The following is a 115,343-nucleotide window of genomic DNA, read 5'->3' on the forward strand; positions in this document are numbered from 1 at the left end:
CAATGGTGTTTGTCACCGTAAAGGTTACTACTCCACTTGCATTCGAGCTACCACTTGCTGCTGAGATCGTTGATGTTGTGCTATCATCTGTTAATACAACTGTCTTACCAGAAACTGGATTGCTATTGGCATCTTTTAATGTTACTGTTACTGTTGAAGTCGTTGTGCCATCTGCTGTTACATTGATGGATGGTGCTGAAGTAACTGTTGAGGTAGTTGCACTAACTGCTCCTGCTGAAATTGTTACAGTATTAGATGTTACTGAAGTTAAATTTGGAGATGTAAAGATCAATGTTCTATCTCCTGTTACTCCTGAAATATCTAGGTTCGTAAAGGTCGCCAAACCATTCGCATCGGTTGTAGCTGTTAATGTTCCCTCCAAAGTATTATCACCAGAGGCTAATGCAACAGTGACAATAACCCCAGATTGTGGCACATTTGCACCAGAGGCATCTTTTAATTGAATAGCAGGTTGTTGATCGAAAACCAGACCACTTTGTGCCGTAGAACTTGGTTGTGTTGAAATGGATAATTGAGACGCAATACCAACTGAAACGATGGTTCCTGTGGCTGTTCCATTTGCACCAGATATACTTGATCCTCCCGTAGCATTACTTAAAACAACAGAGAAAGTTTCATCCGTTTCAGCAATTCCATCATCTACAATAGTAACATTAAAGGACTTGGTTAATTCTCCTTGTGCAAAAGTTAATGAACCCGAAACACTTTGGAAATCGGCAAAAGTAGCAGTATTGGCAGATTCTACCGTTGTTTCATAATCCACTGTTTGTGTTTGTTGCGCATCTGTTGTACGAGTAATTACAAACGGAATCGTTCCACCTTCAATACCACTCGAGTTGGCGATAGAGAAAACAGGACTTGAATCATCATTTTGAATAGTTCCTAATGCCGTTCCTTGGTAGGTACTTATACGAGTAATTTCACCGGATCCAATGGCAGTTAATGAACTTAATGAAACGGTAAAAGTTTCATTTCCTTCATAAATATTATCTGCAACAGACGCTACTGTAAAGGTCTTGGTAAGGTCTCCAATAACAAATGTAACTGTACCGCTATTTGTTTGATAATCCGTTAATGAAGCTGTATTACCTGTAACTAAAGATGTGGCCCAATTGATCGACTGGGTAGATTGTACATTTCCTGTCCGAGAAATGGTAAATAACAAATTACCACCTTCTAATTGTTGTACATTGTTAACACTATATATTACAACCCCTTCATCATTTTCAATGGTTCCTATGGCAGAACCTAAAGTAGTAGAAACAATAGCTCCTCCTGTTGGATTGTTCAATTCAAGCGTAAATGTTTCATCTTCTTCTAAAACATCATCTTGTGTAGTAACCACAGAAATGGTCTTCGTTGTTTCTCCCAAAGCAAAAGACAGAGTACCGTTTACGGTAGTAAAGTCATTGATGGAAGCGGTATTGGTTCCGTTAATTAAAGTACTGTAATTGACCGTTTGTGTCGATTGAGCATTGCCCACACGAGTTACAGTAAACACAATAGTACCACCTTCAACGGTTCCTGCATTAGCAATTCTAAATTCAGGCGCTGCATCATCATTGTTGATTGTACCTAATGCAGATTCCACATCAATACGAGAGCCAGCACTTGGATTCGTTAATAATACCGTAAATGTTTCATTGGATTCATAAATCGCATCGGATGTTGTCTGAACAGTAACTGTAGCTTGTGATACCCCTTTGGCAAAGGATAAAGTGCCACTAACAGCTGTAAAGTCATTGGCAGAAGCATTGTCGGTTGCGGCCAAAGTGGTTAAATAATTAACTGTCGCCACATCTGTACTTCCAGAACGAGAAACCGTGAAAGTGATGCTGCCGCCTTCATTGACACTGCCTCCAGTAATACTAAATGCAGGACTAAATAAGTAACCATTTAATGCACTATCTATTGGATCACTACTACTATTATAAGAAGTACCGTTAGTGAAATAGCTTTCATTAATCACCAATAAATAAGCGGTATTTCCAGAGGTGGTGTTATTAATACCATCAGCATCTGTTACGAAATAAACCCCTTCAATATTTGATCCTGTTTTGATCGGTCTGGTAGCATATCCAGCTATTTCTTGAACATTTCCACTAGCATCAATGTATCTGAAAAATCCAGGAATATTATTTCCATTAAATAATCCTGCTGAGGTATTTTGGTAGAACGTAAAATTGGTTCCTACAATAGGTCCAGTATCTGTCGTTAAGCCACTGGTTTCTAGACCATAAAAATCGGTATAAATATTAGGCACAGGATCCGTTAATCGATAAGATTTAGGGAACGAAATACTAACAATATTTGAATTAGCTGTTGCTGAAATAACAAATACATCCGACACAAAAGCTCCTGCAGGATCTGTTGCGGTCACTTTAACGTTCCAAGTTCCTACATCTTTACTTAATCCATTAAAGTTCAAATTAGATGGATTAAATTTCAACCAAGATGGTAAGGCACTACCATCCGCTAAAGTAGCAGTATAAGTTAGAGCATCTCCTTCTGGATCTGTGAAACTACCTGCGTTAGCAGTATAACTAAATGGTAATCCAGCTGTAATCGATTGGTCTAACAATGCATTAGCTACCACTGGGGCACTGTTTACATTGGTTAAACTTACAATAACAGTACGCTCAGTGCTTACTGAACTACTCGCATCCGTCACCGTCATTTTCAAGGTTCTTAATGCTAAATCTGGATTTGCACTGGTATTATTGTAAGTAATATTTCTAAATAAAGATTCGTAAGTAGCCTTAGTAGCGGTTCCACTCACTGAAAGAATTCCAGTAGAACTATTGTAGGCAATTGTAAGTCCTGCATAAGAACCTGAAACAGCCAGCACCTCAGAACTACCATTTGGTTTATTTGTTAAAGTAATGGAAGCTGCCGTAATATTATCTGAATCTATATCTGTCAGTAAGGTTAAAGGCGCAATTCGAATGGCTCCACCGCCTTCAGAGAAGGAGACTAATCCATCCAATCCGTTGCTAGATCCATTCATATCTAATTCTGGTGCATCATTCACAGCTGTTAAGCTAATATTGATGGAATTGGACGCTCTTAGACCTGTATTGTCCGTAGTTTCCATCGTAAACGCCACGGTTCCATTTAAATTAGCAAATGGCACGTATACTGGCTCGGAGGCAGTCGTTGATAGGAAACTATTCAAATTCGTCAATGTTCCAGTCAAGGTGATGCTATTGGTTCCAGAACCTGCAATTGTCACATTGGCATTACCTGTAGCAGTGATGGTTCCTGTTCCACTTGGTACAAATAATTTAATACTCTGTAAATTAGTACCTGCATCGGAGTCAGTGATTTGCAAACCTGATAGTTTTAATGACGTATCTTCTGTTCCAGAATAACTCGCTGGTAAGGTATTGGCAGGTGGTGTTCCAGATGCCAAAATAGAAGTAGTAACACTAATTTTATCTGTTGATAAAGACGTAGATAAAGTGGTAACAGTAGAAGTTGTCGTTAAATTAGTTCCTAAGGTTTTATCCCAAACATGATAAATCAACATTCCTGTCACATCACCATTGGAAGCAGATTGTTGGATTTGGAAATAAAGTCGAGTCGTTGGTGAATTAGCCAATAAGAATGGATTGGTATCTGTTGTTGCTGGAACAGCAGTCCAAGTTGTACCATTATCATTACTATAAAAAACGTTTTTCAAGTTACTGTTTCCACCAATAGCAGTGATACCAATTCCCAAATCGGATGTAGATGTTCCATCTGGGTCAGAGACTTTGCTAGAAGGTAAATACACACTTAATAATTGTCCAACTGCACCACTTGGAGCACTTTTACTCGCACCAGATAAAGAAACAGTCAATGCGGTAGCTGGACTACTTACCACTGGTCTGTCATTCGCTGGAGTAATAGCAACTGTTAATGTTTGCGTCAAACTCAAATCTCCATCTCCATCTTCTAAAGAAAGTGTTAAGGTCCTTGAAGTAGTTGGATTATCCGAATTATTATAAAAAGTAAAGGCACGAAGTATACTTTGAGCAACGGATGGTGTTACCAAAGCAGAGCTAAAAATCACACGCATGGTATTGCCTACTCCACCACTGATTGTACCTATGGTAGAAGATGCTGCACCTGTTCCTAATTTTAAATCGGCTCCACTTCTCCAAATAGCACCAGAAGTATTATTCGTTGTGGCACTAAATGAAATTTCATCCTCGCTGTTCAAACCTGTGATAGTAAATCCTCCACTGTTAAAATCTGGAGAATCTACATCTCCAACCGTAGCAGTCATGGCCGTCGCTCCATCTTGAACCAAGAAAGAAGCCGTGGCATTTTCCGCAACAGTTTTGGTAGAAATTCCTAAACTTACAGTAGGCGCATCATTCACCGCTGTAATATGTACTGTGATCGTATGTGATTGACTCGTTGCTTGCCCATCTGATAACGTAACCGTTAAAGTACGTGAAAGCGTAGGAGTATCGTCATTGTTATAGAAAGTCAATGAACGAAGTACATTTTCCACCACAGCTGGTGTTGCTGATGTACTATTGAACGTGATCGTAAATGTCGCTCCTGATCCTCCAGAAATAGTACCAATGGTTGCCCAACTACTTCCATTTCCTAACTCTACATTATTACTATTTCTACGAATTGCTCCTGATGTATTTGAAGTTGTGGTACTAATACTAATAACATCGTCAGCGTCCAATCCACTCACCGTCAAAACACCCGTATTTAAGTTAGGAGAATCCGAATCTTGTACGGTTGCGGTGGGAGTTAAAATAGAAGCACTTTCATTTTCAACAACCGTTTTTTGGGCATCCAAAGTTATAATTGGAGCATCATTGCTTGCTGTAATAGTAACTGTATAAGTAATCGCATTACTCTCAACACCTGTAAAACCAACGGCCACTTTTGCATCACTTACTTTCATTGATAAGGTTCTGCTCAAAGTTGGATTAGCACTGTTATTGTAAAAAGTAATCGCTTCTAAAATATCTTCTGCAATACTTGGTGTAACAGAGGTACTTGTGAAAGTAATTCGTAAAGTGACTCCAGAACCTCCTGAAATTGTAGCAATTGCATCTGAAGTTGTTCCGTTTCCTAACATCACATAACTTCCGTCTCTCCATATTGCACCCGATGTATTATTGACTACACTTCCAATGCTCAGTACATCTTCGGAATTTAACCCAGTGATGGAAATTCCTCCTTCATTAAAATTCGGCGAATCAACATCCGTAATCGTTACATCACCCGTAGTAAATAATTTAGCAGCAGTAGCTTTTTCTAATACGGTTTTGCTCGATCTAGTAGAGGCTAAAACAGGAGCTTCGTTAAGGTCGTTAATCGTTAATGTAATAGTTTGAGCCACTGTATTACCAGCATTGTCTCTAGCTGTTACAATGAAACTATACGAACTCTTAACTTCGTAGTTAGGACTAGCATTGATACTCACCACACCAGCACTGATAGAGAATGATGCCGCATCTGTTCCTGATAAAGTATAAGTGATAGGTGTTGAAGGTCCTCCGTCTGTGCTTGGGTCTGTTGCCGATGCCGTATAAACCGTAGTTCCTCCAGATACATTTTCATTCACACTCGCTGTGGTGCCTGATGTAAATGCAGGTGCTACTTCGTCTAAATTATTGATCGATAAAGTAACTGTTTGTGTTGAAGCATTTCCAACATTATCTGTAGCAGTTACATCAAAACTATAAGAACTTTTTACCTCATAATTTGGACTAGCATTAATACTAACCACTCCAGCACTGATAGAGAATGATGCCGCATCTGTTCCTGATAAAGTATAAGTGACAGGTGTCGATGGACCTCCGTCTGTGCTAGGATCTGTTGCCGATGCCGTATAAACCGTTGTTCCTCCTGATACATTTTCATTCACACTCGCTGTGGTCCCAGAACTAAATACGGGTGCTACTTCGTCTAAATTATTGATCGATAAAGTAACTGTTTGTGTTGCAGCATTTCCAACATTATCTGTTGCAGTTACAATGAAGCTATAAGAAGTCTTAACCTCATAGTTTGGACTAGCATTGATACTAACTACTCCTGAACTAATAGAGAATGACGCTGCATCTGTTCCTGATAAAGTATAAGTGACAGGTGTTGATGGTCCTCCGTCTGTGCTTGGGTCTGTTGCCGATGCCGTATAAACCGTAGTTCCTCCTGACACATTTTCATTTACACTCGCTGTGGTGCCTGAACTAAATATAGGAGCTACTTCGTCTAAATTATTGATCGATAAAGTAACTGTTTGTGTTGCAGCATTTCCAGCATTATCTGTAGCAGTTACATCAAAACTATAAGAACTTTTTACCTCATAATTTGGACTAGCATTGATACTAACTACTCCTGAACTAATAGAAAATGACGCTGCATCTGTTCCTGATAAAGTATAAGTGACAGGTGTCGATGGACCTCCGTCTGTGCTAGGATCTGTTGCCGATGCTGTATAGACCGTAGTTCCTCCTGATACATTTTCATTCACACTCGCTGTGGTGCCAGAACTAAATACGGGTGCTACTTCGTCTAAATTATTGATCGATAACGCAACCGTTTGGTCTGCTGAATTGCCTGCTGCATCTGTGGCAGTTACAATGAAGCTATAAGAAGTCTTAACCTCGTAGTTTGGACTAGCATTGATACTAACTACTCCTGAACTAATAGAGAATGACGCTGCATCTGTTCCTGATAAAGTATAAGTGACAGGTGTCGATGGACCTCCGTCTGTGCTTGGATCTGTTGCCGATGCTGTATAGACCGTAGTTCCTCCAGATACATTTTCATTCACACTCGCTGTGGTGCCTGAGCTAAATACTGGAGCGATTTCGTCAAGGTTATTAACCGTTATCGTTACGGCTAATTCAGATGTATTTCCTGTTGCATCACTTGCGATTACAGTAAAGGTGTAGCTTGTTTTACTCTCGAAATTTAAGTTGCCTGTTTTCAAGGTCACAATTCCACTACTACTTCCTATATTCAATAATCCAGCATCATCTGATGTACTATTATCCTTTAAACTATAGGTAATCGTTTGATTGGTATAATCTACCACATCTGTGGCTGTACTTGTATATAATACATTTTGATTTTCTGAGGCATTGCCAGAAGCAGAAGATGTAATCGATGGCGCAACCTCATCAATATTATTGATCGTTAAAGTTATAGATTGCTGTGCTGAATTATTAGCTGCGTCTTTTACAACAACGTCGAAACTATATGTACTTTTTGTTTCAAAATTTGGACTCGTTTTTATGGATACCAGCCCAGAACTTGAATTAATATCAAAACTTGCAGCATCATTACCAACAATACTATAAACCAGTGGAGTTGAAGGTCCTCCATCTGTACTCGGATCTGTTGCTGATGCTGTATAGACTGTAGTTCCTCCTGATACATTTTCATTTACACTTGCAGTGGTTCCTGAACTAAATATCGGAGAAATTTCGTCTAAATTATTTACCGCTATGGTAACAGCTAATTCAGATGTATTTCCTGTTGCATCACTTGCGATTACTGTAAAGGTGTAGCTCGTCTTACTTTCGTAATTCAAGTTGCCTGTTTTCAAGGTCACGATTCCACTACTACTTCCTATATTCAATAATCCTGCATCATCTGATGTACTATTATCTTTTAAACTGAAAGTGATCGTTTGATTCGTATAATCAACAGCATCTGTGGCTGTACTTGTGTATAATACATTTTGGTTTTCTGTGGCATTACCACTCGCAAATGAAGTAATAGAAGGAGCTACCTCATCTATATTTGTTACGGTTATTGTAACCGTTTGCTCAGTACTATTTCCTGTGGCATCGCTGGCTATAACAGTAAAAGTATAGCTCGACTTACTCTCGTAATTCAAGTTGCCTGTTTTCAAGGTCACGATTCCACTACTGCTTCCAATGTTCAAAAGTCCAGCATCATCTGAAGTGCTGTTATCTTTTAAACTATAGGTAATGGTTTGATTGGTAAAATCCACTGCATCTGTAGCAGTAGTTGTATATAAAACATTCTGATTTTCAGTAGCATTACCACTTGCAGATGAAGTAATAGCTGGAGCAACTTCATCTATATTTGTCACAGTTATCGAAACCGTTTTCTCAGAACTATTTCCTGTGGCATCGCTGGCAATGACAGTAAAGGTGTAGCTTGTCTTACTCTCGTAATTCAAGTTGCCTGTTTTCAAGGTCACTATTCCACTGCTACTTCCTATATTCAATAATCCTGCATCATCTGATGTACTATTATCTTTTAAACTGAAAGTGATCGTTTGATTCGTATAATCGACAGCATCTGTGGCTGTTGCAGTATATAATACATTTTGATTTTCAGTAGCATTTCCACTTGCGGATGAAGTAATGGCAGGAGCAACTTCGTCTATATTTGTTACATTAACAGTAACAGGAAGTTCAGAGGTGTTACCCGTCAAATCACTAGCAATAACAGTAAAAGTATAGCTTGTTTTGCTCTCATAATTTAAAGTACCCGACTTCAAATCTACAAGTCCTGTACTTGAATTAATCGTCAATAAACTTTCATCTCCTACACTTGCCTTTAAACTATAACTTATGACTTGATCAGTATAATCCACTAAATCCGTTGCACTTGCCGTATATAATTCATTCTGATTTTCCAAGGCATTTGCACTAGATGAAGAAGTAAATAAAGGTGCGACTTCATCTATATTCAATACCAATATACTAACTGTTTTTTCCGTAGAGTTACCCGTTGCATCACTCGCAATTACGGTAAACCCATAACTCGTTTTACTTTCATAATTTAAGTTTCCTGTTTTCAAGGTCACTATTCCACTACTGCTTCCGATGTTCAAAAGTCCAGCATCATCTGAAGTGCTGTTATCTTTTAAACTATAGGTAATGGTTTGATTAGTAAAATCCACTGCATCTGTAGCAGTAGTTGTGTATAAAACATTCTGATTTTCAGTAGCATTACCACTAGCTGATGAAGTAATGGCTGGAGCTACTTCGTCAATATTACTTACACTAATGGTAACAGATTGTTCAGAAGAATTACCTGTTGCATCACTAACAATTACCGTAAATGAATAACTTGTTTTGCTTTCATAATTTAAATTGCCAGTCTTTAAAGTAACTACGCCTGTACTCGAATTAATAGATACTAAATTCTCGTCTCCGACAGCAGATTTTAAGGTATAAGTGATTACTTTATTGGTGAAATCAACATCATCCGTTGCTGTGGCAGTATATAAAACATTTTGGTTTTCTGTTGCGTTCGCTGTTGTAGAAGAAGTAATCAAAGGAGCAACTTCATCCAAATTGTTAATCGTCAATGTCACACTTTTTTGCGAAGTATTATTGGCAGCATCCGTCGCAATGACCGTAAATGAATAGGAATTTTTTGTCTCATAATCTGGGATATCTTTGATTTGTACCTCTCCGGTTGAAGCATTAATGGTAAATTCTGTACTGCTAACCAAACTATAAGTAACACTGCTGGAAGTTGCTGGAGCATTATAATCACTATCGCTTGCAACAGCTGTATAAACAAGCGTATTTTTAGCTACGTTTTCGTTGATACTTGCCGTAGTTCCAGAACTAAAAGTTGGTGCAACCTCGTCAATATTATTAACAGAAATAGTAAATGTTTTTTCATACGTCAAACCGCCCGCATCGGTTACATTTACACGAATACTATATGAATTCTTTGTTTCATAATCGAAAACTTCAGATGATTTAAGGCTTGAACCAAGAATGGTAAAACTTGAATTATCGGTATCTCCTGTACCACTTGCAAAGGAATAAGTAAAGGTATCTCCAAGGTCTACATCTGTTGCACTCAAAGTTCCCACAGTAGATCCACTTGTAAGATTTTCTGAAATGGAACTATTCGATAAAGAAATATCCGTTGGAGCTTCATTGACATTGGTAACCGTAATCGTAAATACTTTTTCAAAGGTCAATCCGCCCGCATCAGCCACACGAACACGAATGCTATATGAATTTTTTACTTCGTAATTGAATACTCCAGCTGTAATTAAACCAGTATTATCAACTGAAAAACTCGCATTATCCGAATCTCCTGTTCCAGCCATTAATGAATACGTGAATATATCGGATGCATCAGGATCCACTGCAGTTAATGAACCTACCACTGTCCCAATAGATTGATGTTCAGCGACGGTATTAGAAGAAAGAGAAATATCCGTAGGGGCTTCGTTGACATTTTGCACAGAAACACTAACGGCCAATTGACTTTGGTTTCCTACATCATCGGTTGCAATGACTGTAAATTCGTACGTTGTTTTCGCTGATTCAAAATCCGTTACTCCTGTCAATAAACTGACTGCTCCAGTAGAAGCATTGATCGTCAATAATCCTGCATCAGCTCCACTCAAACTATAAACTGCACCTGAAGGTTCACTCGGATTAGTAGAAGAAGCCGTATACAACAAAGAGTTATTTTCATCATTATTAATCGTGGCTGAGGATGTAATCGAAGGACTAATATTATCAATAGAGATAGAAGTCCCATCATTACTTGTGGTAGAATTTCCAGCCAAATCAACAGCGGTAACTGTGATAGAAGTAGTACTTACAATATCTGTAGCAGCTATATCATTGACTAAAACAGAACCTGTCCAAATTCCAGCATTATTTGTCAATGAAATGGTCTGGCCAAAAATACTTGCCGTTACCGTACTAATATCTGTATTATTATCTCCAGAGGCAGTATTATCCCATCTAATTGCCAAAGTATCTCCCCTTTTGTAAGCACCCAAAGTCCCTGTACCTGTAGAGGTAATACTAATATTACCATCAGTGACAGTTGGAGCCACCGTTTCAAGCGTAACACTTAAAGTATTTGACGTAGCACTATTACCTGCCGCATCACTCACAGAAGAATTGATATTTATTGTACCATCCAATAAGCCTGATAAACTTCTAGTAACCGTCCAAACTCCCGTATTGACAATTGCCGTTGAACTTAAAGTGGTTATACCATCCGAGAAAGTAATGGTTACGGTATTTCCATCCGCACCATCTGCTGTTCCACTGGTTACAAAAGTCGTTTTTTCGGTAGCTGAAATCTTTGTGTCCGTTGGTGTATTTATCGAAATTGTAGGTCCTTTGGTATCAATCCTTTGACCCGCGTTTGAGCCAATTGTTTCTTGAAGATCTTGGTTGATTGAAAAGTTGTTATTGCCATCTTTAATGCCGTTTGCCAACAATTTTAGCCAAATTTTAGCCCCCGCATCAATGTCATTAGCCAAAGTAACAACTACTCGAGCGGTAGTAATTAATCCAGATCCTGGACTCGTCTCCGCACCTGGCAAAATTCCATTTGAAAATGTCCCTGCGGTAGTGACATAATTCCCTTCGATGACTGCTGGAGCCCCACTAAACCCTACGGGCAAACCAATCGACATCACATCAAAGCTAGATGCTGTCAAAGAACTTGATAAAATAGATTCACTAAAAGTTAAATTAAAAATAACTTTGTCTCCTTTTCTAGCTACTGAACGTGAGGTGTTCAAGGATACATTCCCAGCAATATCAATATATCCTCTTGTTACCGCAGAAACAGATGGTGTATTTAAATTAACATTAACATCACCATATTTAACAACATCCAATCTTAAATTGGTGTTGCCATTAACATCTGTGACACTTCCCTCTAATAAACGCAACACAAATGCTCCTGAAGTAGTGGCGCCCGTAGTCACTTCTACTTGATAAGAATTGCCTGAAAGATAAGAGACTCCTGTAATGGTAGCATCATAGCTCAAAGCGAAAATAGAAAAATCTGGACTCGTAGTCGTAGTCCCGTCAAATGTTCCCGTTTGAATACCTGTTACTGATTCATTAAAAGTAACTTTAAAAATCACTTTATTGGCAACGGTTGTATTAATATCGTTGGCCGGCACTAATGTTAATGTATATGGACGTTGGGTGTCTACAGCTTGCGTTCCAATAATACCCGTGGCAGCATTAGCGTTTCCAGCTAAGTCGCTCAGTACTCCGGCTTTTAAAGACAAAGTAACGTTACCCGTGTAATTACCTCTTGGATCTACTCTAACACGGTATTGATTGGTAGTTAAGCCGACTTGATCTACCAAAATAACCGTTCCACTACCTACTTCTGTTGGACTAAAATCACTGGTGCTTAATCCCGTAACAGCTTCGCTAAATGTAATGATAAAATCAAAAGTATCCCCCAAATTGGCTACTGAAGGAACTATATCGTTGGAGTCTGTATCATTGATAATGGTTTGTACCGATGTAACCGTAGGTGGAGTATCATCTACATCCGTTACAGTAAATACAAAATCGTTGAAGACCTCAATAGAATTCGTGGCTCCAATGGTTGGGTCATCCGCATTTACTCGAACATTATAACTTGTTTTTGTTTCGTAATCTAAAGTAACCCCAGCTTTTATATACAATGCTAAACCATCTATTTCAAAACTGGCAGCATCGGTACCTGAAAGCGTAAGTGTTTCTGTTCCCTCTTCGTCATCGGTTATCGCAATATCCGCCACTTTAATTCGGCTTGAGGTACTCGTATTTTCTGGTAAAGTTGTCGTGGTATTGGTAAAATTTAATGCCGTTGGTGCATCATTCACAGCGGTAACATTCAAGGTAATTATATTGGCAGTAGGGTCTAAATTAACCCCTCCATTGGCTGTCCCTCCATCATCTTGAACCTGAAATTCGAAGGTCGTATATGATGTTCCGTTAGCGTTTGCAACAGGTGTAAAAACCAATTTTGAAGCATCAAGTTCAGCTTTTGTTACAATTGTAGAAGATGTAAGGACTGTTCCATTTAATTTCAACGTTCCCGAGGAAGGAAGCGACATGAGTTCAACTTGTAAAAAACCATTGGCTGGACTATCAAATGGATCCGTAAAACCAAAATCACTAACCGAGAAAATATGACTTCCATCCTCCAGTAATGTAATAGTATTATCCGTACCCGCTGGAGCATTATTGATTGAAAGCACATCGAATGTAATAGTATTAGCAGTAGGATCTAAATCTACCCCGCCATTACTTGTACCTCCATTGTCTTGCACTTGAAAAGTAAAGCTAGAATAAGCAGTGCCGTTTCCGTGTAATTCTGTATCATAAGTTAAGTTTCCACTAGTTATATCTGAAACTGATATAAATTGTTCAGTTGTAACAGCGACATTCGACAATTTAATGGTCCCTTTTGCAGGCAAAGTGGTCAATTTAACAGCTGCTAAACTGTTTGCATCAGTATCCGTAAATCCAAAATCAGATGTATTAAAAATATACGTTTCATTTTCATCAAATGTAACTGTTTGATCAGCTCCTGAAGGTGCATCATTGATTGAATTAACATCGAAAGTAATCGTATTGGCACTAGGATCTAAATCAACACCACCATTACTCGTTCCACCATTATCTTGAACTTGAAAAGTAAAAGTCGTATATGGAGTACCGTTAGCATTTGCGACAGATGTAAAAACCAAGGTTGAAATATCTGCAGTTGGAATTACTTGACCTACGCTTACATTGACATTGTTTAATTTCAACGATCCAATACTTGGCAAACTTGTCACTTTTACCGCCAATAAACTATTGCCATCTGTATCCGTAAATCCAAAATCGGTTGAACTGAAAGTGTAAGAAGCATCTTCGTTGAAAGTAATGGTTTTATCCGTTCCTGCAGGTGCATCATTCACTGAATTTACATTGAATGTAATCGTATTTGCACTTGGGTCTAAATTAACTCCTCCATTTGCAGTCCCACCATTATCCTGCACTTGGAAAGTTAAAGTAGCATAAGGGCTACCACTGGCATTCGCTACAGGTTGATAAACCAAATTAGGAATATCTGTCTCTAAAATAATATCGTCTGCATTTACCCCAACATTATTTAATTTTAATGACCCTGTACCTGGTAAAGTAGCAATTTTAACAGCCAATAAACCATTCCCATCTGTGTCCGTAAAACCAAAATCACTCGAAGCAAAAGTAAAACTAGCATCTTCATTGATCGTAACAGTTTTGTCCGTTCCAGCTGGAGCGTCATTCACTGAATTCACATTTAGGCTAATTGTATTTGCGCTTTGATCCAAATCTGTCCCGCCATTACTAGTCCCCCCATTATCTTGCACTTGAAAGGTAAATGTAGAATAAGGACTTCCATTGGCATTCGCTACTGGAGTATAAACTAAAGTAGAAATATCTGCAACCGCTATGAATTGAGCCGTTGATACATCTACATTGTTTAATTTCAATGTCCCAGTTGATGGTAAGGATGTAATTTTAACTGCCAATAAACTATTACCATCTGCGTCCGTAAAACCAAAATCAGTCGAAGCAAAAGTATGACTAGCATCTTCATTGATTGTAATGGATTTATCTGTTCCTGCAGGTGCATCGTTGACAGAATTTACATCAAAAGTAATGGTATTAGGACTCTGGTCTAAATCTATCCCCCCATTTGAGGTTCCACCATTGTCTTGTACTTGGAATGTAAAAGAAGAATAAGCTGTACCATTGGCATTCGCTACTGCTTGATAAGTTAAATTAGTAATATTCGCAGCTGAAATAAAATCTCCAGCTGTCACAGGATTAGCATTTAATTTTAAGGTTCCAGCAGCTGGTAAAGTAGAAATTTTTACTGCCAATAAACTATTTCCATCTGTATCCGAAAAACCAAAATCACTACTTGTAAAGGTGTAAGTGGCATCTTCATTGAAAGTTATCGTTTTATCTGTTCCAGAGGGCGCATCGTTGATCGCCGTTACATTGAATGTTATCGTATTCGGACTTTGGTCTAAATCAACTCCTCCATTCGTAGTCCCTCCATTGTCTTGTACTTGGAAAGTAAAAGTCGTATATGGCGTACCGTTCGCATTAGCAACAGGTGTATAAACTAAAGTAGAGATATTCCCTAATGGAATTATTTGACCTAAAGTAACATCTACATTATTTAATTTTAACGTACCTAAAGCTGGTAAAGTGGAGATTTTTACCGCCAACAAACTATTACCATCCGCATCGGTAAATCCAAAATCAGTAGAACTGAAGGTCTTGCTACCATCTTCCAAAATGGAAATTGCATTGTCCGTACCTGAAGGAGCATCATTGACAGAAGTAACATTGAGAGTGATGGTATTTGGACTTTGATCTAAATCAACACCACCATTTGTTGTACCACCATTATCTTGAACTTGAAAAGTAAAGGAAGAATAAGCGTTTCCATTTGCATTCGCAACGGGTGTATATACCAAGGTAGAAATATCTGCCACTAGAATTGTTTGACCAGCTGTTACATTGACGTTATTCAATTTCAATAGTCCCAAACCTGGTAATGTGGTGATTTTCACTGCCAACAAACTATTCCCATCAGCATCCGAAAATCCAAAGTCAGTAGAACTAAAAGTCTTACTGCCATCTTCCAATATTGTGAATGTATTGTCAGTTCCTGAAGGCGCATCATTTAAAGAGGTAACATTGAATGTGATGGTATTAGCACTCTGATCTAAATCAACTCCGCCATTGGCTGTACCTCCATTATCTTGAACTTGAAAAGTAAAAGAAGAATAAGATGTTCCATTTGCGTTTGCAACTGGTGCATATACTAAGGTTGGAATAGATGCCACCGCAATTGTTTGACCTGCGGTTACATCAACATTGTTTAATTTCAATGTTCCAACACTTGGGATTGTGGTAATTTTAACTGCCAATAAACTATTCCCATCTGTATCTGTAAATCCAAAATCCGCAGAACTAAAAGTTTTACTACCATCTTCTAATATGGTCAATGTATTATCCGCTCCTGAAGGCGCGTCATTGACAGAAACTAAAGAAATGGTAGATGATACTCCTGGATTAGAGGTGTTACTGTTTGGTGCAACATTCGATCCACTATCATCAATTCTAGTAATTGAAATGACTCTGCTGCTGGCCGTAGTGGGACTTTCACTGGTATTTCGATAAGCCAAACCATCCACCAAAGTTTGTATTTGTCCTGTGGTTGCATTTCCTGATTTGGTAATACTAACAGTAGCTGTTCCTGTTCCACTGGTTAATCCAGAGATCGCAACTACAAAACTTGTAGATGTTGTCGTTGTAGATCCATTGGCCAAAGTAATATACTGCCCGTCTACCAACAATTGTTCAGAATTCGCATTGCCCACATTCGATACACTCAAATCTAATTGAGTAATAGACTGCCCCGCCTCTATGGTACTTGCAGTAATAGTACTGAATAAATCCACCGCAGTTCCAACCGTCGCTCCTGAACCCTCCGTAAAAGTTGCAGTCGCACCTGTTGCTGTTAGAGTTGGAGCATCATTCACTGCTGAAACTGTGATAGTAGAGGACAATCCTGGATTAGAGGTATTGCTATTCGGTGAAACATTTGATCCACTATCATCGATTCGAGTAATCGAAATAACCCTACTACTCGCGGTTGTTGGATCTTCACTAATATTTCGATAGGTTAAACCATCTACCAATGTTTGAATTTGTGCTGTAGTAGCATTCCCCGTTTTTGAAATACTCACGGTCGCTGTACCAGTTCCTGCTGTTAATCCAGAAATGGCAACAATGAAACTATTGGTGGTAGTCGTTGTAGATCCATTAGCCAATGTAATGTATTGCCCATCAACGAACAATTGTTCCGAATTGGCATTTCCAACATTAGTAACACTTAAATCTAATCGAGTAATCGATTGACCTGCTTCAATCGTACTTGCTGTAACTGTACTGAATAAATCTATGGCTGTTCCAATGGCCGCACCAGTTCCTTCAGTAAAGGTTGCTGTTGTTCCTGTTGCAGTTAAGGTTGGAGCATCATTTACTGCTGTGATAGAAATAGTGGAAGATAAGCCTGGATTAGAAGTGTTACTATTAGGTGCAACATTTGATCCACTATCATCAATTCTTGTAATCGAAATAACTCTACTACTTGCTGTGGAGGGATCTTCACTAATATTACGGTAAGTCAATCCATCTACCAAGGTTTGTATTTGTGTAGTTGTGGCATTTCCCGTTTTTGTAATACTAACAGTCGCTGTTCCAGCTCCTGCAGTTAATCCAGAAACGGCAACAATGAAACTATTGGCAGTTGTTGTAGTAGATCCGTTGGCCAATGTAATGTATTGTCCGTCTACAAATAATTGTTCAGAATTTACATCCCCTACATTTGTTACACTTAAATCCAAACGTGTAATGGTTTGAGCAGGCTCGATGGTATTAGCGGTTACAGTACTAAATAAATCTACAGCAGTTCCTACAGCAGCGCCCGTTCCTTCTGTAAAAGTAGAAGTAACACCAGTTGCGGTTAATGTTGGGGCATCATCTACTCCATTGATAGTAATTGTAATAGCTTGAGTACCGTCCGCACTAGCATTCGACTTTAAGCCTTGAACTGTAAATTGATCCGTTAATGTCCCGCCAGAAGCTAATGCTTGTACAGCTGAAAGAGCGTTATTGATGGTGTAAGTCCAAACCCCCGCACTTGTTACACTTGCGGATCCATAGGTAGGTGTAGCGGTTAAAGTGGTATTAATGGTCGCCGTACTACCTCCCAAAGTTAAAGTTCCACTCACAGAAGTACCATCCTCATTGATTGATCCTGTTATTGTACCTCCAATAGTAAACGCAACCTGAAGAATAAATCCATCTATGGTAATTGTTCCGTTATCTTGTTGTATAGTCAAGGCTTTACGGCCTTCGATGGATAATAAATCCCCTAAAGTAGAAATCGCAAATCGCTCTCCTTCATCCCCTGGGCTATCTTTTCCTGCATTTAAACGTTGATCTATCGCGTGGCCAAATTCCTCTACAATCGCTCTTTCAATTTGAGAAGAAGAAATATCCCGGCTTTTCACCCAATCCGCATTGATGTAAATACGCTCCGAACCGGTATGTCCAATAGCTGCATAAGCTGCAGCCGCACCTTTTAATTCTGCTGAAGTACGCAATTCAATCGCAATACCTAAACCCCCATTTAGATCTGCTTGTAATTCCGTTAACGATTTTGAAAATTCTTTCTTGGGTGTACCAGCCTGACCAAATACATCAGTTAAAAATTCAACATAATTTCCTTGTTTAGCAAGATGCTGTAAAATCTGCTCAGAATTTGTTAAGGCCGACTTTAATTTAGCTTCCTCTTTGACATTCAGTAGTTGCGCGTTGGCAATTTGAAAAGGTCGACTATTTTTTCTCGAAGAAAAAAAAACCGTCTTATGGCTTTTTTCTGAATGAGAAGGCTCCTCCAACTTTCTAAAAGCTGAAGTGCGAAGAGTGTTTTTATTTGTTTTTGCCCAAATGGTTGAAGGCAAATGCAATAAAATGACAATTAAAAGAAGTCGGTATAAATTTAGTAAGGTTAATTTCATAGGGGTCGGTCAACTACATTCAAAAACTTGTTTTAAATTTCTTAAGCATTAATAAAGTGTTGTATGGATCTGTTAAATCGGATTATATAATCTATTCTGATTATCTATCGAATCTGGCTGCAAACTGAATTGCATACTCAACAAGAAGGGCTGGGGACCAAATAACGTTACCAGTAGGTATGCTAGATACCTAGCTGGCGCCGTTATCGATGTATTTAAATAGAACATATAATTTTTATTAGAACATATAATACAATCTCGTGTACAAAGTTCTTAAAGCTGGAAAAAATTGGGGGGTTGATTCCTATCCCAATTAATTTTGATTCGTTAATTGAATTATAAAAGCCCTTTTAAAGCTGTTGAGATATTTTTTTAATTAGAAGTCTAAGAAATAATCCAACGGGGTTAAGAAGGTTCGCATAATTTTAAATTTAGAATCGAGGGCTTTAAGGCCATTTGTCAAACAAAAGTATGTAGCTGAAATAAAAAAATACGTGATTTTTCACACAAGTTGTCCTAGAAAAAAAAATATGGACACATCAAATAATCGCTCAAAAGCTGAAAAATATTACCAAAAGCTTGCAAAGCTTATGAAAAATGAGAAAATTACGTTTAATTGTTCTATTCCTAATTAATACTTTGTTCTAAATTAAATTTATGCCATTAATCATCGGAATTTCTATGCTCGTGATTTGTATCATACTGGGCATATTCAATTGGAATAAAAAAAATTATTCCATTTACCTGATTCTCTTCTACGCAATTGCCAGCGTTTTATTGATAGCACATAATTTTATTTTCTACCAACCGAATCTCACAGGCATATACATATTTTATTTACACTTTTGTCCTTTGTTCTTTTGCAGTGGAGTATTTTTATATTTCTATGTAAAATCCACCTTAGATAACAAAAATGTTCTTGAGAATAAATTAAACTACCTACATTTCATTCCAGCCCTTCTTCAACTATTGGCTATATCCAGGTATTATATCTTGGATAAAACAGAAAAAATGAAATATGCCCAACTCCTATTTGAAGACGCACATCGGTTTTTCAGAATGGAAATTGAAGGAGTATATTTTAATCGAATTGATTCTTTGTTGTTAAGAACTTTGTCCATCTTCATATATTGCCTCGTATGTTTGTACCTTTTATGCAAGAAATATCCACTTACGGGCGAATATTTTAACCTAAAAGAGTCCGAGACCAAAAAATTTCAGATAATCTATCTTTGGTTATTAATTGGTATAAATTGTATGCTTTCCAGTACAATGCTGTATGCTTTTTATCAGGTTTGCTATTTACCCATCATCCTAAATAGCACAGCATTTTTTTTCACAAGAGGATTTCTCTTTACCAATCTTTGTGGCCAAGTAGGTAGTTTACTATTATTCCCCAGTATCCTTTATGGATTAGTCCCCAAAGAGAAAAAAGGAGATAAAAACAAATCACTTCTATCAAACTCTAATCTCGAAATACCTGAAGAGTTAATATTAACAAGTGAACGGGTTCTACAATATATTCACCAAGAAAAGCCCTATTTAGATCCAAATTTTAGTAAAACTGACTTATCTATTCAGCTTAAGATAGCTACAAAAGAGATTAATGATGTTTTTGACTTCATTATCAAAGAAAAATTTTCCTCGTATAAAAATAAATTAAGAGTAGAACATGCCAAAGAATTATTAACCAATGGCGGAGCAAACAAAATTACCATGGATGGCATTGGATTCAACTCGGGTTTTGCCTCGAGGTCTAGCTTTTATGCTATTTTTAAGACAGAAACAGGATTAACCCCCATTGAGTATTTAGAAAAAATATCAGAATGATCATTTATAAATAATGCTAGTCAAACATTAAAAAGATAACTTACAACTTACACCCGATAAAAATCAATTAAAACTTACATGATGAAAGATTAAAAAGAAAAACTACTATATATGATCCCATTAATATTAGGAATATCGATACCAGTCTTAAGTTTTATTTTAATTCTATTTAACTGGAATAAGAAAAATTACAGCAAATTTTTATTTGCCTATTATTTATTTACTGGCATTTTAAGTTTGGTTATTTATCACAATTTTTCTAATCCACAACCAGCAGGTCTTCTCATTTTTTATTTAAACTTTTCTCCCCTTTTATTGTTAAATGGTGTCTTCTTTTACTTTTATTTAATATCCAAATTAGAGAACAAAAACATATTAGAGAATAAGTGGAACTACCTTCATTTCATCCCTTCATTCGTCCAATTCATAAGTATCTCTAAATATTATTGGATGGACAAAGAAGAAAAGATGAAATATATTCTGATGTTGCATAAAAATCCGAATCTCATTTTTCGTTTACAGATTCCTGGTGTCTATTTGAATAAAATAGAATCCTTTTTAGCGAGACCCTTATTACTCTTCGTTTATTCTATGATAGGTATTTATTGGCTCATCAAAAAAAAGCCCTTGACAAACATGTCTTTTAATCCAAGAGAAACAACGGCCAAAAAGAACGAATTTAAATTTATTTGGATACTTGCCATCATCAATTGCTTATTTGCAATAGCCATGTTCTCCTCATTTTTATACAATTACCAAAATCCTAGCATTGAGACCTTAACATTTAAAATACTTAAATTCTCGCTCATAATTACTACATTTTTTCAAGTCGGCAGTTTACTATTTTCGCCGAACATCCTATATGGAATTATTACTTTGGATAAAAAACCATCAAAAATCAAGAATTCACTGGGCTTAAATGAAGAAGATATTCCGGAAGATTTAAAAAATATAAGTAATAAATTTCTTGAATACATTGAAAAAGAAGAACCCTATTTAAATCCAAATTTCAATAAATCTGAATTACTGATTGCCTTAAAAATTTCCCCTAAACAATTGAATGATATTTTTGAATTCGTCATACAACAAAGTTTCCCAGCTTATAAAAATACACTCAGAGTAAATTATGCCAAAAAAATCCTCAGTGAAGGTGCAGCTGACAAATTAACCATGGATGGAATCGGACTAAATGCTGGCTTTGCCTCTCGATCAAGTTTCTATGCCATCTTTAAAGCGGAAACAGGTTATACTCCGGTGGAGTTTGTTGAAAAATTGAGAGAATAGTTATTAGTTATTAGTTATTAGTTATTAGTTTTTAGTTTTTAGTTTTTAGTTATTAGGTATTAGTTTTTGGTGTTATACAGATTTTCTAATAACTAATACCTAATAACTAAAAACTAATAACTATTTTTGTTCTGTTCTAAAATTATACTTTTCCATGCTGCCATTAATTTCAGGAATTATATTGCTTTCTCTATCCCTGATTTTAGGGATTTACAATCGAAATAAATCGAACTATAGTAGGTACTTGCTCGCATTTTATTTGATAACAAGTTTCAAGATTATCGTCTACTTTATTCTATTTTCAGGTAGAGTCCACGGATATATCCCCTATTTTTATATCTATTTTGACCCCATTTTTTTCGTTCAAGGTGTATTTCTTTACTTTTATGTTAAGTCAAACTTAGACCAAGAAAATATCCTAAAAAACAAATTCAATTACCTACATTTTTTACCATTACTGCTCCCTTTCATTGGCAATTTTGGGTATTTTTGGTTAGATAATGCCGTAAAATTAAAATATATAGGCATTTTTGCCGATAACCCTAATAAACTATTTAGCCTAGAAATCCCAGGAGTATATTTTAACCAAATTGAATCCTACATTGCTCGATCTATTTCTTTATTTATCTATAGTAGCACCTGCATTATTCTACTAATCAGGAAAAAACCATTTCAACATTTAGATAGTAATCCCAAAGAAAAAAGAGCCATCAAGTACCAATTAATATACATTTGGATATTATGCATTATTCAAATTCTATGGGCGATTGCATTACTCGCTGTTTTTTTTCAATCATTCACTTTCGATAACTCGAATAGAACAAAGACTTTTGATTATACCATCTCTTTTCTAGAATTGAATATGTTTCTTCAAATAGTAAGTCTTTTGGTATTTCCCAATATTCTATACGGGCTAAAGCCCATCGAGAAAAAACAAGAACGCGTTAAATCTTGGTTGAATATCGATGAAGAAGATATTCCTCAAGAAATTAATCAACATGCAAAAATACTCTTTGATTACATTGAAAATGAAAAACCTTATTTAGACCCGAAGTTCAATAAAACCGATTTATCCATTCAACTAAAATTATCTCCAAAAGAAATAAATGATGTCTTTGATTTTGTTATCAAACAAACTTTTCCTTCATTTAAAAATACCTTGAGAGTCAATCACGCAAAAAAACTCTTATCCGAAGGTGGCGCAGAAAAACTAAGTATGGATGGTATTGGCTATAGTTCTGGATTCGCATCAAGATCCAGTTTTTATTCTATTTTCAAAGCAGAGACAGGCCAAACGCCCATTCAATACATTGAGTTATTAAAAGACAATAAATAATTAAATATTTATTTAATTATTTTACTTCACGCACCTAAATCCTGTGTGTTGTAAACCTGAATCTGGACTCGTTTTCATTCTAGCAGAATTGCGGTAGCTCGAACAATATCCATCGTTGCATAAAAATGACCCTCCACGCACTACTCGTTTAGGCATATCAGGTTCATCTGGATCAAAACTATCTTTAGGGCCTTTGGGATTCAATGCTGGACTTTTTTGATAATAATCGTTTCGATACCAGTCCGCACACCATTCCCAAACATTACCTGCCATGTCATACAATCCAAAACCATTGGGCGCATAATTTTTTACTGGAGAAGTGGTGCTTTTATATCCATCCAATGCTTGATCGTCGTAAGGAAAATTGCCTTGAAAACTATTGGTTTTATATGGTGCCACATTAACCGATTCGTTGCCCCATGGATAAATCGCATTTTTCAATTTTCCTCGTGCAGCCCATTCCCATTCCGCCTCAGTTGGTAAACGTTTCCCCGACCATTTAGCATAAGCATTGGCATCCTCCCAGGAGACATGAACTACCGGATGATTTTCTCTACCCATAATTGTGGACTGAGGTCCTTCAGGGTGTTGCCAATCTGCACCTCGAATAAATTGCCACCATTGAGAATAATCATTGAGATTCACTGGACCTTGGGTTGCAACAAAAACTAAAGAACTAGGAGCCAACAATGAATCTGCAGGCTTGGGTGTCCCAAAAGGTACTTGCTTTTTCATTTCTTCCCAATCGATCGATTTTTCAGCAGTCGTTTTGTAACCTGTGGATGTAACAAATTCCGCAAATTGCGCATTCGTCACTTCCGTCTCATCCATCCAAAAAGAAGAAACTGTCACTTGATGAACTGGAAATTCATCCGCTCGACCTTGCTTATCATGCGAGCCCATCAGGAAGGTTCCACCCGGTATTTGTTTCATTCCAGCGTTGACGTTCGAATTCTGAACCTTTCCCTTTACACTACTTTTAATGCCCTTCATTCGACTTGGCATGGGAACATGACAAACGGGAATCTTGCTTTGGGCAACCAAATTACAAGAGATAAAAAAGAACACAAAGAAATGTTTCATTGACGCAATTTAACAAATATTGTTCTTCCATGATTTTTTTTAAAAAAACAATGTATACGGTTTGTAGGAGCAAATTAATGGTCTGATTTTCGGGAAATTTGACCAAAAACACAAATGCTGTACATATTAGGAATCTTTAAACAATTAAGTTTGAATGCTGATTTACCTCAATTTGAGTTGAATTATGCTCCTTTTTATTCACGAGAATTGAGAGCTTAGACTTTCAATACTTTTTAATGATAGCATTTATGAAGAAATTTTTTCTGTTAGAGCGCACCCATAGTCTAGGCTCAAATCGTCATAAATACGCGAAAATTCTTTCGACACTTTTTCTTAGTTTATTTTTGTTGAATGCAACATTGGCCAACGAATATGTCGTGTTCAATAAAGTGGTATATTCCAGTTCATATACCAGTAGTAAAATAAACAACGTCCAAAATTTATCTGGATCTAACTTTAAATTCATTTCTTCAGCGGCAACCTTCACAGCCTCTACTTCTGGAGGTAACGTATCCGGAACTTTCGAATATTTCAATGCTTCTAATACCAAGGTTAGTATTGCAGGTGCCATCGAGGGAAAGACAAAAAATGGAGGAACAACGAGTTTTTTATTTGTTCCAACTTCTGGTACAACACGATATTTATTAGTCATCCCAGGGAAAGAATCTGATGCAGATTTTGTGACAGACGCCGATCCAGGCGTGGATAGTTCTCCGCCGGCCACCGATTTAAATTCATTAAAATCAACACAATCAGCAGCATCTACCACCACAACGAGTGCTTCTGTTGTTGTCAACATGGCTGACCCGTCTGCTGTGACGGAATCAAATAGTAATTATATTGTCTTTACATTGACATTCAGCACAAGTAGATCGGCAAGTAGTTCCACCGTAAGTTTTACTCCTACTCTTACGGACGTGAGTACCACAAGCGGTTCAGACTATAATTCAACATTTGAATATTCCACGACCAGTAGTACATCTGGATATTCCACTGTTTCAGGAGCCATTTCAGTGGCTTATACCACCAATACGATTTATTTGAGGGTTGCATTGAAAGATGATATTTTACCTGAAAGTGCAGAAACATTTATTTTAAAAACAGGGGCTTTTTCAGGTGCAGGAAATGGTGAATTATCCAATGGATCTACTGGGGCTAATGCCATTGGAACCATCAACGATGATGGGGATCCTTATCTTTGGACAGGCTCAACTTCTGCGGAATGGACTACAGCTGGGAACTGGAATTCCAATGCAGCTCCAAGTTCTACCACTGACGTCAAAGTGATTGCCGGTACATCACATGATCCAACTCTCAGCTCAAACGTTGCTGTCAAAAATTTAGAAGTAGGTTCTGGACTTACCTTAAATACAGGAGGTAATTCCATCACAGTTAATGGCAATTTAATTAACAATGGCGTTATTAATAGCACCAACTTAACGGGAAAAGTTTCCATGTCGGGCTCTTCCGCACAAACCATTACAGGTTATGGGTATATCGACAATTTAGAAATAAATAATTCATCAGGAGTTAGTATCAATTCAGACTCTACCATCATCAATAGGGCATTATTCCCTGTTGCAGGTGTGTTAACAACTAACGGCCGATTGGTTATGAACAGTACTTCAAGTGGTACTGCGGGAGTATTTCAAAAAACAGGAACTTGTACAACTTACTTGAGTGGTACGGTAAAATTGAGAAGATACATCGACCCCAATAACAATGCGACTTATCGTTTAATTGGAAATCCATTTAGCGACAATAATAAAACTTTTAGTTCTTTTTCTGGGCTACCCTTAACTTATGCTTACCAATACAACAATACCTATGCCACCCCAGATCCCAACAGTGCCAATGGTGATCCAGCTTGGTCGAAAGTAATTGGCTCGAATGTCTTTGACACAAATAAAGGAATCATCACCTACGTTAATGCGGGCACTCCATTTAGGATTGAAGCATCTGGCAATTTGAATCAATGTGATGTTGCTATTAATTTCAGTGCGTATTCCAATAGTGATGCAAATAAAGGATTTGTTTTATTATCCAATCCATACATGGCTTATTTGGATTTATCTCAAAACACCAGTCGAAGTAATCTCCAAAACGGTTTTTATATATGGGATACGGGGGCAGATGTAACAGATGCCAATTCTCAAAAAACAAAACAAAGCGGTTACAATGCCAAAGGTAAATATAAAACGGTTGTACCCGGGGGTTCTAATGATGCAACCATCATACCACCATTAGGCGCCTTTTTCGTCAAAGTGGGGGTTGGTGCTGGTTCACAAAATGGGTCTATCACGTTTAAAGAAACAGAAAAGTCGAACTCCAACAATGTGAATTACTATACTCCTTTTTCAAGCAAATCTGGATCAAAAAATCCTTCCATGCTAAAGACGGTTAGTAACAATCTTGTTCCCATTTATCAGCTAAAACTATCCAACAATGGAAAAGAAATAGATGATTTCAAATTAGTATTTAGAGACGAGGCAAGTAACAACTATGATAACTGGGATTTGACAAAGATGGCCAATTCAAACATCGATTTGTATTCCAAAATCCCAGAATCCAATTACAACTTCGCGGTAGATACCCGTTCAAAAACTTTTGATTCTTTTGAAATTCCCATTTACCTCAGCTCAAAGGTGAATATCGCTACGGAATCATTTGAGTTAAACTGGAATCAACAGTCGGAAATAGATGCTGAATTTCAATTAGAAGATTTGATCAGCCAAGAGAAAATTAAATTGAGCAATGGAAAAACCTATTCCTTTCAAGCAGGCAATTTCTCTTCCAGCTCCCCTCGATTTAAAATCATTGTTTTAAACAAAGGCTACAACGATTTCACTGATATCAATGTATTCCCGAATCCTATCGAAAGCCTAGTAAACATAGATGCCAAAGGGAATTTAGAGGGTACTTGTCAAGTAGAAATTTTTGATTCCAACGGTGTATTTGTTTTGTCCAAAGCACTTAATTTCTCCACAGATAAAATTCCAAACATCAATCTGGAAGAATTAAAAAGTGGCATATACTACATGAAGGCAAAAAATAATCAAACAGGCATTGTATACTCTAAAAAATTAATCAAAAAATGAAAAAACTAGTTTTCACACTCTTATTTTTTAGCCTTTGTTTAGGAGTATACGCTCAACCCAACTTTCCAACAGATCCACAAGGAGTTCCTGTAGACGGAGGATTAAGTATTTTACTAGGCGCTGGCATTGGTTATGGGGTTAAAAAAATAAACGATCACAGAAAAAGGAAATAGGTGACTTAAATGTACAGACTTCGAACATTTTTCAATGATTTTCCTAAAGAGGTGAAAGTTTTTTTGCTCCGCTGTCTCCTATTATTCATTGTTTTTCAAGCTTATTTTTTACTCATTGAATCCAATTATCGAATAATAAACAATCCGCTAACCAACAAAATTGCCTCATTATCAGCCAATGGATTAAATGTTATCCATCATACAAATGCATTTCGTATTACCCCTTTTTTCTATTCCACAAGAATCGAAGGAGAGCTGGAAAATCGACATGCAATTAGAATTTTATTTGAAAATAAATACATTCTGCACATCGCAGATTCTTGTAATGGATTAGAATTGATTGCACTCTACATTGGATTCATCATCGCAATGCCTTTTAAAGATGCGAAGAGAAAAGTCAAATACATTTTGTTAGGCTCCATCGTAATTTTTGCTGTCAATGTACTAAGATGCATTGGACTCGTGGAAGTACAAATGGTATTCCATCGATTATTCAAATTTGCGCACCATTATTTATTCAAAATGATCATTTACGGAACCATCTTTTTTATTTGGTTTTTATTTATGAAAAAAGTCAAATTGCAAGAATAATGTCACCTAATCATAAAAAATCAATCTTGTGGATCACAGGATTGATATTAATCATTACCATTTACACCCTTTTTTATTTATTCTTTGTAGAGAATAAAGAAATTGTAATGGTTCCAAGAAAAATTAGACATTTAATTAAATTTCTAACCACTTTTTCGGTTTATTTCATCGGCACTTATTTTCTCGGGAAATTTCACGTAAAATGGATGGGACAATTATGGCATTTCATACACATTTCACTGTTAGGAACATTGATTTTAGTAGGATTCTATGATTGGGCCATTCACCAAGTGTCCCAACACATAAAAGACCTATCAGTCGTTTTTCAAGAATTCCTTATTTCCCCTACCTTATATGTTGGAATGGGGATTATTAATAGATCAGGTAAGAGGTAAGAGGTAAGAGGTAAGACGTAAAAGGTAAGAGGTAAAAGGTAAAAGGTATTAGCCTGATGGCTGAGCGGAGCCGAAGCCTGAGGGCGGAAGAGGTAATAAGTATGTCGAATTAAGGAAAATAGTCTTAATTTTTCTTAATGCCTTAATGTTTAAAGACAAAAACATGGGCTTAACAAAACCGAAGCCAGAGGGCACAAGATGTAATAAAATCTTTGTGTCGTTGTGTTTAAAAAAGATCAAAACTACCCCTATCACAAGACTTGAACAAAACAGCAAAACATTAACCAAATATTGTTGGTTTACTTAATGTTGTGATAAAAGAAAAAGAGCCCATCAATATCGTTTGGTTTAAACGTGATCTGCGATTTACAGATCATGAGCCACTATTCAAGGCCTTGAATGAAAATATCCCCGTTTTACTCATCTACTTTTTTGAACCTTCATTGATCGACTATCCAGACAGCGATGTCCGACATTGGCGGTTTGTTCACGAATCTTTGGTGGAAATGCAAGGACGACTCGAGGATAGAAAGGGCACATTATACGTATTTCATCAAGAAGTTTTACCCGTTTTTGAGGCCTTATCTAACACGTATGCCATTCAACACATCTATTCTCACGAAGAAATCGGGAATGATTTAAGTTTTCAAAGAGACCGACAAATGATTCAATTTTGTCAAGAAAAAAACATTCTTTGGAAAGAAACTCCAACCAATGGCATCATTCGAAAACTGAAATCCAGAAATAATTGGCAGGCGCTTTGGGAAAAAACCATGAAAGAGCCACCTTTTCTACAAAGAGAAGACAATTGGAATTTAGTCCAAATTTCTGAAGAATTTTATCAACATTGGAAAGGCAAAGATTTGCCCAAAGAATTCAGTACAAGGAATAAAAATTTCCAAGAAGGGGGTGAATATTGGGCTTGGAAATACCTGGACACCTTTATTCAGGATAGACACGTAAATTACAGCAAGTCCATCAGCAAACCCGAGGCGAGCAGGCGAGCTTGTTCTAGAATCTCGCCCTACCTCAGTTTCGGAAATATTAGCATGCGCATGGTTTATACCTACACCATGAATCATTATCAACAAGCGAAAAATAAACGCGCATTGAGTAATTTCATTTCGCGCTTGCATTGGCATTGTCATTTCATCCAAAAATTTGAAGATGAATGCCAAATGGAATTTGAAAACATCAATAAAGCCTATAATCAAATCATCAAGGCGAAAAATGAAACCTATATTTTGGCTTGGGAACAAGGTAAAACGGGCTACCCTTTGGTAGATGCGTGCATGCGATGTCTGGTTCAAACAGGTTACATCAATTTTAGAATGAGAGCCCTTGTCGTTTCATTTTTTGTCTTTAATCTATGGCAAGATTGGCGGGATTTGAAACATTTTCTAGCCAGGCAATTTTTAGACTATGAGCCCGGCATTCATTATCCACAAATTCAAATGCAAGCGGGCGTAACTGGAATCAATACCATTCGAATTTATAATCCCATTAAAAATTCCTATGAACATGATACCGAAGGCGTTTTTATCAAAAAATGGGTGCCAGAATTAGCCCATTTACCTGCTAACTTATTGCATGAACCTTGGAAATTAAACGACTTGGAACAAGATTTATACCAAATTAAATTGGGCATCGATTACCCTTTCCCAATTGTCGACCTAGAAAAAAGTCGCAAAATAGCTTCCGATCAAGTTTGGGGATTAAAAAAAACACCATTGGCCAAAAAAGAAGGAAAGCGCATTTTAGGAAAACATGTAAATACCCCAAAGAAATGAGTGCATTTTTGATTTTCCCGCATCAATTATTTGAAGAAATATGTTCAATGGATCATACGGACACCTTCTATGTCATTGAATCCGACTTGTTTTTTAAGCAATATGCATTTCACAAACAAAAACTCCTCTTTCATCGGGCAAGCATGCAAGCCTTTGCTGAGCGACTAAGCGCGCAGGGAAAAACGGTGATATACATTGATTCTCAAGACAAAAGAGCCACCGAAATTGAGCTATTAAAATCCTTGAATGAATCAAAAATTACCTTATTTGATCCACATGATTATTTATTGGAACGCCGTATTCGCAGAACTTATCAAGGCACCATTCATTTTTTACCAAGTCCCAATTTTCTAAACACAGACACGAACCTGATTGGTCAAAGAACCCCCTTTTTTCAAACAGCATTTTATATTCAGCAAAGAAAAGATCGAGGAGTTTTACTGGAAGAAGAAAATAAACCTTTGGGTGGCCAGTGGACCTTTGATGCAGAAAATCGAAAAAAGATTCCAAAAAACACCCCAATTCCAGCTCCATTTCCTCACAAAAAGCCCAATAAATACATTCAGGAAGCAATCTCATACGTCGATGAATTTTTTCCGAATAATCCTGGATCAACTGATGTGCCATTTGAAGGCACTTATTATCCTTGTACTCACCAAGAGGCAGAGGAAGCTTTGGAACAATTTATACAAGAACGTTTGACTCTATTTGGCGATTATGAAGATGCCATGCAAGTCCAACAAAACACGCTTTTTCACAGCATTTTGAGTCCCATGTTAAACGTTGGTCTACTGAATCCTTCTCAATTGATTTCAAAAATCGAATCCGCAAACGTTCCCCTCAACAGTAAAGAAGGCTTTATTCGACAAATCATGGGCTGGAGGGAATTTGTGCAATTAGTGTACAAAAAAGTAGGTGTACAACAGAGAACTAAGAATTACTGGCAATTCCACAAAGGCATGCCAAGCGCATTTTATACCGCTGAAACAGGCATTGATCCTTTAGATATCACGATCAAAAAACTCTTACATTCTTCCTATAATCACCACATTGAGCGATTAATGGTCCTAGGAAATTTTATGTTGCTGTGTGAAATTCATCCAGATGCTGTTTACCAATGGTTCATGGAAATGTACATCGATGCGTATGATTGGGTAATGGTTCCCAATGTTTACGGAATGTCTCAATTCAGCGATGGAGGATTAATGACAACAAAACCTTACATCTGTGGCTCCAACTACCTATTAAAAATGAGCGATTTTCCGAAAGGGCCTTGGCAAAAAATTTGGGATGGTCTGTTTTGGCGATTTTTAGATAAACAAAGAGACACTTTTTCCAAAAATCCTAGATGGGCTATGTTAATCAGTACTTGGGACAAAATGCCTTTGGATAAAAAATCCGATCATCTAAAAAATGCCAACGAATATTTAGAAAAACTATTCAAAGATGTTTCTTCAGCTGATTCCAAAAAGAAAAAAAACTAGGAAATTCCTTGGTTAAATTATCCCAAATAAATGGATAAGGTTCTCTAACTCCCTCAAAATGAGCGTTAATTGGATGATCTCGAAAGATGCCATGGATGTTCAAATCGGCATATTCTCCATAATAAACCTGTAAATCAGGTATTTCATTGGCAAGATCCAAGATGAATTTCAGTGATTTCGAAGAAATGGGATGACGAAGAAAATGGGAAGGCTCCAGCACAAGAATTCGATTCCCTTTTTCTCCTGCATGAAACAAAGGATCTAGCGTGTAATGCGTATAAATAAAGGTAGGTAAATCGAGATTGATCGTTGGAAACGGAGTTTGCGGTGCTTCAAAAGTTAAATTCAATTTTTCACCATTTCTCAAAATCTCCGGAATGGGTAATTGAGGTAATTCTTCGTAATCAACATCCAAAAACGTACCCCATTGATTGCTTTCGGTATATTTATTGATATTTTCTTGATTGGCATAATACAATTTATTGCTAAAAGTACCAGCGCACCATTGCCAACTTAATGCATTACTTGCTAAATCGCTGTCTAATAAATAATAATATAGCCAAGCAGCGGGATCGGACCAATGGTATTTACCCACATTGCAACAAATAGATGCAATGTACATACGCAGGTGATTATGCAAATAGGCAGTTTGAGAAAAGGTAGCCAAATGCTCATCCAAGACCTTGATGCCAGTGTTAGAATGTAAAATGGCAGAAGGCAAACCTTGATGTAGCACATCATTCTGAGGATGTCGGATATCTTCAAAAATCCGATCTCCCATTTGAAACCAAGTTCGAGTATAAAATTCCCGCCATGCCAGTTCTTGAACGAACTTTTCCATATCAATAACTTCCAATCCACGCCCTTTTAAGCGATCCAATACAAATGGAATTGTGATAAAACCTCTTGATAAATAGGGAGATAAATAAGAAACAGCGCCGGATAAATAATTTCGAGTTTTGGCGTATTCTATCGGATCAAATTGATCTATTCTTGCATAAACTGCCTCAAGATTGCTTGGGAAATCCATTAGCGTTTACTGATTTTATTAAGGCTAATACTACGCTGTAAATTGCATTTAAACCGCTTGGAATCCGTTATTCGTTTCATTAAGTGTTTGGTAGCACGGCCAGACATTCTTTTTCTCCACATTTTAAAACTAGAATGTTTAGAATTCAAGCGCATGAACTCGATTACCTCTTTTTCCTTCAAACCAAATTGAAATTCAATGGCCTCAAAAGGTGTTCGATCTTCCCAAGCCATTTGAATGATTCGGTCGATGTCTTCTACGGAAAACTTACTTTGTTCTTCTACACTTTTCACTACAATAAACGATTTGATCCCAGTTGCGTTCCCATTTTTTTCTCCACAAAAAAGGTCTTTGGCAAACAGGACATGTTTTCGAAGGTAAATGTTGCTTCTTAACTCCCTTCATAAAAAATGAAATTGATTTTCAATGTAAGAGGTAAACCAAAAATGGATCGAAATGTTTTTGGTATAGAAAACAAGAATAGGAAGTTTGTACCTTTTTACTTTAATTAATTTTTTCTTTGTGTCTTTGTGTTAGAAAGTTTTAAACACAAAGACACAAAGAAATTTTACAATCGATAATTCACCCCAATCGTGCCAATGAAAAATTGGTCAGTAATGGTATAATTGGCAAAGGCTTTCGCTTGAAAATGCTTATCAATGTCATACGAAATTGACTCAGCGACGCCTGTCAAATTTCCATTGTCTAAATAATATCCTTGAGACAATAAATTCCATTTGTCTTTGTGATAATTCACATTAAAAGCACTAAACAAAGCCTTGAAATCACTATTCCTAGCAACACCATTCAATAAAAATACCCCTAAAGTTACTTTCCCTGAAACAGGATAGGATGTATTTAGCTCTTGGCCAAAAAGACTCGTTACTTTATAATCTTCCGAAACCTGCATGGCAGGAATATGTAATCCTAAACTTGCCTTAAATTTCTTGTTCAATAATTTGTAACGAGTAATTAACGCTATCGTATTAGGGGTCATACTCTTAATACGCATCGTATACATTAAATGGCCAGTTAATTTTTTATCAAGATTAGTACTTGCATTGATGATTAAATTAGGCTCTTTGGAAGTAAATGCTGGAACAAAAGAAAATCCACCAGAACTTAATTCAATACTGCCAGTTTGGGCGTTTAAAGTAATATTTAATGATAGTAAGATGATCGTGAATAATAATTTTTGCATTATGGGGTTTGATTTACTTAAAAGAAAATACAAATATATTCATTTTGATACAATAGGCTGTTTGCATTTGGTCGAAAATTTGTACCGTTCGTCTAAGTTGTCACAATCATCGTCCTTTAAGTAAATTAAATCCTTACTTTTAAGGAAATTTTCACAAAATGAATCAGAAAAGCAGAGTAATCAGCTTTAATATCATCTTTTGGAGTGCCTTGTTTTTTTACAAGTGGATTGGATTTGGTGCATTGACAGAAGAATATGTCAAACAATTTGTCTATTCCATTGTCAATATCCCTATTGCCTTTTTAACCGCCTACATTAGTTTTCATGTCGTTTTTGAGAAACATCATACTTCCAAAAATCAATTTAATTTATACTTAAACCTAATTGCTATTGGGCTAGTCGCTATTTTATTGAAACGACTTTTCAATCATTACTATTTTGAGCCAAATTATTTACAAATTCAATATGTTGGAGGCTTGATTACTTTGCCGAAAATTCTTTTTGAATTGGTCAGTTTGTATTTAATGGTTGGATTATATGGAATGTTCTATTTCTTAAACCATTGGTTCGATCAAAGACAACAATTGGAATTATTGAATAAAGAGAAAGTTAAAACGGAATTAGATGTCTTAAAATCTCAAGTTCATCCTCATTTTTTGTTCAATATGTTGAACAATATCTACGCTGGTGCCTTAGAAACTAGTCCAGAAACTGCCCAGCAAATTTTGCAATTATCCAATTTTATTGAATATAATTTATACCATGCACAAAAAGATTTTGTGCCAGTAGACGAAGAATTTGAATACCTCAAAAACTTCATTGGACTACATCAAATTCGTTTGGGAGATAAATTAAAGGTAAATATTGAAGTGCCTTCCAATGCCCATCGAGTGCAAATTCCACCGCTTTTGTTATTGCCTTTGATTGAAAACTGTGTCAAACACGGAGCAAATAATTCCATTCGTCCTGCTTGGATAGATATTCAAGTGCGAATCAAGGAAGATATCAAAGAAATATGCTTTGAAATTGCCAATAGCATGGAAGAACCTGTCTTTTCTGAAAATGGAGGTGTAGGTTTAAACAATATTCGGAAAAGATTACAATTGCATTATCCCGACAAACATTTACTAAATATTGTCGAAGAAAAAGGAATCTTTAAAGTGCTTTTAACCATAAAATATGATTAAATGTGTTGTCATAGATGATGAAGTCCCAGCAAGGAAACTAATCAGTTCCTTTCTTACTACTTTGCCTGATTTTGAGGTAATGGAATCATTCGACAATGCAAAGGATGGCTTTGTTTATTTACAACAAAATGAGGTAGATTTATTATTTTTAGATGTTCAAATGCCACGAATGACAGGTATTGAATTACTAAAATCGTTGAACAAAAAACCTTGTGTGATATTAACTACTGCTTTTAGAGATTATGCGGTGGAGGGATTTGACTTGGAAGTATTTGATTATTTGGTAAAACCTATCAGTCAAGATAGATTCTTAAAATCCATTTCAAGATATCTTCAATCAAAACCTGCTGCCATAGAACCTTTGGCGACAAATGACGTAGAAGAGAAAATTAGTTTAAAAGTAGGCAAAGAAATAAAACTTTTGGACCCACATTCTATTTACTTAATTGAAGGCTTAAAAGATTATATCAAGGTTCATACTGCCACAGGAATTTATGTTGTGTATGAACGAATGAGCACAATGGAGTCCATTTTACCCAAAAATATATTTAGTAGAATCCACAAATCTTACATCATTTCCAAGGATCACATCAGCCATCGAAGTCATAACCAATTGACCGTAGCTGGCCATAAAGTGCCCATAGGAAGAACCTATCGAAACGAATTCATTGAAAAAAATAAAAACGCACAACATGATCAAGAAATTTCAAGTTCGCATTAACAAAAAAACCCACACGATTGAGGCAGATGAAAACATGCCAATGTTATGGGTATTAAGAGATCTCCTTGGATTAGAAGGGACTAAATTTGGCTGCGGCGCTGGTGCTTGTGGCGCTTGTACCGTTCATTTAGATGGCAATGCCGTTCGTTCTTGTCAATTACCCATTTCTGCGGTAGCAAAACAAGAAATTACGACCATCGAAGGTTTGTCCGAAAAAGGAGATCATCCTGTTCAAAAAGCTTGGTTAGAAGTAGATGTTGCCCAATGTGGTTATTGCCAAACTGGACAAATCATGAGTGCGGCGGCTTTATTGAAAAGCAATCCAAAGCCGAGTGATGAAGATATCGAAAATTTCATGACGGGGAATATTTGTCGTTGTGGAACGTATACCAGAATTAAAAAAGCCATCCAACTAGCCTCTTCGAAATAACATGGAAAAGAACGATCAAAATTATAGCAGACGCTCCTTTTTAAAAGTTTCATCGCTTTCAGGAGGAGGATTAATGTTGGGAATTAGCTGGTTAGCCAATGCTAAAACAACTGTAACGGCATCGCATTTGCCTTTGGAACAAACCTGGCAAGAACTGAATGGTTTCATTAAAATCACTCCTGATAATATCATCAAAATTTTCAATCCAAATCCAGAATTTGGAACCAATGTCATGACTTCCTTGCCGATGATGGTTGCGGAAGAATTGGAAGTAGATTGGAATGCGGTGGTGGTAGAACAAGGCGATTACGATACTCCTCGCTTTAAAAGCCAATTTACAGGAGGAAGCAATGCCATGGGTCAAGCATGGATGCCGCTAAGAACGGCGGGAGCCACTGCGAGACAAATGCTTTTGCAAGCAGCAGCGAATCAATGGAATGTACCGATCGCAGAATTAAAAGCTTCTAAAGGACAAATCATTCATACGGCTTCCAATAAAACCCTTACTTATGGTGCTTTGGCAACAGCGGCATCAAAATTGCCCGTTCCAAGCAATGTGCCTTTAAAGAAAATGGGGGAATTTTCATTGATTGGAACTTCACAAAAAAACAAAATAGGGAACGACATTGTCATGGGTAAATCCATGTTCACGATGGATTACCAACACAAAGGAATGCTAATCGCGATGGTCATTCATCCGCCCGCATTTGGAATGGAATTGAAATCTTTTGATGCCACAGATGCCTTAAAAATGCCCGGAATCAAGAATGTCTTTTCCATAGATGTCTACAAAGAAGGCTATGAAAGAGCAGGATTCGATACCAGAGCATTTAATAAATTAATTGCAGTGGTTGGAAATTCTACCTGGGAGGTTTTAAACGCTCGTAAAAAAGTAAAAGCAGAGTGGGTTCTTAGTCAAACCAAAACAGAAACCGTAGCGGCTTGGGGAAGAAAACGAGAAGAGGTTGTACCTGGTGGATTAGAAAGTACCGAGCAACACCTAAAAATGATGAAGGAGATGCAGGCGAAAGAAGCAAAACTTCTTCGTAAAGATGGAAATCCAGAGGAGGCTTTCACGAAAGCAAAAAAAGTGCTAGAAAGAACCTATACGGCACCTTTTTTACCACATAATCCCATGGAGCCCATCAGTTGTTTTGCACATATCACCAACGAAAAGGCCTATTTTGTCGCTCCAATTCAGATTCCAGAAATGATGAAGCAAAACATCATGACTAACCTTGATTTGAAGGATGGGCAAATAGAAATGAAATTAGCTAGAATGGGCGGTGGTTTTGGAAGAAGAGCGTATGGGCATTATATCGTGGAGGCAGGACATATTTCCAAAAAAATGAATGCTCCGATTAAATTGATTTATACGCGTGAAGATGATTTAACCAATGGAATTTATCGCCCGTCTTACATGATTACCTATCGTGCTGCCATTGATGAGAATAACCAAGTGACAGCCATTCATGTAAAAGGAGGAGGTATTCCAGAAGGGGCCATTCATGAAAATCGTTTCCCAGCTGGGGCATTTGATAACTATTTGGCAGAAGGTTGGGCCATCCCTTCGAACATTACCATTGGAGCATTTAGAGCACCAGGGTCCAATTTCAATGCAAGTGCGGAACAATCCTTTTTGGATGAATTAGCCGAAACCATTGGCAAAGATCCCATCGATTACCGCATTGAATTATTGAAACGTGCCAAAGCTAATCCTGTTGGGAAAAGGAATGATTACAATGCTGACCGATACATCGGGGTATTGGAATTAGTCAAAGAAAAATCGGGTTGGGGAAAACCTGAAAACCAACATAAAAAGAGAGGTGTTTCAGCTTATTTTTGCCATAATTCGTATGCGGCGCAGGTGATCGATTTGCAGATGAAAAATGGGGAAGTTGTCGTTGATCAAGTAACTACAGCCTTAGATTGTGGATTTGTGGTAAATCCAGAAGGGGCGAAAAACATGGCCGAGGGAGCTGCAATAGATGGAATAGGAAATGCTTTATTTGGCGGATTGGTTTTTGAAAAAGGAAAACCAACCAAAGTGAATTTAGACACCTATAAAATGATTCGTCACCACGAAGCACCGAAAAACATTGCTGTTCATTTTGTGGAAAGTACGCAAAATCCAACAGGTTTAGGGGAGCCTCCATTCCCACCGGTATTTGCCGCTGTAGCCAATGCGCTTTATCGTGCGACAGGCAAAAGATACTATGATCAACCGTATTTAAAATCGGTTTAAGTGTAAATAGTTCCCACTCAGCAAAGCTGAGCGGGTGTGTTGATTTTCTTTTTGTGCGCTTGGTGTTTTCATTTAAACACCAAGTTCACAAAGGATTAAACAAAATATTTTTGACTTAATTGTGATTTATTTTCAGTTAAAAAAGTCAAAAAAGCATTCGCTACTGGCGATAACTTTTTGTTCTTATGCCAAATTAATTTCCATTTGGTAGAGATGGGTAAACCCTCTTTTTCAATGATTTTTAATGAGCCCATTTTGAGTTCATTTTTTATTCCAATGATGGGCATAATTGAATAACCCAAACCTGCCACAACTGCTTGTTTAACCGCTTCATTGGACGTTAATTCAATTTTTTTCAAGCCATCAACGCCCTGTTTTTTAAAATATGCCTCCATCACTTTTCTAGTGCCTGATCCATATTCTCTAAAAATCAATGGAAGCTCATTTTTAAAATCATGGTAATTAAACGTTGGATTCATCCGAGAAGTCTCATCATTTCCAACGAGGTATAAATCGTTATTCAATAGATCGATAAAATTAAAATTAGGGTTTTCTAAGGCATCAGAAACAAGACTAAAATCAACCTCATTATCCAATTGACTCTCTATGACTTTTTCTCTATTGGTCACATCTATGGTTATTTCTACGCCAGAATTTGTTCTTAAAAAATCGGTTAAAAAATAGGGCAAGACATATTTACCCGTTGAAACACAGGAAATTTTTAAACGGCCAACTAATTGATTCTTGAAGGCCATTGTTTTATAATTAATGGCATATACTTGATCTAAAATCCCTTTGGCGGAAATGGCTATTTCTTTACCAAAATCCGTCACATAAATCTTCTTTCCTATGATCTCTATCAGTGGAATATCGAATTGTGCTTGAAAGTTTTTAATCTGTATTGAAACTGCTGGCTGTGATAAATTCAACTCCTCTGCTGCCTTTGTAATACTCGCAGATTGCACCACTTTTAAAAAAATCTGCAATTGATTTAACGTATAATTCATAAATAATCGTTATGTATTTTATTGCAAAAATAAATAAAAATTATTCATTTTTAGGTATTTAATTTGCATTCAAATCGTCAAACTATGCCATCTATCGTAAAAAAACTATCCATATTTTCTCACTTTTGCGTATCGGGTATCCTTTTATTTTTCCTTTTTCAGAACTCAGATCCAGTCCAAGAAAAGCTTTACGTTTCCCTATTAATTTTTATCACTTTAAATCTACTTCGTCTTTTACAAAAAGAGAATGGAACCAACAGCAATGATCAATTTTGAACTATTATCCTTCAATCTTACCAATCCCACCTTATTATTTTTTTTGTTGGGAGTCTTTGCAAAATATGTAAAGAGCGATTTAGAAATTCCTGCACCGACAAAGAGCTTTATTTCATTGTATTTATTGTTTTCAATTGGGTTCAATGGAGGAAGCGAATTAGCAGTGACAGGCATCACAGCAGAAGTAATGATGAGCCTATTATTTGGCATGATATTAGCCCTTTTCATTCCACTTTACACATTTTTTATCCTAAAACGCAAAGTTTCATCCTCAGATGCGGGAGCCATTGCAGCTTCATACGGTTCAGTAAGTGCCGTTACATTTGTTTCAGCAGTGGCATTCTTGGAAATGAACCAGTTAAAAATGGGGGGTGAAATGGTAGCTGTCATGGCATCCATGGAATTTCCCGCCATCATCATGGGCGTAATTTTAATGAATATTTTTGCAGATAAAAACAAAGAAAAAAATGAATCAAAAATAGAATGGAAAAGTGCTCTAAAACATTCTCTTACAAACGGAAGTGTCTTAATGATTTTTGGAAGTCTTTTGATTGGTTTTGTTTCAGATTCGGCACAATCCATAGGAATCAAGCATTTTACTACGGATATTTTCAAAGGATTCTTAGCCATATTTTTATTGGATATGGGTATGTTAGCCGCGAGTAGGTTTAGCGCTTTCAAAAAACAAGGTTCATTTTTGCTCTTATTTGCTTTGATTATTCCTCTGTTGAATGGTGTTTCAGTGGCATTCATCTCTCAATTTGTTACAACAAATCTTGGCAATAGATTAATTTTTTCAATTTTGGCGGCAAGTGCATCCTACATCGCAGTTCCCGCAGCCATGAGAATTGTGGCTCCCAAAGCTGATCCTGGAATTTATATACCAATGGCCTTGGGTGTGACTTTTCCGCTGAATATCACTTTGGGATTTCCTTTATATTTTCAAATCATTCATGGATAAGCTATCCTATTTTGAAGGAAGAAAAATAGTTATTGCTACGATGCATCAAAAAGAGCTCGTTATTGGCCCAGCCCTTAATCAAGCACTAAATATGCCCTATTGTTTACCTGTCCAATTTAATACCGACCAATTAGGAACTTTTACAGGCGAAATAGAGCGGACTTTAAGTCCTTTGGATGCGGCCAGAAAAAAATGTGAAATAGCTCTTGAACTCTCTGACGCTGAATTTGCTATTGCTTCGGAGGGTTCATTCGGAGCACATCCTGATTTCTTTTTCTTACCCGCAGATGAAGAGTATCTTGTTTTAAAAGAGCGTAAAACAGATGTAGAAATCATCGTTAAATCTTGTAGTTTAAACACTAATTTTGGTACGTTCAATAAAAACTCTGAAGAAAAATTAGAAGATTTTTTAGATCGGGTTAAGTTTCCATCTCATGCCTTGATTGTTAAAAATGCAGCATGTCAACATTCATTTATCAAAAAAGGTATAAAGTCATTCTCGACCTTGCAAAAAGCAATTGACTCTTGCAATTCTCAATTTGGAGAATTTTATATCACAACAGATATGCGAGCTATGCATAACCCAACAAGAATGGAAGTAATTAGAGAATTGACCGAAAAATTAATAGATAAAATGCGGTGTTGCTGTCCACATTGTAAAAGACCTGGTTTTAGTATTTCTGAAGTAAAAAGAGGTTTGGAATGTTCGCAATGTTCCCGTCCAACCAAGTCAGTGAAAACCGCTATTTATACTTGTTCAGGATGTCAATACACAGAATTCGAAGACTATCCAGAGGCAAAAAAAGAAGAAGACCCAATGTATTGCGACTATTGTAACCCATAATCAACGATGATCACCACAGATATTCATTACATTAAAAAACAATTAGAAAATGGCGAGGTGGTAGGTATCCCCACTGAAACCGTTTATGGATTAGCAGCCAATATTTTCAATGATCAAGCTATTTCCAAAATTTTTTCAACGAAAAAAAGACCTCATACAAATCCATTGATTGTCCATGTAAAATCGTTGGAACAAGCCAGAAAATTAGTCAAGGATTTCCCTCCCACCGCGGAGCTATTAGCCAAACATTTTTGGCCTGGACCTTTAACGCTCATCTTACCCAAAGACAGTCAAATTTCTGATAACATCACAGCCAATCAATCAACCGTCGCGATTAGAATCCCCAACCATGCGGTGACCTTACAACTTTTAGATGTGTTGGATTTTCCTATTGCGGCTCCAAGTGCCAATCCATATAATCGAATAAGCCCTACCCGATCTTCTCATGTGGAAAACTATTTTCCAGAAATTGCTATTTTAGAAGGGGGTGAATGCGTGGCAGGTGTAGAATCTACCATCCTTTCCTTTGAGGGGGATGAAGCTGTATTGCTGAGACACGGAGCAATATCCATTGAGGAGATAGAAGCAGTGATCGGACGCATTTCAGATCGAACCTCATTTGATGCAACACACATCACTCCAGGAAGAAACAAAAAGCACTATTCACCCTTGTGTGACTTAGTTATTTCCTCTGAACCTTTGTTTATGTTAAGCGCAGTTCAACAAAAGAAAGTTGGAGTGCTTTGGTTTAATCGGATAAAAATTCATAGTCCAAAAGTAAAAATCAACAAAGTGCTTGCTCCTTCTGGTACATTTGAAGAGGCGGCTTCCAATATGTATGACTTTTTACATCAAATGGAAAATGAAGATGTAGAATTAATCATTGTTGAAAGACTTCCCGATCAAGGATTGGGGAGAACCCTCAATGACCGTTTTGAAAGAGCTTCAGCCAAATAAATTTATCAGAAAGGAAAATTAAATCTCTCTAGCTCCCAACCATTTGACCATAGCAGGATCACGATGATCAAAAAAACTGCTTTTTTGTTGATCCAAGGTTTGAATGATTGCCATTTCGGTTTCCGTCAAAGCAAAATCAAAAATCTCAAAATTTTCGATCATGCGAGATTTACTGACCGTTTTTGGAATAACCACAATGTCTCTTTGAACAAGCCAACGAAGAATGACTTGGGCAATCGACTTATGATGATTTTGAGCAATGTTAGACAAAAGAGAATTGGTAAAAATTTCGTTTTTCCCTTCAGCGAAAGGTGCCCAAGATTCTATTTGAATCGAGTTTTCTATTAAAAACTGTTGATTCCCTATTTGCTGATGAAAAGGATGTGTCTCTACTTGATTAACTGCCGGCACAATTTCTGTAAAATTCATTAAATCTACCACTCGATCTGGATGAAAATTGCTAACTCCAATGGCTTTTATCACACCTTCTTTATACAATTTTTCCATCGCCCTCCACTCGCCAAAAACATCTCCATACGGTTGATGAATCAAATATAAATCCAGATAATTCAATTGCAATTTTTTCAAAGATTTATCAAAAGCCTTCAAAGTACCTTCAAAACCCTCTCTTTGAATCCACAATTTGGTCGTAATGAACAAATCTTCTCTAGCAATTCCACAAGTCTTTAGGGCATTACCTACTGCCTCCTCATTTTGATAAGATGCAGCGGTATCAATCGAACGATAACCCACTTCAATGGCATCGCTTACACATTTTTCACATTCTTTCTCATCAGGTATTTGAAAAACGCCAAAACCTAAAATCGGCATTTCAATGCCATTGTTTAATGGTACTTTTTGCATGTTTTTTATTTTAATCGCGCTCAGCTGCGCTGAGTGCGTACTATTGGCTCAGCTGTGCTGAGCGTGAGTTAGTTTTTACGTAGCCAAAAGTTTAAGCAGATATTAAATTAAATACCTCTTGTCTGTATATTACCTCTATATTTTACAGCCTTCTCAATTACATCCAATCTTGCCTTTCGTGGGTCGGGTTTAGGTACTATTTTGCCATCCAATTCTATGTCAAGCATATCATTTGTTTGATTATTGTAAACTGGCCATTTTGGCAAACCTTCACCATTTGGATTACCTGTTTTTGCAAAATTTGCCCAATAAGCACACATGGTATTTGCAAGTTCTGTTTCTGCTGTAGTTGGTTCACCTTGTTGTCCCCAACGTGCATTCAAGGTATTGAATGCAAAGGAAATATCTGAACCATGCCCTGCACCATAAGGAGAGCGTTGCTGCGCTGAAGCTGGAACATATCCAAATTGAAATATAAAAGCTGGCGATCCTTTTGCTAATATCGACTTTGCTGCAAGACGAGCAGGTTCAGCCCACACCCAATCTGAATTAAATTTGGCAATAACTTCTTCGAATTTTTTACTTCCTTCTGGGTCATAGGCAGCTTTGGCTTCGTCTTCTAAATCACCAAATAAACCAAATAATTCTTCTTTTGATTTTGTGTTATTTACAAATTCTCTACCGTTTTCTGCACTGCAGTTTCCTAACATCATTGGTATTTTAGGGAAATTACCTGATAAATAAGCGATTTCAGCGGTTTGGGTAACAAGTTTTCCATCAAATATTGGACCCGAATAAATTTTGGGACCATTTACACCATTGGTTTCACGTCCTCCATCAATTATACTATCCGCAGGCATGGAACGAAGTTTTGATAAAACCAATGGGTCATTATCATCAATGCCTTTAGCTTTTGCAAAGTTTTTTCCAATTGTTTCAGCTGACACTTTATAAAATGTATCTGCATTTTCTTGATCAATAGGGCGACCCGTTAATACTCCATTTCTACCACCTCCTGAATGACTAATTACTTTATGAAAGAGTCCTTTAGCTGAAGGAATGCTTAGCAATGAATGTACTGAAACACCACCTGCAGAAAAACCGAATATTGTTACATTATTAGGGTCTCCACCAAATTCTGAAATATTTTTCTGTACCCATTGCAGGGCAGCAATTTGATCCATGTAAGCGTAATTACCTTTTAACTCTTCAGGATGATCCTTACTCAAAACAGGGTGGGCAAAAAAGCCTAAACGGCCTAATCTATAATTGATATTTACCAGTATTACACCATTCTTATTTAACGAATATCCGTAATTTTGAGGGCCAGAAGCACTACCTGCTACAAATCCTCCACCAAATATCCATACCATTACAGGTAATTTCGAACTCTTAGTGGCACTCGCTGGTTTCCAAACATTGAGAAAAAGACAATCTTCTGATGAGTTAGGATTCATCTTTGGAGCATTGGGTCCAAAACCTGCTTGAGCGCAATCCTTACATGGTTTTGTTGCATCTAATTCTCCACTCCAATTTTTTACAGGCTGAGGAGGTCTCCAACGAAACTCTCCAACTGGTGGAGCTGCATAAGGAATTCCTTTAAACACAATTGATTCGCCATCCACAATACCTCGAACAATACCATTTTTAGTATTAATAGTAGGGGCAATAGATGTTGTTTGTGCTTCAGATGAAAGAGCAATTAAGACTGCAAATCCGATTAATATTTTTTTCATAATTTTTGGTTTTGTATGTTAATTGAATCAACTACAAATTTAGACGTTAAACATTAATCAAAAATTCGTGATAACTCTACATATTTCGTTTTCATATAGTATGATCTATTTATTTAAAAAATCTAAAGTACATTTACTGTCAATTTTTTAATTGTTTACAAATGCTAGAAAGTCCATTTTCGAAACCCAAGTTACTTTTTATCAGCATTGCCTCTTCCTTATTTATATTGTACCCTGATATAACTTGGTTACCTTTTCAATTTGAAAACTTATTAGGTGTAAAATTGATTTTTCCAATTTTATCCTTTTCTCTAAAATTTATCTTTTTTATAATTCTACATTTTACTTTACTACGACTTAATTTATTTACCGTTGGCGAAACACTATTTCAAAAACGATTAATGCAAAGTTCCTTTATTACATTAGTTTTTTTTGGAATATATGGATCTATCGCTTTCTCATTGTTTGAAAAGGTTAGGCACTTTGGAAGCCTTGTGTTGTTTCAATTTTTTATGGTTTCTCTTTTATGTTCAATGCTAGGGTATATTTATAATCTGTATAATGAAAAAAGAAAAAAAGAATTGGTAATTGAGGAGCTAACCATTAAAAACCTGCAAAGTCAATATGATGCTTTAACTAACCAAATCAACCCACATTTCTTTTTTAATTCATTAAATGGACTTACTTCATTAATTAGAAAAGATAATGAAAAGGGAACTATCGACTATGTAAATAACCTTTCAGATGTGTTTAGGTATATTTTACAAAGTAATCAAAAGGGATTAATTACATTAGATGAAGAATTGAAATTTGTGGATTCGTTTAAATACATGATGGAGATTCGATTTGCAAAAAAATTAAAATACAATATCGCGATTAACAAAGCATTTCTAGAGTATAAGCTACCGGTGCTATCAATACTACCATTGCTAGATAATGTTGTTGTTCACAATACAATTGATTCTGACCATAAAATGTTAGTAGAGATTTCCATAAATGATGCCAATGAATTGGTGATTTCTAACCCAATACATGCCAAACTTTCTGAGCCAGTTACAAATGGTACAGGTCTAAAAAACCTTCAGGATCGCTTTTCATTATTGATGAATAAGTCCATAAGAATTATAAATGATGGGGTAAATTTTACTGTTTTTTTACCTTTAAAATAATTTAATATGAATGTTTTAATAGTTGAAGATGAAACTGCCGCATTCGAATCAATTATTCAATTATTAGATGAAATAGACCTTGATATTAGTGTTTTAGGGAACACTGAAAGCGTAAGTCAAACTGTTAATTGGTTGAAGAATAATCCTTCCCCAGACTTGATTTTTATGGATATTCACCTGTCGGATGGGTCAGCATTCTTAATTTTTGATTACATTCAGCTAGACGTTCCAATAATTTTCACAACAGCATTTGATGCATATGCGATAGAAGCATTTAAAGTAAATAGCATAGATTACCTCCTAAAACCACTTAAAAGTATTGATTTACAAAATGCAATTTTAAAATTCAAAAAGAGGACTTCAGCTGAAATACACACCTATTTAGACAATTTATTAACTTTTACTCAAACTAAGCATTTTAAAGAAAGGCTATTAATTCCCATAAAAGATACACTTTTGCCTATTGAGGTTTCCAAAATTTCTTATTTTTATACAAGTGATAAAACAACCACAATAAAGCTGGTAGATGGTAATACTTTACCATTTACCGGTACTTTAGATTACATCTTCTCGTCGCTAAATCCTAAAGACTTTTACAGAGCAAATAAACAATTTATTATTGCGCGCCTATCAGTTAAATGTATAACTATATGGTTTGATAGTAGATTATTAATTTCTATGAATACGGAAACGCCTGAGTCAATATATGTTAGTAAAAATAAAGCATCTGAATTTAAAAATTGGATTGTAAACGGATAGCATAATAATTAAGAATTCGCCTTTAAACGCTTTTTTTTCGTCTTTACTCCTAACTATAAAATACTTGATGTAAGATTTAAGATATTTGATTGTCCAATCGTATCTATAAATAATCACAATGAAAAACTTACACATGTATGATTCTTTGCGGATCAAAATTTCGCTTTTACTTGTTATCTTGTTTCAATCCGCTTTATTTTCTCAAAATTCTAATCAGGCGGCATTAATTGATGGTAAAAATCTTTATGTGACTTACTGCGCAAATTGTCATGGAAATTCAGCTCAAGGTGCAATTAAATCAGGGTTTGATATTTCTATAATCACGGAAAAAGGAGGAAAACAACCACCTAATTTAACGGATCAAGCATGGGATCATGGTTCATCAGATGCGGACATAATTAAGTTCATTAAAGAGGGAAACCCCGCCAATATGATGCCTTCGTTTCAAGGTAGTCTTTCCGATTCTCAAATCAAGAATGTTGTTGCTTATGTTCGTTCTCTTTCCGACAACAACAGGTCTTCTCAATTAAATTCTTCAGTAGCAGAAGTTCAAGCCAACCAAATTAATGGACTAGGTATTGAATTAAATGATTTTATTGAATTACCTATTACTGGAGACATGTCAACGGATCGCGTTTCAGGAGTTTTGGCTAGAGGTGGTGTATTGCGAGGTGAACCAGGAAACAACAATCACCTTTTTATTAATGACCTGACTGGACCACTTTACATCTATGATAAAAAATCAAAAGAATTAAAAACATATTTAAATTTAGATGGTTCTGCAGGTCACAACGGACTTTTTCCAAAATTCACTGCTGCGATGGGATATGCCGCAGGATTGGTGAATTTTGTTTTTGATCCTGAATATTCTAAAAATGGTATTTTTTATACTTTACATATGGAAAATGCTGTTGCTCAAGGTGAAACTGCGGGACCAAAGACAGGTATAGTTCCTGGTTTAAATTTAGATGGTTATAGTATAAGTTCTGCTTTATTGCCTCCGATGGCTCCTAATCCTCGTGGAGTTAGGGATATGGTAATTGTTGAATGGACAGACAAACAGTTGGGAAATACTACCTTTGAAGGTTCGGCAAGAGAGGTTTTAAGAATGCAATTACCTGGATTATTTCATCCCTTAAATGAAATGATATTTAATCCAACTGCAAAAAAAGGAGACCCAGAGTGGAGAGTGATGTATCTAGGGGTTGGTGATGCAGGAACAGGAGAAAGACCAGGACCAACTAGATTGTATGCTCAAAGATTAGATAATTACCAAGGTAAAATTCTAAGAATTATTCCCATGATTAGTGAACATACGAGAACAAGTACATTAAGCGAAAACGGAAGATATAGAATACCTAATGATAATCCTTTTATTTCTGTTCCAGGTGCAAAAAAAGAAATATGGACTTATGGAATGAGAAATCCCCACCGAATGACATGGTATATAGATCCATTAAAACCCAATAATCCAACTTTAATTGCGTTCAATATAGGTTTAGTGACTTTTGAAACTATTGACATAGTTAAAAAAGGTGCAAATTATGGATACCCCCTAAGAGAAGGTAGTCGAAGTATGTCAGAAAATAATGTCATGGGATCAATTCCTGCTGATGATATTTTACCTATAATGATTAATGATTCAGTTACAAATGGATCCATAAAGCCAACATACCCAGTTATACAATACCCTCACGCTCCAGGAGGAGGTGATGCAATTGCAAATGGTTTTATATATAGAGGGAAATTGATTCCGAAATTAAGAGACTGTTTAGTTTTCGGAGATATAACAACCGGAAGAGTTTGGTATTCTACAATTAAAGATGTTCTTGCCGCAGATGACAATGACCCTTCAACCGTCGCTCCAATTCACGAGTTGAATACCGGAATTAGACAAATATCGGAGGAAACATATAAACGACGTGGTGGATTAACAACTGGGCTTCCTGGTAGAGGTGCTGTGGCTGGTCCGGGAAGAGTTGATTTGCGTATCGCAGAAGATCACGAAGGTGAATTATATTTATTAACAAAAAGCGATGGAATGATTCGTCAAGCGATAAGTATTAAAAAATAATATTTTTAAGTATGCAAAAATTACGCTCAATCTTTGGAATCCTTGTGCTAAGCAGTTTTTCAGCTTTGGCACAAAAAAGTCCATTAATGATTCAAGACCAAGGAAATTTTACCGTTGGTGGAACGGTCATTAAAAATGCTGGTACTTATGATCCTGTGAAAAGAGGTCCCGAAGGACAAACTTTTCATGGAGATCATGCCTATATTACCTATCAAATTCCTGTAAAGGCGCGCAAATTACCTTTGGTTTTTTGGCACGGAATAGGGCAATTTTCTAAAACTTGGACAACAACACCAGATGGAAGAGAAGGCTTTAACAATCTATTTTTGAGAAAGCGTTTCAGTGTATATTTGATCGATCAACCCCGAAGAGGAAATGCAAGCAGAAGTACAGTGGAAGCAACCATTAAACCCATTCCAGATGAGCAAATGTGGTTTGGTACCTTTAGAGTAGGTACCGGAACTGACTATTTTCCTGGCGTACAATTCCCGAAAGATAAAGAAAGCTTGAACCAATATTTCCGACAAATGGCGCCGAGTTTAGGACCTATTGATGCAGAAGTGGTTACGTCAGCTACTTCCAAATTATTCGATAAAATTGGAAAAGGCGTTTTAGTAACCCATTCGCATTCGGGTGGATTTGGTTGGGCGAGTGCCGTAAAAAATGCCAACATCAAAGCCATTGCATCCTATGAGCCTGGTAGTGGATTTTTATTTCCAGAGGGAGAAGTTCCCGAGCCCATTGCTAGTTCATCGGGTCCGGTTAGTGCCATTGGAATCAAAAAAGAAGATTTTCTAAAGTTGACCAAAATTCCTATCATCATCTATTACGGTGATAATATTCCTGTCAATTACGATGCCAATAATCCAGGTGCTGATGGCTGGAGAGCCCGTTTGCGAATGGCCAGAAAATGGAGAGATGTGGTCAATCAATATGGTGGAGATGTGACGGTTATCCATCTTCCTGAAATCGGAATTAAAGGAAATACGCATTTCCCTTTTTCAGATTTAAATAATGAAAAAATTGCTGATTTATTGTACGAATTTTTAGCGAAAAAAGGATTAAATTAGTACGCGCTCAGCTTTGCCGAGTAAAATAGTTCCCACTCAGCAAAGCTGAGCGGGAGTATAGAAAAAAAGAACCTATGAACCGCAGATCCTTTTTACAATCAACAGCCATCGCAGGTAGTGGTTTCATGTTAAGTTTTTCTGTTTTTGCTAAAGGAAAAACAACATCCGCTCAAGCGGCAAATTCATTAACGGAGTTAAATGGATTTGTTAAAATCACTTCGGATAACATCATTCAAATCATGTCGCCCAACCCTGAGGGTGGGCAAGGGGTTAAAACCTCTATGCCCATGATTGTGGCAGAAGAATTGGATGTTGATTTTAAATCGGTTCAGGTCATACAGGCCGACTTGGATACCAAGCATTTTACTCGACAATTTATTGGAGGTAGCCAGGCCATCCACCAAGGTTGGCAATCGCTACGAAATGCAGGTGCCACAGCTCGACATTTACTTCGAGAAGCGGCAGCCAAACAATGGCAAGTTCCTGTGGAAGAAGTGAGTACCAAATTAGGCGTTTTGTACCATCAAAAATCTGGAAAATCTGCTAATTATGGCGAAATGGCCAATTTAGCAGCTACTTTACCTGTACCTACTAAGGTGGAATTAAAATCGGTGAAGGATTTTCAGATCATTGGAAAATCTCAAAAAAATGTTGATTTAAAAAAGATTATTACGGGTCAACCTTTGTTTGGAATAGATACCAAAAAACCAGGTATGCTCATGGCTATGATTGTGCATCCACCAGCGTTTGGACTCAAATTGAAATCGTTTCAGGCAGAGCCGATCAAAAAAATGAAAGGCATCAAAGATGCTTTTGCCATTAAAGTTTTCAACGAAAATTACGAAAAAACTTTTTTCGATACGACCTCCTTTAACGAAGTAATCGCTATCGTAGGCGATTCAACGTGGTCGGTTATGCAGGCCAAAAAAGCGGTAAAAGCTGAATGGGAACCCATTTCTTCCTATACCCAAAATAGAAATATGTTGGGCAGAAAATTGGTAGAAAATATTCCTGCTGGATTAGAAAATACAACGACACATCTTGCCCAAATGAAGGAAAGGATGAGTAAACCTGGTACGGTTCGTAGAAAAGATGGGGATATAGAATCTGCCTTTAAAAATGCAGCAAAAGTGATTGAAAGAACCTACAATGGGCCTTTTTTAGCACACAATTGCATGGAGCCTATGAATTTCTTTGCAGATGTGAAGGAAAACAAAATTGAATTAGCAGGGCCATTGCAAAAACCAGAATTTACAGAGCAGGCACTTTCTGCGAGATTAAATATTCCTGTTGAGAACATAGATATTAAAATGACGCGATTGGGTGGTGGCTTTGGAAGAAGATCCTACGCGCATTGGCTGATAGAAGCGGCTTTGATTTCTCAAAAATTAAAAGCACCTGTGAAATTATTGTATTCGAGAGAAGATGATATGACAGCCGGTATTTACCGTTCTACCTATATGGCAACGTATCGAGCTGCTCTGGATGCGAATAATCAGTTAATTGGTTTTCATGTAAAAGCGGGAGGTTTGCCCGAATCGCCATTATATCCCAATCGTTTCCCTGCAGGGGCTGTAGACAATTATTTGGCAGAAGATTGGACCATCGATAGCAATATTACGGTTGGGTCATACCGTGCCCCCCGTTCCAATTTTATGGCGGCGGCTGAGCAATCCTTTTTGGATGAAGTAGCTGAATTAGCTGGGAAAGACCCCATCGCCTTTCGTTTGGAACTATTGCAGCGAGCAAAAGAAAAGCCTGTAGGCAAGAACAATGAATATGAGGCAGATCGATACGCGAAAGTAATTGAATTGGCTAGAGAACAATCGAACTGGGAGCAAACGAAAAAGACGAAAAAATTGGGCTTTTCTGCCTATTTCTGTCACGATTCATACGCAGCCCATGTGATAGATTTAGAAATGAAAAACGGAGAACCTTCTATTCAAAAGGTTTATTGTGCCTTGGATTGTGGTATTGTCGTAAATCCCGCTGGAGCAATTAATTTAGCAGAAGGCGGAATTGTTGATGGAATAGGGGCGGCATTGTATGGAAAAATGACCTTTGAAAACGGAGTTCCACAAAGCAGCAATTTCCATAATTATCGAATGATTCGAATGAGTGAAGCTCCAAAGGAAATTGATGTCCAATTTGTCAAAAATGAAATCGACCCATCTGGCATGGGGGAACCCGCCTATCCACCTGTTTTTGGCGCTTTAGCCAATGCACTCTACCGAGCAACCGGCAAAAGACATTATGATCAACCGTTTGTGAAGGAGTAAAGAAACTTTGTGCCCTTTGTGTTATAAATTAAGTTTACCACAAAGAGCACAAAGAGTTTAATCTAATTCGCTACTCGACTTAAATGATCTAAACGAATGGTATTTCTTAATTGACTCGCCTTTTTGTTGGTCTCCGTCAAAATAGCATTTCCTTTGCGTTTGGCATTGCGCTCATCCTGATGCGTGTAATAATCCAATCTTGACTTATCAGGCAGAATCAATAAATAAGTATTGTTCGCATAACCATCAATGGCACGATAAACGATGTAATTGTATTTCAATCCAAGTGCTTTATCCTCCGCATTTGCTTTTTCAATCAAGCTTTCATACTCGTTTATCTTGTCAAAAGGCACTGTAAAAAGAACCACCTTTCGAAAATCATAATTCTCCAGTTTAAAATCGGGCTCAATGACGCTAATGTTTTTTACTTGAACCCAAGAAGAACGAGTGGTAGCCTGGGTTTGATTCGCTGTGGATTGAGCCACAAGATCCTTCAATTCAACACCAATTTTAGTGGTCAATTCCCCTCTATTACCAATGTATTCTCCAAAGTTTTTATCGCCTTTGATAAACACCATGCTGTAAGTACGCCCAGTTTCGGAAGTATGTGCAGAACGATTATACGTCGCTGGAGAAGCCTTCAACCACCAATTACGAATGGCAGGATAGTTTTTCTTGTAAATGTCAATGTCTGCCACTTTACTCTCATTTAGTAAGATAAATGTGCGTTCAGTGTCTTGTGCAACTAATTTCAGTCCAACAAGGGACAAAAAGATCAGGGTTAAAATTTGCTTTTTCATAAAAGGGAATGATTTAAATGATAAATTTTTCCCAATATTATGAAAAGCCAAAGGCCTTTAAACTATCAAATACCCCTTGTTTTGTCCATAATTCGGGGTATTTTGTCTTGATAAATCAAAATTTTGTTCCAATCAATTAATTTCAATCTACAATTGAATGGTATATTGCAAAACATTTTTTTAATTCATAGTTAATGGAAACATTTATCCAAAATGATTCAGTAGAATGGGAGATTTTAGAAGACAGAATCCGGAGAAAAATTCTTTCTCACGATCCCAATTTAATGCTGGTCAAAGTAGAATTTCAAAAAGGAACCACCCCATTTAGCCCAATGAGGGCAGACTTTATTCAATAATTAACTAATATCCCAGCATAAAATGACTCTTATAACTGTACAATCAACCATCAATGCTCCCATTTCAAAAGTATGGGAATGTTGGACTCAAGAAAATCACATCATCCATTGGAATTTCGCTAGTCCGGATTGGCATTGCCCAGAAGCAAAAAATAACTTACAAGTAGGTGGTGAATTTAATTATATCATGGCTGCCAAAGATGGGTCATTTAGCTTTGATTTTTGGGGAACTTACCAAAAAATCATCCAAGAAAAAACCTTAGCAATTGAATTGGGTGATCAGCGTAAAATGTTTGTTCATTTTGAAGAAACCAAGGAAGGAACCCTCATCACCGAAGAATTTGAACCTGAAAGCCAGAATCCCCCAGAAATGCAACAAATGGGCTGGCAAATGATTTTAGATAATTTTAAGGGGTATGTGGAGAAGTTATGATGTAAGAAGTATGAGGTAATAGGTAATAGGTAAGAGGTAATAGGTTTTTTTCTCTCCTCTCTTCTCTCTTCTACAATAATTTAAACTTCCAAAAAATATTTCTATGAAACTTTCTTTAAAGTCTCTTTTTCTTTTTTCGCTGCTAATTGTTCATTTTTCCAATGCACAAAATAGGAAATTTACCATGGTCGCTTTTGGCGATATGCCCTATCATGTGCCTGAAGATTACCCCAAGTTTGAGCGATTAATTGCTCAAATGAATAAAGAAAAACCAGATTTTATTGTACATGTTGGCGATTTCAAATCAGGCTCAAGCCTTTGTTCCAATGAATATTTTGAACGTATGCATACTTATTTCGAGACATTCGATTCTCCTTTGATTTATACTCCGGGAGATAATGAATGGACAGATTGTAATCGGAAAGCGGCTGGCGAATATGATCCTAATGAACGATTGGAAGTTTTACGTCAATTATTTTTTAATTCAGATAAAAGTTTTGGAAAGAAAAAAATGCCGCTATATGCTCAATCAAAGATGGTTGGATTTGAGAAATATGTAGAAAATAATGCTTGGACCAAGGAGGGAATCCAATTTGCGACTATTCACTTGGTGGGTTCTAATAACAATTATAAACAGCCAGATTCAGCGAATGAAGAATTTATTGAACGGGAAAAAGCTAATTTAGCCTGGTTAGAGCACATTTTCGATTTAGCAAAAGACAAAAAGGGACTAATGTTATTTACCCAAGCAGATATGTTTTACAAAGACATGAAGCCTAGTAAGGGGTTTGAAAAAATCGTAATTAAATTAACGGAATTAACTCAAAAATATGGCAAGCAAGTATTCCTGGTAAATGGTGATTCGCATCGATTCATCACGGACAAGCCCCTTTTGATCAATAATCAAAAAACTACCGTCATGAATTTCACAAGAATCAATGTTTTTGGAGATGCAGAAATGGCTGCAGTAAAAATCACTTTTGATCCAAAATCAAGCACCCTTTTTCAGGTAGAACAATTAATGATTGATTAAAACCGCTTTTGCATTATTTTCATACAAACTTCAGTGAGCATCTACATCCAGCTATAACGTCAAACCTATTACCTTTTACCTCTTACCTATTACCTATTATACCTCTTACCTCATACATCTTACATAATACCTCAATACCTCAGCCCCCAATAGGGATTTCGAAAACCTTTGATGGATTCTTTGATAAAATCAGCAATGATTTTATTATACTCGGCATCCGATATTTTCTTGCCTTTTATTTTCTTTAAATTTAATTCATTCGTCAATTTTTTCCATTCGATTTTATTTGCCACAATTGTCACATCGCCATCATTGATATCCAATTCTAAAATCAAACCGGGTAATCCAAAATATCTTTCTGGACCCGCTGGAACAGGAATGTCTTGAGCAAACCACGCCACAATCTTTTGCTTTTTTATGGTATCTTCTGTTACCGCTTTCATACAAACAAATCCAGCAACTTCTTTAATTTGATTCAAAATTTTCCATTTTGGACTACGTAATGTATCATCAACCACATAACTTTTGCCTAACATATCCACATAATCCGTAGAACGTTCAGTCTCAAAATTTTTGGTTAAAAATAGCGTCTCTTTTCTGCCTACCCAGCCTTCTTCTGGATTATCCTCACCGTAGGCATACAAACTTTGTTGTGGATTAAATGCCAAAGTCATATTTTGCTTCCATCCTTCATCTGTACTACCCCAAGTTAGTTTTATCCGATCTTTTTCTTCCGTACTTAAGTAAGTCAAGCGATTCATGATGTTGGCCCAAAAAGTTCTACGTTCGTAATATACCACACCTTCTTGCTTCAATTCCTGACAAAACGAGGAAAAAGAAATGAATAATAAAAGTCCAATTTTTTTCATTTTCTAATTTTTACGAATGGGCGAACTTAATCCACGCATATTATACGTATAACTCAACATAACATATTGAGATAAGGTCCGCGTTTTTTCAAAGCTCACAAAATTTTGAAAGGCCATTTGATTCACTCCTAAGTTCTTCCTAAATACATCATATACCGTCAATCGGATTTCTGATTTTTGTGCTTTTCCCACATATTTAAATACGGAAAGATTCAAAATTGGCATCTCCTGGTACAATCCTCTTGTTTTGTTTTCGAAAATTCGATAGTCGAAATTATAAGAGAAAAAGATGTTTTTCCCAAAATTAACATTCAATTCGGAACCCCAATTATCATTACGAATATTTTGATCCGGTAAGGCTGATTTCTCATAAGAAGAATGAGTTAAGCCAAAACTCGAATTAATATAAAGTTTTATCCAATCATTTGGGGTGAATGAAATCCGGGAAGAGATGTTTCCAGAATTCGTTTGTGTGTTGGTTAAAAGATCATTCAACATCAGTGGATTTTTAGCGCTTGTAAAATCAGCATTTATGCTCACCGTACTAATCGTTTTTTTCAATGGAAAACCAAATCCAAAATATCCATTATATGTTTCCCCACCAGTCAGATTCATTGGTTTGGTTATTATAATCCCCGTGGAACTAATGGTTTGATTATAAACGATTTGGTTGACATTATAGTTATAGGCCAAATTAGAATAAAAATGCATAAAATTAGCCGCATCAAATAAATTGAAACCAGCTGAAAGCGAATGACTTACACTCGGAAGCAAATTTGGATTTCCAACGCGCAAAAACAAGGGATTACTATTATCAACGATGGGCTGTAAATCTCTAATATTGGGTTCTGTGGCTGATTTGTCATAATTAAAAAACACATATCGATTATTTTTCAATTCTAAATCAGCGCTCAACCTCGGAATCCAAGCTAAGTAGGAAAGGTCAATATTGGCTAAATTAGTCCCTACTGCCGTTTTTCTGAAATCGCCTGATAAATTAAAATGTTGAGCAGCCAATCCTGCTGAAATATTAATCCCATCTTTGGAATAACGCAAACTAGATCCTAAACGATTATAGGTTAATCGATTGTCGTAAAAACGACTTAAACTGTCATTTCTCATGTTTTTAATTCCAATGACATTGTCAAATAGTTCTCGATTAACTTGATTGTTTTGAAGGCTGGTATTGAAAAATGATTCCCAAAAAAAGACTTTAGACAAAGGCTCTACAAAGAATAAACTCGATTTGACTTGTGATTTATTGGAAAAATTATTTGCCAACTGATCTATTGCTTGAATAGAATCGCGTAAGGTAGTCGCGTTCCATATTTTGTTTATTGACTTTTGACTAGCATTTCCATTCGAATTCAAATAATTATATCCCGCACTGGCTGAAAAACTACGACCTTTCTTGGCAAATTTATGTCTGAAAATCGCTGTATTTTGAGTCGTTAATGACTGCAATTCACTCCCATTTTGTAAAAATGAAGTCTGTGGGACAAGGTTATGTGGTACTATGCTATTTTGAAAAAGTAATTGTTGATAAATCCGATTCGTTTGGTCCGAATTTCCAAAAGTCAATTTCCCATTTCCAATCAAAATCAGTGTATTCAATGAGTCCAGGTTTTTTTCAAACCGTAAACTCATCCGATGATTGGCGGAAAATGACTTTTGATAGCTAGTATCTGCGGAATTTTGGGATTTATCTTGGAAGAAACGTTGTGTGGCAGAAATTTTATCAATGATTCTTTCAGACTGATTGAAATAGTAATTAGAGCTAAATTTTGACTTTTTCGTATCGTAATTATAATTGGCACCACCGGAATAATTTTTCGAAAAGCCATCTCTTCTGCCACCAATTGGAACTCCAAGTTGGTCGTCACCATCATCAAAAGTTAATAACCGCATAGTAGATGAAAATCCAAAATCTGCTTCATCTCCCCAACTGAACGATTGACTCCCTCTAAAGTCTTGATAATCATCAAATGACATACCCGATTGATTGGTGTTATTCGCTAATCCGATGAGAGAGACTTGGTTTTTGGCGTCAAATTTATTGTAGTTACCTTTTATTTCTCTTCGGTCTTCTGTGGCTATTCCAGCAGTAATCTTTCCAAATCCACCCTTTTTGTGACTTTCTTTTAACTCCAAATTGATGGTTTTTTCTTTTTTCCCATCATCGATACCCGTTACCTTGGCGGCCTCCGTTTTACCATTGAACACTTGTACTTTTTGAATAGCATCCGCACTAATATTTTTTGTGGCCAATTTAGGGTCTGAACCAAAAAAACTTCGTCCATCCACCGTTACTTTCTTTACCGTTTGACCTTGTGCCCTTATACTTCCATCAGCTTCAATTTCCATACCTGGTAATTTCCGTAACAAATCTTCTACTGTAGCCCCTGGAGGCACTTTAAAGGATCCAGCATTGTATTCAATCGTATCTCCTCGTATACTCAATGGTGCTTTGGCCGTTCGAACAACCACCTCAAATAACTCTTTTGAAATAGGCTTTAAGGTGATATTTCCTAAGTCTAGAAATGGTTCTTCTAAAGGTTTAATGTCCATTTGCAAGGGTAAATAACTTACATAAGAAACTTTTAAAATATAAGCTTGCCGCTTTACATTTTTAAACTCAAAATGGCCTTGCTCATTAGATCTACCATAATTTACCAAAGAAGAATCTTTCGGTTGCAATAACATCACTGTCGCTTGAGGAAGTGCTCGTCCGCTTGAATCAATTAATTTACCTTGTATTCCAAGTTTATTTTGACCCAAAGAAGAAAAGGCAATAAGAAATAATAAAGAAAAAATGGATTGAATTTTGATCATTTGGGTAATTTAAGTCGGCAAATAAACCACATAAATACGAAATCTCTTGGCAAATATTGTTAAACGGGCAAAAATCAGGATTAATCAAATACGTACATTTTCAATTCTAACTAAAAAAATAGTTAAAAATATTTTGTAACTAAAAATTTAGTTATACATTTGTCCCAACAAATCGGGAACAATGAAGAAATTAACACAAGCAGAAGAACAAATTATGCAGGTCATTTGGAGTCTACCAGAAGGGGGCTTTCTAAAAGACATCCTTGAAAATTTACCAGAACCCAAGGCACATTCCAACACAATCGCTACCCTCTTAAAAATCTTGGTGGAAAAAGACTTTGTAGGTATCTCAAATCCCAATAGAAACAACTTCTATTTCGCCAAAATCAGTAAAGAATCCTATTCTAGCCAAAGAATCTCAGGTCTAGCCGACTCCTTTTTTGATGGTTCATTGACCAATGTCGTATCATTTTTGGTTGATAAAAAACAAGTTTCCATCGAAGATTTAGAATTATTGATTAGTCAATTAAAAAATAAAGACCATGGCAAATAACCTACTTCTCGTCTATTTGGCAAAAAGCATTCTTTTGTCGGGAATTTTTTATGCCTATTATTTACTCGTACTGCGCAATAAACGCTTTCACACTTACAACCGCTTTTATTTGATTGTCAGTTTAGTCTTAAGTTGCTTTATTCCTTTTTTTAGCTTTACCTATTTTACAGAGAAAGAAACTATTACAACTACCACAGAAAAGGCGCTTTATCTTTTATCAACGGTGAATGTCAAAGCACAAGAAATGCCTTGGCTAGATCAATATGGCTTGGAACTTGCTCTAGCGATTTGCGGCAGCGTTTCTTTCCTTCTTTTGGGATACTTATTTTTTCAAATATACCGAGTGATACAATTGAAAAATAAGCATGAAGAAAAGTGGATCAATGGCATCGCTTTTATTGAAACAGAAGATGAAACCGCACCTTTTTCATTTCTCAACAATTTGTTTTGGAAGAAATCCATTGACATAAATACCGAAAATGGTCAAGCTATTTTCAAACATGAAATCACTCACATTGAACAAAAACATACCTACGACCGCCTTTTTTGTCAAATCATTTCAGCCATATTTTGGATGAATCCTTTCACTTGGATCATTCAAAATGAACTACAAAATATCCATGAATTCATCGCAGATGAAGAAGCCGTTGGTAACAACAATGTCGATTCTTTAGCCAAAATGATTTTGGAGTCCCAGTACGGAAATCATTTTTTAAACCCTATCCATTCCTTTTATTATTCATCCATTAAACGCAGAATTATTATGTTAACAACCTCAAAAACAGCTAAATATACCTACCTAAGAAAGGTATTGGCATTGCCCTTATTGGCAACACTTGCTATTGTATTTTCATTGAAAATTCAAGCTCAAGAACAAAAGAAAAAGACAAAAGAAGCACTTCAAATTGAAGTAGCGCAAGCGAAAAAAAATGAGCTTCAATCGAAAAAAAATGAACAAAAAGCGAAAACTCTCCAAGTCAAATCAAGTATAGAGGAATCTCGTTCGAAATTCGAACAAGAAAAAGCAAAATTCGAAGAAACTAAAGCTAAATTCGAACAAGAAAAGGCAAAATTTGATGCATTTCAAGCGAAACTAATCCCTCAAAAAAAATCTGCAGACATCGCTATCGCTTTCATTGACACAAGTGACATTGGCATAAAAAATGGACAAAATGGAAATGAAATTAGTGTTTACTCCAAAAATGCAAATGGAACTATGGCTCCAAGCACATCGGTAACCCTAGTAAAAACAGGTGGAATAGATAAAGTAAAGCCTTTACTTGTTGTAGATGGCGTCATCATGAAGGATTTAGAATTGAATAAAATTAATCCCAACAACATTGAATCCGTAAATATATTAAAGGGGGAGAATGCCCTAGCAAAATATCCACAAAACGGCGCAAATGGGGTTGTCGAAATAAAAACCAAGAAAAAATAAAGCCTATTTTTTAGTTTGAAAAATGATTGATTAGATTTTGTAATAGCCGATGATTTTCATCAGGCTATTGCCGTTTTACTGAATTTAGAATTAAGAATTTCATACGTCTTACCTTTTACCTCTTACCTTTTACCTCTTACCTTTTACCTCTTACCTTTTACCTCTTACCTTTTACCTTTTACCTCTTACCTCTTACCTCATTCACAGCCTCCCCACTTCTCTCCAAACATTCAATTCTTCCTTGAAACGATCTTTAATGATTTCCAGTTTCGTATCTATGCGCATCGTTGTTCGATCTTTCAAATTATAAGCCTTCCATTCAGGAGCATTTGCCGCAAAAGGTTTACCTGTTTTTGCAAAATTGGTCCATAATTCAGCAAAGTTGTGAGACGCAATGGCTTTTTCTGGTCGATTACCCCCAAAGAAACTAGGTTTATTGGCCGACTCATTATTGAACTTAAAAGAAATGTCCATCGCATGTGGAGTTCCCATGGCAAATTCCGTACCTGGAATTTTCACTTCTGATTTATAACCAAAATTGTACAAATAAACGGGCGCTCCCCCTTGCTTGGACTTTTTTTCAGCAATTTCAACAGAACCTAAACCCATCATAGCAATAGAAGAAATAGCAATATAAATCTCTCCTGCTGTTGCATCGGGCCTAGATTTTCGATACGTTTCAATGATTTTGCTTGTATTTGCGCCGTATGTGGGTGATAATTTATTTTGTAAAGCTTCAAAAGTATACGAAGCAAAATCGCTTTCTTTTCTCTCCCATGCGAAAAACGCATATTCATCTTCATTCCAGCCTACTAACAAAGGTTTATTTTTAGAAATATTTGGAGCAGATGGGTCAAAGGGATGCGATGGAAGTGCTTTTCCATCAACAACAGGACCAAAACCGCCAGCATTTCTTCGCATAATTCCCATTTCTTTATTTTTTTCTTGAAATGGTGCGACAAAAGGTAGTTTTGCCTGCATCGCTAATAAATAAGCAGCGGGGATATCCAATAATTTCCTCCAATTTTCTGGAGCAATATTGAACTCTTTTAATAAATGCAAAGTGTTTTCATGAGCAGTATCGGCATTCATCATTCGAACTCCTGGTCCACTTTCAATCGATGCTTTGTTAAAATAAGGTGCAGCAGATGGCATGGCATATAAACAAGAGGTTTTTGCGCCTCCTCCTGATTCACCCCAAATCATGACATTATTAGGATCCCCTCCAAATTGAGCAATATTTTGATTCACCCATTTTAAGCCTTCTACAATGTCCAACATACCATTATTCCCAGACCCCTCATAATCTGCTCCTGCAATTCGATCCAAATACAAAAAGCCCATTAATCCTAAACGATGATTCGTTTCTACCACCACCAAATCAAAATTACGTGCCAGATTAGCCCCATCTTGTCCAGCAGAACCTCCGGAACCAATGACAAAACCTCCTCCGTGATTATAAAACATTACCGGCCTTTTTTTATTGTCATTGGCGGGTGTCCAAACATTTAAAAATAAGCAATCCTCCGAAGGTGCAGGTTCATTTCTGCGAGGTGCTTGAATAGCTGGAGCGCCCAAATTTAGGGCATCGCGTACCCCAGACCAAGACTCCAAAGGAGCAGGTCTACGAAAACGACGTTCCCCAGAAACACTACCCGCGTAAGGAATACCCTTGAAAATATTAACACCATCCGTCCTTAGCCCCTTTATTTTACCATAACTGGTGTCAGCTATAACAAATTCTTCCATCAATGAATGACTTGATCTGTTACCTGCCTGAGCAGAAAAAGAACTTGTTACTAATCCCACCCCAGCCGTAGCCAAAGACATTTGTCCAATAAATTCACGTCGATTGATCATAATTGAAATGCTATTTCCTAAATTTAAATCAATTGAATATCCTAACTATCCTTATCGCTTACGGTAAAGTAATAATTTAACCATAAAAAATTATATTATATTTGTTTACTCTAATCATCCTATTTATATCACGCATGAAATCTCGTATCATTCCTATTATCCTTCTTTTATGTTTTATTGCTTTAGTCATTGAAATTTTGGTCCTAAAAGACCTCCCTATGGTTCGGATTGGCCATTTGAAATTTAATTTTGGTGGAACACAAGAAGGTCCAGGAAATTGGATTCCCTTTAAGACCATTATTCCATACCTTATGGGCGAAAAAGGCTTGCTCATTGGGGGAATCAATATCCTTGGGAATATCCTAATTCTCGTTCCCGTGGGATTCATGTTTCCCTTCGCTTTTCAACAATGCTCTTGGAAAAAATGTAGTTTACTTGCCCTTTTAATTTGCTGCTCCATCGAAGGAATACAAGTATTATTTCATGTAGGAATTTTTGATATTGATGATGTTATTTTAAATGTAATAGGTGTACTCTTCGGATTTTGGTTAGGAAAAACATTCCAACAATCCCGCTTTTTTAAATCCATTGTTTCTCCCAAAATGATGGGTAGTTTGATCATCGGTACCATCCTCTTTTTCGTCCTATTATTCATGTATGGACCAATTGGATTAGAAAAAGCCCCTGTCAGAGAACTTAGAACCATGAGCCCAGGGAAACAATCAACGAAACAATTACAAGAAGATCTTTGCAATGGAACTGGTGGAACCGGACAAATTATTAGCAAAGGACTTCATTTTTTTATGCTAAAATCTAATGAAGGCCGAACACAAAAAATCCTCGTAACTCCTTCGACAACAATCAAAACTAGTGCCGGACCTGCAAAAGAAGCTGATTTACAAATTGGCAATCGGGTGACCGTAGTAATTGATGAAACAGAAACAGCCCAATTGGTATTGGTATGCCAATAAATTGAATAAAGGTAAATATTTTCCTTTGTGAACTTGGTGTTTAAAAGAAGAGAGAAGAGAAAAAAGTTGAGAATATTGCCATTTATTGAGTTTTCCTAAGTAAATTTCTTTACTCTAAACCTAAAAAAATAATGAAGTACCTTGTAATAACCTTGCAAGTGCTAATATTCTGTGCTTATTCCTCAAAAGCAGAAGACTATAAAGCATCCCTCTTTGGAATAAAATCCAACGGAACTAACCTAAACACCCATGCTATCCAAAAAGCGATCGATTACATTCATGAAAAAGGAGGTGGCCGATTGGTTTTTTATGTAGGGAGGTACCTTACAGGGACGATACATCTAAAATCCAATGTAACCATTCACTTAGAAGAAGGTGCGATTTTAGTGGGTTCCACCAATATTTACGACTATAATTTAAACGAAAGATTCCCTTCTCTCATTGCAGCTAATAAAGTAGAAAACATCGCTATTACGGGAAAAGGTGTGATTGATGGACAAGGCAGAGAAGTGGCCTATCATGTGACGGATCAAGTCCAAAAAGGAATTCTAAAGGATGCGCTTGTCAATGACCGTTCAGCCTTGTGGCGCCCCAAAGGCATCTATTTTAGGGAATGTAACAATGTGAGCCTAACAGGAATCGTGGTGAAAAATGCCGCGGAATGGGTTATTGTTGCAGACCAATGTCAAAATCTGAAAATTGATAAAATCATTGTAGATAGCAAAGCTTTTTGGAACAACGATGGCATAGATATTGTCGATTGCAAAAATGTACTAATTTCCAATTCCTATATCGATTCAAGTGATGATGCCATTTGTTTCAAATCACATGACCCAACAAAACTATGTGAGAATGTAGAGGTGCGTAATTGTGTGGCCAAATCAAGCGCCAATGGCATTAAATTTGGAACCGTAACCTCTGGCGGGTACAAGAATTTCAAAATTATCAATAACAAAGTATATGATACTTATCGCTCTGCCATTACCATTGCTACGCCAGATGGAGGAGTGGTAGACAATATTTTGGTAGATAGTCTATATGCCTACAACACGGGAAACCCCATTTATTTGCGGATTGGCGCACGTTGGAACAAAGGAAGAACAGGCTCTATGAGCAATATTACCATCCAAAATATGTATTGTGAGGTGGCAGAAACCAAAGCGGATGCTGGACGAGAATATGAAGGGCCAATCGAAGATTTACCCAGAAATATTTCTCCAGCTAGTATCGTAGGACTCCCTGGACAAGCTATTTCAAACGTAACTTTGAAGAATATACAAATCGTATTTCCAGGAAATAGTAATCCCAATTATGCATTCAGAGGCATTCTCCCAGCCGATTTAGACAGTATTCCTGAAATGCCTTCGGCCTATCCAGAATTCTCACAATTCAAAGAGCTTCCCGCTTGGGCTTTTTATGTTCGTCATGCCAAAAATTTGACAATGGAAAATATTACGTTAACTGCTAAAGGAAAAGAATATCGACCAGCCATTGTGATGGATGATGTACATGGTGCCAGATTAAATAACCTGATTTACATCGAGCCCACTAAAAAGAAAAAGCAAGTGCATTTATACAAATCAACCGACATTCTTCAAAAGAAATAAATGAGAATCATCATGAATCATTATCAAAATATCAAATTCGTATTTTTCCTTTTGATTGGATTTTCCCTTTCCGCTAAGGACTATTTAGTCTTGGATTTTGGCGCTAAAAATGATGGTGTAACCATTAATACTCGTTCCATTCAAAAAGCCATTGATTTTGTCCATGAAAATGGAGGAGGCCGCTTGATTTTCCAAACGGGAACTTATGTAACTGGAAGTGTTTATTTGAAATCCAATGTCACTTTGCAATTGGACCAAGGCGCAACCATTTTAGGCTCAACCAACCCTTTTGATTATATCAAAGACAAAAAAATTGGATGGATGTCCATGATTTTTGCAGTCAACCAAGAAAATATTGGCATTACTGGAAAAGGCACTATTAATGGGAGAGGCTACATCACTGCCAATAACATGGTCAATTACATACATCGGGGCGTTTATACAGACATTTTAAAATTGGATCGCCCAAATGAGACCAATCGACCACAAAACATTTATTTCCGAGAATGTAAAAATATTACAATCACAGACATCACATTAAAAGACCCTGCCAGCTGGAACCAAACCTATGATCAATGTAAAAATTTGTATGTAGATCATATTTATGTAGATAGCAAAAGTTATTGGAACAATGATGGAATCGATGTGGTAGATTGCGATGAAGTAGTGATCAAAAATTCCTACTTTGATGCAGCAGATGATGTCATTTGTTTCAAATCACATTCGCCAGATTTTATTTGTCAAAACGTTGTGGTAGATAACTGCGTTGGCCGATCTAGCGCGAATGGACTAAAATTCGGAACCGTTTCCCGCGGGGGATTTAAAAATTTCAAAGTAACCAATTTAACCATTTTTGATACCTTCCGGTCTGCCATCACTTTTGCGGCTGTGGATGGAGCTGAAATTGAAAACATTGTAGTGGATGGTGTCCGATCCATCAATACTGGGAATGTTATTTTCCTGCGCATTGGTGATCGTTGGGGAAAAGGGAAAAAACCGTATATGAAAAATATCAGTATTTCGAATGTGTATGCTGAAGTCCCAGAAGGAAAACCAGATGCGGGCTATAACTACGAAGGGCCCGTAGAAGATTTGCCCAGAAACATTTCCCCTGCCAGTATTGTAGGTTTGGTAGAAAACAAAATTCAAAACGTTAGTTTAAAAAATATCCACATTGTATATCCTGGAAATGGAAATCCATTATATGCCAAAAGGGGTTTAACATCGGAAGAATTAGATAGTGTTCCTGAAATGCGAGATGTTTATCCAGAGTTTTCTCAATTCAAGGAGCTTCCAGCTTGGGGATTTTACATTCGCCACGCAGAAGGAATTACCTTTGAAAACGTCACATTTACAGCTAAACAAAAAGATTACCGACCAAGTATTGTCCTAGATGATGTGAACGGCGCTCATTTTTCAGGTATGCAAATAAATGAACCCGAAAGTAGCCGTAAAACTCAAATTTACCCTTATCATTCAAATAATGTCATTGTCAAATAAGACGTTTTGCAAACTAAGCTATATGAAAAGTATATTATTCTCAGGGTTTTTCGTTTTCCTGCTTCAATTATCCGCGATTGCTAAAGATTACGATGCCTCGATTTTTGGTATTAAATCAGACGGTATTACCTTAAATACCCAGTCGATTCAAAAAGCCATCGACCTAATTCAAGAAAAAGGAGGTGGTAAATTGATTTTTTCGGTAGGCAAATATTTAACAGGCAGCATTCAACTAAAATCGAATGTAAGCATCGAATTAAAAGAAGGAGCGGTATTAATTGGTACGTCAGCCATATATGATTATGTTGCTTTAAATGGCAATAAAGCATTGATTGTAGCGGATGGAGAAAAAAATGTAGGGATTTTTGGGAAAGGGTTTATCCAAGGACAAGGGGCAGCTGTATCAGAGCAATTGAAAATACAAATTCAGAAAGGCCACATAAAAGAAAATTTCGTTGAAGCGAGTCCCGCTTTGATCTCTTTTTCTAATTGTACAGAGGTTAAATTAGAAGGCATTCACCTTCAAAATGCTCGTGGAAAAGCTATAAATTTAAGCCATTGTACACAAATCAAGGTTCAAGAGATTTATATCAAAAATACATGGGAAAAAGACCTAAAAGGATTGGTTGGGACATCTTGCGAAAACCTACAATTAAAAAATTGTTATTTTGAAACCACGGGCTCGGCCTTAGATTTGGATGAGAAATCATCAAACATTTCCAAAGAAAATGTGAAAAATGCAACGGGAAAATTGCTTTAAGGATTAAAACACAAAGGCCGCAAAAAAACTTTGAGAACTTTGTGCTAAAAAATGAACCATCAATTCCGTTAGAACGCCTTTTTTTAAAAACTAATCCTTAAATTGAGGTTTTAATTTATTAATCAAAACAAAGACAATTTTTAACTATGAGAATGATCAAGTTTATTAAACCTCTTTTAATGCTTTCTACCGTTTTTGCGTTGGCATTATTTTCATTTAAATCATATCAATCTGAAAAACCTTTTGGCGGATTAGCGCTATACACCGTTCGCGATGCGATGACGAAGGAGGCGAGAGCAACTTTGGAAAAAGTAGCACAAGCTGGATATGTAAATATCGAATCAGCGGGCTATAACAGTGGTAAATTTTACAATTTATCACCTGCAGATTTTAAAGCTTTATTAGATGAAATGAAATTAACTCCTATTTCTGCTCACCAAGGAACGGTTAATTTCGACAATGTAGATCAACAAATTGCTGATTTGAAGGCAGTTGGTTTTAAATATTTTGTTATCCCTGTTCCTCCAATGGGTTTATTCACTTATGACAATGTCAATAAAAAAATGGCGATGAAAGGTGGCGCAAAAAATTTGGCAGAAATTTTAACCAAATTAGGAGAAAAGTGTCATGCTGCAGGCTTACAGCTTTTATATCATAACCATGATTTTGAATTTGCAAAAGATGCAGATGGCAATGTAATTATCGATTATTTACTAGAAAATTGCGATCCTAAATTGGTGAATTTTCAAATGGATTTATATTGGGTAACGAAAGCTGGTGCAGATCCAGTAGCCTATTTCAAACGTTATCCAGGTCGTTTCAAAATTTGGCATGTGAAAGATATGGATGCACAAGGCCGTTTTGCTCCAGTTGGAAATGGTAGTATCGATTTCAAACGCATTTTGGCAAACAAAAAGTTGTCTGGCATGAAATATTACTATGTTGAACAAGATGCTTGTTTCAATGAAACTCCATTAGAAGCGATTGTGATTAGTCACAAAGGACTTTCTAAAATTGGCTTCAAATAAGCAAAGAATTATTGTTGTAAACACAAAGGCTGCAGAGTTTTTCTCTTTGCGGCCTTTGTGTTTAATAACGCTACTAGATTCAGTAGCAGAAATACGAATATCATAAAAAAGCCAACACCAAACGCTCCCATTCCTCTTCTAAGCTAACCTTCGGCCGAGTTTTCTTTGCTCTTGCATACCAATAATCTGCATTCCAAAGATCTCCTTCTTTGCGATGCAAATAGGCATGCACCCAAGCGGAATCCTGGTCATTGAGTTGGTCAATAAGCGAATGCGCCTTGTCCCAATCGCCCTTGCCATCGTACCAAAGGCTTTTTAAAACAATAGAAAAGTTTTCATCAGGCTCTGATAGCGCCAAAAAATTCTTGCAATTTTCGTTCATCTAATTTTCCATTTGTTCTTACTCCACTACACAAATCAATGCCAAAAGGCTGCACGGCATCTATCGCCTGACGAACATTTTCTTTGTTCAATCCGCCTGCCAAAAATAAAGGAATCGATATACTTTCTCTAATTTTTCGACTCAAATCCCAATTATGTGTTCTACCCGTACCTCCCAATTCTTTGGTAGCCAGATTAGGATTCCCACTATCCAATAAAATAGCATCAACTTGTTCTGATATTTCAATCGCCTCTTGCACCGAAGCTTCGTCAATGACGTGGATTACTTGCACCAATTTCACATGTGGCAAAGCATCTCGAATTGCGGCATATTGTCTATCTTCCAAAGCGTCTACAATCTGAATCGTAGTAGTATGCACTTTTTTGTAATGGTCAATGATGTTTGCTGCCTCTGTTTCGCTCGTCAACAAAAAACTTGAAATGGGAGGCGGAACCGATTTTGCAATGGTAGATATCAAGGCATCGTCTATGATTCCTGGACCGCTTGGCATTTTTCCTACCAATCCAAGCGCAGCTGCACCGTATTGAACAGCCAAATTTGCCTCCTCAAGGCTACTGATACAACAAATTTTTACTCGAACGTTTGACATGTTAATTTTTTAGTAAAAATAAAAATATACTTATTTTTTCATTAGGGGCTTACTTGTTCTTGTTAAATAAAGTTCCTTAATATTCTCTCTTTATCTTCCATCTCTTTATTGCTTTTGTGATACAATTCAACAAAAACGATTTTATTTAATCCTACAAATTGGGCGTAAATCAACCGAAGGCCAGAATTGACCCCTTTCCCTTTCAGCGATTTACATGCTATTTTCTTTACCTTGATTACACATGTTTCCAAACCTAAATCACTAATTCGGAAACTAAATGGAGGTCTTTCGTCGGGTGAAACCTCTAACACACGCTTTATAACTGCCAAATCTTCGGGAATAGATCGGTATTTTTTCTGTAAGGCCTTTACATCCTTTTGAAACTCCGCTAATTCTTCGAATACCATCATTCCTCAGTATCCTCAGAATAGTTTCTTACAGAAAAAGGCGCTTCTCTATAAAATACAAGTTCATAATTAATCTCTTCTCCGTCCTTCGATGCTAACCAAGGCATATCCTTATGAGAATAATTACTAATGGCAGAAGCTGACCAATCACTCATTTGTTCAATCACTCGATCAATCGTTTCAGTTTCACTTGCTTTAAGCAACTTTAAATCTGCTTTCGCCAAAGGAAGGTAGCGGGTCTGTGGAAATCCCTGATAAACCGTTTTTACCCTTTGAAGCTGTTCGTTTTTTATCATTTGATTGATAACCGATTCCAGTTTTTGAGGAACAGGACCAAAAGGTAACTTACGATACCTAGCACCAGACAAATGCTCCTCGTACAATTCATAATAATTGAAATCCGAAAAATACAATAATTTGTATAAAACTGTCTCGCCTACATTTGGCTTCCCAGCACACTTTTCAAGAATATACAATAAGACATTTTTAAATTTAGGCAGGTACATATTGGGAACCTCTACACGCTCCTTTTCAGTCTTCTCTATCTTTTGCTCTTCTTCCAATTGTTCTACAATGAAATTATCTGACATAAAATCATCCAATGAAAATCCCAAAACAATAGACAATTGTTGTAATTCTAAAATATCAATTCCTCTATTTCCCAGTTCGATTTGAGCGATGGAAGATCTAGAAACCTCAACACTTTTTGATAACTCTTCTTGAGACAGGCCCTTTAATTTCCGTAGTTCAGAAATTCGCTGACCTATTTGCTCTTTAGACAAACTACTTTTCATAAAAATTTATTTCAACAACATGAAATACAAAATTAATAAAAAGTTTTAAATCAAAACATACACTTGTTGGAATATCAAACATTGATAAATTTCAATAGTCTGGTAGCTCAAAATCATCATCAGCTGACGATTTGTCTTTACTTGAAAATAGCGCACCTAATTTTTGAATGGCTTTACTAGAAATTACATTTAGAATGGTATTTAACACAAATATGCCAAATTTCGTTTTAGGATGTGCCAATTTAGGAACACCCGGAGGAAGTTTTTGGATTTTATTTACATAAGGACGAAAGAGTTTGTCATAGGAGTCAAAAGCCTTTTGGTGGTCTGAATGTTTGGAAAGCTCTCCGGCCAACAGATAGGCTCCGAGTACCGAAAGACTTACGCCCATTCCTGTTAAAGGAGAAGGACAAAACGCAGCATCGCCAACCATCGCACAACGACCTTTCGACCATCTGGGCGCAATCACCTGACTAATGGCATCAAAGTACATATCTGTATTGCTTTCCATGGCTGCCAAAACTCGCTTTGCTTCCCATCCTGCATCAGAAAACTTTTGTACCAAAATTTCTTTTTGTTCCGCCAAGCTTAGTTTTTCATAATCCTTTGGTTCTGAAAGAAACGAAAAAGAGGCCCTGGTTGTGCCCTCATTATCTGGACGCATCACAATTACCCGTGATTTAGTTGCATTATACCACCTAGCCCAGCGACTATCTGAATCGGCCCTTGAAATGGTAAAATAAGAAACATATAATCCAACAGGTCGCACGATTGGCTCATCTCCGAAAATCAAATTTCGGGTTCGTGAGCGTATTCCATCTGCACAAATGACCAAATCAAAATCCCTGGATTGTCCATGTTGAAAAGTCACTTTTACTCCTGAATCATGCTCTTCCAAAGCTGTAATTTGATTCCCAAAAAGGTATTCCACCTTGTCTTTGGTATGTTTATACAAAATCTTAACTAAATCTCCACGAAGAATTTCCAATTCGCTTGTTCCCAAGTTTGATTCCCCTTTGGGCAATGAAGCCTGCGTAACATTGTCACTATTCACAAATAGTACACCTAATTCGCCCGTATCCGCCGCCCGAATTTCATCTTCAATACCCATCAATTGAGCAATCCGTTGCGCAGCACCTTTAATGTCTACGTTTTGTCCACCCAATCGTAACGACTCGGCACGTTCCACGATGGTCGTTTGGAAACCATAGCGATCCAACCAAAAGGCTAGCGTAGGTCCAGCAATACTTGCGCCTGATATGAGTACTTTTTTGTTTGTCATTTGATGTGTTTAAATAGAAAGATAATCAGTTTTAAGGTCTGAGCCTAAGGCATAGTTTTAAAAAACACTATTTACTCCCGCAAACTCTTAAACTTCTCCACATCCAAAAACATAATGCCCCAAAGGTGACCATCCAAATCCTCTATGCTTCTCAAATACATAAAACTTTCGGAAAGTACCGGCACGGGTTCTGTGCCGCCCGCTTGTAAGCCATTTTCCATCATTTCGTTTACTTGCTGAATGCTCTCAACCGGCAAGGTATGTGACGGAGTTTGGAATGCCTTTGCATCTGCCAATGGTTTATCCAAATAGGACGTAAAAAACGATTTCGATTGCAACATCACATAAATAGCGTCCGACCAAACCAAGCATTTTTGGTCTTTGTCTGTGAACAATGGATTAATCGTAAATCCCAATGCCAAATAAAATTGCACGGATTTTTCTAAATCGTTGACGGGGAGATTGATAAATAGTTGTTTCATATTTTATCCCAAAACTACTCCTAATCGATCAAAATTCTCTTCATTTTTTTCGGTGACAAAATCTTTAAGAGAGGTAAACACTTTTTCCTCTTCAAAAATCATCTGAAAATGAACATCCGTTTGAACATCAGAAATACGAATAAACGTAATATCAATATCAAACACGGGGGCACTTACATGCCTTGCTTTAATGTTCTTTTCAGGCGTAATTTCTTTGAACACAATTTGATTATGATACTCTTTCCCGTTTTCGTCAATCATCATAAAATCCCATAAACCGCCTTCCTCAAATGCAAATTCAGTAAACCGATTGGTAAAACCGTGCGGGCCCCACCATTTGCAAAGCAATGCTGGATCTGAATAGGCCTCATAGACCTGCTGAATCGAATGATTGAACATTCGCTTGGATAAAACGGATTTCATTGTATTATTTTCCTAAAAATTCAACAATTAATTGAGAAATCAATGCTGGTTTTTCAGCAAACACATGGTGTGTGGTATTTGGTAAAATCGCCAATTGTGCACCAGGAATGGTGCGGTAAATGTGTAAACCATGCTCTAATTTTGTTACATCTTTATCGCCATAGACAACTAGAAATTTACTTTTAATTTTACTCAAATGATCATCAGAAATAACGGCTTTCGTAACCCACATATCTCTCAGTTGTATAAATGATTTTTGCCAGGTCGATTTGTTAGGAGACAATTTCAAAAATTCATCTAACCAATAATGTTTTAATCCTTCTGATATCGTTTCAGGCTTCCAAGTTTTCATATCAGCAAGGGCTCCGTCTGGATAACCATCTGTATCGCTATTGGCGCCGCTAACTACTACTTTCTTTACTTTATCAGGTCGGTCATAGGCTAATATATAGGCAGAATTTCCCCCATCACTCCAGCCCAGCACATATACACTATCCAATTTCAATTGGTCAATAAACGCTGCATAATAATTGGCATAAATTTGATAACTAATCGCATCAATTTGTTCCGACCTGCCTTGTCCTGGACTATCTAAGGCAATCACTCGATATTTTTTTGACAATGGCCCAATTACTTTTTTATAATCCTTAATAGAGCCAAATCCACCATGCAATAACAACAATGGCGTGCCTTTGCCATATTCCTCGTAATACACTTTAGCTCCTTTGATAGTGATGTATTTACCGTGATTGGAGCCATAAGGGATTTGCGCTAGACTAACAAAACTAGCTATTGAAAATAATGAAAGAAGTAAATATTTTTTCATACTATATAAATGGTTTAATTATAATTCAGCAAGATTTTCCAAATCATTTAAATCCTTTGCTCGTCCACTAATTTTTTTATTCCTACGTAAATCGTTTAAATGGATGATCTTCATTGGAATTTCTTCAAATACTGTCTCTAAAGCGTTTAAATTTATTTCTTCAAATGTAAAACCTGAAATTTCTTTTAAAATTTCTATGCATATTGGAGGTCGTCCGAAAGTGTAAACATTAATGTGGGATTGTTTTAAAAACGAATCCTCTGTCATATCAAAAATAGGCATTTGAAATTCTTCAAATGCACGAACCAGATTTTCATAATTGGTTTTTGAAACTTCAACAAAAATATCTAAATCTCCAATTGTTCTTGGGAATCCGTGATAAATAACAGAATACCCCCCAACCAACACATAATTGACTTTATTGTTATTCAAAGCCAATAAAAATTATTGAAAGTCTGGGTTAAAAATATTCCCCATGATTACATTTTTCGAGATGAAAAGATAGTTTTATCCATTTTAGGGGGGGACCCTAAAGGGTAATTGTAGGAAATGCTGTTTAAATAAGCAAAAACTTCGCCTTTCTCCACCGAATTCATTTTTTTATAATGAAGAACCTCCTTCTTTTGCTCGTAAATATTTCCAGATGTACTATAAGACCGATCTAATTTTGGCATAATCAAAAATAATCTTTAATGTGATACGATGCAATATATATTACCATTTACTATTCTTTCAATCCCAATGATTTTATATAGGCAGAAGGAGTTTCTCCAACAAGCTCTTTAAAGGCATCAATGAATTTAGACCTAGAAGCAAATCCTGCATTGCTTGAAATAGCTTCGATGGTAATTTTTTTAGAATCCCCCGATTTAATCATTTGAATCGCATAGTCAATCCGTATTTTTTTGCGCCAATCGCTAAATGGTAAGCCCAATTTGGTGTTGAAATAAAGCGACAAGGTCCTTTCTGAAATTTTTAAATCGAAGGCCATTTGGGCTAAGGAGAATTCCTTTTTTGTGAATGGCAGCGATTGTAAATAAACGGTTAATTCCTCTTCGATGTCTAAATCAAATGTCACATTTTTTCTTTTCTTTGGAAGAATGGATTTAAACTCGTTTAAAATATTTCCCTGTTCTGGAATAAAAGAAACGTTTCCGTACAAAATTTTAGGAAATAAAAACAACAATAAATTTTGCAGAAAAAAGCCTCCGCCTGCAACTCCAAAATAGTGTTTCTTTGACGTAAAAATTTGAGTATACCCATCACTTTGAAAGTCAAAATGTATGCCCACCACCGTCAACATGTGCAATATACTATTACTGGAAATGACCAATTGAATCGCACAAAGCAGGTAAATCCACCTTTTTAAAATCAAGTGATTGCTTGATAATGTCCCAAAAGAAGTGAGTCGATTTTTTGAAATGCGATTAAAATAAACCACTGAAAGGACACAATAGACGATTAGGTGCAAACACCGCGAAACTAGTATAAACTCAAAAGAAACAAAGTAAAAATCGAGCGTGTATTTTTCTGTCACATTGATAATCTCATGCGCAATGCTAGCCTTTTGATCAAAGGGGAGCAAGGTAAATGGAAGGCAATTAATGGCTATAAAAACAGCGGGAATTAGATGAAATAGGTCAACTCTTTCTAATTTGTTTTGATCCGTCACCGTTGTTTTTACGTAATAAAACAACAGTGGTCCCAAGAGATAAGAAAGCGGTAGCCAATGCACAAAACAAATTCCTTCCCAAAACGGATCTTTCGTGTAATGTAATCCGTAATAAATCAGTACAATCCAATTACAACACAAGAAAAAAAGGGCTAAAAACCCATTCGATCTATTTAATGAGCTGAAATAATAGATTAATAAAAAAGACGTAAATATTCCAAATAAGGGGAAAAAGATACCCATAGATTGTATGATAAGTTTAGAGTCCCAACAATTTGTTCCAGTTTGGCGACTTGGAACAAATTCAATGCCAATTTAATGGAATATTGAATAGCGTATGATGAATTTGCAAAAAAATTATTACACATTAAATTCAATTTTTTATGAAAAAAATCCTTCTTGCATTGCTTTTTATTTCAACATTAGCAAAGGCACAAACATCAAATCCAAGCTCAACAAATTTACCTACAGAAGGCTTTCTATCAGGTTACAGCCTTGAACAATCTCCAAATACGAATTTGGTTTTGCAGTCTGTAAAGGCACTAGAAGCATTAGATACAGAAAAATATAAATCATTTTATGCTTCAGATGCTAAATTTCATGATAACACGGAAGAAAAGAATTTGGAACAAAATATCGGTTTCATTACCGCTTTAAAATCCAATGGAATTTCAGTGAAATTTGAAAGAGTAGCTCCAATTTGGGAATACGTTCACCAAAGTAAAAACATGAACAATCCCAATAGGTACGTGATCTCCTATCAGCAGGCAATTATGGCAAAAGGTGACAAAAAAACCAAAGTTGTATTAATTGCTGTGGACCTAATGAAAGATGGAAAAATTAAAGAAGAATGGCTTTCTTATGATACAAAGGGTATTTTGGAGCTAATGAAATAGCATTCAGTTAAAAGATAAAAAAGCCACCTGTTAGTTACAAATGGCTTTTTTATCTTTTAATCATAATGAAAACGACATTTTACTATTTGAATCTCATCTTCCATAACTCTGTAAATCAATCGATGTTCCTCATCAATTCGTCTAGACCAGAAGCCAGCATAATTAAACCGCAAGGGTTCAGGTTTACCAATTCCTTCATACGAATTTCGTGAAATATCTTTCAGCAATTCATTGATGCGTTTCAGTTTTTGCTTATCATTTTTCTGCCAATAAAGATTATCCTCCCAGGAAAGTTCTGTAAACACAAATTTCATCAGTCAGCCAATTTTTTTATCAATTTTTTGCCTGATTTAATTTCCTTAATCGACTCATCTAATCTTTGCTGATTAATCCGAGAAGACATCTCATGTTGCGTATTTATTAGCGAATTGTATTCCTCTAATGAAATAACGACTACACCTGTATCTTTTCCACGATTGATAATGAGTGTTTCAAAACTTTGGGTTACCTGATCAAAATAATTTTTAATGTCTTTTCTAAAGTCAGACAAAGTAGTTGTTAACATTTTGTACAATTTTATGTACAAATTTATGTACAAATTTATGTATATAAATGGGTTTTTACAAACAATGATTATTTCCCCACTTTTTCAATAGGTCGGAAACGCAAAGCAGACCAAGTTTCATCAATAGCAATAGCAGTTACAGTAGTGATGCCAAATTCTTCTCCACTAACCCGTAATATATCTCGATTTATATCGGTATTGATTTTTGAGGTTCCCTTTGGATAAGCAAACCATAACACGGAGTCAAACTCTATATTGGATAAATCCGTTTGAAGAAAGCTCATAAATTCCTCTTTATTTGAAAGAAAAACCAAGGTGTTGGAACTTTTAGAGACATCAAAATGGGTGTTGAAGCCCATTTTGATGAATTCTTCTTCTATATTTTTAGGTGCATTCAGTACAATACCAGGTGCTTTAAATTTGAATTTTTTGATGGTGTCTTGCATAGTGGGCTTTTAATTTATTGACATATTTACTTGAATCTTCCACTCATTATTGATTTTATTAAAAAAATAAAGTCCATGCCCTTTAAAAATTATTTCATTGGAAGCATTATATCTACTGTAAAAAGCATCTAAGTAACAAGAAGTTTCAGTAAGCTTAACTAGTTTTAGAGAGTTCGTTTTAGAGTAAGAATATCCTGGTTGAAGCCACTTTTCTCGAACCAATTTTATCGTTTCCAAAAAACTAAACTTGTCTTTTAAAATAATGGGATTAGCCAATATCAGTGAAACTGGATAATGGAATTGATTCCCCAATTTCTCATAATCCGCCAATGTAAAGGCCTCCAAATACTCTTCCCATTTTTGAGTGAAAAATTCTTTAGACGGGAATTCGTCCAATTTTACGGGAGTTTTCATTTGATAAATTTTAGGTAAATTTAGTAAAAAAACAAGCAATCAATTGGAAGGAAATCATTTTACCCTATGACCATTTTCATAGCAATACCCATGAGGTTTTAGGCTTAGCTGAAGGCACCGTAAAATTAAAAATTGGTGGTCAACATGGAGTTGAATTAGTGGTAGAAACAGGTGATGTCATTATCATGCCTGCCGGTGTTGGACATTATTCCCTTTACAACTCATCACATTATCTGTTTATTGATGATATCCAAATGGGGTAGATTGGAACTTGAAACGTAGTTTAGAGGAGCATCCTTATATCCTACAAGAAATTGCAAATATTCCGATACCAAACACCGATCCAATATTTGGATGTAATGGGCCAATGTTTGATTATTGGAAATAAGGAATTCATATTTTCAGGGTTTTCATTTTTATTTCAAAGTAATTAACGCTTTCGAATAAGGTTTCAACAAAACAGGACCTACAAGTCCATATTCCTGAATTATCCCCCTGTCAGCGGCCGCTTTATTAAGTGACACCAACCGATTATTCAAGGTAGTTGCTACTCGAATTTCTATGCTATTTTTGCCCGCTTTTAGCGTTGCTCCTAAATCCGTTTCTGCTGATATTTGATCTACTGAAACGGATTTCCCGTTTACTTTTAAGGTAAAGGTGTCCACTACTTGCCCCAAACTCAACTTTGCTCCATGCTTTGCTGGATTCCAATCACTTGGCAATTCTAATTCATATGTATATGTACCTATCCCAGAAACATTCTTCAACTCCGCTATATCAGGCCAAGGCTTTAATCCATTTAAGGTTAAATCCATTTGCGACTTTTCGGTTGTCACACTTGCTGAACCCGTTCTTCCATAGGGATTAGCGGGCTTCCAATCTTCTATCCGTAACTTCCAAGTTCCAATTGTTAAGTCCTTTGCTTCCATGGATGCTGGTATTTGAGATATTACCTTCTTTCCATTACTCAAAATGCTTAAATACTTCCCTTTTTGACTAGCATAAATTGCCATTTGTCCATTTGATACGGGAATTACTCCTTCTGCTGTGGTTGAGAGGGTGTGTACCGCTTGACTAGGCAGTCCAAGTTGCTTAGGGTTTTGACTTATACCTATTAACATAGATTCGTCAACAGCCAAGTGTACATCGATCCATACTCGATTCCCTTTACGTTGATAATAAACAATTGGTTGTATTTCTCCCGACCATGCATTCATCAAAAAGGGTTGACCATAGCCCTCTAAACTAATTTTTGTGGATAATTCTTTCCCTATTTTTGTACCATAAGTTGGCCCCTTGGTACGCACTGCCTTTGGCTCCTCAAACATATTACCTGGAGTCCCTTGTAAGTTTTTATATTTCTCCTCTGTACTATAGCCTGGAGGTGGGATTTGATCATCTCCTTGATTATATAAAAAGTAATAATTGGTTCCAGTTTTAGGATCAAATCGGCGCATACTCATAAGACTTGAAGGTTTTTCTGGCTCCATGCTCGGATTTATTCCTATCGATTTTAAAAATCCAGGAACCTCTTTTTCAGTAGCAAGCGAATGTACCGATTGATGCTTCTTTAATTCCTCCAAAATTTGTTTCAATTTTTCATCTTCTGATGGCTTATTCCCAGGCGTACGACTAGGTAGAGGCCCAACAAGGATCACAGGAAGTCCACTTTTGGCATAGTTCAACATAATTTCAGCTACCTGAATAGGCAGCGTATTTTTTGCTGGATTATATACAGACCCCGATTGCAAATGTCCATTTAAAATAAATGCTTTGTAGGAAGGCCCTGCTTCATATAAGCGCTGATGACTTACATTTACTTGTGGCAAATACAACATGGAGGGGTTTAAATAATCCCAAGTATAGCCCTGTTCTTGCAGGCTTAAATCATTCCAAAAACGAATATTCCCTACGCCCGCTACAAATGGGGCCGGAAAGGAATAGTTTTGCATGTAAACAGCCACGTCTATTTTAGCGCGACCTTGCTTTAAAACCTGCTCGTTTCTAGCCATCCAAGTGTTAATCATCAAGGCATCCGCAGCCCAGATTGGGTTTCTTGGCCCCCAACTATTCGCAAAATTTCCTTCAGCAAAAGTATTGTAACCTGGCCAAACAGACTTCGGGTTAAAAGAATAAGGATAAACATGATAAACCCCTTTGCTTTGTCCACTCGCAAAATTTTTGTTTTGACGAACAAGAATGTCTTGAAACGTTTGAGCATAATTCAAAGAACGAGCAGCAGCAAGTTCATTCGAATACCAAGTATTTCCACTGATGTGATTTGCCGAAGCCATCGGACGGTAAACATCAATTTGATCCCCTGAAGATAATGTTTCATGCTCTGGACGATCTAGAAAATAGCTTACTTGTATTTGGTCTGGAATATTCACTGTTGGAACATCCTCCGGTTGAAGTCGAAGTGCCAAATTATACCCATGCGCCCAATCACTAAAAGGCTTTATTCGATTTTCTACAAACAAATTTGATCTTACTTGATTGTAATCCGCGCGAATTCGAACATCACTTTGATCAGAATAGGTATAATAATGCTTGATGTCCATTCCTCCTCCGCGAGGCCCCCAAACACGGTCAATTCCTGCGTCAATCAATATGGGTAAATGCGGCATAAGATCATACCCTACCTGAGTTTGAAAATCCAAAGCCATATTACTACTCCAAACATCACTCGGTGCACCGAAACCATCAATCGAGTGGGAATCAATAAAAATGTCTCCTGCATTTTGTTTCAAAAGTTCTTTGATACTTGTGGTCCAATAAGACTCATAACCTTGAATAAGCAAGCGCGTACCTTCCAAACTAAACACCTCAGGTTGTGGATCTACACCTACCATGCGTATAACAATGATGGTCCAATTTCCCTCTCCCGCAGGGGCAGTCCAAGTCAAATGTCCAGTAGTTGGTTTTCCAAAATACCCCTTCCCATTAGATGCCTTTACTTGGTCCCATAAATTAATTCGAGAAGATGCATCAATCGTTAACAATTTTGAATCCTTCAAAGGAATTTTATTGACACGATAGGCATGCACGGCTAAAAGAGTTCCTTTCCCAGGAAGCGAATCGGTGAAGATTTGACCTGCATTCAAAAGTGTATCTGATGCAGATAATGTTTTCCTAGCAAAATCATTTTTAATGGAAAAATTGCCAGGAATAGGTGCCCCCGTTTTGTATTTTAAACTGATTTTAATTCCCAATTCATTACCTTTTTTCAAAAGAGCTTCAATTTGCGTCAAAGTAGGTTCGCCACCTTGACCAATTTCTACCCCAGCAATTCCAGCCGCCTTTAATTCAACCAATTGCTTTTCTAATTCGGATATTTCAGCCGTTTCAGGTGGAAAATTCCAACGTACCCATGGTAAATCTTCTGCTTTTGGATGAGCAAAAGAAGATGTATTCAATGGAGTTACGGGATTTAACTTAGCATAAAAAGGGCTCCAGGTTTTTTGTTGGGCACTTGCTCCAAAAACAATAAAACCTAAAATTAATAGTAGGGAGATTTGTTTCATTTCATAATTGAATAGGTATGACACAAAACTATCAATTATTACCCCAAGCACAAGATATACAGTCAGTTAATCGATGAAATCCCAAGTTGTTGCGACAGCGAATAATAAAGATTAGAATTAAAATTCTGTTTCCTAATTTAATAGCGAGGTTGCAAGCTAAAGGCTTTTTTCTAATTTAGGAGTTTATATGAAATTGGATGAATAAGCTAGTTTCATTTTGAAAACGTATTATCGATGCCATTCAACAAACATTTACTTATTTTCTTCTTATTAATATTCCATTTAAGTGCATTTGGACAAGTAACTACCCAAGAGCTTTTTCCAAATGGAGATAATGAAATAACCCTCATTGTTGATATAAAAAAGGCCAAAGACGCTCGTGCTAGCGGTCTTTTAGGAAAATCATCCGATGTTTACTTGTGGGCAGGGGCAGGTTCAACCGAAACTGGTAGCGCTTTTCAATTTCAACCCATCGGACAAAACAATTTTGCTCTTCCCTTCGATAAGGGAAAAATGACCCCTTTGGGTAACGATGTTTGGTCCATCAAGATAAATCCAAGAAGCTATTTTTCTGTTCCCTCAGGGACACCCATTGTGAAGCTGGGACTTTTATTAAAAAGTGGTGATGGAAAAAGTCAAACTGAAGATTTCCAATTGAATCTATATACAGGCTCATTGGCTGTTAAATGGCTATCTCCTCCCAATAAATTCACATTGAGTGAGGCAGGACAAACGGTGAACATCCGAGCAGCATTTTCTACAAAAGCCTATGCAGAGTTAAAATTAGGGACGACTCTTATCTGGAGTCAAACTGCTACCGACTCCATCAATGTTTCTTACCAATTGGGTGCAGAGCAAGGCAGAGCAAATCAGTTTGTCCTTAGTTTAACAACAGCCAATGAAAAAATAAAGGATTCCGTTCAATTTTTGACGAAACCGCTTGTCGCCGTAAAAGATCGTCCTGCTGGTTTAAAAGATGGCATAAATTATATAGGTGATCGAGTTTTTTTATCCTTTTATGCTCCGCAAAAATCGTTTGTGTACGTCATTGGTGAATTTTCAGATTGGAAGGTCAATCCTGCCTATTTAATGAATCGAACTCCAGACGAAAATCGGTATTGGATAGATTTAGGAAGTTTCCCTGCGGGTCAAGAGATTGCTTATCAGTTTTCCATTGATGGAAATTTAAGCGTAGCGGATCCTTTGGCAGATAAGATTTTAGATCCCAACAACGATAATGATATCCCGAAGAAGACCTACCCTAATTTAAAAAAATACCCAGCTGGTGGGTCTGGAATTGTTTCGGTTTTTTCAACGGGACAAATCGAATATCCATGGAAAATTAAGAATTTTCTGCGGCCTACTTCTACCAATTTGACAATTTATGAATTACTCGTGCGTGACTTTGTAGAAGATAAACGCTACGTCACGGTGGCAGATTCTTTACCCTATTTGAAAAAATTGGGAATCAATGCGCTGGAATTAATGCCGGTGATGGAGTTTACAGGAAACGATTCTTGGGGCTATAATCCCATCTTTTATTTTGCCCCTGACAAAGCCTATGGAACCAAAAACGATTTAAAGTATCTCATTGACAAATGCCACGAAAACGGTATAGCCATTATTTTAGACATGGTTTTGAATCAGGCAGATGTAGAAAATCCCTATGTGAAAATGTATTGGGATGGAACTAAACCTACCGCCAATAGTCCTTTTTTTAATGTAACAGCCACACATCCTTACAGCGTTTTCTTTGATTTTAATCACGAAAGCCAACACACCCAATGGCTGGTCGATACCGTTTGTCAATATTGGCTCAATGAATATAAAGTTGATGGTTTTCGATTTGATTTATCCAAAGGTTTCACACAGAAAAATTCAGGCACAAATGTAGATTTATGGGGACAATATGATGCCAGCAGAATAAAGATTTGGAAAAGAATTTACAATAAAATTCGAAGCTACGATGCCGGTGCCTATGTGATCTTGGAGCATTTTGCGGATAATTCAGAAGAAAAAGAATTAGCCGAAACGGGAATGATGCTTTGGGCAAATGCAAAATTTGATATGACAAAAATCGTTCAGGCATATCCTACCAATTATGATTGGATTTCCTATAAAACAAGGGGCTTCAAGCAGCCTCATTTAATTAATTACATGGAAAGCCACGATGAAGAACGCCTCATGGTGGAAATAGCTAGTTCAGAAGCGAAAAAAGTGTTCAGCGAAAACGAGAAATTGGATCGAATGAAAATGGCAGCGGCATTATTTTTCATCATTCCTGGACCAAAGATGATTTGGCAATTTGGTGAATTAGGGTATAATATTTCCATCAATTCCAATGGGCGGACGGGCACAAAACCTACTTTTTGGAATTATTTACAAGATAAAGAACGAAATAAATTATTGGGAGTTTATCAACAATTTGCCCAATTGAGATTAAATAAATCCATCTTCCAAACCAGCGATTTTAAACTGGATGTTGGTAATTTAGTCAAACAAGTGATTTTAACAGAGGGGAATACTCAAGTTATTCTTATTGCCAATTCGGGGCTTGAAGCAAAAGCCTTTTCCTTGTCCTTCCCTGTGACAGGCAAATGGTATGATTATTTCACGGGGAAATCGTTTGATGTTAGTCAAAGCACTTTGCCTATCAACCTATTGAGCGGAGAATTTCACTTATTTGTGAATGAAGAATGGAATAATAAAAATTTAAATTTAGTTCCTTGGGATATTCCCAATTTCCAAGTTTTAGGAATAGAGAAGGAAAGCGTTTCGGCTTTAACTATCTATCCCAATCCTTCACGGGACGTCATTCATCTTTCTTGGGAGGCAGAACACCAACTGGCAGTTGGTGTTAAGATAATAGATTCTATGGGGCGAATCGTATTTGAGAAAGAAATATCACAGATTCCTAATGCAATCAATGATTATAAAATTTCTGATATTCATTCATTGAGTGCTGGAATCTATTTTATTCAAGTGGGAAAGGACATTCGAAAATTAGTGGTAGAATAATCTGAAAGGGAGAGCATTTTTCTGCCTTTCGCCAATTCATCCACTAATTTATCAAGCAATCAAACTTTTTTGTGAGCTCAAATGCTATTTCTATTTGATGAAATTACCAATTTTTGGTAATTTGAGAAAAAATATAACAAATATGGGACGCAATACATCCATTTCGCTTGGAGATTACTTTGAATCGTTTGTCGATAATTCTGTTGCAGAAGGTCGATATAAAAATGCTAGTGAAGTTATTCGTGCAGGTTTAAGACTATTAGAACTTGAAGAAAATAAAATTATTGCTTTAAAAATGGCCCTGAAAGAAGGTCTGGAAAGCGGAATCAATAAAGACTTTAATCCTAGTGATCACATAAAAATATTAAAAGGAACGAATTAATGATTTCAACTTATTACCTAACCCATAAAGCAACAGAAGACATTAGTTCGATTTGGTTTTACACAAAAAATACTTGGTCAGAAACCCAAGCTGACAAGTATTATCAAAGATTAATCTATGATTGTAGTAAAATAGCTCAAAACCAAAATTTAGGTAAAAAGTATGTTGATTTTCCAAACGAAATCTTCGGATTTGTTTCAAATAAACACATTATTTTTTACAGAAAATTGACTGATTCAGAAATTGAAATTATTAGATTTCTTCACGTAAGCATGGATATAAACACCAAAATTTACCAATTTTAAACAATCCGCAAAATTTTATCCATTTTTCTGCCTTTCGCTAGCTCGTCTACTAGTTTATCAAGCCACCTAATTTTTTTTGTAAGTTCGTTCTCAATTTCTTCTATACGATAACCACAAACCATCCCTGTAATCAGCTTTGCATTGTCATGAAGCCTAGCTTCAGCAAAAAAGGTTTCAAAAGTAGAACGCTCATAGATGTGCTTTTCTATTTCTACTGCGGTAAATCCTGTTAACCAAGAAATAACAAGGTCCAGTTCTTCTTTTGTTCTACCCTTTTTCTCCACTTTTGCTAGGTATAAAGGATACACCGTGCCAAAAAGCATCTTTTTGATTCGGTCATTTGAAGCACTATTTTCCATGGGGTATTTGAGTTTTGATCATTCAAAAATAAAGGATTTCAATTTATCAATTAACTGAACTTTATAAATCGTAAATTGCAGGGGGTAAGGGGTCGCATTACCCCTTAAAAAATGAAAATCAGTTTCACTAACTAGAAACTTATATTTCCAATCAATAATCTGATTTTTTTCAAGGATAAGAAAAGAGAAAAATCTTAATGATTCTTAATGCCTTAATGTTTTAAACTTTTGCGCCTTTGTGTTAACACAAAGACACGGTGTTTTGTTTTTCTTCAAGGAGTAATTGAACTATAAGTTCCATTCATAATACACACTCAGCACAGTTGTGCGCGTTGTATCTTCTCTTTCCCCTCTTCCTAAAATTTTATCAATTAACTGAACTTTATAAATCGTAAATTGCAGGGGGTAAGGGGACGCATTACCCCTTAAAAAAAGAAAATCAGAATCACTAACAGAAAACTTATATTTCCAATCAATAATCTGATTTTTTTCAAGGATAAGAAAAGAGAAAAATCTTAATGATTCTTAATGGCTTAATGTTTAAAAGAAGAGCGAAGAGAGGAAAGAGAAGAGAGAAAAATCTTAATGGATTCTTAATGACTTAATGTTTAAAAACTTGGTGAAAACTTTGTGTTAACACAAAGACACGGTGTTTTGTTTTTCTTCAAGGAGTAATTAAACTATAAGTTCCATTCATAATACACACTCAGCACAGCTGTGTGCATTTACTTCTCTCTTCCTATAACTGAACTCTTAAAACCCTTAAATTGACCGTTTACGAAGTTTTAACTAATTATTCTTAAATAATTGAATCGTGTAATCTAGTAATTCTTTTCCACCTATTTCACCATGACCAGGAATCACTAATTTAACACTAGGATATTGTTGTTTCACTTTCTCCACGGTATTCGACCATGCACCGATATTTGCATCCCCTAAATAACCTTTTGTAGCATCTAACTCTTTGATTAAACAACCTCCAAATAAAATATTTTCATTGGGAAAATATCCAACAACATTGTCTTTAGTATGCCCTTCTCCAAAGTATTTTACCAGTACATGCGTTTTTCCCAATGTCAAACGAAGGGAATCTTTAAATCCATTTTGAGGAGAAATAACTTGTGCCGTTTGGGATAATTCGATGGTTTTAATATTCCCAAAAGAAGGAATTTTTTGTTCATGAAAAGAAGCTAAACCTCCTAGACAATCCTCATGAAAGTGAGTAGGAACGATTGCGTTTATTTTACAATGGAGCTTTTCTTTTATGAATTTGATTAAATCTGATGCACATTTATTATTGGTAGGAGTATCAAATACAATCACTTCATTGCTATTTCTAACAATCATTCCATTACAGGAAACTTTGCCAAAATCATTGGTTTGAAGGAATGATTTGTGTACAAAGGCATTTGAGGAAATTTGAATAATCACCAAATCTTCTGAATGATAAACTTCCCTGGCCTTAAATGCTTTGGCATTCAATGGCCTTTGGGAATATAACATTCCAGAGAGTAAAATGGCGAAAACAAATAAGATGTATTTCATAGTTGATCTTGGAACAATTGGTTGAATTTCAAATTTTACTTTACAGATTAGCCTTCTGCAGAGGATTCAAAACCCAATTTAATCGTTCGATCGATCATTTAATATTTTTCTTTGGATTTTTCGGATGGCCGACTCAATGGATTTTTCAGGTTCTATGATATTATATTCTCCCCAAAAATCTGGGTCAGCTAAACTGAAGACTTTATCTGAAATAATGACATTAGAATTCAATTTTTGTACACTTTGATTCTCTTTGATATCCAATTTTTTCCAATCCGTGGCCGCCATTTCGAACGTGGTGCTGTAAACCGTATTGAATATTCTTTTGTCCCAATTTAATTTAAAGGTCAAATCCCCTCGAGAATAGGCAAAAATCCATTTCCCATTTTGTTGTCGGTAATTAATTTGATAACGTACTTCTGTTGGATAAACATTCACACCAACGGGTTTTTTGTTGATAAATTGAAGTCCTGCTTTGTTTTTATCTTCTAGATTTAGTTGAAAGGTCGCGCTTATAATTGCCAGACTTTTCGCATCAATATACAATTGGCCATAGTAAAGCGCATTTTCGTTGGTAGGTTTTTGTTTGAAAGCTAAAACTAATACTTGGTTGCCATTAATTTGGGTAATATCCTCTAACGTAAAATCATACAATTCGAAAGCATTATCTGAAAATATAAAACTGGGATATTTAATTAAATCAACGTATAAGGCCGCAAAAGGTCCTCCTTGCAATTTAAAATTGACAGTATCTAATTTGGCATAATCCGTATTTTTTCGACCCTTATAAAGATTAACTTGGTCTTGTGAACTTACTGAAAAAGGCTGTTTTTGGATATTAACAATGGATTCAGAAAGGGACACATAGGTGCGTCGTTTTCGAATAGTTTCCCGATAAAAACCCGTCATTTGAATGGGATCGTTTCCATAATTCTGTAATCGATTATTTAATACCCCTGAAAATATATTTTTTGCATCGGTCATTTTTACGACCACTTCTTCGAGCAAAATATTACTAGGCTCCAAATAGATCACATTTTTTTCTGGCAGTAAGTCTTTAATCGGAACAACCTTATTTTTATAGCCTAAAAATGAAATCATAAGGCTTGCATTCTGATTTTCTATAGGAACTTTTATGGAAAATTTTCCTTCACTGTTGCTAATGGTCGAAATGCTTGTTCCAGAAACAGATATGCTTGAAAAGCTTAACTCATTCTTTGTTTTACTATCCAAAATAGATCCTTTGAATTGTTTGAACGAACTAGAATCCACCTTGTTATAGGCTAAAAAACGGGCTTCTGATCGCATTTGAACTAGAATGATGAAGAATAATCCAAATATTCCTCGAACATAAACGGGTAGGTTATTTTTCATATTTTAGAACGTTTAAGTGAATCTAAATGATAACGTGCAAATACCATTAAATTATATGCTTGAAGATCACTAAATTTTTTACATCGATTGTCCAAAAGTAAGTAAATTATTATCTGGGTCGAGGAGAGAGAATTCTTTTTGTCCCCAAGGTTTCTCTTCCAAATGTCCATTTGGATGGATAGCTACAGCATTGTCTAATAACAATTGATAAAGATTTTCAATTTCTGTCACTCGAATATAAACTTGTCCATCATTTTCATTTGGATCGAGCGATTCAAATGAAAAAAAATGTATTTCAATTCCTTCTTTTTTAATCAATAGATAGTTCCCATAATCGCCTAAAAGTTCAAACCCCAATTGATTAATATAATAATCTTCCGTTTTATATTTATTGCGCATGGGAAGTTTTGGGATTACATCAAGGAGCATATAGTTAAAAATTATTTAGTTTGAAATTATGGGTTGAACTTCGTGTAAATTTGCACGAAGTCAGTTACTTATTTTGCTTTGATAGGTATCCAAATTTCTTCTTCAGATGATGGGTCATTGTTTTTGTATTTTTCACCTAAAACCTCAAAATGTGCTCCATTGTCTAATAAATAGTTTGAATGAGGTAACCAAATCGTAAAAATGTTTTGGTAAAAATTCGAAATACCAGCGCTTAATCCTTTGTAATTAAAAACGGCATATAGTCCACTTGGCAAAATATAAGTTTCCATTTCTTCGGGTATATTTTCAAAATGAGAGACCTCTACCGTTGCCCATCTTTCGAATTCGTTAGTTGGATTGAAGTTTTCAAAATGAGTTGGAGAGTAGACAACTAAGGATATTAAATCGTTTGTCAAGTGATCCGCTATCTCTTTTCGTCTTGGCATAAAGCTAGCCCATAATTCTCCAATTCTATAATCGGCATAACTCATTGACATTCGTTTTCCAACCAATTTCTTCTCGGTTATTGTTTCTATTCTTGGGGTCATTTTTACTATTTATTTACACACTCTAATATATCAGCAGGTTGACAATCCAAAACCTTGCAAATTGCTTCTAAGGTACTAAATCTTATTGCTTTTGCTTTTCCAGTCTTAAGAATTGACAGATTTGCCAATGTTAATCCGACTTTTTCAGATAATTCATTTAACGACATTTTTCGTTTTGCCATCATTACATCCAAGTTTACAATAATTGGCATAGGTTATACAGTTAAATCATTTTCTGATTGTAATTCAATTCCTTTCTTAAAAATCAAAGCAAATATGAGAAGAATAACACCCATAAATAACCATACATCTGCACCTTCAAATTTTAGTTGTTGAATAGATGGTGAAACATTATCATTGCTTACTATTTTCAACCAATTATATAAATTCTTACCCCAATAAATAAAAAGACCTATTCCAAATGATAAGTAGGATAGATTAAAAATGTATTTACCCATCGTTTCATTAAAAGGGCTTGATAAATTTAATTTCTTTTGATGAAAAAGGTTGATAATCAAATAGAACAATGTGGACTTCAACATTGAAACAATGATCATAAGAACAACAATCGTTATAAAATGACTTTCATTGAATTGATACAATTCATATAAATTCATTCCACCCCAAAATTTGGAAGATGCAACAGGATTGATAAAAATTGAGACAAAAGCATTAACAATCAAGCCACCAGTATCGATACATAAGCCAATAAAAATGATCCAAGCCAGTACATTAAGCACTTTGAAAAGAAAATCGGTTCCTTTAGACATAATTCATACTATTTATGTTACAAATCTATCACTAATTTATTGATAAACAATAAATATTTATTTATAAATATAAAATTTAGACTTGATCTAAGGGTTAAAAATCTTGTAGATTTACCAAATTTGAAATTATAAATTGTAACTTTTTCTAACCATCAAAAAGTATAACTTGTCCGAAAGTAATTTTCTTAACATCAACAACATAGGTCCGGGTTTCCCCACAGCATATCTCAATTGATTACTATTGTCAGTGGCAGATTTGTAAATCATTTTTGCAACAACTTCAGGGCCTTCAGCTTCTTTCATTACTTTTTCAGCCGCCTCATTAAACTTTTGAATAAAGCCGTCATATTGATTGGTGTCAGTGGGTTTAATAAATTGACGACTTCTACCATAAAAATCAGTAACAATAGGTCCCGGTTCAACGAGCTTCATTTTTATGTTAAACTGGTCTAACTCATAATGAAGGGACTCGGTAAAACCCTCTACTGCAAATTTTGTAGCGTGATAAATGCTGTATAAAGGAAATGTGATTTTACCTCCCATACTTGAAATTTGGATAATCGTTCCCCCGCCATTCGGTCTCATATGTTTGATTGCTTCTCTCGTCACACGCATCAAACCAAAGACATTAGTATTAAATTGTTTTTCGATAATTTCATCTGTCATTGCTTCAAATGCTCCATCAACACCATAACCTGCGTTATTTACCACTACATCTATTTTCCCAAAATCTTTTTCTGCTTGTGATAGCGTTTGTTGTATACTTTCAAGATGGGTAACATCCAAAGAATACATTTTCACATTTGGTAGCTCTTTGAAATCTAATTCATTTTCTGGATTTCTTTGAGTTGCAATTACATTCCAACCCATTTTAGCAAACTCTAAAACAGTTGCTTTCCCAATTCCACTTGATGTTCCTGTAATCAATACGGTCTTTTTCATGTATATCATTTTATATTTTGAACAAAATTATTGGGTTAATTTCAAACCTACAACATTAGAGTATAGTCTATGGTTGATATTTATTTTTCAAATCTGTATATTTGTTCCATGTTAATAAATGAACTATCTAAAAAAACAGGACTCTCAACTCATACCATCCGCTTTTATGAAAAGTCGGGCTTAATAGAGGGTAAACAAGATGAAACCGTTAAATCGAATAATTACTTTCATTATGATGAAGTAACGATTGAAAAACTTGAATTCATAAGTGATGCAAAATCGGTAGGATTTACTATCAAAGAAATTGGCCAAACCTTGGACGCTTGGTACAACAATAGATATACCAAAGAACAAAAGTTGGAAATTCTATATGATAAATTGATTTCCTTGGAACAAAAAATGAAAGAGATAAAGACAATGAAGAAACAGCTACTTCAGTTCAAGGATGATGTGTTAAATGATAGGTGCTAGGACTATGAATAAGAAAAAGGGTCATACTATCAAAGTATAACCCTTTTGTCTTTTTATTTGCTCCCCTTACAGACGAAAGATGCAGCTATAATACCTTAATTGAGTATGTGACTATAAAAAGAAATTATTTTACAAGGTAATTTCCTAATTGTTGACTATACCACAAATTATCATCAAAATCTTGTTCTTCAATAATTTTACCATCTTTCATTTTAACTAAAGTAACGCCCGATAAATCCATTGTTTTTCCAGTAGCAGTATGAATCCCTTTAAAATTCCAATGTTTCACTAATTTGTCTCCATGCCCCCATAAATCGATAAAAGTAAATTTGATATCTGAAAATGTTAGTAAGTAATAGTTGAAATGTTTTTTGAAAGATTCAATTCCTTTCCCTCCTACAACTTCTTTCTGTGTAACCCAGGTAACATCCGTTGCAAAATTCTTATCATTTATTTGGTCAATATCTCGCAGATTAAAAATCTTATCCCAAGTATCTTTGTACATTTTAATATTTGCTTCAACCTGTTTTTCAGCTTTTAACAATTCCGTACATTCTTTTTTTGTTTGAGCAGATACACTCACCGAACCCAACAAAAAGATTAAATAAATTAGTTTTTTCATATCGTATTTTATTTTTTCAAAACTAACCACATAAAAAAATTGAAAAGATTTTAACAAAATAAAAAAGGTTCCCATTTGTACATTTGGGGACAAATGCAATTTATATAAAGGCAAATGATGTTTGAGAAAACAAGAAAATGTCATTAGTTGTATCTTTTCTGAAAAAGGTCAAAATGAAAAATCAAAAGATGCAAAACCCTAACTCATTGATGGACAAAGAAAAAGCCATCCGTCAGGTGGATAGCTATTCAAGTATGGCTTTCTGAAAGATAGGATGTTGGAGCCTTCAATTTTGTTAAGTACTTTAAAATTTGATAGAAAAATTAACTTTTATGAAAAAAATTGAAGACTTTTTCAGAAAATTCGATTAATATGTTTAATCTTTAATACACCTAATAGACATCCCATGTGCTCTTGGTGATCCACCATTTTTGGTGGAAGCTGAACGATTATCAAAATAAATACTAGAGGCATAAACCCCATAGGTGTCACTAGTCCAATAAAGCCCCGAAACAGTCGTATTACTAATTCTGCCAAAATCATCTATTCTTCTTATTCCTGCCAAAGGCAATTTTAATATGGAATTAAAGGCGCTTTCCCCACTTGTTATGGGGTACACATTAAATTCGTTAACCCATTCTTGTAATGTTGGTATTCTAAAACCAACAGGGCATACATTATTAATTCCATTAACCCCTTGCCATAAATTATTATTTTGAGGATTCCGCCAATCACTAGGATAACTATTGCTAACTATAAAGTATGGTAAGTTAGGATTATCTACATTTGATAAAGTTTGGATATTTTCGGAATTTCGATTTTGATGCCCATCAGAATTACGGCCCCATTGATATAGATTTCCAAAACTTTCTATATCTCCACTACTTGTCGCTACCCTATTGGCACCTAAATTTCTATCCATCCAAATTCTACCAGTAAGACTTTTAACAACTGTAATTTCAGTAGTAAAAAAAACCTGTTCATTACCATAGCCTACCCCCTTTTTATTCATTGCATAAGCTCGAACATAATATTTTGTTTTTTCTTTTAAATTAGAAATCAAAATAGAAGAGCTATTTAAAACATCTGTAGATTTAATTTTAGTATCATTTATTGTTGGCAAAGAGCTTAATCCATAAACTAAACCTGACTCCAATATATCTAATCCTCCATTTTGGATAAGCTTTAATGATATTTCAGCCGAAGAAAAGGTAATATTTTGAGGGGCTTCTGTTTTTAATGTTGGAACCTCATAATTTAATGTAGTAAAGCTATGTTCATTTCCATAGGCAACACCTTTTTCATTAATGGCATATGAACGAATATAATATTTAGTATTCTCCTTAAGACTTGTAACTACCAGAGAAAAAGTGCCAGCACCCTTACTACTTACAGGAAACTTATTGTCAATAATAGTTGGATTGGCATATAAGCTTAAACAAAATCCCCGTTCTGATACGGTGCCGCCTCCCTCATTTGAAATTGTACTAAACATTTCAACTGTACTTGTCGTGATATTTTTAGGAACATCCGTACTAATTGTAGCCAGGCTGTAATCTAACGTTGTAAAGTTTTGCTCGCTCCCATAAGCAATTCCTTTTTCATTTATTGCATATGAGCGTATGAAATATTTAGTGTTACCCTTAAGGCTTGTAACAATTAAAGAAAAAGTTCCTGCTCCTTTGCTACTTACAGGAAGCTTATTGTCACTGACCGTAGGATTAGCGTTCAAGCTTAAACAAAATCCTCTTTCAGTTACGTTTCCTCCTCCCTCATTTGAAATTGTACTAAAAATTTCAACTGTACTTGTCGTGATATTTTTAGGAACATCCGTACTAATTGACGCCAAACTGTAATCTAATGTTGTAAAGTTTTGCTCGCTTCCATATGCAATTCCTTTTTCATTTATTGCATATGTTCTAACATAATATTTAGTATTTAGCTTGAGTTTGCTTGCGACAAGTGCGAAACTGCCTTTTCCCTTTGATACAGGGAATTTTAAATCGGTTATAGTAGGAGCAGGATTGACGCTTAAAACAAAACCGTTTTCAGAAACAGAACCACCTCCTTCTTCCAATATTTCTCCGACTAATTCAACAGTTGTATAAGTAATATTTTTCGGAGAAGCCGTATTTAAAGTTGCCAATGCGTAATCTGATGTAGTAAAATTCTGTACCTCCCCAATGCTTGTACCTTTTGAATTTGTAGCAAAGGCTTTAAAATAAAATTTCGTATTTAAAGGGAGATTTTCTATGACCGAAGAAAAGGCTCCCTTCCCGCTTCCAGATTGAATTTTTGAATCAATAATAGTCGGGTTTGAATTTTTATCACTATAATAAAACCCCCTTTCTGAAATCGTTGAAAAACCTTCATCTGTTATTTCCGCATTAAGTGTAGCAGATTTGGTCTTTATTTCGGACGCAATCCTTGTTAAAACTGTGGGAGGATTTTGAAGTACTTCTTTTTTACAACTATTGAGTAGAGTTAAAAAAATAAGAAAGAATAAAGTAGTGCGCATAAACATTTAATTAAAATAACTTAATAAGATTCTTTAAGGAGTACAATTTGTAAAATTAGGTTTTGGTAGAGTCCAGGAAGTATTCTCATGTGAAAAAAAAAGATATTGATTCACCAATTTCACACTCCACTTTGACAAATTTTGGTTAAATACATTATTATAAGCAAACATATTTGTCATATTTCTTACTTTACTCACATCCCAATTTGAAATATCTGAATTAATTATACTCATCAAAAACATTTATTGCATATTAGTTACATTTCTAACGTCCCATCTTGAAATGTCTTTATTAAAACGGCTTTGCCAAAATAAATATTCCATATTTTGAACTTTACTTACATTCCAATTTGAAATATCATTATTAAAAATAGCCGAATCAAACATATATGACATATCAATTACGTTACTCACATCCCATTTTGATAAATTCCCATTAAATTTAGAGTTCCTGAAAGCTCTATTCATTTGGGTTACTTTAGCACTATCTGATATTTTAGTCCATTTATAAGAATATTCTGAATTTATATTTTCGGTCTTAGATTCACTCTTTGAATTGTTTTTTATCGTGCTTTGACACGAGCAAGAAAGGGATATTAACAATAAAAAACCTAGTGTTTTCATAAAAAAAGGGTTACACTGTACAAGTATAACCCTTTTACTTTGATATCTGCTCCCCCTTATTGACAAAAACTACAGCTAAAACACTATAAAATTATTTTAAGCTTCAAAATTGTAGAAGGACCTATTCCATGTAATGAACTTAATTCTTCAGGTGACAATTTTTGAAGTTGCTCTATTGTATAAATCGATAAATTAACTAATGCTCTTAATGCAGGCCGAGGTATTTTTAATTCTCTGATTCTATAATCCATCTTTTGAATTTCAGAATCATACCATTGAGCTTTGTCTTTATCTGATTTTAAAATACATCTTCCCATATAACAAAAATAAAAAAAGGTTACACTATAAAAGTATAACCTTTTTATCATTATTGCTCCCCTTTCCTACGAAAGATGCAGCTATAATGCGATGATTGAGTTTGTGACTATTAGGAAATTGAAGGGTTGAACTTTGTACAATTTTGCAGGAGGTTCATTTCTATTAGAAAAAATCGTACTAATTAATTCTTAAAATCAAGACTACCACAGGGAACCGTTACAACATCTGTACCGGCTGTAATCTTGTAAAATAGTGTTTTGTCTTTTAATATATATTCTGCCCTAACCGGCCACTTTGTTTTATGGATGAAAATTGCGCTGTAAAATAAATAATTATTGAATGGTGAAATTCTATTATTCAAATCCTTTAATTGATTTGATTCATTATTTAAAAGAGTTGTTATACCCTTAAGACCATAATCGAACTCCTGCATTTTGTCAATTGTCATATTTGACTTTGTAAAGGCAACTTTAGCGTACGATTCTTCAGATTTAAAAGAAATGATTGTCGGAAATTTAATTTTTAAATCCAGAGGCGATGTTGCTTCATTACCTACATTAGTCCAAAAAATGAAATAATAGTACTCTTTTCCTTTATAGGAAACGATTCCGCCTCCTTTAGGTAAACTATTTGTAATTATTATTTTCTTTTTGGAGGATGGGGTGTACACAACTTTTGAATACTCCCAATTCCTATTTTGAACTGAATGCCCATTCGAATTTAAAGAGAATAATATTAGAAGGAAAACAAAAAACTTTTTCATAAAATCAAAAAAGGGTTACACTTATACAAGTATAACCCTTTTTCTTTTATATCCGCTCCCCTTACAGACGAAAGATGCAGCTTTGGGGAACTTTATAAGTTGATAACTATTAGAAAACTAAGGAGTTTGGTTTCGGCCTAATACCCAGATAAAAACATTAAATTATATTCCGTCAATTTTATTTCCATTTGCTTTTGGAACTCTTAATGCTCTTTTAGTCACTTTCAAGTCTTTAAAGTAACCGATTGTTGCGATATCAACATAAAGACCAACAGCTCCTCTTTTTACATTACCTAACATCTTATCTACTATAAATGATGAATACTTCATATTATTGATAAACATTTCAGCTTGTTCACCGTTCACTTCAATTCTCATAGTTATCCACTCATTTAGTGCCACTGGCGCAGAACCTTCATATTTGAAAGGAGCAATTTTTCTCAAAGTATCAAATTTTGCATGAGGATAGGCAAAATATTGTACCGCGTGGTTCCTGAAGAGCTGATTACTTGCCCTACCTACTTTTGGTCTAAGGTAAATTGATTCAAAGGCTGAATCATTTTCAGCAATTCTATAATATACGCCTATAAATCCAGCTGCTGGTTTATATGGAGATGGATTCTGAATTTGACTATACATTTTAACTTCAATTGTTCCATTCTCGAAATCATCCATTCCAACTAATTTGGCATAATGACGGTCATCAACAGTAGCTTCTAATTTTGTAGAATCGAATGGAAGTGCAATTAGATCTCGCTCAATTTTTAATACCTTTGAACCCTGGAATTGAATGATTTCACCTTTGACATTATGTAATTCAAATGTTTGATTTCCTAATTGCAACTTTTGTGAATGTGCATTTTCAATTAAAATAAGATTTAAAGAAAATAATAAAAGGCACTTAATTATATTTTTCATTAGTATTTATATTTTTATTTAAATAACCCAGCACCAAATTCAGACCCTAGTGTGCCATCTTTTATATGTAAGAACTTTTTATTCGTTTGGTCTTCAATAATATTTAGTTTGCCAGATTTTAACATCTTAAAATCTTGACCAAAATTGATTTTATTAGCTTTCGAAATTGTTCCAAAATCTTGAGGGCCACCACCTTTATTTACAAAACTATTATATCCAACTAATAATGAATTTTTAACTGTAAAACTTTCTTTTTCATCTTTATCTAATACCCAGAAGACATTTATATTAGATGCTACATTATTATAAAATTTAAAATCTTTAGTTGTAGACCAAGTCCATACAGCTGCACCATAAATGTTTAAAAATAAATTATGATGTAATTGACTATTTTCAGATTTCCTATTCCACATTACTACAGCATCTTTAACTCCATAAAAGACACAATGATTAACATCTAATGCAGTGCCATTCGCCAAAATACCCAAATGGTTGGGTAAAGCGAACTTGTTTCCTAAAAATAAACATTGAGTAACTACTAAGTCAGATAAGTCCTTCCCTTCCCATACAATAGGATAATTTCTAATTAGCACTCCTTCTTTGGGTATTTCATGAACAGGTTCACCTAAAATTCTTAATCCTTGTATAGTGGTATGACTTGATTGAATTAAAATACCGTAATTAGAACCTCCAGTAATTTCGTTTTTATTATTCTTCTCTATTTTAAAGGGCATCGCTGAAATAATAATTGGCATTTTAGCTGGCTCCCATTGTGAATCATTGGGTAAAAGTTCAGCAGTAATAATTAGACGTGAATTTTCACTAAACTGCCAATTTTTGGGGTTAAAATCAGCAGTTTCATTCAAAGAATACAAGCCTTCAGATAAAATCACATTTATAGAACCTGCTCCATTTAATGTGTTTACCTTCTTGGCAGCTTCACCAAGTGATTTAAGCGGAGAACCTTTATCACCATTATTTGAGTCATTGCCCAATGTAGCATTCACATATATTTCAATGTGCGCATTATTTCCCTTATTTGATTCTATTTGCGCATTTGTAATTGAAAAAATAAACAGATTGAATAATGAGAGAATGATATATTTTGATAATTTCATATTTATAATTTTTAAAATAATTTCTCTGCAGGAGGTGTTGCTCCAGCCAATCTTAAATAAACGGTAGTTTGACCTCTGTGGTGTGTTTGGTGTTCAAAACACTTGTTTAATACTTGTTCTCTACTCATATCAAATTGACCAAACAATTTAATGTGCTCGGATAATTTTGCATATGGATATTTTTGAATTGAGTTAATTGCAAAATCGTAGGCTGCCAATACCTTTGCTGTAACTGAAGCCTTATTCGTATCATTTGATTTCTCTAAATCTGCCGCTGTCGGTTTTTCGTCAGTTGCTGAAGCAACAAAACCATAAATGGCATCACTCAAATGAAGAACTTGCCCAGCAAATGAACGCATTTCTTTAGTTGGTTTTAGTGTGTATCCATTTTCCGGCATTGCATCCAAATACTCTTTAGTATATGCTTTTGCTCTTTGCCATTCTTTGACAATAGTTTCAGTAGGTGTTTGTGCCTGTAAATTACTCATGATTAAAATTGTTGTTAATAAGGATAAAATCTTTTTCATATGTATAATTTGTTTTTTCAAAGTTAGCTTTAATAGTATATATTTGTAACCAAATAAGTAAAAACAAGTAACCAAATGGTAACCAGTATTTCAAACCCAAGATTTATCAGTAACCCATTAAATTGCCCTGTAACAAGAGCAATGAGTATTATTGGAGGTAAATGGAAACCAATCATTTTGAACTGTATTGGCGACCGAACAATTAGATTTGGGAAATTAAGACAAATAATTCCCGCTATATCCAATAAGGTTTTAGCAAATGAATTAAAAGAAATGGAAGAATTTGGGTTGGTAAAACGTATGGAATATACAGAAATGCCTCCTAGAGTTGAATACACTTTAACAACTTCAGGCAAAACACTTCTTCCAATTTTACATGAACTTGCAGCTTGGGGAAATACAAGCACCGCTAAGAAAATTATAAAGGAGTATACTTAACAATTCAAAATAACAACTTCGTGAAAGGTTGCAAAAGGTAAAAGTCAAAACTTAAAAGATGCAGCTACCATAACTCCCTGACTGACAACAAAAAAGGCGACATTTCTGTCGCCTTTTGCAGTTTTGCTCCCCTTACAGACGAAAGATGCAGCTATAATGATATGATTGAGTATATAACGATTAGAAAATTAAAGGGAAAATTTTTGCGATAAAATTATTTTCCAAACGCTATAAGAATGAAATACTGCTATAAAAAGGTTACTTATAATTACGGGATTAGTAATGGTTCCGGCCATAATTGGACTTAATAGTTTGTAAATTATTTGAACAGATAAAAGAGCCATCACCATCATAGGGTCAAATTTGAATAAAAGCACTACAGAGAAAATAAGGATGGCTAAATAAATTGAAAGTAAAATACCTCGAGCTGGTGATTCTATACCATAAGATTCCGCTGCCCAGTTTGCTTTTAGAAGTATGCCAGAACAAAGAGGAATTAGAACAAGGATATTTATTATTAAAGATATTTTGGGAAATAACATTGTTTTCATTGGTTTAAATTCAGATTAAAGATAAAGCGATTTTACAATAATTCCTTATTCCAATGCAATAAGATGCAGCTATAATGCAATGATTGAGTATGTGACTTTCAGGAAATCAAAAGGTTTGAACTTCGTGTCAATTTGCAGGAAGTCTATTTATCATTCAACCCTATACCAAATCCAAACATTGCTGCGACCAAGGCTAGGTGAATAATCAAAACAGCCCTTTGCCAAGTAGGTCGGTCATTCCACTTTTGTTCCGTATCAAAAGGATCAAAGGCCAATCCAATACCTAGTGAGGAAGCGGCTTGGATATAATCTTTAGAAAATGTTGCTTGAAATAATCCTAAGATTAAAAATCCAATGTAAAGGAATTTGTTAAATGGTGTTTTCATAATTCTTAAATTTTAGTCGATTAATAAACTTTTCCAGATAGTTGGTGGTACGATCTCTTTAAATTGACTCAGGTTGTTTTTAATTGTCAGCACTTTCTCTTCATCGCCCGTCTCCTCAAAATACTTTAATTCATAGTAGTGCCCCCAAAATTGGATAATTGGCTCTTCGTCTGATTGAATCAATTTTAAGTCTTCTAGGGAGATGTTTTTATAATGCGAATCAATTAGCAATTGGCTAGTGGTTTTAAGAAAGGAATATTCAATATCACCAATCCTACCTTTGTCTAATAAACGTTGCATTCTTTTTCTATCGGTAAAAAAAACTCCAGACTTTGATGGCAATGTAGTTGCGAGAAATAACCCTAAAGAGATGATACCGGTGATTCCAAGGCTAGCATTGAATATACTATCAGTGATGCTGTACAAAAACAAAAATAGTGCTCCAAAAATTAGTGATGACAGCGGTCCAGCAATTAGAATATAGGCAAACTGCTTTTTCAGATTATTAGTGACTATTGGAGGAGAAGTGGCAGCAATCCCACCAAAAAATTGCAGTTCCTTATTGAAGTAAAATATAACCTTATCATTTTCTCTTTTTATTCCTAAAAAAGCCACTACGAATAATTGCAATTTAAATCCTTGAATTAAACCGGCAATTAAATGCCCTAATTCGTGTAACAAAATAGCAATGAAGGGGCATATAATGACTGAACTTAAAAAAACAAACATTTCAAGAGGAGTATTGGGAAATAGCTTAAGAATGGATTCTTTTGGTATCAAGTAATAGGCACATAGCATTATTCCCATTCCTAAAAAAAGTCCGATTAGGCTATCTTTTATTGTTTTAGAATTCATAATAGGGGGAATAAGTTTATCCCAAAATTAGATCCTATCGATAACTCAAAATTGTACTTTTAGGACACTATTTAATTTCCCAAATAATTTTATCGCCATCCACTTTACTAGTCGACTTAAAAAAGTCTTTGGGATTATGATGGGTGATTTTTTTAAACTCTTTGATGAAATAAGACTGATCATAATACCCTCCTTCATAAGTAATATCCGTTAAATTCTTCCATTCAGCACTATTCAACTTATTCGTTAAAGAGCTTCTAAATCTGTAAATCCTCCGATATTCCACAGGGCTACAACCCATATGTTTTTGGAAATACCTTTGAAAGGTTTTAGCATTCAGTCCTACTTTACTTGCGATGGTTGATATGGCGATTTTTTCATCGCTATTTTCTATCAACGTTAACGCTTTGTCAATGGTAGAAAAGTCGGGATGATCACTAATTTGGGAAAGCAAAAATGATTCTATTTTGTTAATATCATCATCCCCACAAAATAAAGTTTCACCAAATTTTCTCCACACATCATTCACTAATTCTTGAGAAAAATGAGGCGCCAAGGAAAAATAATTGTCCTTGAAAAATCGATTTATTCCTAAAGGTTTGAAGATGACTGAAATCTCTTTTAATTGTCCCTTATACTCTAATAGAACGGGAGTAGTATACTTCCCGAGTATTTCAATATGAACGCTTTCCGTCCTATTTTCTAAAACTTGAAGAGTCCAATTTTTTCTTTGAACCGAGACCCCCTTCATAAATGAAAGGCCCGTATTAAAATGCGGGAACGCTAGGTAACTAAAAGAGGAGTTCGATTTTCCCTCATAAAAATAGAAGCATTCTATATACTTTTTAAGAATTGGAGAAGATGGAGCTATAGTCTTTATCACAAAAAAAGAGATTTGTTCTAAAGTTAATTAAAGAAAAAATAAAAAGATGCAACTAGCCTAACTCAATAATAGACAAAGAAAAAGCCATCATTGCTGATGGCTTGTCCAGTTTTGCTCCCTCTCTTGGGCTTGAACCAAGGACCCCATGATTAACAGTAACGATTCTTCGAATCGCCCCATGTGCTCAAATCAAACACTTTTCACTATTTCTTCTTGATCAACGCGGGTATCAACTACTTTTTGTGACCTGTTTGTGTGACCTAATTAATACTTCTAAGCTAATAAATTAATGCCCAATATCTTTCGCTTTGGCTGCATATTATAAATGGTCTAACCAAGTTGGTTAGTTAAAAGTACCCTGAGGCGCTAGAAACAGAGGTTTAACTAATTTGGTTAGCGGGGTTTTCTGTGAACTAAGGCTTCCTATTGCCTGCAAGTACGGTTATTAGTAAATTTGAGTACAATATGATCAGGCATAAAATATCCTGAAAATTCTGGGGAGGCAGCAAGTAAATTGTTCCCAGACTGGCGTTCAAGCGGTAGCAATTATCAAAACAGATAATGGATGACGGCGAGTAGGGTGTTTACGGCTCACCCTGTGGAATGGACATAACAAGCGATTTGTCCAGCGTGTAACCCTCTTAATCAAAAGCCTACCATGTGATTGGATGATTGCATTTTCCAGCATGGGAGTGATACTGTTGCGATTGGGATCAAATACACTTTACTTTAATAAATGCTCCTCTATTTTCTCCACACAAATGTGTTGGGGGGGTAGGGGGGGCATTTACAAGAGCTCCTCATATTGCTCATGTGATCAAAATAGGTTGAAAAAAACGGTATATTTTGATAAGTATTGACATAATCAGTATATTGGTTTATAATTATTCGAGATTCGTCAAAGAATTAATGGTTTAACTGAAAATAATTTATAAAATGGATCCATTGATCAAATCAGAAATTGAAAAAATTAGGAGAGAAGCATCAGAGGCTGCTACATTAACCGATGATTTTATTTTTGGAATGGTTGCTTACAAATATTTTTTTAATCAAGGCCTATACACCAATATCGATTTCAAAAACTCCCATACAGATGCAGCGAATGATGGCGGCATAGATTTAATTGCTATAGAAGAGGATGATTCTGGTAAAAATTTGGTTTTAATCCAATCAAAAAACTTATCCGCAACACCAACTAGAGATGACATTATGGCAATGTTCCTAAAAATGGAACAAACTGTTGAGGAGTTCAAAAATTCACGTGTTCATACATTTAATGAAAAGCTAAAACGAATATACCAAGAAAAATACAGCCAGTGTTTTGATGAAACTCAATCGGGGAAAATCAAGTTAATGGTGTTTCTCGGAATATCACTTTCGGATCAAAAAAAGGAGGATTTTAACGAATTCTTAACCAATTCTGAAAAGCTGCAAAATTACGAATTCGAAATAGTTGACGAATCTGAACTAGTTTCAGCAATTAATATCTTTTATGATGAAACCCCTTTTGTGGATGAGGCTAAATTAAGTTGGTATAAAGATCATGGAAAATTAGAATACGTTACTAATTCAGATGGGAATCATTCGACAGGTATGATTATAAATATCTCATCCACTTCATTGCGAGAAATTTATGATACAAAGAAAGAAAAAGGACTATTTGATCAAAATTTTAGAGGGTTTGTAATTAATAAAAAAATTGACACAGAAGTTATTTACAGCATCAATCAAAAACCGCAAGACTTTTGGTTTTTAAACAACGGTATAATTATTGGTTGCAAGGATTGGGCAATAGACGGAGACAAGATTAAGCTGTATGACTTTTCAATAATTAATGGCTGTCAAACAACTACAAATATTGGTAAAAACAAAAAAGGTAATCCCGAATTCCCAATTGTTTGTAAAATAATTAAGCCTACTATTTCTGCATCAGATGAAGCAAAAGATGCGTTTATTGCACGAGTGGCAGAATCATCTAATTCGCAAAAAAAGATTGAGGATAGGGATTTAAAATCAAATCAACCAGAACAAAAAAAGCTGCAGTCTCTGTTAAGAAATCACACGCCAACAATTAGATTAGAAATCAAACGTGGTGATAAAAAAAGTGTTCGATCGAGTGATGAAAAAATCAAAAATGATGAACTTGGGCAACTTATATTATCATGTTTATTACAACAGCCAGGCACTGCTAGAAGCGCAAAAAAGAAAATATTTTCAGACATTATCACCTACAACTCAATATTTAAAAGAAATCACGATTCTCAAACGCTTTATGAGCTAATCCAACTAAAAAAATTAGTAAATAAGTATTTGGGGGACTTTCAAAGTTCTAATCCAACAGCACAGGCAATAGCAAGAAATGGTCAATTCGTGTTAATGGCATCTATTCTATTTTTCATAAAATACAAAAGAGGCAAAATTTCGAACGACATTCTTGGTTTACCAAAGGATAGTAAAGTTTTTGAAAAAGAGTGTCAATTAGACAATATTGTTGGTGCTATTTTTGACCCCAATAGACCTGATGATTTCGAAATTGCTCTTAAATCGGTATTAAGTACGCTAATTTTAGACATGGCATCTATTATTCCTGAGGTAAATACGGTCTCTAATTTTTTAAAAACGGACAAAAGTTATATTGAAGTAATATTAGATCGTTTTAAAAATAAATTTATTTTCGATGAATACGAAAAAGAGGAGTTTTTTAAAAAGTTTAATAAGGTTTTCATTTAGGCGATAATTTAACGAAAGCGTTATAATTCAGACCACAGTTATGCCTCGGGGGGATAGATAATTACAGCTATTAGGTAGGGGTATTATCTGGAGGTAGTCTTATTTATTATACACGCAATTCGTAGAGTTGTTTTGAAGTTGTCTCTAATCAGTTTCATTATTGTTAATGCCATATTAATTTAATGCACTAACTAATCCGATTATTTTTAAATAGGTAAAAAAGGGGTGACTGATCACACCCCTTCTTTTTCACATTCAAAGAAATTTTTCCAAATTACTCATTGCGTCCCCAACAGCTTTGGGTAAAACTTTGGCATACACCTGAGTAATAATTGTATTTGAATGACCCAAAAGTTTGCTAACAATCTCAAGCGGAATACCATTGGCAAGCGTTACGCTGCTCGCGAAGGAATGTCTCCCTACGTGCGTGCTAATATTCTTGTTAATCCCTATTGCAGTCATTAGTTCCTTCAATCTTCGATTCATTGCTTGGTTACATTGTACGGGTAACAACAAGCCAGAAGAGCTATTCTCGTACTTTGAAAGGATTGATAAAGCGATAGGTAGTAGCGGCACCTGAACTTCTGATTTGGTCTTCTTCCGTTTGAATACCAGCCACTTCTTTCCTGAATTATCCGTCTGGATATTTTCCTTGGTTAACAGCATTAAATCACAATGAGCGATTCCCGTGTAACACTGGAAAAGGAACACATCCTTGACCTCCTGATGAACGATTTTAGCTGGCTGGAAGGATTTGATTAACTCAAGCTCCGCGTTGTCTAAAAACGTCCTAGAAGAGGCTTCAAAGCTTAGCTTTACGAACTCAAAAGGGTTGCTGTCTGAGAATCCTAATTGTTTTGCATATCGAACAACCTTCTTTAGGTGCTGCAGCCTTTTCGTTACAGAATTGGTTACATTATTGCGTACCGTTCGTAAGTACAAATCATGTTTCTTAACAAACGAAACCGTAACATCGTGAAGCTCTACATCCTCTTTGCCTAGCGTGTCAACAATAAACTGCTTCATGATGTCCTTGCTCATCTGGTATTTGATCAATGTTGCATTTGTGTAGACTTTACCTACTAGCAGAGCCATTTCTTCATTGTGCATATCGTACATTTGAAGGAGTGTGGGTATTGTTTTGGCAGCAGGTTTAGAGGTGGCTGATTGAAACCGATCAATCACGAACCGCACTTTGACTTGATCCATTTGTTTCAGCAATGAATAGTAACTATCCAGTAACTTGTTCTCAATAGAAATAAGCTCTTGATTAAGCTTAGCTGCGTGATGATCACTTCCTTTAATGCGCTGTTTTTGTGCATCCCAGGCTTGAGCATTGATTTTTACTCCTGTTGAAATGTTCTTGATCTCGTTGGCTATAATTAAGCGCAACATGATGGGTGATTGACCCAATTTGTCTACCCGTGATCGGTAAATCCAAAATAATGTTTTCATCTGTGTTTTGATTTAACACAGGCACAAAATGATGTTGATTTTGTGTGACCAAAAATGTGACCTAATGACGTGTTTTCAGGTCACAATAGGTAACAAAAAAAAGCACTAACGTGTGTTACGATAGTGCTTTGAATTGTTTTGCTCCCTCTCTTGGGCTTGAACCAAGGACCCCATGATTAACAGTCATGTGCTCTAACCAACTGAGCTAAGAAGGAGTTTCTTCCCCATTGGGACTGCAAAAATAGGGTTAGATTTCTAAATTTGCAAGAATTGTTTAAAAAAATTATGAATTATGAATTATGATTTATGAAGTATGATTTATGATTTATGAATATTTAATCATTTAAACTCCTAATTATCAGATATATAAAACATTTTTAAAATCGTGCCTCATAACCCATAATTCATAACTCATAATTACTTTTTACCATCTTTCTTTTTTACCAACTCTCCCTCTTTCAGCTTCTTAGCTACTGTAGCATAAGGACCTGAAATAATTTCTTGCCCGTCTTTCAAGCCTGAAATAATCTCTATATTTTCAAAATCTGAAATACCTGTCTTCACTTCAATCTGTTTCGCCTTGCCTTTTTCCATTACAAAAACGACCTCTTTGATCTTCTCTTTACGGGCTTTCGCTGTTTTAGCATCCTCTTCTTTCACTACCTCGGCATTATCTCCCTCTGGTTGACCATTTCCTCCTTTTGCCTCCTCTTTCACTTCCGCACCGATCTCTCTCGTTGTTACCGCCGCCAATGGAACTGTTAAAATACCATCTTTTCTATTCGTCAATATCTCTACAGAGGCCGTCATACCTGGCTTTAATGGATACGATAACTTTCCTTTGATCAAATCACTGTAAGAACTTCTCAATACACGAATCTTTACTTCAAATTCCGTCACTGCATCATTACTCACTGATGCCGCTGTGCCGGTTGAATTGGCTGAACTAGCAATCTCATACACCACTCCTTTGAACTTGCGCTCACTTGAAGTATAGGCATCTACGTCGATCAATACAGTATCTCCTAAACTAACTCGGGTGATATCGTTTTCATTTACATTTACACGCACCTCCATGTTGTTCAAATTCGCAATGCGCAACATTTCCGTTCCTGCCATTTGTGAAGTTCCTACTACACGCTCTCCCAATTCTACGTTCAATTTGGAAATAATTCCACTTTGCGGCGCGTAAATCGTGGTTTTAGTTAAATTAGTTTTTGCTTCTTTCAATGCCGCTTCTGAACTTTTTACATTAAAATTGGATGCTTTTACATTGGCCTTTGCCGACTCTAAATCTTGCTTTGCTACATTGTAAGCAGAAGCAAATTGATCAAAATCCGAATCTGAAATTACTTTGTCATTGTGCAATTTGGCATTTCTGTCAAAATCAATTTTCGCTTTGCTTAATCTCGCCTCACTTTGAGCCAAAACCGCTTTGCTCTGCTCCATGCTTGCTTTCATGGAGTTAACTTGTGCCTCCGCTCTAGCTAATAATGACACATAATTGTCTGGACGAATCTTTAATAATACTTGTCCTGTCACAACAGAATCTCCTTCTGCAACACTCAATGCGACAATCTCTCCCGAGACATCCGGAGAAACTTTTACCTCCACTTCTGGCTGAATCTTACCTGATGCTGATACCTTTTCAATGACGGTTGCCAATTTGGCTTTCGTCAATTCTACTTCTGTAGGTTCCACTTTTCCGATCCAACCTGATTGCTTTGCAATAAATAAACCTAAAAATAATGCAATGACTACCCCGCCAATGATCCACCAAACCTTTTTGCTATTTTCCTTTGCCATTTTCTAAAAAATTATGCGATTAAAATGTTAAATTTTTCCCTTGATAATAATCCAAAACTTTGGTTCTAAATACATAATCATATCTAGCTTGTACCAAACTCAATTTTGCCTTGTCTAAATTCGTTTTTTGTAAATTATAACTTACAAAGTCAATCGTTCCCGCACTAAATTTACTTTCCGCTGATCTAAACGACTCCTCCAATGCCGCCACTTGTTGTACGGATGCATCGTATTTTTTTGCTGCATTCGACATATTCACATAGGCCTGCTCGATGTTTTGACGCAATGTTAAACGTGCTTTGCTTGCCTCCAATTCCGCACTTTCCTTTTGCAAACTCGCTTGAGAAATTCGGGTCTTGTTTTGGTATTTGGCAAAAATCGGAATGTTTAAATTCAAACTAACCACCTTATTTTGTGTATTATTGATTTGCTCAAAATAATCAACCGTTTGCCCTTCTGCATATTTCGGTTGCTGAGTCACAATCGGATAGTTCACCCCTCCAACTAGCACATTTCCTAAAGTAACATCTTGTGTCCCTAAAAACTGTACCGATTTCAAGGCATTACTCTGATTCGCTGACCAACTACCGCTTAATGACAAAGTTGGTAAACGAAATGCTTTGGCAATATCGATATTTTTATCTGCTCCTTTTACACGAAAATCCGCCGCTTTGATCAAAGGTTGTGCATTCAAGGCTTTGGCATAAATGTCCGAAATACCCAATTCATACAATGATGTACTTGGAACAGGCACCGAAATACGCTCTAATTGAAAATCAGAAATACTGGAATCATTTAAAAGTTGTAATAATGTCAATTTATTGATGTCTAAATTGCTTTGGAAAGTAACCACATTCGATTCCTCGTTGGCTAATTGTGCTTTTAAATCCAACACGTTCGATTGGGGCAATGAACCTGCCGCTACCAATTTTTGCGTTCTTTCTATTTGTAATTGAGTAATTCCTGTTTGTGTTTTGGCGATTGCCAATTGATCTTCTGCATTTAAAATCGTCAAATAAGACAACACAACTTGCAAAGAAATATTTTCTCGCATGGCAAGCAAATCTTCTTGCGTAGCTTTCAAATTAAATTCATTTTGTAAAATGGTATTTTTCAATTGACCGCCGTTGAATATCGTTACATTGGCATTTAATCCAATGTTGTTGTAATTGATATTTCTGGAATCATAACCATTGGTGTAGGGGTTAATACTACGTCCAAAACTGGCCGCTTGATTAATATTTCCATTTAAACTTGGTAATTGATTGTATTTGGATTGCTGATATTGCAATTCCGCATTGCGAAAATTAACTTGGTACGATTTCACATTTAAATTATGTAAAAGGGCCAAATCAACCGCCTTAGTCAAAGAGAGCTTTAATGGAGCAATGCTTTGCACAGCACTTTGTCCTTGAACACTGAAAATACTCGTCGATATTGCAAGAACAGCAATGATCTTTTTTCCATACTTAGTTAAATACATAGCGATACAATCAAAATGAATTCAATATTACAAATATTGTATGGAATCAAAAGTTATTTTGGGATAAGCGGAGGTTATGATGTAAGATGTATGATGTATGATGTATGAATGTTCGTAGAGACCCACGGCCGTGGGTCTAATAGAAAATGTGTTTCTAATACAAAAACAACGGCCGCGGGTCTAACAAAAAGATTAATATTAAAACGAAGTAGCAATGGTAATAAAATCACCAGCCTTCAAAGAAGCTCCACCGATTAATCCACCATCCACATCCGCGCAAGCAAATAATTCTTGAGCATTTTGTGCATTGCAACTACCTCCATATAAAATTGAACAAGCATCTGCTGCTGCTTGACCATATTGTTTGGCTAAATGTGCTCTCAAATAAGCATGCATTTCTTGTGCTTGATCAGAAGAAGCTGTCAAACCAGTTCCAATTGCCCAGATTGGCTCATAAGCAATCACCACTTTTGCAAAATCATCAGCCGATAAATGGAATAAACTTTCTGTCAATTGTTGCGCAACATATTCCAAAAAGTTACCCCCTTCACGTAATTCTAAGCTTTCGCCACAGCAAAACAAAGGAGTTAATCCGTTTGCCAAAGCTGCATCTACTTTTGCTGCTAATTGTGCATTGGTTTCATTGAAATATTGGCGGCGTTCCGAGTGGCCTAAAATCACATAATTAACTCCCGCGGAAGCCAACATGGGTGCAGAAATTTCACCGGTGTAAGCACCAGATGCTTTTTCATGACAATTTTGAGCTGCCACAGCTAAGTTCGAGATTCCAGCAATCGCCTTATTTACATCCGACAAATACAAAGCTGGCGTAGCCATGATCACTTGTACATCTGCCGAAACATCTGATTTTACTAATTTGCTAACTTCATTCGCTAATTCCAAAGCCTCCGAAGCAGTCTTATTCATTTTCCAGTTTCCTGCAACAATCTTTTTTCTCATACGTTCATCTATTTTTGAAACGCAAATTTACAATTCATTTTCAATTTTTATTTTCTATTTTTACTTTAATTTACCAATACTAGTTTATTTAATTCCTATGAAATTATTCCAAAGGCTTTCCTCCCTATTCGTTTGTAGTCTCTTGTTAATCAGCTTCCAAACGTTTAGCCAAGCCCCAAGTCCCCTTTTTACACACAATCATCAAAATTGGGTAGATTCCGTTTTTAATTCCCTTTCTTTGGACGAAAAAATTGGACAGGTTTTAATGCCTCGTGCCAATTCGAATCCTACTTACGATACCACTCGTTTATATTCCATTGTGCGCGATTACCACGTGGGTGGTTTTGTATTTTTTGCGGGTTATCCCACCAACCAAGCTCGTTTAGTAAATAAGCTTCAAAGCATGTCGAAAGTGCCCATGTTTATCGGCATGGACTTAGAATGGGGCTTAAATATGCGCTTAGATTCCACGGTTCGTTATCCCTACCAAATGACTTTGGGTGCCATTCAAGGAAATGATGCCTTGATTGAAAAAATGGGTTACCAAATTGCGCAACAATGCAAAAGAATGGGTGTTCATATCAATTATGCGCCGGTTGTCGATGTAAATAATAATCCTCTCAATCCAGTCATTAATTTCCGTTCATTTGGTGAAGATCGCGAATTGGTTACCCAAAAGGCTTTGGCCTATATGCGTGGTTTACAAAAAGGCGGAATTATTACCTCTGCCAAACATTTTCCAGGTCATGGAGATACAGGGGTAGATTCTCATTATGATATTCCCGTTTTGACCCATTCGAGAGCTCGATTAGATAGTTTAGAATTATATCCTTTTAAAGAGCTGATTAACAATGGTTTACAAGGGGTCATGGTCGGACATTTAAATATCCCCAGTTTAGATACCACTGCAAGTTTGGCATCTACGCTTTCTCGCCCGATTGTGAATGGGCTTTTGAGGGAAGAAATGAAATTCGAGGGATTGGTTTTCACGGATGCGATGGACATGAAAGGGGCGACAAAAATGTTTCCTGAAGGAACAGCGAATGTGAAAGCCTTTTTAGCGGGGAACGACATTTTAGAAACCTTCGTCGATGTTCCTGCCGCCTTCAATGCCATTAAAAAAGCCTTGGTAAATGGAGAAATCAGTGAAGAAGAATTAAATGTTCGTGTAAAACGAATCTTGAATGCAAAAGCTTGGGCCGACTTACAAGCCTACAAGCCCATTGAAATAGATCATTTGATCGAAGATTTAAATCCTGTGGCGGCGGATGTCGTCAACAAATCTTTGGCAGAAAAGTCCTTGGTTTTATTGAAAAATCCAGAAGATTTGGTTCCATTGAGAAATTTGGAAAAAAGAAAAATTGCCACTTTAGCCATCGGGAAGCCTAATTATGGCAATAAATTTCCAACTGAATTCCAAAAAATGGCTGAAAACTATGTAGAAATGGATCATTTCTATTTGGACGAAAGCAGTGCAGATACCACCATCAATCGAATTGAAAATACCTTGAAAAATTACAACACCATTTTAATGGGTATTCATGGAATTTCGATCCGTCCTGCCAACAATTATAACATCAAACCTTCCATTATTACTTTGGTCAATCGATTTGTGAATGCCAAAACGGTGGTTGTTCATTTTGCCAATGCCATGACTTTGACCAAATTTGATAGCCTAAAAAATGCAGGAGCTTTGATTACGACTCTGCAAGAAGGTATTCCTCAATTAGAAGTGGCTGCCGAAGTGATTTTTGGAGGACTACCTGCAGAAGGTAAATTTCCTGTGACTTTAAACAAAGAATATTATCGTAATCAAGGGATTTTTAGTCCAAGTTTAGGTCGATTACAATACAATGTTTTACCTGAGGCGGTTGGCATAAATGGAAAATATTTAACTAAAAACGTGGATTCCTTGGCTAATTTAGCCATCCAAGTCAAAGGTGCACCAGGTGTGGTTGTCTTAATTGCCAAAGAGGGAAAAGTGATTTACCACAAAGCATTTGGAACTCCCACCTATGAATCGACAGAGGCTCTTAAGAAAACGGATATATTCGATTTAGCATCCATTACGAAAATCAGTACCTCCGTTCCTGCCTTGATGAAATGGCAAGATGAAGGCCGATTCAATGTGAACGAAACCATGGGCGAGTTTATTCCAGCTTTGGCAAAAACCAATAAAGGCCCATTGAAATACATCGATGTATTAACTCACCAAGCTAGATTAAAGGCTTGGATTCCATTTTGGCGAGACTATATTGATAGCACGGAAATGATTTTAAAGAGTAAAAAATTCAATACGCTTTATGCCAAAAAAGATTTGAAATTCAATTTGGTAGAAAAATATGTTACGAGGGCACAAGGGGAGGAGCGAGTGAAGAAATTGATAGAAAAAAATCCCAAACTTTGGGATAGCACGGTGAATTATGCCAATGAAATTATTCGTTGGAAACCGAAAACCTTGTCTTATGCCAAATCGGAAGATTATCCAACGGAAGTGACGTCTAACCTTTGGGCGCATAAAACCTTACAAAGTCAAATTACCAAGGCCATTATTGATTCCCCATTAAGAGAGAAAAAAGAATATGTTTATTCTGATTTATCTTATTATTTATTGCCTCAATTGACCAACAAAATGTTTGGAAAAACTTGGCCAGAATATCTGGAATCCACTTTCTATGCCCCATTGGGAGCCAAAACCTTGGTTTATCAAGCAGATAAGCATTTTCCATTGGCTAGAATTGTCCCAACAGAATATGATTCATTGTTCCGAAAAGTCTTGATTCATGGAAAAGTACATGACGAAGGGGCTGCTTTATTAGATGGAATTTCCGGACATGCTGGATTGTTTGGAAATGCCAATGATTTAGCGAAATTAATGCAAATGTATTTGCAAAAAGGCTATTATGGAGGTCAGCAATTTATCCAACCTGAAACCATGAAAACCTGGACTTCTTATCCATTTTCTGAAGCAGAAAATTCAAGAAGAGGAATTGGATTTGACAAACCTGACCGTAAAAAACCAGGTATTTCTGCGGCAGCATCAGCTAGCGAAGAAAGCTTCGGACATTCAGGATTTACAGGTACGTACACGTGGATAGACCCTGTGAGTAATATCGTGTATGTATTTTTATCGAATCGAGTTTATCCAACAAGAAACAATAGTAAAATCAGTGATTTAAACATTCGCACGGGGATCAATGAAGTGATTTACCAAGCGATTAAAAAAGGAAATTAATGCAGATATTAATCACTGGCGGCACGGGATTTATCGGAAAAGAATTGCATGCTTTTTTGGTACAAAACGGACATCAAGTCAAAATCCTATCCCGTAAAGGCGGTGATTATGCTTGGAACATCGATCAAAAAACGATTGATTCGAACTGCCTGAATGGCATTGATTGTATTGTGCATTTGGCAGGAGCCGGTATTGCAGATAAACCTTGGACGAAGGCAAGAAAAGCAGAATTAATTGCTTCTCGAGTGGAGAGTACCCATTTGTTATGGAGACTTTTACAATCAAGTGATCATCAAGTAAAAACCTTTGTTTCTGCCTCCGCCATTGGATTTTATGGAGCAGATTCGGGGGAACAAATTTGCGAAGAAACGAGTTTGCCAGGCAATGATTTTTTAGCCGATTGTACCCAACAATGGGAAAAGGCCGTAGATCAAATCGCTGATTTGGGTTTAAGAACTGTCAAAGTTCGGATTGGTTTGGTTTTATCTGAAAAAGGAGGAATATTTCCTGTCTTATCAAAACCCATTCGCTGGGGATTCGGTGCTGTTTTAGGAACAGGAAAACAATGGCAATCGTGGATACATTTGAGCGACTTGGTACGAATTTTCCAATTATGCATCGAAAATAATTCCTTAAAAGGAGTGTACAATGCCGTAGCGCCCAATCCGATTCGTCATAAAGAAATGACTCAAATAATAGCTAAAAAACTGCATAGACCCCTATTTTTACCTGCCATTCCAGCCTTTTTTTTAAAACTTTTGTTGGGAGAAATGGCTGTATTAGTGACAGGAGGTAACAAAGTTTCCTCAGAAAGAATACAAAAAGAAGCCAATTTTTCGTTTAGTTTTGTAGAATTTTCCACCACATTAACTCAAATACTATCCCAGAATGTCTAAAAACATCTTAGTTTACTGCGGCTCATCCAAAGGCCATGATTCCATTTATGAAAATGAAGTAAAAAAATTAGCCGGTGCTTTAAAAAAACATGATTGCAAAATTATTTTTGGAGCAGGAAGCGTGGGGCTAATGGGGGTTTTAGCAGATGAATATTTACGTTTAGGCGGCGAATGTATTGGTGTAATTCCTTCTTTTATGGGTCCTTGGGAAGTAACACATTTGGGCATTCAAGAATGTATTGTAACCGATACGATGCATACTAGAAAGCAAATAATGGCCGAAAAAGCGGATGGAGTCATTACTTTACCAGGTGGCTTCGGATCCATGGATGAACTTTTCGAAATTCTAACTTGGAAACAATTGGATTTACATGAAATGCCTGTTGGTGTTCTAAATATCAATGGCTATTACGATTTGTTGTTGCAACAAATGGAACACATGGTCAAAGAAGGTTTTTTGAAAAAAGCCAATTTGGATGCACTTCATATTGATACAGACCCAGATGCTATGGTAGATTATATGATTAATTATGCTCCATCTAAAATGGAGAAGAAATGGATTTACCGAGGATAATCGATTAAATAGTACCTATATAATGGCCAAATACCTACAATTTTTGATTTATCTAAGTATCCAATTTTTTTCCTTTGGACAAAGTACTCCTTTGGCCGAAAACTTGGGCTCTGCGGTTAATTCACAATATTCGGAATTAAATCCCGTGATGGCACCCGATGGAAAAACCTTGTATTTTGGCCGAAAAAGTCATCCACAAAATAAGTTTGGGACTATGGGAACAGAAACCGTTTCTGGTTCTCAAGATATTTGGTACAGCGAATTCATTGGAGGAGTTTGGAGTGCGGCAAAAAGAATGCCTGATGTTTTAAATAGGGACCAATACAACACTATTTTATCCATTTCACCCGACGGTCAAACTATTTTGGTCAAAGGTGCTTATGTAAATGGACAATATGAAACAAGGGGCTTTTCTATTTCTAAAAAAACAGCCAACGGTTGGAGCATTCCAGAAAAATTAAATATTCCGAAATACGAACAAATGAGCAAAGGAAAGAACGAATATGCTTATTTGAGTATGG

The 115,343-nt window shown here is 36.0% G+C and carries 96 protein-coding genes and 1 tRNA gene (1 of these 97 running past the window's edge); 43 read left to right on the plus strand and 54 right to left on the minus strand.

Annotation, left to right across the window (positions count from 1 at the left end; translation table 11 throughout):
* The coding region (locus tag V7S79_RS04005; RefSeq protein ID WP_459489271.1) for a cadherin domain-containing protein at window positions 1–18,382 on the minus strand (18,382 nt) is incomplete at its 3' end.
* A gap of 1,257 nt (window positions 18,383–19,639) precedes the next feature.
* On the opposite strand from V7S79_RS04005, the gene V7S79_RS04010 reads away from it, so the two are divergent.
* The 3 genes from V7S79_RS04010 to V7S79_RS04020 all read left to right on the plus strand — a co-directional run bounded on the left by V7S79_RS04010 (window position 19,640) and on the right by V7S79_RS04020 (window position 22,832).
* The gene (locus tag V7S79_RS04010; RefSeq protein ID WP_459489272.1) at window positions 19,640–20,212 is read left to right on the plus strand and encodes a helix-turn-helix domain-containing protein; all 573 of its coding nucleotides are present in this window, start codon (window positions 19,640–19,642) and stop codon (window positions 20,210–20,212) included.
* 450 nt (window positions 20,213–20,662) lie between these two features.
* Window positions 20,663–21,496, plus strand: a complete 834-nt coding sequence (locus tag V7S79_RS04015; protein ID WP_459489273.1) for a helix-turn-helix domain-containing protein — start codon at window positions 20,663–20,665, stop codon at window positions 21,494–21,496.
* 154 nt (window positions 21,497–21,650) lie between these two features.
* Complete coding sequence (locus V7S79_RS04020) at window positions 21,651–22,832, plus strand: helix-turn-helix domain-containing protein (protein WP_459489274.1); 1,182 nt, start codon at window positions 21,651–21,653, stop codon at window positions 22,830–22,832.
* Between the two features lie 21 nt (window positions 22,833–22,853).
* Here V7S79_RS04020 and V7S79_RS04025 read toward each other — a convergent pair whose 3' ends face one another.
* A complete protein-coding gene (locus V7S79_RS04025) occupies window positions 22,854–23,915 on the minus strand; it encodes a formylglycine-generating enzyme family protein (RefSeq protein WP_459489275.1) in 1,062 nt (353 codons plus the stop codon).
* 248 nt (window positions 23,916–24,163) lie between these two features.
* Between V7S79_RS04025 and V7S79_RS04030 the strand changes: the two genes are divergently transcribed.
* The 6 genes from V7S79_RS04030 to V7S79_RS04055 all read left to right on the plus strand — a co-directional run bounded on the left by V7S79_RS04030 (window position 24,164) and on the right by V7S79_RS04055 (window position 31,446).
* Window positions 24,164–27,013, plus strand: coding sequence for a T9SS type A sorting domain-containing protein (locus V7S79_RS04030; protein WP_459489276.1), 2,850 nt, complete (start codon window positions 24,164–24,166; stop codon window positions 27,011–27,013).
* Complete coding sequence (locus V7S79_RS04035; protein ID WP_459489277.1) at window positions 27,010–27,186, plus strand: PID-CTERM protein-sorting domain-containing protein; 177 nt, start codon at window positions 27,010–27,012, stop codon at window positions 27,184–27,186. The genes V7S79_RS04030 and V7S79_RS04035 overlap by 4 nt, the downstream gene beginning before the upstream one ends.
* Window positions 27,187–27,195: 9 nt before the next feature.
* Window positions 27,196–27,777, plus strand: a complete 582-nt coding sequence (locus tag V7S79_RS04040) for a hypothetical protein (protein WP_459489278.1) — start codon at window positions 27,196–27,198, stop codon at window positions 27,775–27,777.
* Window positions 27,777–28,172 carry a hypothetical protein gene (locus tag V7S79_RS04045; protein WP_459489279.1) on the plus strand — a complete coding sequence of 132 codons (396 nt, stop codon included), beginning with the start codon at window positions 27,777–27,779 and terminating at the stop codon, window positions 28,170–28,172. Before V7S79_RS04040 ends, V7S79_RS04045 begins: the two co-directional genes overlap by 1 nt.
* Before the next feature lie 311 nt (window positions 28,173–28,483).
* A complete protein-coding gene (locus V7S79_RS04050; RefSeq protein ID WP_459489280.1) occupies window positions 28,484–29,962 on the plus strand; it encodes a cryptochrome/deoxyribodipyrimidine photo-lyase family protein in 1,479 nt (492 codons plus the stop codon).
* Window positions 29,959–31,446, plus strand: coding sequence for a cryptochrome/photolyase family protein (locus V7S79_RS04055; RefSeq protein WP_459489281.1), 1,488 nt, complete (start codon window positions 29,959–29,961; stop codon window positions 31,444–31,446). Before V7S79_RS04050 ends, V7S79_RS04055 begins: the two co-directional genes overlap by 4 nt.
* On the opposite strand, the gene V7S79_RS04060 is transcribed toward V7S79_RS04055, so the two are convergent.
* From V7S79_RS04060 to V7S79_RS04075, 4 genes are all read right to left on the minus strand, one after another.
* Complete coding sequence (locus V7S79_RS04060; protein WP_459489282.1) at window positions 31,403–32,476, minus strand: FAD-binding domain-containing protein; 1,074 nt, start codon at window positions 32,474–32,476, stop codon at window positions 31,403–31,405. The two genes, V7S79_RS04055 and V7S79_RS04060, sit on opposite strands and share 44 nt — an antisense overlap.
* The gene (locus V7S79_RS04065) at window positions 32,476–32,769 is read right to left on the minus strand and encodes a TIGR03643 family protein (RefSeq protein WP_459489283.1); all 294 of its coding nucleotides are present in this window, start codon (window positions 32,767–32,769) and stop codon (window positions 32,476–32,478) included. The genes V7S79_RS04060 and V7S79_RS04065 overlap by 1 nt, the downstream gene beginning before the upstream one ends.
* Window positions 32,744–32,881 (minus strand): DUF2256 domain-containing protein, encoded by a 138-nt coding sequence (locus V7S79_RS04070; RefSeq protein WP_459489284.1) that lies wholly within the window; start codon window positions 32,879–32,881, stop codon window positions 32,744–32,746. Before V7S79_RS04070 ends, V7S79_RS04065 begins: the two co-directional genes overlap by 26 nt.
* A gap of 163 nt (window positions 32,882–33,044) precedes the next feature.
* Window positions 33,045–33,677 carry a hypothetical protein gene (locus V7S79_RS04075; protein ID WP_459489285.1) on the minus strand — a complete coding sequence of 211 codons (633 nt, stop codon included), beginning with the start codon at window positions 33,675–33,677 and terminating at the stop codon, window positions 33,045–33,047.
* Between the two features lie 158 nt (window positions 33,678–33,835).
* Here V7S79_RS04075 and V7S79_RS04080 point away from each other — a divergent pair, with 158 nt between their 5' ends.
* Genes V7S79_RS04080 through V7S79_RS04095 form a run of 4 tightly spaced genes read left to right on the plus strand, consistent with a single transcriptional unit; the run spans window position 33,836 to window position 38,260 of the window.
* Window positions 33,836–34,864 (plus strand): sensor histidine kinase, encoded by a 1,029-nt coding sequence (locus tag V7S79_RS04080; RefSeq protein WP_459489286.1) that lies wholly within the window; start codon window positions 33,836–33,838, stop codon window positions 34,862–34,864.
* Window positions 34,857–35,585, plus strand: a complete 729-nt coding sequence (locus tag V7S79_RS04085) for a LytR/AlgR family response regulator transcription factor (RefSeq protein WP_459489288.1) — start codon at window positions 34,857–34,859, stop codon at window positions 35,583–35,585. The genes V7S79_RS04080 and V7S79_RS04085 overlap by 8 nt, the downstream gene beginning before the upstream one ends.
* The gene (locus tag V7S79_RS04090) at window positions 35,557–36,015 is read left to right on the plus strand and encodes a (2Fe-2S)-binding protein (RefSeq protein ID WP_459489289.1); all 459 of its coding nucleotides are present in this window, start codon (window positions 35,557–35,559) and stop codon (window positions 36,013–36,015) included. The genes V7S79_RS04085 and V7S79_RS04090 overlap by 29 nt, the downstream gene beginning before the upstream one ends.
* Before the next feature lies 1 nt (window position 36,016).
* The gene (locus V7S79_RS04095; protein WP_459489290.1) at window positions 36,017–38,260 is read left to right on the plus strand and encodes a xanthine dehydrogenase family protein molybdopterin-binding subunit; all 2,244 of its coding nucleotides are present in this window, start codon (window positions 36,017–36,019) and stop codon (window positions 38,258–38,260) included.
* A 95-nt stretch (window positions 38,261–38,355) separates the two neighbouring features.
* On the opposite strand, the gene V7S79_RS04100 is transcribed toward V7S79_RS04095, so the two are convergent.
* Window positions 38,356–39,267: a LysR substrate-binding domain-containing protein gene (locus V7S79_RS04100; protein ID WP_459489291.1), complete on the minus strand. Its 912-nt coding sequence runs from the start codon at window positions 39,265–39,267 to the stop codon at window positions 38,356–38,358.
* Between the two features lie 247 nt (window positions 39,268–39,514).
* Here V7S79_RS04100 and V7S79_RS04105 point away from each other — a divergent pair, with 247 nt between their 5' ends.
* Genes V7S79_RS04105 through V7S79_RS04115 form a run of 3 tightly spaced genes read left to right on the plus strand, consistent with a single transcriptional unit; the run spans window position 39,515 to window position 42,305 of the window.
* Window positions 39,515–40,504: a sodium-dependent bicarbonate transport family permease gene (locus V7S79_RS04105; RefSeq protein WP_459489292.1), complete on the plus strand. Its 990-nt coding sequence runs from the start codon at window positions 39,515–39,517 to the stop codon at window positions 40,502–40,504.
* Entirely contained in the window at window positions 40,497–41,348 is an 852-nt protein-coding gene (locus V7S79_RS04110) for a DUF6671 family protein (RefSeq protein WP_459489293.1), read from the plus strand. Before V7S79_RS04105 ends, V7S79_RS04110 begins: the two co-directional genes overlap by 8 nt.
* 6 nt (window positions 41,349–41,354) lie before the next feature.
* Window positions 41,355–42,305, plus strand: a complete 951-nt coding sequence (locus V7S79_RS04115) for an L-threonylcarbamoyladenylate synthase (protein ID WP_459489294.1) — start codon at window positions 41,355–41,357, stop codon at window positions 42,303–42,305.
* 18 nt (window positions 42,306–42,323) lie between these two features.
* On the opposite strand, the gene V7S79_RS04120 is transcribed toward V7S79_RS04115, so the two are convergent.
* Both V7S79_RS04120 and V7S79_RS04125 read right to left on the minus strand, forming a co-directional pair.
* On the minus strand, window positions 42,324–43,169 hold the full coding sequence (locus V7S79_RS04120) for an aldo/keto reductase (RefSeq protein ID WP_459489295.1): 846 nt from the start codon (window positions 43,167–43,169) through the stop codon (window positions 42,324–42,326).
* A 107-nt stretch (window positions 43,170–43,276) separates the two neighbouring features.
* On the minus strand, window positions 43,277–44,905 hold the full coding sequence (locus tag V7S79_RS04125; RefSeq protein ID WP_459489296.1) for a carboxylesterase/lipase family protein: 1,629 nt from the start codon (window positions 44,903–44,905) through the stop codon (window positions 43,277–43,279).
* A 161-nt stretch (window positions 44,906–45,066) separates the two neighbouring features.
* On the opposite strand from V7S79_RS04125, the gene V7S79_RS04130 reads away from it, so the two are divergent.
* The 5 genes from V7S79_RS04130 to V7S79_RS04150 all read left to right on the plus strand — a co-directional run bounded on the left by V7S79_RS04130 (window position 45,067) and on the right by V7S79_RS04150 (window position 52,256).
* Window positions 45,067–46,074, plus strand: coding sequence for a sensor histidine kinase (locus V7S79_RS04130; RefSeq protein ID WP_459489297.1), 1,008 nt, complete (start codon window positions 45,067–45,069; stop codon window positions 46,072–46,074).
* Between the two features lie 6 nt (window positions 46,075–46,080).
* The gene (locus V7S79_RS04135; protein WP_459485025.1) at window positions 46,081–46,833 is read left to right on the plus strand and encodes a LytR/AlgR family response regulator transcription factor; all 753 of its coding nucleotides are present in this window, start codon (window positions 46,081–46,083) and stop codon (window positions 46,831–46,833) included.
* A 118-nt stretch (window positions 46,834–46,951) separates the two neighbouring features.
* Entirely contained in the window at window positions 46,952–48,907 is a 1,956-nt protein-coding gene (locus V7S79_RS04140) for a PQQ-dependent sugar dehydrogenase (protein ID WP_459489298.1), read from the plus strand.
* 11 nt (window positions 48,908–48,918) lie between these two features.
* A complete protein-coding gene (locus V7S79_RS04145; RefSeq protein WP_459489299.1) occupies window positions 48,919–49,977 on the plus strand; it encodes an alpha/beta hydrolase in 1,059 nt (352 codons plus the stop codon).
* Between the two features lie 74 nt (window positions 49,978–50,051).
* Window positions 50,052–52,256, plus strand: a complete 2,205-nt coding sequence (locus V7S79_RS04150) for a xanthine dehydrogenase family protein molybdopterin-binding subunit (RefSeq protein ID WP_459489300.1) — start codon at window positions 50,052–50,054, stop codon at window positions 52,254–52,256.
* A 62-nt stretch (window positions 52,257–52,318) separates the two neighbouring features.
* On the opposite strand, the gene V7S79_RS04155 is transcribed toward V7S79_RS04150, so the two are convergent.
* On the minus strand, window positions 52,319–53,056 hold the full coding sequence (locus V7S79_RS04155) for a hypothetical protein (protein ID WP_459489301.1): 738 nt from the start codon (window positions 53,054–53,056) through the stop codon (window positions 52,319–52,321).
* A gap of 194 nt (window positions 53,057–53,250) precedes the next feature.
* On the opposite strand from V7S79_RS04155, the gene V7S79_RS04160 reads away from it, so the two are divergent.
* From V7S79_RS04160 to V7S79_RS04170, 3 genes are all read left to right on the plus strand, one after another.
* A complete protein-coding gene (locus V7S79_RS04160) occupies window positions 53,251–53,412 on the plus strand; it encodes a cupin domain-containing protein (protein ID WP_459489302.1) in 162 nt (53 codons plus the stop codon).
* 22 nt (window positions 53,413–53,434) lie between these two features.
* Window positions 53,435–53,845, plus strand: a complete 411-nt coding sequence (locus V7S79_RS04165) for an SRPBCC domain-containing protein (RefSeq protein WP_459489303.1) — start codon at window positions 53,435–53,437, stop codon at window positions 53,843–53,845.
* 103 nt (window positions 53,846–53,948) lie between these two features.
* Entirely contained in the window at window positions 53,949–54,878 is a 930-nt protein-coding gene (locus tag V7S79_RS04170; RefSeq protein WP_459489304.1) for a metallophosphoesterase, read from the plus strand.
* A gap of 131 nt (window positions 54,879–55,009) precedes the next feature.
* Here V7S79_RS04170 and V7S79_RS04175 read toward each other — a convergent pair whose 3' ends face one another.
* On the minus strand, window positions 55,010–55,747 hold the full coding sequence (locus V7S79_RS04175) for a GLPGLI family protein (protein WP_459489305.1): 738 nt from the start codon (window positions 55,745–55,747) through the stop codon (window positions 55,010–55,012).
* 3 nt (window positions 55,748–55,750) lie between these two features.
* Window positions 55,751–58,579 carry an outer membrane beta-barrel protein gene (locus V7S79_RS04180; protein WP_459489306.1) on the minus strand — a complete coding sequence of 943 codons (2,829 nt, stop codon included), beginning with the start codon at window positions 58,577–58,579 and terminating at the stop codon, window positions 55,751–55,753.
* A gap of 181 nt (window positions 58,580–58,760) precedes the next feature.
* On the opposite strand from V7S79_RS04180, the gene V7S79_RS04185 reads away from it, so the two are divergent.
* Together V7S79_RS04185 and V7S79_RS04190 are read left to right on the plus strand one after the other, a co-directional pair.
* On the plus strand, window positions 58,761–59,132 hold the full coding sequence (locus V7S79_RS04185) for a BlaI/MecI/CopY family transcriptional regulator (protein WP_459489307.1): 372 nt from the start codon (window positions 58,761–58,763) through the stop codon (window positions 59,130–59,132).
* Complete coding sequence (locus V7S79_RS04190; RefSeq protein WP_459489308.1) at window positions 59,122–60,570, plus strand: M56 family metallopeptidase; 1,449 nt, start codon at window positions 59,122–59,124, stop codon at window positions 60,568–60,570. The genes V7S79_RS04185 and V7S79_RS04190 overlap by 11 nt, the downstream gene beginning before the upstream one ends.
* A gap of 201 nt (window positions 60,571–60,771) precedes the next feature.
* On the opposite strand, the gene V7S79_RS04195 is transcribed toward V7S79_RS04190, so the two are convergent.
* Window positions 60,772–62,430, minus strand: coding sequence for a carboxylesterase/lipase family protein (locus tag V7S79_RS04195; protein ID WP_459489309.1), 1,659 nt, complete (start codon window positions 62,428–62,430; stop codon window positions 60,772–60,774).
* A gap of 134 nt (window positions 62,431–62,564) precedes the next feature.
* Between V7S79_RS04195 and V7S79_RS04200 the strand changes: the two genes are divergently transcribed.
* The 5 genes from V7S79_RS04200 to V7S79_RS04220 all read left to right on the plus strand — a co-directional run bounded on the left by V7S79_RS04200 (window position 62,565) and on the right by V7S79_RS04220 (window position 68,296).
* The gene (locus V7S79_RS04200) at window positions 62,565–63,401 is read left to right on the plus strand and encodes a VanZ family protein (protein ID WP_459489310.1); all 837 of its coding nucleotides are present in this window, start codon (window positions 62,565–62,567) and stop codon (window positions 63,399–63,401) included.
* Window positions 63,402–63,532: 131 nt separating this feature from the next.
* Window positions 63,533–65,008 carry a glycoside hydrolase family 28 protein gene (locus V7S79_RS04205; protein ID WP_459489311.1) on the plus strand — a complete coding sequence of 492 codons (1,476 nt, stop codon included), beginning with the start codon at window positions 63,533–63,535 and terminating at the stop codon, window positions 65,006–65,008.
* A gap of 12 nt (window positions 65,009–65,020) precedes the next feature.
* Window positions 65,021–66,508: a glycoside hydrolase family 28 protein gene (locus tag V7S79_RS04210; RefSeq protein ID WP_459489312.1), complete on the plus strand. Its 1,488-nt coding sequence runs from the start codon at window positions 65,021–65,023 to the stop codon at window positions 66,506–66,508.
* Between the two features lie 22 nt (window positions 66,509–66,530).
* The gene (locus tag V7S79_RS04215; protein WP_459489313.1) at window positions 66,531–67,268 is read left to right on the plus strand and encodes a glycosyl hydrolase family 28 protein; all 738 of its coding nucleotides are present in this window, start codon (window positions 66,531–66,533) and stop codon (window positions 67,266–67,268) included.
* Window positions 67,269–67,420: 152 nt separating this feature from the next.
* A complete protein-coding gene (locus V7S79_RS04220) occupies window positions 67,421–68,296 on the plus strand; it encodes a sugar phosphate isomerase/epimerase family protein (RefSeq protein WP_459489314.1) in 876 nt (291 codons plus the stop codon).
* A gap of 100 nt (window positions 68,297–68,396) precedes the next feature.
* Here the strand turns inward: V7S79_RS04220 and V7S79_RS04225 are convergent, their stop codons facing one another.
* The 10 genes from V7S79_RS04225 to V7S79_RS04270 all read right to left on the minus strand — a co-directional run bounded on the left by V7S79_RS04225 (window position 68,397) and on the right by V7S79_RS04270 (window position 75,417).
* Window positions 68,397–68,654: a hypothetical protein gene (locus V7S79_RS04225; protein WP_459489315.1), complete on the minus strand. Its 258-nt coding sequence runs from the start codon at window positions 68,652–68,654 to the stop codon at window positions 68,397–68,399.
* On the minus strand, window positions 68,635–69,288 hold the full coding sequence (locus V7S79_RS04230) for a phosphoribosylanthranilate isomerase (RefSeq protein ID WP_459489316.1): 654 nt from the start codon (window positions 69,286–69,288) through the stop codon (window positions 68,635–68,637). Before V7S79_RS04230 ends, V7S79_RS04225 begins: the two co-directional genes overlap by 20 nt.
* Before the next feature lie 62 nt (window positions 69,289–69,350).
* Window positions 69,351–69,698 carry a hypothetical protein gene (locus tag V7S79_RS04235; RefSeq protein ID WP_459489317.1) on the minus strand — a complete coding sequence of 116 codons (348 nt, stop codon included), beginning with the start codon at window positions 69,696–69,698 and terminating at the stop codon, window positions 69,351–69,353.
* Window positions 69,695–70,489, minus strand: a complete 795-nt coding sequence (locus V7S79_RS04240; RefSeq protein ID WP_459489318.1) for a type II toxin-antitoxin system antitoxin SocA domain-containing protein — start codon at window positions 70,487–70,489, stop codon at window positions 69,695–69,697. Before V7S79_RS04240 ends, V7S79_RS04235 begins: the two co-directional genes overlap by 4 nt.
* Before the next feature lie 91 nt (window positions 70,490–70,580).
* Window positions 70,581–71,771: an FAD-dependent monooxygenase gene (locus tag V7S79_RS04245; RefSeq protein WP_459489319.1), complete on the minus strand. Its 1,191-nt coding sequence runs from the start codon at window positions 71,769–71,771 to the stop codon at window positions 70,581–70,583.
* Window positions 71,772–71,842: 71 nt separating this feature from the next.
* Window positions 71,843–72,253 (minus strand): VOC family protein, encoded by a 411-nt coding sequence (locus tag V7S79_RS04250; protein WP_459489320.1) that lies wholly within the window; start codon window positions 72,251–72,253, stop codon window positions 71,843–71,845.
* A gap of 3 nt (window positions 72,254–72,256) precedes the next feature.
* A complete protein-coding gene (locus V7S79_RS04255) occupies window positions 72,257–72,676 on the minus strand; it encodes an SRPBCC domain-containing protein (protein WP_459489321.1) in 420 nt (139 codons plus the stop codon).
* Window positions 72,677–72,680: 4 nt separating this feature from the next.
* Entirely contained in the window at window positions 72,681–73,502 is an 822-nt protein-coding gene (locus V7S79_RS04260) for an alpha/beta fold hydrolase (RefSeq protein WP_459489322.1), read from the minus strand.
* Between the two features lie 18 nt (window positions 73,503–73,520).
* Window positions 73,521–73,934, minus strand: coding sequence for a hypothetical protein (locus V7S79_RS04265; RefSeq protein ID WP_459489323.1), 414 nt, complete (start codon window positions 73,932–73,934; stop codon window positions 73,521–73,523).
* Between the two features lie 292 nt (window positions 73,935–74,226).
* Window positions 74,227–75,417, minus strand: a complete 1,191-nt coding sequence (locus V7S79_RS04270) for a helix-turn-helix domain-containing protein (protein WP_459489324.1) — start codon at window positions 75,415–75,417, stop codon at window positions 74,227–74,229.
* Between the two features lie 140 nt (window positions 75,418–75,557).
* Between V7S79_RS04270 and V7S79_RS04275 the strand changes: the two genes are divergently transcribed.
* Window positions 75,558–76,070 (plus strand): hypothetical protein, encoded by a 513-nt coding sequence (locus tag V7S79_RS04275; protein WP_459489325.1) that lies wholly within the window; start codon window positions 75,558–75,560, stop codon window positions 76,068–76,070.
* Between the two features lie 56 nt (window positions 76,071–76,126).
* Here V7S79_RS04275 and V7S79_RS04280 read toward each other — a convergent pair whose 3' ends face one another.
* The 4 genes from V7S79_RS04280 to V7S79_RS04295 all read right to left on the minus strand — a co-directional run bounded on the left by V7S79_RS04280 (window position 76,127) and on the right by V7S79_RS04295 (window position 77,495).
* Window positions 76,127–76,384: a Txe/YoeB family addiction module toxin gene (locus V7S79_RS04280; RefSeq protein WP_459489326.1), complete on the minus strand. Its 258-nt coding sequence runs from the start codon at window positions 76,382–76,384 to the stop codon at window positions 76,127–76,129.
* Window positions 76,384–76,635: a type II toxin-antitoxin system Phd/YefM family antitoxin gene (locus V7S79_RS04285; RefSeq protein ID WP_459489327.1), complete on the minus strand. Its 252-nt coding sequence runs from the start codon at window positions 76,633–76,635 to the stop codon at window positions 76,384–76,386. Before V7S79_RS04285 ends, V7S79_RS04280 begins: the two co-directional genes overlap by 1 nt.
* A gap of 68 nt (window positions 76,636–76,703) precedes the next feature.
* Entirely contained in the window at window positions 76,704–77,081 is a 378-nt protein-coding gene (locus V7S79_RS04290; RefSeq protein ID WP_459489328.1) for a hypothetical protein, read from the minus strand.
* 9 nt (window positions 77,082–77,090) lie between these two features.
* The gene (locus V7S79_RS04295) at window positions 77,091–77,495 is read right to left on the minus strand and encodes a hypothetical protein (protein WP_459489329.1); all 405 of its coding nucleotides are present in this window, start codon (window positions 77,493–77,495) and stop codon (window positions 77,091–77,093) included.
* A gap of 56 nt (window positions 77,496–77,551) precedes the next feature.
* Between V7S79_RS04295 and V7S79_RS04300 the strand changes: the two genes are divergently transcribed.
* Window positions 77,552–77,758, plus strand: coding sequence for a cupin domain-containing protein (locus V7S79_RS04300; protein ID WP_459489878.1), 207 nt, complete (start codon window positions 77,552–77,554; stop codon window positions 77,756–77,758).
* Window positions 77,759–77,911: 153 nt separating this feature from the next.
* Here the strand turns inward: V7S79_RS04300 and V7S79_RS04305 are convergent, their stop codons facing one another.
* Window positions 77,912–81,019, minus strand: coding sequence for a glycosyl hydrolase (locus V7S79_RS04305; RefSeq protein WP_459489330.1), 3,108 nt, complete (start codon window positions 81,017–81,019; stop codon window positions 77,912–77,914).
* Window positions 81,020–81,253: 234 nt separating this feature from the next.
* Between V7S79_RS04305 and V7S79_RS04310 the strand changes: the two genes are divergently transcribed.
* The 3 genes from V7S79_RS04310 to V7S79_RS04320 all read left to right on the plus strand — a co-directional run bounded on the left by V7S79_RS04310 (window position 81,254) and on the right by V7S79_RS04320 (window position 84,724).
* Window positions 81,254–84,037, plus strand: a complete 2,784-nt coding sequence (locus tag V7S79_RS04310; protein WP_459489331.1) for an alpha-amylase family glycosyl hydrolase — start codon at window positions 81,254–81,256, stop codon at window positions 84,035–84,037.
* Between the two features lie 97 nt (window positions 84,038–84,134).
* Window positions 84,135–84,419: a type II toxin-antitoxin system ParD family antitoxin gene (locus V7S79_RS04315; protein WP_459489332.1), complete on the plus strand. Its 285-nt coding sequence runs from the start codon at window positions 84,135–84,137 to the stop codon at window positions 84,417–84,419.
* Window positions 84,419–84,724 (plus strand): type II toxin-antitoxin system RelE/ParE family toxin, encoded by a 306-nt coding sequence (locus V7S79_RS04320; RefSeq protein ID WP_459489333.1) that lies wholly within the window; start codon window positions 84,419–84,421, stop codon window positions 84,722–84,724. Before V7S79_RS04315 ends, V7S79_RS04320 begins: the two co-directional genes overlap by 1 nt.
* On the opposite strand, the gene V7S79_RS04325 is transcribed toward V7S79_RS04320, so the two are convergent.
* The 8 genes from V7S79_RS04325 to V7S79_RS04360 form a co-directional block, all read right to left on the minus strand.
* Complete coding sequence (locus V7S79_RS04325; protein ID WP_459489334.1) at window positions 84,721–85,083, minus strand: DUF2200 domain-containing protein; 363 nt, start codon at window positions 85,081–85,083, stop codon at window positions 84,721–84,723. The two genes, V7S79_RS04320 and V7S79_RS04325, sit on opposite strands and share 4 nt — an antisense overlap.
* A 789-nt stretch (window positions 85,084–85,872) precedes the next feature.
* Entirely contained in the window at window positions 85,873–86,628 is a 756-nt protein-coding gene (gene bla / locus V7S79_RS04330) for a subclass B1 metallo-beta-lactamase (protein ID WP_459489335.1), read from the minus strand.
* A gap of 78 nt (window positions 86,629–86,706) precedes the next feature.
* Window positions 86,707–88,002: a carboxypeptidase-like regulatory domain-containing protein gene (locus V7S79_RS04335; protein WP_459489336.1), complete on the minus strand. Its 1,296-nt coding sequence runs from the start codon at window positions 88,000–88,002 to the stop codon at window positions 86,707–86,709.
* A 78-nt stretch (window positions 88,003–88,080) separates the two neighbouring features.
* Window positions 88,081–88,401, minus strand: coding sequence for a bleomycin resistance protein (locus V7S79_RS04340; protein ID WP_459489337.1), 321 nt, complete (start codon window positions 88,399–88,401; stop codon window positions 88,081–88,083).
* A 98-nt stretch (window positions 88,402–88,499) separates the two neighbouring features.
* A complete protein-coding gene (locus tag V7S79_RS04345) occupies window positions 88,500–88,979 on the minus strand; it encodes a GyrI-like domain-containing protein (protein ID WP_459489338.1) in 480 nt (159 codons plus the stop codon).
* Between the two features lie 5 nt (window positions 88,980–88,984).
* Complete coding sequence (locus tag V7S79_RS04350) at window positions 88,985–89,191, minus strand: helix-turn-helix domain-containing protein (protein WP_459489339.1); 207 nt, start codon at window positions 89,189–89,191, stop codon at window positions 88,985–88,987.
* A gap of 3 nt (window positions 89,192–89,194) precedes the next feature.
* Complete coding sequence (locus V7S79_RS04355) at window positions 89,195–89,749, minus strand: DUF2975 domain-containing protein (RefSeq protein ID WP_459489340.1); 555 nt, start codon at window positions 89,747–89,749, stop codon at window positions 89,195–89,197.
* 126 nt (window positions 89,750–89,875) lie between these two features.
* A complete protein-coding gene (locus V7S79_RS04360) occupies window positions 89,876–90,691 on the minus strand; it encodes an SDR family oxidoreductase (RefSeq protein ID WP_459489341.1) in 816 nt (271 codons plus the stop codon).
* Window positions 90,692–90,799: 108 nt separating this feature from the next.
* On the opposite strand from V7S79_RS04360, the gene V7S79_RS04365 reads away from it, so the two are divergent.
* Window positions 90,800–91,162, plus strand: coding sequence for a MerR family transcriptional regulator (locus V7S79_RS04365; protein WP_459489342.1), 363 nt, complete (start codon window positions 90,800–90,802; stop codon window positions 91,160–91,162).
* A 124-nt stretch (window positions 91,163–91,286) separates the two neighbouring features.
* On the opposite strand, the gene V7S79_RS04370 is transcribed toward V7S79_RS04365, so the two are convergent.
* The 9 genes from V7S79_RS04370 to V7S79_RS04410 all read right to left on the minus strand — a co-directional run bounded on the left by V7S79_RS04370 (window position 91,287) and on the right by V7S79_RS04410 (window position 98,570).
* Window positions 91,287–91,784, minus strand: a complete 498-nt coding sequence (locus V7S79_RS04370) for an ester cyclase (protein ID WP_459489343.1) — start codon at window positions 91,782–91,784, stop codon at window positions 91,287–91,289.
* Between the two features lie 376 nt (window positions 91,785–92,160).
* On the minus strand, window positions 92,161–94,302 hold the full coding sequence (locus V7S79_RS04375) for a fibrobacter succinogenes major paralogous domain-containing protein (protein WP_459489344.1): 2,142 nt from the start codon (window positions 94,300–94,302) through the stop codon (window positions 92,161–92,163).
* Window positions 94,303–94,335: 33 nt separating this feature from the next.
* On the minus strand, window positions 94,336–94,545 hold the full coding sequence (locus V7S79_RS04380; protein ID WP_459489345.1) for a BspA family leucine-rich repeat surface protein: 210 nt from the start codon (window positions 94,543–94,545) through the stop codon (window positions 94,336–94,338).
* The gene (locus V7S79_RS04385) at window positions 94,546–94,926 is read right to left on the minus strand and encodes a BspA family leucine-rich repeat surface protein (RefSeq protein WP_459489346.1); all 381 of its coding nucleotides are present in this window, start codon (window positions 94,924–94,926) and stop codon (window positions 94,546–94,548) included. It lies immediately after the preceding gene.
* Window positions 94,927–95,009: 83 nt separating this feature from the next.
* On the minus strand, window positions 95,010–95,243 hold the full coding sequence (locus V7S79_RS04390; RefSeq protein ID WP_459489347.1) for a helix-hairpin-helix domain-containing protein: 234 nt from the start codon (window positions 95,241–95,243) through the stop codon (window positions 95,010–95,012).
* A 182-nt stretch (window positions 95,244–95,425) separates the two neighbouring features.
* The gene (locus tag V7S79_RS04395) at window positions 95,426–96,007 is read right to left on the minus strand and encodes a hypothetical protein (RefSeq protein ID WP_459489348.1); all 582 of its coding nucleotides are present in this window, start codon (window positions 96,005–96,007) and stop codon (window positions 95,426–95,428) included.
* Window positions 96,008–96,169: 162 nt separating this feature from the next.
* A complete protein-coding gene (locus V7S79_RS04400) occupies window positions 96,170–96,925 on the minus strand; it encodes a LamG domain-containing protein (protein ID WP_459489349.1) in 756 nt (251 codons plus the stop codon).
* 14 nt (window positions 96,926–96,939) lie between these two features.
* A complete protein-coding gene (locus tag V7S79_RS04405) occupies window positions 96,940–98,043 on the minus strand; it encodes a right-handed parallel beta-helix repeat-containing protein (RefSeq protein WP_459489350.1) in 1,104 nt (367 codons plus the stop codon).
* Window positions 98,044–98,054: 11 nt separating this feature from the next.
* The gene (locus V7S79_RS04410; RefSeq protein WP_459489351.1) at window positions 98,055–98,570 is read right to left on the minus strand and encodes a DinB family protein; all 516 of its coding nucleotides are present in this window, start codon (window positions 98,568–98,570) and stop codon (window positions 98,055–98,057) included.
* Between the two features lie 141 nt (window positions 98,571–98,711).
* Between V7S79_RS04410 and V7S79_RS04415 the strand changes: the two genes are divergently transcribed.
* Window positions 98,712–99,008 (plus strand): winged helix-turn-helix transcriptional regulator, encoded by a 297-nt coding sequence (locus tag V7S79_RS04415; RefSeq protein ID WP_459489352.1) that lies wholly within the window; start codon window positions 98,712–98,714, stop codon window positions 99,006–99,008.
* 188 nt (window positions 99,009–99,196) lie between these two features.
* Here the strand turns inward: V7S79_RS04415 and V7S79_RS04420 are convergent, their stop codons facing one another.
* The 4 genes from V7S79_RS04420 to V7S79_RS04435 form a co-directional block, all read right to left on the minus strand.
* Complete coding sequence (locus tag V7S79_RS04420) at window positions 99,197–99,559, minus strand: hypothetical protein (protein ID WP_459489353.1); 363 nt, start codon at window positions 99,557–99,559, stop codon at window positions 99,197–99,199.
* Between the two features lie 143 nt (window positions 99,560–99,702).
* Entirely contained in the window at window positions 99,703–99,945 is a 243-nt protein-coding gene (locus V7S79_RS04425; RefSeq protein WP_459489354.1) for a hypothetical protein, read from the minus strand.
* Between the two features lie 12 nt (window positions 99,946–99,957).
* A complete protein-coding gene (locus tag V7S79_RS04430; protein ID WP_459489355.1) occupies window positions 99,958–100,800 on the minus strand; it encodes a M50 family metallopeptidase in 843 nt (280 codons plus the stop codon).
* Window positions 100,801–100,867: 67 nt separating this feature from the next.
* The gene (locus tag V7S79_RS04435; RefSeq protein WP_459489356.1) at window positions 100,868–101,683 is read right to left on the minus strand and encodes a helix-turn-helix domain-containing protein; all 816 of its coding nucleotides are present in this window, start codon (window positions 101,681–101,683) and stop codon (window positions 100,868–100,870) included.
* 936 nt (window positions 101,684–102,619) lie between these two features.
* Here V7S79_RS04435 and V7S79_RS04440 point away from each other — a divergent pair.
* Entirely contained in the window at window positions 102,620–104,413 is a 1,794-nt protein-coding gene (locus tag V7S79_RS04440) for an AIPR family protein (RefSeq protein WP_459489357.1), read from the plus strand.
* Window positions 104,414–104,668: 255 nt separating this feature from the next.
* Here V7S79_RS04440 and V7S79_RS04445 read toward each other — a convergent pair whose 3' ends face one another.
* The 5 genes from V7S79_RS04445 to tpiA all read right to left on the minus strand — a co-directional run bounded on the left by V7S79_RS04445 (window position 104,669) and on the right by tpiA (window position 110,117).
* The gene (locus V7S79_RS04445; protein WP_459489358.1) at window positions 104,669–105,868 is read right to left on the minus strand and encodes a site-specific integrase; all 1,200 of its coding nucleotides are present in this window, start codon (window positions 105,866–105,868) and stop codon (window positions 104,669–104,671) included.
* A gap of 141 nt (window positions 105,869–106,009) precedes the next feature.
* Window positions 106,010–106,083: transfer RNA gene (locus V7S79_RS04450), tRNA-Asn, on the minus strand.
* Window positions 106,084–106,285: 202 nt separating this feature from the next.
* Window positions 106,286–107,674, minus strand: coding sequence for an efflux RND transporter periplasmic adaptor subunit (locus tag V7S79_RS04455; protein ID WP_459489359.1), 1,389 nt, complete (start codon window positions 107,672–107,674; stop codon window positions 106,286–106,288).
* Window positions 107,675–107,693: 19 nt separating this feature from the next.
* Window positions 107,694–109,157 (minus strand): TolC family protein, encoded by a 1,464-nt coding sequence (locus V7S79_RS04460; protein ID WP_459489360.1) that lies wholly within the window; start codon window positions 109,155–109,157, stop codon window positions 107,694–107,696.
* A gap of 198 nt (window positions 109,158–109,355) precedes the next feature.
* Window positions 109,356–110,117: a triose-phosphate isomerase gene (gene tpiA / locus V7S79_RS04465; RefSeq protein ID WP_459489361.1), complete on the minus strand. Its 762-nt coding sequence runs from the start codon at window positions 110,115–110,117 to the stop codon at window positions 109,356–109,358.
* A 97-nt stretch (window positions 110,118–110,214) separates the two neighbouring features.
* Between tpiA and V7S79_RS04470 the strand changes: the two genes are divergently transcribed.
* The 4 genes in view from V7S79_RS04470 to V7S79_RS04485 are tightly spaced (at most 22 nt apart) and all read left to right on the plus strand, a layout consistent with a single transcriptional unit that may run on beyond the window.
* Window positions 110,215–113,352: a glycoside hydrolase family 3 N-terminal domain-containing protein gene (locus V7S79_RS04470; protein WP_459489362.1), complete on the plus strand. Its 3,138-nt coding sequence runs from the start codon at window positions 110,215–110,217 to the stop codon at window positions 113,350–113,352.
* Window positions 113,352–114,248, plus strand: a complete 897-nt coding sequence (locus tag V7S79_RS04475; protein WP_459489363.1) for a TIGR01777 family oxidoreductase — start codon at window positions 113,352–113,354, stop codon at window positions 114,246–114,248. The genes V7S79_RS04470 and V7S79_RS04475 overlap by 1 nt, the downstream gene beginning before the upstream one ends.
* On the plus strand, window positions 114,241–114,822 hold the full coding sequence (locus V7S79_RS04480; RefSeq protein WP_459489364.1) for an LOG family protein: 582 nt from the start codon (window positions 114,241–114,243) through the stop codon (window positions 114,820–114,822). Before V7S79_RS04475 ends, V7S79_RS04480 begins: the two co-directional genes overlap by 8 nt.
* 22 nt (window positions 114,823–114,844) lie before the next feature.
* Window positions 114,845–115,343 carry the start of an OmpA family protein gene (locus V7S79_RS04485; RefSeq protein WP_459489365.1) on the plus strand. 1,250 nt of this gene lie beyond the right edge of the window, so 499 of the gene's 1,749 nt are visible here — the first part of the coding sequence; it begins with the start codon at window positions 114,845–114,847; the stop codon falls past the right edge of the window.

It is taken from the genome of Aquirufa sp. ROCK-SH2 (assembly GCF_054558315.1).

Coding starts and splice junctions, on each gene's coding strand:
- V7S79_RS04010 (WP_459489272.1), top strand. CDS start 19,640: ATGCTTTCCAGTACAATGCTGTATGCTTTTTATCAGGTTTGCTATTTA.
- V7S79_RS04015 (WP_459489273.1), top strand. CDS start 20,663: ATGGACAAAGAAGAAAAGATGAAATATATTCTGATGTTGCATAAAAAT.
- V7S79_RS04020 (WP_459489274.1), top strand. CDS start 21,651: ATGCTGCCATTAATTTCAGGAATTATATTGCTTTCTCTATCCCTGATT.
- V7S79_RS04025 (WP_459489275.1), bottom strand. CDS start 23,915: ATGAAACATTTCTTTGTGTTCTTTTTTATCTCTTGTAATTTGGTTGCC.
- V7S79_RS04030 (WP_459489276.1), top strand. CDS start 24,164: ATGAAGAAATTTTTTCTGTTAGAGCGCACCCATAGTCTAGGCTCAAAT.
- V7S79_RS04035 (WP_459489277.1), top strand. CDS start 27,010: ATGAAAAAACTAGTTTTCACACTCTTATTTTTTAGCCTTTGTTTAGGA.
- V7S79_RS04040 (WP_459489278.1), top strand. CDS start 27,196: ATGTACAGACTTCGAACATTTTTCAATGATTTTCCTAAAGAGGTGAAA.
- V7S79_RS04045 (WP_459489279.1), top strand. CDS start 27,777: ATGTCACCTAATCATAAAAAATCAATCTTGTGGATCACAGGATTGATA.
- V7S79_RS04055 (WP_459489281.1), top strand. CDS start 29,959: ATGAGTGCATTTTTGATTTTCCCGCATCAATTATTTGAAGAAATATGT.
- V7S79_RS04060 (WP_459489282.1), bottom strand. CDS start 32,476: ATGGATTTCCCAAGCAATCTTGAGGCAGTTTATGCAAGAATAGATCAA.
- V7S79_RS04070 (WP_459489284.1), bottom strand. CDS start 32,881: ATGAAGGGAGTTAAGAAGCAACATTTACCTTCGAAAACATGTCCTGTT.
- V7S79_RS04075 (WP_459489285.1), bottom strand. CDS start 33,677: ATGCAAAAATTATTATTCACGATCATCTTACTATCATTAAATATTACT.
- V7S79_RS04080 (WP_459489286.1), top strand. CDS start 33,836: ATGAATCAGAAAAGCAGAGTAATCAGCTTTAATATCATCTTTTGGAGT.
- V7S79_RS04085 (WP_459489288.1), top strand. CDS start 34,857: ATGATTAAATGTGTTGTCATAGATGATGAAGTCCCAGCAAGGAAACTA.
- V7S79_RS04090 (WP_459489289.1), top strand. CDS start 35,557: ATGATCAAGAAATTTCAAGTTCGCATTAACAAAAAAACCCACACGATT.
- V7S79_RS04095 (WP_459489290.1), top strand. CDS start 36,017: ATGGAAAAGAACGATCAAAATTATAGCAGACGCTCCTTTTTAAAAGTT.
- V7S79_RS04100 (WP_459489291.1), bottom strand. CDS start 39,267: ATGAATTATACGTTAAATCAATTGCAGATTTTTTTAAAAGTGGTGCAA.
- V7S79_RS04105 (WP_459489292.1), top strand. CDS start 39,515: ATGGAACCAACAGCAATGATCAATTTTGAACTATTATCCTTCAATCTT.
- V7S79_RS04110 (WP_459489293.1), top strand. CDS start 40,497: ATGGATAAGCTATCCTATTTTGAAGGAAGAAAAATAGTTATTGCTACG.
- V7S79_RS04115 (WP_459489294.1), top strand. CDS start 41,355: ATGATCACCACAGATATTCATTACATTAAAAAACAATTAGAAAATGGC.
- V7S79_RS04120 (WP_459489295.1), bottom strand. CDS start 43,169: ATGCAAAAAGTACCATTAAACAATGGCATTGAAATGCCGATTTTAGGT.
- V7S79_RS04125 (WP_459489296.1), bottom strand. CDS start 44,905: ATGAAAAAAATATTAATCGGATTTGCAGTCTTAATTGCTCTTTCATCT.
- V7S79_RS04130 (WP_459489297.1), top strand. CDS start 45,067: ATGCTAGAAAGTCCATTTTCGAAACCCAAGTTACTTTTTATCAGCATT.
- V7S79_RS04135 (WP_459485025.1), top strand. CDS start 46,081: ATGAATGTTTTAATAGTTGAAGATGAAACTGCCGCATTCGAATCAATT.
- V7S79_RS04140 (WP_459489298.1), top strand. CDS start 46,952: ATGAAAAACTTACACATGTATGATTCTTTGCGGATCAAAATTTCGCTT.
- V7S79_RS04145 (WP_459489299.1), top strand. CDS start 48,919: ATGCAAAAATTACGCTCAATCTTTGGAATCCTTGTGCTAAGCAGTTTT.
- V7S79_RS04150 (WP_459489300.1), top strand. CDS start 50,052: ATGAACCGCAGATCCTTTTTACAATCAACAGCCATCGCAGGTAGTGGT.
- V7S79_RS04155 (WP_459489301.1), bottom strand. CDS start 53,056: ATGAAAAAGCAAATTTTAACCCTGATCTTTTTGTCCCTTGTTGGACTG.
- V7S79_RS04160 (WP_459489302.1), top strand. CDS start 53,251: ATGGAAACATTTATCCAAAATGATTCAGTAGAATGGGAGATTTTAGAA.
- V7S79_RS04165 (WP_459489303.1), top strand. CDS start 53,435: ATGACTCTTATAACTGTACAATCAACCATCAATGCTCCCATTTCAAAA.
- V7S79_RS04170 (WP_459489304.1), top strand. CDS start 53,949: ATGAAACTTTCTTTAAAGTCTCTTTTTCTTTTTTCGCTGCTAATTGTT.
- V7S79_RS04175 (WP_459489305.1), bottom strand. CDS start 55,747: ATGAAAAAAATTGGACTTTTATTATTCATTTCTTTTTCCTCGTTTTGT.
- V7S79_RS04180 (WP_459489306.1), bottom strand. CDS start 58,579: ATGATCAAAATTCAATCCATTTTTTCTTTATTATTTCTTATTGCCTTT.
- V7S79_RS04185 (WP_459489307.1), top strand. CDS start 58,761: ATGAAGAAATTAACACAAGCAGAAGAACAAATTATGCAGGTCATTTGG.
- V7S79_RS04190 (WP_459489308.1), top strand. CDS start 59,122: ATGGCAAATAACCTACTTCTCGTCTATTTGGCAAAAAGCATTCTTTTG.
- V7S79_RS04195 (WP_459489309.1), bottom strand. CDS start 62,430: ATGATCAATCGACGTGAATTTATTGGACAAATGTCTTTGGCTACGGCT.
- V7S79_RS04200 (WP_459489310.1), top strand. CDS start 62,565: ATGAAATCTCGTATCATTCCTATTATCCTTCTTTTATGTTTTATTGCT.
- V7S79_RS04205 (WP_459489311.1), top strand. CDS start 63,533: ATGAAGTACCTTGTAATAACCTTGCAAGTGCTAATATTCTGTGCTTAT.
- V7S79_RS04210 (WP_459489312.1), top strand. CDS start 65,021: ATGAATCATTATCAAAATATCAAATTCGTATTTTTCCTTTTGATTGGA.
- V7S79_RS04215 (WP_459489313.1), top strand. CDS start 66,531: ATGAAAAGTATATTATTCTCAGGGTTTTTCGTTTTCCTGCTTCAATTA.
- V7S79_RS04220 (WP_459489314.1), top strand. CDS start 67,421: ATGATCAAGTTTATTAAACCTCTTTTAATGCTTTCTACCGTTTTTGCG.
- V7S79_RS04230 (WP_459489316.1), bottom strand. CDS start 69,288: ATGTCAAACGTTCGAGTAAAAATTTGTTGTATCAGTAGCCTTGAGGAG.
- V7S79_RS04235 (WP_459489317.1), bottom strand. CDS start 69,698: ATGATGGTATTCGAAGAATTAGCGGAGTTTCAAAAGGATGTAAAGGCC.
- V7S79_RS04240 (WP_459489318.1), bottom strand. CDS start 70,489: ATGAAAAGTAGTTTGTCTAAAGAGCAAATAGGTCAGCGAATTTCTGAA.
- V7S79_RS04245 (WP_459489319.1), bottom strand. CDS start 71,771: ATGACAAACAAAAAAGTACTCATATCAGGCGCAAGTATTGCTGGACCT.
- V7S79_RS04250 (WP_459489320.1), bottom strand. CDS start 72,253: ATGAAACAACTATTTATCAATCTCCCCGTCAACGATTTAGAAAAATCC.
- V7S79_RS04255 (WP_459489321.1), bottom strand. CDS start 72,676: ATGAAATCCGTTTTATCCAAGCGAATGTTCAATCATTCGATTCAGCAG.
- V7S79_RS04260 (WP_459489322.1), bottom strand. CDS start 73,502: ATGAAAAAATATTTACTTCTTTCATTATTTTCAATAGCTAGTTTTGTT.
- V7S79_RS04270 (WP_459489324.1), bottom strand. CDS start 75,417: ATGGGTATCTTTTTCCCCTTATTTGGAATATTTACGTCTTTTTTATTA.
- V7S79_RS04275 (WP_459489325.1), top strand. CDS start 75,558: ATGAAAAAAATCCTTCTTGCATTGCTTTTTATTTCAACATTAGCAAAG.
- V7S79_RS04280 (WP_459489326.1), bottom strand. CDS start 76,384: ATGAAATTTGTGTTTACAGAACTTTCCTGGGAGGATAATCTTTATTGG.
- V7S79_RS04285 (WP_459489327.1), bottom strand. CDS start 76,635: ATGTTAACAACTACTTTGTCTGACTTTAGAAAAGACATTAAAAATTAT.
- V7S79_RS04290 (WP_459489328.1), bottom strand. CDS start 77,081: ATGCAAGACACCATCAAAAAATTCAAATTTAAAGCACCTGGTATTGTA.
- V7S79_RS04295 (WP_459489329.1), bottom strand. CDS start 77,495: ATGAAAACTCCCGTAAAATTGGACGAATTCCCGTCTAAAGAATTTTTC.
- V7S79_RS04305 (WP_459489330.1), bottom strand. CDS start 81,019: ATGAAACAAATCTCCCTACTATTAATTTTAGGTTTTATTGTTTTTGGA.
- V7S79_RS04310 (WP_459489331.1), top strand. CDS start 81,254: ATGCCATTCAACAAACATTTACTTATTTTCTTCTTATTAATATTCCAT.
- V7S79_RS04315 (WP_459489332.1), top strand. CDS start 84,135: ATGAAATTACCAATTTTTGGTAATTTGAGAAAAAATATAACAAATATG.
- V7S79_RS04320 (WP_459489333.1), top strand. CDS start 84,419: ATGATTTCAACTTATTACCTAACCCATAAAGCAACAGAAGACATTAGT.
- V7S79_RS04325 (WP_459489334.1), bottom strand. CDS start 85,083: ATGGAAAATAGTGCTTCAAATGACCGAATCAAAAAGATGCTTTTTGGC.
- bla (WP_459489335.1), bottom strand. CDS start 86,628: ATGAAATACATCTTATTTGTTTTCGCCATTTTACTCTCTGGAATGTTA.
- V7S79_RS04335 (WP_459489336.1), bottom strand. CDS start 88,002: ATGAAAAATAACCTACCCGTTTATGTTCGAGGAATATTTGGATTATTC.
- V7S79_RS04340 (WP_459489337.1), bottom strand. CDS start 88,401: ATGCGCAATAAATATAAAACGGAAGATTATTATATTAATCAATTGGGG.
- V7S79_RS04345 (WP_459489338.1), bottom strand. CDS start 88,979: ATGACCCCAAGAATAGAAACAATAACCGAGAAGAAATTGGTTGGAAAA.
- V7S79_RS04350 (WP_459489339.1), bottom strand. CDS start 89,191: ATGCCAATTATTGTAAACTTGGATGTAATGATGGCAAAACGAAAAATG.
- V7S79_RS04355 (WP_459489340.1), bottom strand. CDS start 89,749: ATGTCTAAAGGAACCGATTTTCTTTTCAAAGTGCTTAATGTACTGGCT.
- V7S79_RS04360 (WP_459489341.1), bottom strand. CDS start 90,691: ATGAAAAAGACCGTATTGATTACAGGAACATCAAGTGGAATTGGGAAA.
- V7S79_RS04365 (WP_459489342.1), top strand. CDS start 90,800: ATGTTAATAAATGAACTATCTAAAAAAACAGGACTCTCAACTCATACC.
- V7S79_RS04370 (WP_459489343.1), bottom strand. CDS start 91,784: ATGAAAAAACTAATTTATTTAATCTTTTTGTTGGGTTCGGTGAGTGTA.
- V7S79_RS04375 (WP_459489344.1), bottom strand. CDS start 94,302: ATGCGCACTACTTTATTCTTTCTTATTTTTTTAACTCTACTCAATAGT.
- V7S79_RS04380 (WP_459489345.1), bottom strand. CDS start 94,545: ATGTTTTTGATGAGTATAATTAATTCAGATATTTCAAATTGGGATGTG.
- V7S79_RS04385 (WP_459489346.1), bottom strand. CDS start 94,926: ATGAAAACACTAGGTTTTTTATTGTTAATATCCCTTTCTTGCTCGTGT.
- V7S79_RS04390 (WP_459489347.1), bottom strand. CDS start 95,243: ATGGGAAGATGTATTTTAAAATCAGATAAAGACAAAGCTCAATGGTAT.
- V7S79_RS04395 (WP_459489348.1), bottom strand. CDS start 96,007: ATGAAAAAGTTTTTTGTTTTCCTTCTAATATTATTCTCTTTAAATTCG.
- V7S79_RS04400 (WP_459489349.1), bottom strand. CDS start 96,925: ATGAAAAATATAATTAAGTGCCTTTTATTATTTTCTTTAAATCTTATT.
- V7S79_RS04405 (WP_459489350.1), bottom strand. CDS start 98,043: ATGAAATTATCAAAATATATCATTCTCTCATTATTCAATCTGTTTATT.
- V7S79_RS04410 (WP_459489351.1), bottom strand. CDS start 98,570: ATGAAAAAGATTTTATCCTTATTAACAACAATTTTAATCATGAGTAAT.
- V7S79_RS04415 (WP_459489352.1), top strand. CDS start 98,712: ATGAGTATTATTGGAGGTAAATGGAAACCAATCATTTTGAACTGTATT.
- V7S79_RS04420 (WP_459489353.1), bottom strand. CDS start 99,559: ATGAAAACAATGTTATTTCCCAAAATATCTTTAATAATAAATATCCTT.
- V7S79_RS04425 (WP_459489354.1), bottom strand. CDS start 99,945: ATGAAAACACCATTTAACAAATTCCTTTACATTGGATTTTTAATCTTA.
- V7S79_RS04430 (WP_459489355.1), bottom strand. CDS start 100,800: ATGAATTCTAAAACAATAAAAGATAGCCTAATCGGACTTTTTTTAGGA.
- V7S79_RS04440 (WP_459489357.1), top strand. CDS start 102,620: ATGGATCCATTGATCAAATCAGAAATTGAAAAAATTAGGAGAGAAGCA.
- V7S79_RS04445 (WP_459489358.1), bottom strand. CDS start 105,868: ATGAAAACATTATTTTGGATTTACCGATCACGGGTAGACAAATTGGGT.
- V7S79_RS04455 (WP_459489359.1), bottom strand. CDS start 107,674: ATGGCAAAGGAAAATAGCAAAAAGGTTTGGTGGATCATTGGCGGGGTA.
- V7S79_RS04460 (WP_459489360.1), bottom strand. CDS start 109,157: ATGTATTTAACTAAGTATGGAAAAAAGATCATTGCTGTTCTTGCAATA.
- tpiA (WP_459489361.1), bottom strand. CDS start 110,117: ATGAGAAAAAAGATTGTTGCAGGAAACTGGAAAATGAATAAGACTGCT.
- V7S79_RS04470 (WP_459489362.1), top strand. CDS start 110,215: ATGAAATTATTCCAAAGGCTTTCCTCCCTATTCGTTTGTAGTCTCTTG.
- V7S79_RS04475 (WP_459489363.1), top strand. CDS start 113,352: ATGCAGATATTAATCACTGGCGGCACGGGATTTATCGGAAAAGAATTG.
- V7S79_RS04480 (WP_459489364.1), top strand. CDS start 114,241: ATGTCTAAAAACATCTTAGTTTACTGCGGCTCATCCAAAGGCCATGAT.